This window comes from Variovorax sp. GW823-FHT04F07 (genome assembly GCF_058795995.1).
Window position 1 is genome coordinate 168,216 of sequence record NZ_JBXAIG010000005.1, and the last position, 111,121, is coordinate 279,336.

At 69.0% G+C, this 111,121-nt stretch carries 111 protein-coding genes and 1 other RNA gene (2 of these 112 only partly in view); 72 read left to right on the plus strand and 40 right to left on the minus strand.

Features of this window, described 5'->3' with window-relative positions; genetic code table 11:
• Positions 1-1,292: the 5' portion of a 3-hydroxyacyl-CoA dehydrogenase NAD-binding domain-containing protein gene (locus AC1RAA_RS22610; RefSeq protein ID WP_492731746.1), read on the minus strand. Its footprint begins 844 nt before the window's first position; 1,292 of the gene's 2,136 nt are visible here — the first part of the coding sequence; its start codon is at positions 1,290-1,292; its stop codon lies off the left edge, out of view.
• Positions 1,293-1,449: 157 nt separating this feature from the next.
• Between AC1RAA_RS22610 and AC1RAA_RS22615 the strand changes: the two genes are divergently transcribed.
• Positions 1,450-2,343: a LysR family transcriptional regulator gene (locus tag AC1RAA_RS22615; RefSeq protein WP_492731748.1), complete on the plus strand. Its 894-nt coding sequence runs from the start codon at positions 1,450-1,452 to the stop codon at positions 2,341-2,343.
• A gap of 13 nt (positions 2,344-2,356) precedes the next feature.
• Here AC1RAA_RS22615 and AC1RAA_RS22620 read toward each other — a convergent pair whose 3' ends face one another.
• The 4 genes from AC1RAA_RS22620 to AC1RAA_RS22635 are packed head-to-tail and all read right to left on the minus strand — an operon-like array spanning position 2,357 to position 4,087.
• The gene (locus tag AC1RAA_RS22620) at positions 2,357-2,857 is read right to left on the minus strand and encodes a hypothetical protein (RefSeq protein WP_492731750.1); all 501 of its coding nucleotides are present in this window, start codon (positions 2,855-2,857) and stop codon (positions 2,357-2,359) included.
• 12 nt (positions 2,858-2,869) lie between these two features.
• Positions 2,870-3,430, minus strand: coding sequence for a DUF4124 domain-containing protein (locus AC1RAA_RS22625; protein ID WP_492740634.1), 561 nt, complete (start codon positions 3,428-3,430; stop codon positions 2,870-2,872).
• A gap of 28 nt (positions 3,431-3,458) precedes the next feature.
• On the minus strand, positions 3,459-3,701 hold the full coding sequence (locus AC1RAA_RS22630) for a hypothetical protein (RefSeq protein ID WP_492731754.1): 243 nt from the start codon (positions 3,699-3,701) through the stop codon (positions 3,459-3,461).
• A 47-nt stretch (positions 3,702-3,748) separates the two neighbouring features.
• A complete protein-coding gene (locus AC1RAA_RS22635; protein ID WP_070060176.1) occupies positions 3,749-4,087 on the minus strand; it encodes a Rieske (2Fe-2S) protein in 339 nt (112 codons plus the stop codon).
• A 176-nt stretch (positions 4,088-4,263) separates the two neighbouring features.
• Between AC1RAA_RS22635 and AC1RAA_RS22640 the strand changes: the two genes are divergently transcribed.
• The 8 genes from AC1RAA_RS22640 (at position 4,264) to htpX (ending at position 11,929) form a co-directional block, all read left to right on the plus strand.
• Positions 4,264-5,007 carry a peptidoglycan-binding protein gene (locus AC1RAA_RS22640; RefSeq protein WP_492731756.1) on the plus strand — a complete coding sequence of 248 codons (744 nt, stop codon included), beginning with the start codon at positions 4,264-4,266 and terminating at the stop codon, positions 5,005-5,007.
• Between the two features lie 148 nt (positions 5,008-5,155).
• Positions 5,156-5,365, plus strand: coding sequence for a YgaP family membrane protein (locus AC1RAA_RS22645; RefSeq protein ID WP_095743567.1), 210 nt, complete (start codon positions 5,156-5,158; stop codon positions 5,363-5,365).
• Positions 5,366-5,368: 3 nt separating this feature from the next.
• A complete protein-coding gene (locus tag AC1RAA_RS22650; RefSeq protein ID WP_492731758.1) occupies positions 5,369-5,890 on the plus strand; it encodes an RNA polymerase sigma factor in 522 nt (173 codons plus the stop codon).
• A 36-nt stretch (positions 5,891-5,926) separates the two neighbouring features.
• Positions 5,927-6,958, plus strand: coding sequence for a dihydroorotase (gene pyrC / locus AC1RAA_RS22655; protein ID WP_070060172.1), 1,032 nt, complete (start codon positions 5,927-5,929; stop codon positions 6,956-6,958).
• Positions 6,955-7,773, plus strand: a complete 819-nt coding sequence (locus AC1RAA_RS22660) for an NYN domain-containing protein (RefSeq protein WP_062478583.1) — start codon at positions 6,955-6,957, stop codon at positions 7,771-7,773. The genes pyrC and AC1RAA_RS22660 overlap by 4 nt, the downstream gene beginning before the upstream one ends.
• On the plus strand, positions 7,749-8,534 hold the full coding sequence (locus AC1RAA_RS22665) for a DUF3025 domain-containing protein (protein ID WP_492731760.1): 786 nt from the start codon (positions 7,749-7,751) through the stop codon (positions 8,532-8,534). The genes AC1RAA_RS22660 and AC1RAA_RS22665 overlap by 25 nt, the downstream gene beginning before the upstream one ends.
• Positions 8,535-8,641: 107 nt before the next feature.
• Entirely contained in the window at positions 8,642-10,897 is a 2,256-nt protein-coding gene (locus AC1RAA_RS22670; RefSeq protein WP_492731762.1) for an IgaA/UmoB family intracellular growth attenuator, read from the plus strand.
• Between the two features lie 159 nt (positions 10,898-11,056).
• Entirely contained in the window at positions 11,057-11,929 is an 873-nt protein-coding gene (htpX, locus tag AC1RAA_RS22675; protein WP_056575841.1) for a protease HtpX, read from the plus strand.
• Between the two features lie 98 nt (positions 11,930-12,027).
• Here the strand turns inward: htpX and AC1RAA_RS22680 are convergent, their stop codons facing one another.
• The 7 genes from AC1RAA_RS22680 to hmpA all read right to left on the minus strand — a co-directional run bounded on the left by AC1RAA_RS22680 (position 12,028) and on the right by hmpA (position 18,752).
• A complete protein-coding gene (locus AC1RAA_RS22680; RefSeq protein ID WP_070060168.1) occupies positions 12,028-12,573 on the minus strand; it encodes a hypothetical protein in 546 nt (181 codons plus the stop codon).
• Entirely contained in the window at positions 12,570-13,013 is a 444-nt protein-coding gene (locus AC1RAA_RS22685) for a hypothetical protein (protein WP_070060167.1), read from the minus strand. The genes AC1RAA_RS22680 and AC1RAA_RS22685 overlap by 4 nt, the downstream gene beginning before the upstream one ends.
• Before the next feature lie 145 nt (positions 13,014-13,158).
• Positions 13,159-14,172 carry a ProQ/FinO family protein gene (locus AC1RAA_RS22690; RefSeq protein ID WP_492731764.1) on the minus strand — a complete coding sequence of 338 codons (1,014 nt, stop codon included), beginning with the start codon at positions 14,170-14,172 and terminating at the stop codon, positions 13,159-13,161.
• A 110-nt stretch (positions 14,173-14,282) separates the two neighbouring features.
• A complete protein-coding gene (locus AC1RAA_RS22695; protein ID WP_062478594.1) occupies positions 14,283-14,831 on the minus strand; it encodes a VUT family protein in 549 nt (182 codons plus the stop codon).
• 2 nt (positions 14,832-14,833) lie between these two features.
• On the minus strand, positions 14,834-16,459 hold the full coding sequence (locus tag AC1RAA_RS22700; protein WP_492731766.1) for an NAD(P)/FAD-dependent oxidoreductase: 1,626 nt from the start codon (positions 16,457-16,459) through the stop codon (positions 14,834-14,836).
• 72 nt (positions 16,460-16,531) lie between these two features.
• Positions 16,532-17,452: a cysteine synthase A gene (cysK, locus tag AC1RAA_RS22705; RefSeq protein WP_062478599.1), complete on the minus strand. Its 921-nt coding sequence runs from the start codon at positions 17,450-17,452 to the stop codon at positions 16,532-16,534.
• A gap of 115 nt (positions 17,453-17,567) precedes the next feature.
• Positions 17,568-18,752, minus strand: a complete 1,185-nt coding sequence (gene hmpA, locus AC1RAA_RS22710) for an NO-inducible flavohemoprotein (RefSeq protein ID WP_492731882.1) — start codon at positions 18,750-18,752, stop codon at positions 17,568-17,570.
• 135 nt (positions 18,753-18,887) lie between these two features.
• On the opposite strand from hmpA, the gene norR reads away from it, so the two are divergent.
• The 7 genes from norR (at position 18,888) to AC1RAA_RS22745 (ending at position 26,274) form a co-directional block, all read left to right on the plus strand.
• Positions 18,888-20,474: a nitric oxide reductase transcriptional regulator NorR gene (norR, locus tag AC1RAA_RS22715; protein WP_492731768.1), complete on the plus strand. Its 1,587-nt coding sequence runs from the start codon at positions 18,888-18,890 to the stop codon at positions 20,472-20,474.
• Positions 20,475-20,533: 59 nt separating this feature from the next.
• An RNA gene (rnpB, locus tag AC1RAA_RS22720) (RNase P RNA component class A) lies at positions 20,534-20,902 on the plus strand.
• A 159-nt stretch (positions 20,903-21,061) separates the two neighbouring features.
• Positions 21,062-21,520 (plus strand): MarR family winged helix-turn-helix transcriptional regulator, encoded by a 459-nt coding sequence (locus AC1RAA_RS22725; protein ID WP_492731884.1) that lies wholly within the window; start codon positions 21,062-21,064, stop codon positions 21,518-21,520.
• Entirely contained in the window at positions 21,521-23,632 is a 2,112-nt protein-coding gene (locus AC1RAA_RS22730; RefSeq protein WP_492731770.1) for an FUSC family protein, read from the plus strand.
• Entirely contained in the window at positions 23,629-23,835 is a 207-nt protein-coding gene (locus AC1RAA_RS22735) for a DUF1656 domain-containing protein (protein WP_492731771.1), read from the plus strand. Before AC1RAA_RS22730 ends, AC1RAA_RS22735 begins: the two co-directional genes overlap by 4 nt.
• Before the next feature lie 37 nt (positions 23,836-23,872).
• Complete coding sequence (locus AC1RAA_RS22740; protein WP_095743575.1) at positions 23,873-24,796, plus strand: efflux RND transporter periplasmic adaptor subunit; 924 nt, start codon at positions 23,873-23,875, stop codon at positions 24,794-24,796.
• Positions 24,793-26,274 (plus strand): efflux transporter outer membrane subunit, encoded by a 1,482-nt coding sequence (locus tag AC1RAA_RS22745; RefSeq protein WP_487848112.1) that lies wholly within the window; start codon positions 24,793-24,795, stop codon positions 26,272-26,274. The genes AC1RAA_RS22740 and AC1RAA_RS22745 overlap by 4 nt, the downstream gene beginning before the upstream one ends.
• Positions 26,275-26,304: 30 nt before the next feature.
• Here the strand turns inward: AC1RAA_RS22745 and AC1RAA_RS22750 are convergent, their stop codons facing one another.
• The 3 genes from AC1RAA_RS22750 to AC1RAA_RS22760 form a co-directional block, all read right to left on the minus strand.
• On the minus strand, positions 26,305-26,874 hold the full coding sequence (locus AC1RAA_RS22750) for a hypothetical protein (protein WP_492731773.1): 570 nt from the start codon (positions 26,872-26,874) through the stop codon (positions 26,305-26,307).
• Positions 26,875-26,959: 85 nt separating this feature from the next.
• Complete coding sequence (locus tag AC1RAA_RS22755) at positions 26,960-27,688, minus strand: RNA pseudouridine synthase (protein WP_492731775.1); 729 nt, start codon at positions 27,686-27,688, stop codon at positions 26,960-26,962.
• Positions 27,685-29,367, minus strand: a complete 1,683-nt coding sequence (locus tag AC1RAA_RS22760) for an MBL fold metallo-hydrolase (protein ID WP_492731776.1) — start codon at positions 29,365-29,367, stop codon at positions 27,685-27,687. Before AC1RAA_RS22760 ends, AC1RAA_RS22755 begins: the two co-directional genes overlap by 4 nt.
• A 110-nt stretch (positions 29,368-29,477) precedes the next feature.
• Between AC1RAA_RS22760 and AC1RAA_RS22765 the strand changes: the two genes are divergently transcribed.
• On the plus strand, positions 29,478-30,482 hold the full coding sequence (locus tag AC1RAA_RS22765; RefSeq protein ID WP_095743580.1) for a Bug family tripartite tricarboxylate transporter substrate binding protein: 1,005 nt from the start codon (positions 29,478-29,480) through the stop codon (positions 30,480-30,482).
• Here the strand turns inward: AC1RAA_RS22765 and AC1RAA_RS22770 are convergent, their stop codons facing one another.
• The 3 genes from AC1RAA_RS22770 to AC1RAA_RS22780 all read right to left on the minus strand — a co-directional run bounded on the left by AC1RAA_RS22770 (position 30,483) and on the right by AC1RAA_RS22780 (position 33,159).
• Positions 30,483-31,313, minus strand: a complete 831-nt coding sequence (locus AC1RAA_RS22770) for a TorF family putative porin (RefSeq protein ID WP_492731778.1) — start codon at positions 31,311-31,313, stop codon at positions 30,483-30,485.
• 50 nt (positions 31,314-31,363) lie between these two features.
• Positions 31,364-32,311 carry a DMT family transporter gene (locus AC1RAA_RS22775; RefSeq protein ID WP_492731779.1) on the minus strand — a complete coding sequence of 316 codons (948 nt, stop codon included), beginning with the start codon at positions 32,309-32,311 and terminating at the stop codon, positions 31,364-31,366.
• A gap of 80 nt (positions 32,312-32,391) precedes the next feature.
• A complete protein-coding gene (locus tag AC1RAA_RS22780; protein WP_307582963.1) occupies positions 32,392-33,159 on the minus strand; it encodes a GntR family transcriptional regulator in 768 nt (255 codons plus the stop codon).
• 167 nt (positions 33,160-33,326) lie between these two features.
• Here AC1RAA_RS22780 and AC1RAA_RS22785 point away from each other — a divergent pair, with 167 nt between their 5' ends.
• The 5 genes from AC1RAA_RS22785 to AC1RAA_RS22805 are packed head-to-tail and all read left to right on the plus strand — an operon-like array spanning position 33,327 to position 38,095.
• Positions 33,327-33,554, plus strand: coding sequence for a DUF3311 domain-containing protein (locus tag AC1RAA_RS22785; protein WP_307695628.1), 228 nt, complete (start codon positions 33,327-33,329; stop codon positions 33,552-33,554).
• Positions 33,551-35,026 carry a sodium:solute symporter family protein gene (locus tag AC1RAA_RS22790; RefSeq protein ID WP_492731782.1) on the plus strand — a complete coding sequence of 492 codons (1,476 nt, stop codon included), beginning with the start codon at positions 33,551-33,553 and terminating at the stop codon, positions 35,024-35,026. Before AC1RAA_RS22785 ends, AC1RAA_RS22790 begins: the two co-directional genes overlap by 4 nt.
• 38 nt (positions 35,027-35,064) lie before the next feature.
• Entirely contained in the window at positions 35,065-36,267 is a 1,203-nt protein-coding gene (locus tag AC1RAA_RS22795) for an amidohydrolase family protein (protein WP_492731783.1), read from the plus strand.
• Positions 36,264-37,580, plus strand: coding sequence for a cyanate transporter (locus AC1RAA_RS22800; protein WP_492731785.1), 1,317 nt, complete (start codon positions 36,264-36,266; stop codon positions 37,578-37,580). The genes AC1RAA_RS22795 and AC1RAA_RS22800 overlap by 4 nt, the downstream gene beginning before the upstream one ends.
• Before the next feature lie 20 nt (positions 37,581-37,600).
• On the plus strand, positions 37,601-38,095 hold the full coding sequence (locus tag AC1RAA_RS22805; protein ID WP_492731786.1) for a nucleoside deaminase: 495 nt from the start codon (positions 37,601-37,603) through the stop codon (positions 38,093-38,095).
• Between the two features lie 4 nt (positions 38,096-38,099).
• Here the strand turns inward: AC1RAA_RS22805 and AC1RAA_RS22810 are convergent, their stop codons facing one another.
• A complete protein-coding gene (locus tag AC1RAA_RS22810; protein WP_492731788.1) occupies positions 38,100-38,960 on the minus strand; it encodes a DUF7822 domain-containing protein in 861 nt (286 codons plus the stop codon).
• 131 nt (positions 38,961-39,091) lie between these two features.
• Here AC1RAA_RS22810 and AC1RAA_RS22815 point away from each other — a divergent pair, with 131 nt between their 5' ends.
• A complete protein-coding gene (locus AC1RAA_RS22815) occupies positions 39,092-39,481 on the plus strand; it encodes a hypothetical protein (protein ID WP_492731790.1) in 390 nt (129 codons plus the stop codon).
• A gap of 25 nt (positions 39,482-39,506) precedes the next feature.
• On the opposite strand, the gene AC1RAA_RS22820 is transcribed toward AC1RAA_RS22815, so the two are convergent.
• The 7 genes from AC1RAA_RS22820 to AC1RAA_RS22850 form a co-directional block, all read right to left on the minus strand.
• The gene (locus AC1RAA_RS22820) at positions 39,507-39,932 is read right to left on the minus strand and encodes a PaaI family thioesterase (protein ID WP_070060148.1); all 426 of its coding nucleotides are present in this window, start codon (positions 39,930-39,932) and stop codon (positions 39,507-39,509) included.
• A gap of 101 nt (positions 39,933-40,033) precedes the next feature.
• On the minus strand, positions 40,034-40,855 hold the full coding sequence (dkgB, locus tag AC1RAA_RS22825) for a 2,5-didehydrogluconate reductase DkgB (RefSeq protein WP_492731791.1): 822 nt from the start codon (positions 40,853-40,855) through the stop codon (positions 40,034-40,036).
• Between the two features lie 63 nt (positions 40,856-40,918).
• On the minus strand, positions 40,919-42,121 hold the full coding sequence (locus AC1RAA_RS22830) for an MFS transporter (protein WP_070060146.1): 1,203 nt from the start codon (positions 42,119-42,121) through the stop codon (positions 40,919-40,921).
• Positions 42,122-42,236: 115 nt separating this feature from the next.
• Positions 42,237-43,073 (minus strand): reverse transcriptase family protein, encoded by an 837-nt coding sequence (locus tag AC1RAA_RS22835; protein ID WP_492740637.1) that lies wholly within the window; start codon positions 43,071-43,073, stop codon positions 42,237-42,239.
• A 25-nt stretch (positions 43,074-43,098) separates the two neighbouring features.
• Positions 43,099-43,407, minus strand: a complete 309-nt coding sequence (locus AC1RAA_RS22840; protein WP_492731795.1) for a helix-turn-helix transcriptional regulator — start codon at positions 43,405-43,407, stop codon at positions 43,099-43,101.
• A 32-nt stretch (positions 43,408-43,439) separates the two neighbouring features.
• Positions 43,440-43,583, minus strand: a complete 144-nt coding sequence (locus tag AC1RAA_RS22845) for a hypothetical protein (protein ID WP_492731797.1) — start codon at positions 43,581-43,583, stop codon at positions 43,440-43,442.
• Positions 43,584-44,010: 427 nt separating this feature from the next.
• A complete protein-coding gene (locus AC1RAA_RS22850) occupies positions 44,011-44,559 on the minus strand; it encodes a hypothetical protein (protein WP_492731798.1) in 549 nt (182 codons plus the stop codon).
• 196 nt (positions 44,560-44,755) lie between these two features.
• Between AC1RAA_RS22850 and AC1RAA_RS22855 the strand changes: the two genes are divergently transcribed.
• Complete coding sequence (locus AC1RAA_RS22855) at positions 44,756-45,064, plus strand: hypothetical protein (RefSeq protein ID WP_492731800.1); 309 nt, start codon at positions 44,756-44,758, stop codon at positions 45,062-45,064.
• A gap of 49 nt (positions 45,065-45,113) precedes the next feature.
• Here the strand turns inward: AC1RAA_RS22855 and AC1RAA_RS22860 are convergent, their stop codons facing one another.
• Entirely contained in the window at positions 45,114-45,959 is an 846-nt protein-coding gene (locus tag AC1RAA_RS22860; protein ID WP_235944225.1) for an alpha/beta hydrolase, read from the minus strand.
• A gap of 164 nt (positions 45,960-46,123) precedes the next feature.
• On the opposite strand from AC1RAA_RS22860, the gene AC1RAA_RS22865 reads away from it, so the two are divergent.
• The gene (locus AC1RAA_RS22865) at positions 46,124-46,753 is read left to right on the plus strand and encodes a 2-hydroxychromene-2-carboxylate isomerase (protein WP_070060143.1); all 630 of its coding nucleotides are present in this window, start codon (positions 46,124-46,126) and stop codon (positions 46,751-46,753) included.
• 25 nt (positions 46,754-46,778) lie between these two features.
• Here the strand turns inward: AC1RAA_RS22865 and AC1RAA_RS22870 are convergent, their stop codons facing one another.
• Positions 46,779-47,690, minus strand: a complete 912-nt coding sequence (locus AC1RAA_RS22870; RefSeq protein WP_056575757.1) for a LysR family transcriptional regulator — start codon at positions 47,688-47,690, stop codon at positions 46,779-46,781.
• Between the two features lie 180 nt (positions 47,691-47,870).
• Here AC1RAA_RS22870 and AC1RAA_RS22875 point away from each other — a divergent pair, with 180 nt between their 5' ends.
• From AC1RAA_RS22875 to AC1RAA_RS22935, 13 genes are all read left to right on the plus strand, one after another.
• Positions 47,871-48,524: a hydrolase gene (locus tag AC1RAA_RS22875; RefSeq protein ID WP_062474264.1), complete on the plus strand. Its 654-nt coding sequence runs from the start codon at positions 47,871-47,873 to the stop codon at positions 48,522-48,524.
• 29 nt (positions 48,525-48,553) lie between these two features.
• Entirely contained in the window at positions 48,554-48,847 is a 294-nt protein-coding gene (locus AC1RAA_RS22880; RefSeq protein WP_492731801.1) for a DUF1427 family protein, read from the plus strand.
• Positions 48,848-48,927: 80 nt separating this feature from the next.
• Entirely contained in the window at positions 48,928-50,829 is a 1,902-nt protein-coding gene (locus tag AC1RAA_RS22885; protein ID WP_492731886.1) for an amidohydrolase, read from the plus strand.
• 8 nt (positions 50,830-50,837) lie between these two features.
• Positions 50,838-51,236: a DoxX family protein gene (locus tag AC1RAA_RS22890; RefSeq protein ID WP_492731803.1), complete on the plus strand. Its 399-nt coding sequence runs from the start codon at positions 50,838-50,840 to the stop codon at positions 51,234-51,236.
• On the plus strand, positions 51,229-52,812 hold the full coding sequence (locus AC1RAA_RS22895) for an MFS transporter (protein ID WP_070060141.1): 1,584 nt from the start codon (positions 51,229-51,231) through the stop codon (positions 52,810-52,812). The genes AC1RAA_RS22890 and AC1RAA_RS22895 overlap by 8 nt, the downstream gene beginning before the upstream one ends.
• A 57-nt stretch (positions 52,813-52,869) precedes the next feature.
• The gene (locus tag AC1RAA_RS22900; protein WP_492731805.1) at positions 52,870-53,691 is read left to right on the plus strand and encodes an alpha/beta fold hydrolase; all 822 of its coding nucleotides are present in this window, start codon (positions 52,870-52,872) and stop codon (positions 53,689-53,691) included.
• 76 nt (positions 53,692-53,767) lie between these two features.
• Complete coding sequence (dapF, locus tag AC1RAA_RS22905; protein WP_070060139.1) at positions 53,768-54,652, plus strand: diaminopimelate epimerase; 885 nt, start codon at positions 53,768-53,770, stop codon at positions 54,650-54,652.
• Positions 54,649-55,344 carry a DUF484 family protein gene (locus tag AC1RAA_RS22910; protein WP_095948166.1) on the plus strand — a complete coding sequence of 232 codons (696 nt, stop codon included), beginning with the start codon at positions 54,649-54,651 and terminating at the stop codon, positions 55,342-55,344. Before dapF ends, AC1RAA_RS22910 begins: the two co-directional genes overlap by 4 nt.
• Positions 55,341-55,985, plus strand: a complete 645-nt coding sequence (locus AC1RAA_RS22915; RefSeq protein ID WP_369644761.1) for a YdcF family protein — start codon at positions 55,341-55,343, stop codon at positions 55,983-55,985. Before AC1RAA_RS22910 ends, AC1RAA_RS22915 begins: the two co-directional genes overlap by 4 nt.
• Positions 55,986-56,023: 38 nt before the next feature.
• A complete protein-coding gene (locus AC1RAA_RS22920) occupies positions 56,024-56,944 on the plus strand; it encodes a tyrosine recombinase XerC (RefSeq protein WP_492731808.1) in 921 nt (306 codons plus the stop codon).
• 61 nt (positions 56,945-57,005) lie between these two features.
• Positions 57,006-58,220, plus strand: a complete 1,215-nt coding sequence (locus AC1RAA_RS22925; protein WP_492731810.1) for a class I SAM-dependent rRNA methyltransferase — start codon at positions 57,006-57,008, stop codon at positions 58,218-58,220.
• A gap of 25 nt (positions 58,221-58,245) precedes the next feature.
• A complete protein-coding gene (locus AC1RAA_RS22930; protein WP_492731812.1) occupies positions 58,246-59,037 on the plus strand; it encodes a hypothetical protein in 792 nt (263 codons plus the stop codon).
• A gap of 78 nt (positions 59,038-59,115) precedes the next feature.
• Complete coding sequence (locus tag AC1RAA_RS22935; RefSeq protein WP_062474247.1) at positions 59,116-60,168, plus strand: CobW family GTP-binding protein; 1,053 nt, start codon at positions 59,116-59,118, stop codon at positions 60,166-60,168.
• Positions 60,169-60,245: 77 nt separating this feature from the next.
• Here the strand turns inward: AC1RAA_RS22935 and AC1RAA_RS22940 are convergent, their stop codons facing one another.
• Entirely contained in the window at positions 60,246-61,784 is a 1,539-nt protein-coding gene (locus AC1RAA_RS22940; RefSeq protein ID WP_492731814.1) for a YdgA family protein, read from the minus strand.
• A gap of 442 nt (positions 61,785-62,226) precedes the next feature.
• Here AC1RAA_RS22940 and dksA point away from each other — a divergent pair, with 442 nt between their 5' ends.
• The 21 genes from dksA to AC1RAA_RS23045 all read left to right on the plus strand — a co-directional run bounded on the left by dksA (position 62,227) and on the right by AC1RAA_RS23045 (position 86,574).
• The gene (dksA, locus tag AC1RAA_RS22945) at positions 62,227-63,117 is read left to right on the plus strand and encodes an RNA polymerase-binding protein DksA (RefSeq protein ID WP_409574652.1); all 891 of its coding nucleotides are present in this window, start codon (positions 62,227-62,229) and stop codon (positions 63,115-63,117) included.
• Between the two features lie 126 nt (positions 63,118-63,243).
• Complete coding sequence (locus tag AC1RAA_RS22950; RefSeq protein ID WP_492731816.1) at positions 63,244-64,833, plus strand: STAS domain-containing protein; 1,590 nt, start codon at positions 63,244-63,246, stop codon at positions 64,831-64,833.
• A gap of 104 nt (positions 64,834-64,937) precedes the next feature.
• Entirely contained in the window at positions 64,938-65,483 is a 546-nt protein-coding gene (gene hslV / locus AC1RAA_RS22955; protein ID WP_056508874.1) for an ATP-dependent protease subunit HslV, read from the plus strand.
• A gap of 2 nt (positions 65,484-65,485) precedes the next feature.
• The gene (gene hslU, locus AC1RAA_RS22960) at positions 65,486-66,814 is read left to right on the plus strand and encodes an ATP-dependent protease ATPase subunit HslU (protein WP_492731818.1); all 1,329 of its coding nucleotides are present in this window, start codon (positions 65,486-65,488) and stop codon (positions 66,812-66,814) included.
• Between the two features lie 273 nt (positions 66,815-67,087).
• Positions 67,088-67,516: a division/cell wall cluster transcriptional repressor MraZ gene (mraZ, locus tag AC1RAA_RS22965; protein WP_056576192.1), complete on the plus strand. Its 429-nt coding sequence runs from the start codon at positions 67,088-67,090 to the stop codon at positions 67,514-67,516.
• A gap of 8 nt (positions 67,517-67,524) precedes the next feature.
• On the plus strand, positions 67,525-68,448 hold the full coding sequence (gene rsmH / locus AC1RAA_RS22970; RefSeq protein WP_062474238.1) for a 16S rRNA (cytosine(1402)-N(4))-methyltransferase RsmH: 924 nt from the start codon (positions 67,525-67,527) through the stop codon (positions 68,446-68,448).
• Between the two features lie 2 nt (positions 68,449-68,450).
• Positions 68,451-68,792 carry a cell division protein FtsL gene (gene ftsL / locus AC1RAA_RS22975; protein WP_062474236.1) on the plus strand — a complete coding sequence of 114 codons (342 nt, stop codon included), beginning with the start codon at positions 68,451-68,453 and terminating at the stop codon, positions 68,790-68,792.
• Positions 68,789-70,543, plus strand: coding sequence for a peptidoglycan D,D-transpeptidase FtsI family protein (locus tag AC1RAA_RS22980; RefSeq protein WP_095743607.1), 1,755 nt, complete (start codon positions 68,789-68,791; stop codon positions 70,541-70,543). The genes ftsL and AC1RAA_RS22980 overlap by 4 nt, the downstream gene beginning before the upstream one ends.
• A gap of 1 nt (position 70,544) precedes the next feature.
• Positions 70,545-72,101 carry a UDP-N-acetylmuramoyl-L-alanyl-D-glutamate--2,6-diaminopimelate ligase gene (locus AC1RAA_RS22985; RefSeq protein WP_070060131.1) on the plus strand — a complete coding sequence of 519 codons (1,557 nt, stop codon included), beginning with the start codon at positions 70,545-70,547 and terminating at the stop codon, positions 72,099-72,101.
• 5 nt (positions 72,102-72,106) lie between these two features.
• Complete coding sequence (locus AC1RAA_RS22990; RefSeq protein WP_492731888.1) at positions 72,107-73,546, plus strand: UDP-N-acetylmuramoyl-tripeptide--D-alanyl-D-alanine ligase; 1,440 nt, start codon at positions 72,107-72,109, stop codon at positions 73,544-73,546.
• Positions 73,547-73,561: 15 nt separating this feature from the next.
• Entirely contained in the window at positions 73,562-74,740 is a 1,179-nt protein-coding gene (gene mraY / locus AC1RAA_RS22995) for a phospho-N-acetylmuramoyl-pentapeptide-transferase (protein WP_070060130.1), read from the plus strand.
• Positions 74,741-74,750: 10 nt separating this feature from the next.
• Positions 74,751-77,015, plus strand: a complete 2,265-nt coding sequence (gene murD / locus AC1RAA_RS23000; RefSeq protein ID WP_492731821.1) for a UDP-N-acetylmuramoyl-L-alanine--D-glutamate ligase — start codon at positions 74,751-74,753, stop codon at positions 77,013-77,015.
• The gene (gene ftsW, locus AC1RAA_RS23005) at positions 77,012-78,307 is read left to right on the plus strand and encodes a putative lipid II flippase FtsW (RefSeq protein WP_062474228.1); all 1,296 of its coding nucleotides are present in this window, start codon (positions 77,012-77,014) and stop codon (positions 78,305-78,307) included. The genes murD and ftsW overlap by 4 nt, the downstream gene beginning before the upstream one ends.
• On the plus strand, positions 78,304-79,368 hold the full coding sequence (gene murG / locus AC1RAA_RS23010; protein ID WP_492731823.1) for an undecaprenyldiphospho-muramoylpentapeptide beta-N-acetylglucosaminyltransferase: 1,065 nt from the start codon (positions 78,304-78,306) through the stop codon (positions 79,366-79,368). Before ftsW ends, murG begins: the two co-directional genes overlap by 4 nt.
• Entirely contained in the window at positions 79,365-80,828 is a 1,464-nt protein-coding gene (murC, locus tag AC1RAA_RS23015) for a UDP-N-acetylmuramate--L-alanine ligase (protein ID WP_492731825.1), read from the plus strand. The genes murG and murC overlap by 4 nt, the downstream gene beginning before the upstream one ends.
• Positions 80,825-81,796 carry a D-alanine--D-alanine ligase gene (locus tag AC1RAA_RS23020; protein ID WP_062474222.1) on the plus strand — a complete coding sequence of 324 codons (972 nt, stop codon included), beginning with the start codon at positions 80,825-80,827 and terminating at the stop codon, positions 81,794-81,796. Before murC ends, AC1RAA_RS23020 begins: the two co-directional genes overlap by 4 nt.
• A 3-nt stretch (positions 81,797-81,799) precedes the next feature.
• Positions 81,800-82,588: a cell division protein FtsQ/DivIB gene (locus tag AC1RAA_RS23025; protein WP_062474220.1), complete on the plus strand. Its 789-nt coding sequence runs from the start codon at positions 81,800-81,802 to the stop codon at positions 82,586-82,588.
• 20 nt (positions 82,589-82,608) lie between these two features.
• Positions 82,609-83,838, plus strand: a complete 1,230-nt coding sequence (gene ftsA / locus AC1RAA_RS23030; protein WP_056575685.1) for a cell division protein FtsA — start codon at positions 82,609-82,611, stop codon at positions 83,836-83,838.
• Positions 83,839-84,008: 170 nt separating this feature from the next.
• Entirely contained in the window at positions 84,009-85,223 is a 1,215-nt protein-coding gene (gene ftsZ / locus AC1RAA_RS23035) for a cell division protein FtsZ (protein ID WP_062474218.1), read from the plus strand.
• A 225-nt stretch (positions 85,224-85,448) separates the two neighbouring features.
• Positions 85,449-86,372, plus strand: coding sequence for a UDP-3-O-acyl-N-acetylglucosamine deacetylase (lpxC, locus tag AC1RAA_RS23040; RefSeq protein WP_056575680.1), 924 nt, complete (start codon positions 85,449-85,451; stop codon positions 86,370-86,372).
• 25 nt (positions 86,373-86,397) lie between these two features.
• On the plus strand, positions 86,398-86,574 hold the full coding sequence (locus AC1RAA_RS23045; protein ID WP_167394968.1) for a hypothetical protein: 177 nt from the start codon (positions 86,398-86,400) through the stop codon (positions 86,572-86,574).
• A gap of 10 nt (positions 86,575-86,584) precedes the next feature.
• Here AC1RAA_RS23045 and AC1RAA_RS23050 read toward each other — a convergent pair whose 3' ends face one another.
• Positions 86,585-87,526 (minus strand): LysR family transcriptional regulator, encoded by a 942-nt coding sequence (locus AC1RAA_RS23050; protein WP_492731827.1) that lies wholly within the window; start codon positions 87,524-87,526, stop codon positions 86,585-86,587.
• 107 nt (positions 87,527-87,633) lie between these two features.
• On the opposite strand from AC1RAA_RS23050, the gene AC1RAA_RS23055 reads away from it, so the two are divergent.
• Entirely contained in the window at positions 87,634-88,956 is a 1,323-nt protein-coding gene (locus AC1RAA_RS23055; protein ID WP_492731829.1) for an alpha-methylserine aldolase, read from the plus strand.
• Positions 88,957-88,960: 4 nt separating this feature from the next.
• On the opposite strand, the gene ruvC is transcribed toward AC1RAA_RS23055, so the two are convergent.
• Entirely contained in the window at positions 88,961-89,509 is a 549-nt protein-coding gene (gene ruvC / locus AC1RAA_RS23060; RefSeq protein WP_062474210.1) for a crossover junction endodeoxyribonuclease RuvC, read from the minus strand.
• Positions 89,510-89,657: 148 nt separating this feature from the next.
• Here ruvC and AC1RAA_RS23065 point away from each other — a divergent pair, with 148 nt between their 5' ends.
• Positions 89,658-91,742, plus strand: coding sequence for a tetratricopeptide repeat protein (locus AC1RAA_RS23065; protein ID WP_492731831.1), 2,085 nt, complete (start codon positions 89,658-89,660; stop codon positions 91,740-91,742).
• A 16-nt stretch (positions 91,743-91,758) separates the two neighbouring features.
• Here AC1RAA_RS23065 and AC1RAA_RS23070 read toward each other — a convergent pair whose 3' ends face one another.
• Positions 91,759-92,748: a phosphatidate cytidylyltransferase gene (locus AC1RAA_RS23070; protein ID WP_095948182.1), complete on the minus strand. Its 990-nt coding sequence runs from the start codon at positions 92,746-92,748 to the stop codon at positions 91,759-91,761.
• Between the two features lie 4 nt (positions 92,749-92,752).
• Positions 92,753-93,613 (minus strand): lysophospholipid acyltransferase family protein, encoded by an 861-nt coding sequence (locus AC1RAA_RS23075; protein WP_492731833.1) that lies wholly within the window; start codon positions 93,611-93,613, stop codon positions 92,753-92,755.
• A 9-nt stretch (positions 93,614-93,622) separates the two neighbouring features.
• Here AC1RAA_RS23075 and AC1RAA_RS23080 point away from each other — a divergent pair, with 9 nt between their 5' ends.
• Positions 93,623-94,060 carry a ribosomal maturation YjgA family protein gene (locus AC1RAA_RS23080; protein WP_492731835.1) on the plus strand — a complete coding sequence of 146 codons (438 nt, stop codon included), beginning with the start codon at positions 93,623-93,625 and terminating at the stop codon, positions 94,058-94,060.
• Here the strand turns inward: AC1RAA_RS23080 and mtgA are convergent.
• From mtgA to AC1RAA_RS23105, 5 genes are all read right to left on the minus strand, one after another.
• A complete protein-coding gene (mtgA, locus tag AC1RAA_RS23085) occupies positions 94,005-94,748 on the minus strand; it encodes a monofunctional biosynthetic peptidoglycan transglycosylase (protein ID WP_492731837.1) in 744 nt (247 codons plus the stop codon). The genes AC1RAA_RS23080 and mtgA overlap by 56 nt on opposite strands.
• On the minus strand, positions 94,745-95,602 hold the full coding sequence (gene aroE, locus AC1RAA_RS23090) for a shikimate dehydrogenase (RefSeq protein WP_492731839.1): 858 nt from the start codon (positions 95,600-95,602) through the stop codon (positions 94,745-94,747). Before aroE ends, mtgA begins: the two co-directional genes overlap by 4 nt.
• A 34-nt stretch (positions 95,603-95,636) precedes the next feature.
• Positions 95,637-96,488 (minus strand): energy transducer TonB, encoded by an 852-nt coding sequence (locus AC1RAA_RS23095; protein WP_062481214.1) that lies wholly within the window; start codon positions 96,486-96,488, stop codon positions 95,637-95,639.
• A 49-nt stretch (positions 96,489-96,537) separates the two neighbouring features.
• Positions 96,538-98,607, minus strand: coding sequence for a ribonuclease catalytic domain-containing protein (locus AC1RAA_RS23100; protein WP_492731841.1), 2,070 nt, complete (start codon positions 98,605-98,607; stop codon positions 96,538-96,540).
• 136 nt (positions 98,608-98,743) lie between these two features.
• Positions 98,744-99,340 carry a YqiA/YcfP family alpha/beta fold hydrolase gene (locus tag AC1RAA_RS23105; protein ID WP_070060119.1) on the minus strand — a complete coding sequence of 199 codons (597 nt, stop codon included), beginning with the start codon at positions 99,338-99,340 and terminating at the stop codon, positions 98,744-98,746.
• A 290-nt stretch (positions 99,341-99,630) separates the two neighbouring features.
• On the opposite strand from AC1RAA_RS23105, the gene AC1RAA_RS23110 reads away from it, so the two are divergent.
• The 6 genes from AC1RAA_RS23110 to AC1RAA_RS23135 all read left to right on the plus strand — a co-directional run bounded on the left by AC1RAA_RS23110 (position 99,631) and on the right by AC1RAA_RS23135 (position 106,890).
• Complete coding sequence (locus AC1RAA_RS23110; RefSeq protein ID WP_095743619.1) at positions 99,631-100,374, plus strand: response regulator; 744 nt, start codon at positions 99,631-99,633, stop codon at positions 100,372-100,374.
• A gap of 6 nt (positions 100,375-100,380) precedes the next feature.
• Positions 100,381-102,216, plus strand: a complete 1,836-nt coding sequence (locus tag AC1RAA_RS23115) for a sensor histidine kinase (protein ID WP_492731843.1) — start codon at positions 100,381-100,383, stop codon at positions 102,214-102,216.
• A 35-nt stretch (positions 102,217-102,251) separates the two neighbouring features.
• Positions 102,252-103,406, plus strand: coding sequence for a rod shape-determining protein RodA (rodA, locus tag AC1RAA_RS23120; protein ID WP_489059309.1), 1,155 nt, complete (start codon positions 102,252-102,254; stop codon positions 103,404-103,406).
• Between the two features lie 48 nt (positions 103,407-103,454).
• On the plus strand, positions 103,455-104,915 hold the full coding sequence (tldD, locus tag AC1RAA_RS23125) for a metalloprotease TldD (protein WP_070060116.1): 1,461 nt from the start codon (positions 103,455-103,457) through the stop codon (positions 104,913-104,915).
• An 81-nt stretch (positions 104,916-104,996) separates the two neighbouring features.
• A complete protein-coding gene (locus AC1RAA_RS23130) occupies positions 104,997-105,536 on the plus strand; it encodes a hypothetical protein (RefSeq protein ID WP_492731845.1) in 540 nt (179 codons plus the stop codon).
• A gap of 235 nt (positions 105,537-105,771) precedes the next feature.
• Entirely contained in the window at positions 105,772-106,890 is a 1,119-nt protein-coding gene (locus AC1RAA_RS23135; RefSeq protein WP_307635877.1) for a 3-deoxy-7-phosphoheptulonate synthase, read from the plus strand.
• 11 nt (positions 106,891-106,901) lie between these two features.
• Here AC1RAA_RS23135 and AC1RAA_RS23140 read toward each other — a convergent pair whose 3' ends face one another.
• Together AC1RAA_RS23140 and mpl are read right to left on the minus strand one after the other, a co-directional pair.
• Positions 106,902-107,411, minus strand: a complete 510-nt coding sequence (locus AC1RAA_RS23140) for a cupin domain-containing protein (RefSeq protein WP_492731847.1) — start codon at positions 107,409-107,411, stop codon at positions 106,902-106,904.
• Positions 107,408-108,820 carry a UDP-N-acetylmuramate:L-alanyl-gamma-D-glutamyl-meso-diaminopimelate ligase gene (gene mpl / locus AC1RAA_RS23145; RefSeq protein WP_492731848.1) on the minus strand — a complete coding sequence of 471 codons (1,413 nt, stop codon included), beginning with the start codon at positions 108,818-108,820 and terminating at the stop codon, positions 107,408-107,410. Before mpl ends, AC1RAA_RS23140 begins: the two co-directional genes overlap by 4 nt.
• A 101-nt stretch (positions 108,821-108,921) precedes the next feature.
• On the opposite strand from mpl, the gene AC1RAA_RS23150 reads away from it, so the two are divergent.
• The 4 genes from AC1RAA_RS23150 to accC all read left to right on the plus strand — a co-directional run.
• The gene (locus tag AC1RAA_RS23150) at positions 108,922-109,518 is read left to right on the plus strand and encodes a hypothetical protein (protein ID WP_492731850.1); all 597 of its coding nucleotides are present in this window, start codon (positions 108,922-108,924) and stop codon (positions 109,516-109,518) included.
• Positions 109,518-110,078, plus strand: a complete 561-nt coding sequence (locus tag AC1RAA_RS23155; RefSeq protein WP_095948195.1) for a TlpA family protein disulfide reductase — start codon at positions 109,518-109,520, stop codon at positions 110,076-110,078. Before AC1RAA_RS23150 ends, AC1RAA_RS23155 begins: the two co-directional genes overlap by 1 nt.
• Before the next feature lie 101 nt (positions 110,079-110,179).
• Positions 110,180-110,641 carry an acetyl-CoA carboxylase biotin carboxyl carrier protein gene (accB, locus tag AC1RAA_RS23160; protein WP_070060113.1) on the plus strand — a complete coding sequence of 154 codons (462 nt, stop codon included), beginning with the start codon at positions 110,180-110,182 and terminating at the stop codon, positions 110,639-110,641.
• A 2-nt stretch (positions 110,642-110,643) separates the two neighbouring features.
• Positions 110,644-111,121 carry the beginning of an acetyl-CoA carboxylase biotin carboxylase subunit gene (accC, locus tag AC1RAA_RS23165; RefSeq protein ID WP_062480332.1) on the plus strand. Its footprint extends 872 nt past the window's final position, so only the first 478 of its 1,350 coding nucleotides appear in the window; its start codon is at positions 110,644-110,646; its stop codon lies off the right edge, out of view.

Below are 111,121 nucleotides of genomic sequence, written 5' to 3' on the forward strand. Positions count from 1 at the left end.
CTGGCGGCAATCTCGTCGATGTCCAGGTACGAGGTGTTGGTGGCGAGCACGGCGCCCTTCTTGCACACGCGGTCGAGTTCGGCGAACACGGCCTTCTTGACGCCCATCTCTTCGAACACGGCCTCGACCACGATGTCGACGTTGGCGAAGGCGTCGTAGCTGGTCGAGCCCGAGAAGCGCGCCATGACGGCGGCCTTGGCTTCGGGCGTCATGCGGCCCTTGGCGATGAGGCCGTCGTACACCTTCTCGACGTGCGCACGGCCGCGCGCCAGGCTGGGCTCGTCGCGCTCGACCATGGTCACGGGCAGGCCCGCATCCAACATGGCCACGGCAATGCCCGCGCCCATGGTGCCGCCGCCCACGATGCCGGCCGAGGTGAGCGGGCGCGGGCTGGCCGAGCGGGTCTCGGGCGCCTTCAGCACTTCGCGCTCGGCGAAGAAGGCGTGGATCAGGCCGGCGCGCTGCGGGCTGTCGATGCACTGCAGGAACAGCTTGCGTTCCAGCGCCATGCCTTCGTCGAAGGGCAGCGTGAGCGCGCCTTCGACCGCTTCGACGATCTTCATCGGCGAGAACAGGCCGCGGCTCTTCTTGGCGGTGTCGGCGCGCGCGGCCTCGAGGGCGGCGCGGGCGGCGTCGGTGTCGGCCAGGCCGGCGGCTTCGCGCGTGCGGCGCACGGGGGCGTTGGCGGCGACCAGTTCCTGCGCGTAGGCGAGGCCTTCGGCGCGGGCATCGGCTTCGGCGCCGAGGCGGTCGACGAGGCCGAGCGACAGCGCTTCCTTGGCGCCCGCATGGCGGCCGCTGAGCATCAGTTCGAGCGCGGGCTTCACGCCGATCAGGCGCGGCGCGCGCTGCGTGCCGCCCGAGCCGGGCAGCAGGCCCAGCGCCACTTCGGGCAGGCCCAGCTTGGCGGTGGGCGCGGCGAGGCGGTAGTGCGCCGACAGCGCAATTTCCAGCCCGCCGCCGAGCGCAGCGCCGTGAATGGCGGCGACCACCGGCTTGCTGCAGTTCTCGATCTTCAGGCAGACCTCGGGCAGCGAGGGCTGCTGCGGCGCCTGGCCGAACTCGCGGATGTCCGCGCCGGCGATGAAGTTGCGGCCCGCGCCGACGATCAGCACCGCCTTGGCGCCGCTGTCGGCCTCGGCCGCATCGATGGCGGCGGCCAGGCCGCGGCGCACGTCCACGCCCAGGGCGTTGACGGGCGGGTTGTCGATGGTCACCACGCACACGTCGCCTTGACGCTGGAAGGTGACGGGACCGTTGGACGTGGAAGGGCTGGGAGTGGGGGTGGCCATGTGCGTGTCGCTTGTCTCTTGCTTGCGTGGCAGGCCCTCGTGAAGTCTCGAGGGGTCCGGGGCTCTGGGGAGCCCTGCATTCTTGGCCGGCATCGCTGCTTTGACAATTGCATAGGTGGTTGACAGACTGTCAAAGAATTTTTGACACAATCCGCCCATGGACCTGCAATCGCTCACCCTGCTGGTGGAAATCCTTGACGCGGGCAACCTGAGCGCGGCGGCGCGCCGGCTCAAGATGACCCGCGCCAACGTCAGCTACCACCTGAACCAGCTGGAGCGCTCGGTGGGCGCGCAGCTGATCCGGCGCACCACCCGGCGCGCCGAGCCCACCGAGATCGGCCTGCGGCTGTACCAGCACGGCGTGGCCATCCAGGGCGAGCTGCTGGCGGCGCGCGAGTCGGTCACCGCGCTGGGCGAGGGCCTGCAGGGCCGCGTGCGCCTGAGCGTGCCCAGCGGCTACGGCCAGCTCGTGATGGCCGACTGGCTCATCGACTTCAAGCGCCAGTACCCCGGCATCGTGCTCGACGTGGTGTTCGAGAATCGCATCGAAGACCTGCTGCGCGACGAGGTCGACATCGCCATCCGCGTGATTCCCGAGCCGCCGCAGAACCTCGTGGCGCGCGAGATGGGCCCGGTGCGTTACGTGGCCTGCGCCACGCGCGCGTACGCCGAGCGCCACCCGCTGCCCGTGCAGCTGGACGCACTGCGCGCCACGCCGGTGGTCACGGCCGCCGTCATCGGTCGGCAGCTGCGCATCTCGGCCTACCAGGGTGAGACGCGGCGCGAGGTGATCCTGGAGCCGACGCTGATCTCGGAAAACTTTTTGTTCCTGCGCCAGGCCATCCTCGCGGGCCTGGGCGTGGGCCTCGTGCCCGACTACGTGGTGCAGGAAGACGTGCGCCGCGGCGACGTGGTGACCACGCTGGACGACTGGCGCCTGTCGATCTTCGGCACCCAGATGTTCATGCTCTACATGCCGAACCGCCAGCACACGCGGGCGATCCGGACGTTCATCGATTTCATCCTGGCGCGGGTGCGGCCGGAGGAATGAGCCGGGCGCGGATTCACGAGACGGCGTTTTCGACCTTTGCCTTCAAGGTGCGGCCGGCAGCCTGCACCAGTTCGCGCAACCGCTGCTTGTCGGCCGGATTTCCGAGGCCGAGTTGCACCTTCCAGCGGCCGGAGAGCGCGAAGAATTCGTCCCAGCTCATGCATTCGACGGCCCGGATCACGGCGCGCTGCTTGCCGCTTTTCATGTGATAGATCCGAGCGCCTAGGCTGACCTTGGGGCGCCAGCCGATGGGAAAGCCGGAAACATCCGTCAAACCGCCATGGCGGTGTTCCTCGATGGCGATGTCGACCGCGAAGTCGTCGTCACCCGGCACCGCCGTGCCGGTGGCCGGGGGATAGTCGAACACCTGCGCCAGCACGGTGACCCAGCTGTCGTCCGGCTTTCTCCCGCCGAAGAAACCGGCCTCCAGATGGCGAAGGAAATCCTTGCGCGGCGTGACCCGAACTTCGCCGAGATGAAGCCTGATCGGCGTCTTGCGGAAGAACGAGAACATTGAGGAGGTGGCTCAGCGGCAGGCCCGCATGTCGGCGATCTTCCTCTGCTTGTCGCGGCGCTGCGGCTCGGTCAGGCTGATGCTGTTGGCGGAGACCTCTTCGTTCTTGATGTCGAACTCGGAAGGGCAGGCGCGCGCCTGCTGCGAGGGAGCGCGCGCCATGGCCGCGGAGGTCTGGATCGAGCGCACGACGCCGCTCTCCGTGTAGACGTAGAACGTGCCGTTGTCGCGTTCGTAGATGCGCTGCTCGGTGAAACCGCCCGGGTAGTCGCCGGTGTTGATGCGCGTGGGGGCGCCCATGGCCGACTGCAGTTCCTTCAAAGTCATCCCGCGCACAGGATGGCCCTGGAGGATGGCGACATTGATCGCGCTGCGGTCCGCCGGCGATCGCATGTCCTGCGCAGTGGCAGGCGATGGCGACGGTGCGGCGAAGGTCCGCACGTCACTTTGCTTTTCCGCGTTGGCGCAGGGCGTTTCCTGGAACGCGACTTTCCCGTCCGGCGATTGGCACTTGAAGACAGCGGCAGCCGGCAGCGACAAGAGCAGCAGGGGGAGCAGGACGATCGGCTTCATCGATGGCATGGGGCTTCCTGTTTTGCTGTCAGTCGCAGCGGTAGACGACTTCGCCCGCCGGCACGCCCTGCGCTGGCACTTCCGACAGCGTGCTGCTCAAAAAGCGCATCGGCGCGCCGAAGTTGCGGCAGTAGTTCTCGGCGTCCTGCGCCGTGGGCGACTTGAACACGCCGTCGGCCAGGAAGGTGACGCGCGGCGCGGGTCGCGAGACGCAGCCCGCGCCGATGAGCAGGGCCGGAACGAGGGCGGAGAAAGCAGCGAATCGGCGCATGGGGCAGGGCGGAAAGAAGAGGTCGCGACTGTAGCCGCTTGGCGGCGTCAGTCGGCCAGCCACACGCTGCCGTCCGCCGCCTCGCGCAGCGCCAGCGGCGTGAGGCGCGCGCCGCGGCAGGGGCCGCCCACGCAGCGCCCGGTGTCGGGCTCGAAGATCGCGCCGTGCCGCGCGCACATCAGGTAGCGCCCGGAGCTTTCGAGGATCTGCCCTTCGAAATCGAGCGGGCCGCCGGCGTGCGGGCACTGGTTCAGGTAGCCGTGCACGGCGCCCTGCCAGCGCACCGCGAAGGCCGGCGCGCCGCCGGGCGCGGTGAACAGGGCCGCAAGGCCGCCGTCGGCGAGTTCGGTGGCGATGGGCTGGGCGGTCGGGGCGGGCGCGGTCATGGGGGGCGAGCCTACCAAGGTCCGCCGCGGGGCTGCCGCCCGGGGGGAAACCTCCGTGGCATCACATGTTCCGGCTATGTCATCCGACCAATAGACGCAGGGGCGTGCCGTTTTCACAATGCATCCGCTCGCTTTCCTTCGTCCGTGCATCCTTGTCTCAAGGGGGATTCCCACCGATGAGCACGCTGAAACAGGGCTGGCGCGGGGCCGATGTCCGTCGCCTGCAGGAGGCCCTGAACCGCAAATTGCAGCCCAGCCCCGGCCTCGCGCCCGACGGCGACTACGGCCCCGTCACCCGGGCGGCCGTGCTGCGCTTGCAGGCCGCGCACTGGCTGTGCGAAGACGGCGAAGCCGGCCCCTGCACCCGCAACGTGGCCTTCGACAACGAAAACCACGCTCCCCTGCTGCACCCCGTGGCGCTGATCCCGCAGCCCGCGCCCGCGCTGTGCTGGGCGGCGGCCACCGCGATGCTCACGCGCGCCACCGTGCAGACCGTGGTCGCGCGCACGCCCTCGGAGCTGATGGGCGCCGACGGCGCCTTGCGCCGCCGCGTGGACAGCGACCGCCATGCGCAGGGCAGCGACGATGACGACGACGACAACCGCCGCTTCGCCGCCGCGCACGGCCTCACGCTGCGGCCCCACGGCCCGTGGACCGTCGCCGCGCTGCGCACCGCGCTGCACGCCGGCCCGCTGATGTTCGACCTGCGCTGGGGCGCCAAGGGCGGCGCGCCCGCCGGCCAGCCGGGCCACATGGTCGTGCTCGCGGGCATCCGCGGCGACAACGACCCCGGCGGGGGCGGCACCACGCTGCGCCTGTTCGACCCCTGGCCGCCGGGCCGGGGCGCGCGCAGCTCGACCAGCCATGTGCGCTGGATGCAGGCCGTGGCCGACCGCATCTGCGGGGTGTTCCAGCGGTAGTGGCGCCTGGCTGCGGTGGCTGTTGGCACCGGCGCATGAAAAAATCCTGGTTTTCCGCGAACCGTTTCGGCGGGTGGCCGCCTCTTTCCATGCGGGAGGGGCGTTCTGTTCCCCCGCATTCACACGTCACGGATCGAAGGAAACCACCATGCTTTACGTCAAGAATGTTCCCGGCTGGGAACGCGCCCTGCGCATCGCCCTGGGCCTCGCCGGCCTCGCCTTCGCCGCCATGAACTGGCCGGCGGACGCCATGGCCGTCGCGGTCGGCCTCATGGGCGCGATGCTGGCCCTCACCGGGCTGGTCGGCTTCTGCCCGATGTGCGCGATGGTCGGGCGCACCCTCGACAAGGGCCGCTGACCCATGGCCACCGCAGCGATCGACCGCACCTGCCTGATCCTGGCCGCGCAGACCGGCGACCCCGTCGCCCTCGAGGGCCTGCTCGCCGCCTGCCAGGCCGACGCGCGCCGCTACGCCCGCCGGCACTGCCAGGCCAGCGACGTGGACGACGCCGTGCAGGAATCGCTGCTGGTGGTCGCGCGCCGCGTGCGCGGGCTGCAGGCGGCCGCGGCGTTCTCGTCGTGGCTGTTCACCGTCATCCGGCGCGAATGCCTGCGCCTGCAGCGCGCGATGTTCCGCCACGACCCGCTCGACGAAGACACCGTCGAGCGCCAGCTCGCGGCCCGCAGCGACCACGCGCTGCGCATCGACCTGGCCCACGCGCTCGAATCGCTGCCGGCGCACTACCGCGAGGTCGTGCTGCTGCGCGACTTCGAGGAACTCACCATCGCCGAGATCGCCGAGCGCCTGGGCGAGCCGCCGGGCGCCGTGAAGAGCCGGCTGCACCGGGCGCGCCTGCTGGTGCGGGAGTACCTGCTGGGGTAGGGGCCGCCGCGGGGGCGATGCGACAATCCCCCCGCCATGACAGACACCCTCACGATCACCCGCCCAGACGACTGGCACCTGCACGTGCGCGATGGCGCCGCCCTCGAAGCCGTCGTGCCCCACAGCGCCCGCCAGTTCGGCCGCGCGCTGATCATGCCGAACCTGCGTCCGCCCGTGACCACCGCCGCCCAGGCCGTGGCCTACCGCGACCGCATCCGCGCCGCCGTGCCCGCGGGCACGTCCTTCGAGCCCGTGATGTCGCTCTACCTGACCGACAAGCTGCCGCCCGAAGAAATCGCGCTGGCCGCCGAAGCCGGCGTGCGCGCGCTCAAGCTCTACCCGGCCGGCGCCACCACCAACAGCGATGCCGGCGTGACCGACATCCGCAAGACCTACAAGACGCTCGAGGCCATGCAGAAGCACGGCCTGCTGCTGCTGGTGCACGGCGAAGTGACCGACCCGGCCATCGACCTGTTCGACCGCGAAGCCGTGTTCGTCGACCGCGTGATGATCCCGCTGCGCCGCGACTTCCCCGAACTCAAGGTGGTGTTCGAGCACCTCACCACCAAGGAAGGCGCCCACTACGTGCGCGACGCCGACCGCTTCACGGCCGCCACCATCACGGCGCACCACCTGCTGTACAACCGCAACGCCATCTTCACCGGCGGCATCCGCCCGCACTACTACTGCCTGCCCGTGCTCAAGCGCGAAACGCACCGCGTGGCGCTCGTCGAGGCCGCCACCAGCGGCAGCGACCGCTTCTTCCTGGGCACCGACAGCGCGCCGCACCCCGCGCACCTGAAGGAGCACGCACTGGGCTGCGCCGGCTGCTACACCGCGCTCACTGCCATCGAGCTGTACGCCGAGGCCTTCGACAGCGTGAACGCGCTCGACAAGCTCGAAGGTTTCGCCAGCTTCCACGGCCCCGACTTCTACGACCTGCCGCGCCACACCGACACCATCACGCTCAAGCGCGAAACCTGGACCTTGCCCGAGACCGTGCCCTACGGCGAAGCCACGCTCAAGCCGCTGCGCGGTGGCGAGACGGTGAACTGGAAGCTCGCATGACGGCGCCGGTGCCCCTGTCGTCGCTGCGCGTGATGCTGCTGATCGACGCCGACAACGTCTCGGCCGACGTGATCGAGCAGGCCGTGCAGCGCACGATGGAGGACTACGGCGCCATCCACGTGCGCCGCGCCTACTGCAACGCCGAGATGGCCGTGAACCGCCAGGCGCTGTTCAAGCGGCTGTCGGTGCGGCCCATGGTGAACCTGTCGGCGGGCAAGAACAGCACCGACATCGCGCTGGCCGTCGACGCCATCGACCTCGTGATCGCCGAGCGGCCCGACGTGGTGGTGCTGGTGTCGTCCGACTCCGACTTCGCGCCGCTGGTGATCCGCCTGCGCGAAAAGGGCTGCCGCGTCTGCGGCATCGGCCAGCAGGGCAAGACCGGCGAAGAGACCGTCGGCGTCTACGACAGCTTCATCGACCTCGCGCACCACGGCATCAAGCCGGCCGTGCGCACCGCGCCGGCCAAGAAGGTGGCGGCTGCGAAGAAGACGCCGGCCGCGAAGACCGCCCCCGCGAAGAAGGCTGCGGCCAAGACCGCGCGCAAGACGGCGGCAAAGACGGCCAAGCCGGTGGCACCGCCACCGCCGCAGCAGCCCGAAATCTCCGAAGCCGCCGAGTTCATCCTGCAGGCCGTGCCCGCGCTGCGCCGCGGCACCGACGTGCCGCTGAACGACGTGGCCAAGGCCCTGCGCACCGCCGGCCTGCTCAGCAAGAGCGGCAGCTCGCTCAAGCTCTTCGACAAGCTCACGGGCGAGTTCGCGGTGATGCAGCACCCCGATCGCATCCGATGGACGGGGGCGCCCGCGCCTTGAGCCCGGGCCTGCCGGCGGTCGCGGCCATCGATTGGGCCGCACCCTGGCTGGCCCCTTACCGTGATCCCGGCGAAGCCGTGGCGCGGGCCGTCGCACAGACCGGCACCGTCGCCGCCGCGCTGCAGGCGGCCAGGCCACCCGCCGTGCCCGACTTCGTCACGCAGGACGCGCTGCCCGAGGGCCAGGCCTACGAGGCCCACATCTTCCGCACGCGCACCGTGCCCACGCGCGACAACTTGCACGACTTCTTCAACGGCCTGGTCTGGCTGGCTTTCCCTGAAACCAAGCGCCGGCTCAACGAGCTGCAGGCCACCGAGATCGCACGCGCCGGCGTCGGCGCCACGCGCGGGCCGCTGCGCGATGCGCTCACGTTGTTCGACGAGAACGGGGCCGTGCTCGATGCACCGCCTGCGCTGTGGGAGGCGCTGGTGGCGCGCGACTGGCAGGCGTTGTTCGTCACGCGGCGCAGCCTGTGGCATGAGGCGCGCCTGTTGCTCTTCGGTCATGCGCTGCTTGAAAAACTGGTGACGCCGCGCAAGCCGATCACCGCGCATGTGCTGCTCACGCACCGTGCGACCGGCGCCGCCGCTCTCAACGATGCGGCAATCGCCCGAAGCATCGGTGCGAAAAGGCTCGAAGCCAAGCCTTTCGTTCCCCTGCCGGTGCTCGGCGTGCCCGGTTGGTGCATCGAGAATGACGCGGCTTCGTTCTACGCCGACCCGCAGGTCTTTCGACCGTTGCCGGGCTCGTCGGCAGGCTGAAGCCACGCCAGTACGCACGGGTTCGGGAGGGCCCTCGGCTGGCGGTCGCATCGCGCGCAAGTGCGCGCGACGTACGTCAAGAAAAAATCAGGGAGGTTCAAAAAAAGATGGACACCGTCCTCATCGTTCTCAAGCTCGGGTTGGTTCTCTACGGGATCTACAGCTTCATCACCTACATGTCACGGCGCTCCGAGAACCGGAATGCCCTGAAAGACTTTCGCAGCAGCTCGCCGGTGTTGCGCAGCATCACCGACGAAGAAAAATCGGCGCTGCAACCCTTTCTCATGGGGCAGGGCCTCGTGATCGGCGACAACGTGCACGAGCTCGACGGCGCGTTCGTGCGCCACGGCCTCCAAACGCAAGGCGCGACCACGCTGCACGACACCCTCGGCGACGTCGACGTGCTGCTGCCCTACGACGCCCTCCACTACGTCGAGGCGTACAACGAGGCGCAGGTGGTGTTGTCCGGCAAGTGCGCGGTAGTGATCCGCCTGAACGCCTTCGACCTGCTCGAAGGCCGGGCGCGCGCGCAGCGCCAGCAGGCCCAAGACCAACAATGGCAGCGCGGCGAGCTCGGCGCGCTGCCGTCGCTCGATGAGGCCGTGGCGGCCGAAGTGGCGACTGGCGTGGTGGTGCCGGAAGCCGCGGTGGCATCGATCGCGACCGACCCGAACGCGCGCTACCAGCGCGGCGAGGTCGACATCCTGAGCCAGCGCACCGAAACGCCCGAGGAGGTCGAGAGCCGCATCGGGCGCGGCGGCTGGGCCTCGGCCTTCGCGTGGCTTCTGGCGTTCGTGCTGTTGTGGGTCGCCACCTGGGACGCCACGCGCGCGGCGCGCATCTACCTGCTGGGCGCAGGTCTGCTCGCAGGTTTGTGGGCCGTGTGGCTGTTCGTGCGCAAGCCGCCGGTCGCGGCACCGGAGCGGGAACCGCAGCCGGTGAACCGCGTGCGCGGCATGCTCAACCAGATTTCGGTGACCAACGCCGGCAACACATCGGTCCAGAGCGTGGGCCTGTTCATCGGCGACAAGTTGAGCCTCGTGTTGCCCCCGCACTGGCGCAACGCGGCAACGGTGGCGCACGGTGAGGTGATCGAAGCCGAACTGCGCACCAGCGACTACAGCGCAGTGGGCTTCGGCCCCAAGTGGTCGGTGAGCGACGAGTGGCGGCGTTTCCAGCCCGTGTACTGGGGACGGCACCTGCTGCATCTGATCATCGGCCTGCTCGCCGCGGGTGCGGTCGCGCTGTCGGTGCCGAACCTGCGCAGCGAGGCCGCGTTGGCCGCGCAGTGGGTCATGAATGGCAGCGGCACCACCGCCTATGCCGACGTCGGGCAGTTGGCCGACAATCCGCCGCCCTGGGGCAGCCGCGCGCGCATGGCAGGCGAAGGCCGGTGCGAGATCGACCTGAGCGGCCGTGCCGGCGTGCCCGCCATTGATTGCACCCTGGTGCGCTGGGACGGCACCGCACCCGCCGTTCCCGCGTTGGACATTCCGCAGACCGTGCTGGCGCTCGCCAGCCCCCACTTCATTCGTGTGTCCGAGGACTATACGATGTCCAGCCTGATCGAGGTGCAGCGGCTTCTGCAGGGCGGACGGGTGGACGACAGGCTCGCGGCCTACAGCGCGCGCGAGCGCACGCTGTGGATCGCGCGGGGTTTCGACCAGTCGGTGGCGGCGATCGAGGCCGCCTGCAAGGACGCCGATGGCCTGTCGCCCTCCGCCTGCGAGAGCCTGCAGCGCGACCTCGTGCGCACCATCGACGCCACCGTAGACAAGGACGGCGTCGACATGCCCGTGATCACCTGGCAGGCGTTGGCCGCGAGCGTGGCGACGGGCCAGGAGAACGCATCCCTGAGGCTGTCGCAGCAACAGCTGGCGTCTGTCCGGCGTGCGTTGCAACAAGCCGTCGACAGTACGGTGGCTGCGAAGATCGAGACGGCGCGCACCGCCATCGTGCCCGCCAAGGGCGGCGTGCTGCTGGCGTCTGCCACGCGCATCGTGGACATGCCGGCGCAGCCCGGCAAGGCCGAAGATGGCGAGAGCACCCCGCTCGCCCGCTGGACCCGCCTGCAGCTCAACGCCACACCAGACAGCCTGAAACCCTTCACCCTCGAAGGCCTCGTGACCGCCAGCGGCAAGGACACCACCGGCACGCCGTGGGTGCGCGTCGACCCGAGCCTCGATGCCTCGCGCATGACCGCAGCGGGCGCGCATGTGCTCTGGTGGCTGTTCGCCGCGGGGTTGGTGCTGGTCAACGGCGTGCTGTTTGCACTGCGCTGGACGCAGGGCAGTCGCCGTCGCGCCAGGCTCGAGGCCGACATCGCCACCCGCCCGGCGCCGGGCACCAGCGGCCTTTTCTGACAGGCCTTGACTCCTGCGGGGAATATCGGGGCGCCAGAACTTTTGCTCCTATCATGGCTCCACCGGAAGCAATACCGAGGGCCTCCCCGTCGCGCGCGGCTTGAAGAGGGCCCCGGGGCCCTTATCTAAGGGGGCAGATTTCCCCACGGAGAATTCAACTTGAAACGTATCCTTCTGTTCGTCCTGACCAACGTGATGGTCGTCGCGGTGCTCGGCGTGGTCGCCAGCCTGCTCGGCGTCAACCGCTTTCTCACGGCCAACGGGCTCAACCTGACGGCGCTGCTCGGCTTTGCGCTGGTCATGGGTTTCGGCGGCGCGATCATCTCGCTGCTCATCAGCAAGCCCATGGCCAAGTGGACGGCCGGCCTGCGCATGATCGACAACCCCCAGTCGCCCGACGAGGCCTGGATCGTCGGCACCGTGCGCAAGTTCGCCGACAAGGCCGGCATCGGCATGCCCGAGGTCGGCATCTTCGAAGGCGAGCCCAATGCCTTCGCCACCGGCGCGTTCAAGAACTCGTCGCTCGTGGCTGTGTCCACCGGCCTGCTGCAGGGCATGACGCGCGAAGAGGTCGAGGCCGTCATCGGCCACGAAGTCGCGCATATCGCCAACGGCGACATGGTCACGATGACGCTGATCCAGGGCGTGATGAACACCTTCGTCGTGTTCCTCTCGCGCGTGATCGGCTACGCGGTCGACAGCTTCCTGCGCCGCGGCGACGACCGCTCGTCGGGCCCCGGCATCGGCTACTACGTGAGCACCATCGTGCTGGACATCGTGCTCGGCTTCGCCGCCGCGATCGTGGTGGCCTGGTTCTCGCGCCAGCGCGAGTTCCGCGCCGACGCCGGCGCCGCCGCGCTCATGGGCAACCGCCAGCCGATGATGAACGCACTCGCGCGCCTGGGCGGCCTGCCGGCCGGCGAACTGCCCAAGGCCGTCGAAGCCATGGGCATTACGGGCGCGATGGGCAAGCTGTTTGCCACGCACCCGCCGATCGAAGAGCGCATCGCGGCGCTGCAGAACGCGCGCTGAGCACAGACAGGCCGCGCAGCGGCACAAAGAAAAAGGGGCTGGTGATTCACCAGCCCCTTTTTCATTCACCGAAGAACGGTGTGTCGTTCAGTCAGACCTCAGAGGTTGAGCGCCGAGACGGCTTCCAGGCCCTGCTTGATGTTGTTGCGCGCGGCACCTTCCACCGACATGCGCAGGCGGGTCGTGCCGACGAGCGAGTCGAACGCGCCGCCCGTGTAGGTCGACTTGATGACCTGGCGCATCGCCACCGACTTGTCGGAGGTCTTGATGAGCGACCAGCCCGCTTCCATGTCGACCGTGAACGCGGCGCCGAACGTGGGCTTGGTCAGCTTGACGATCGAGACCGACAGCTCGTAGTCGCCGCTCTTGCCTTTGACGACTTCCTTGAACAGGGCCGATTGCGTGACCGACTTCTCGATGGCGGCACCCAGGTCTTCGTTGGTGATGTCCGAGCTCCACAGCGGGTTCGTTTCATTGCCGCCGCCGGTCTTCACCGACACCGAGTAGGGCAGCTTCTTGCTCGAAGCGATGCTGGTGGGCGTCATGGCCTCGCGGTTGGCCGACGAGGCGCAGCCCGCGAGCACGACGACGACGGAGAGAACGGCCAGGGCGCCTGCGCGGCGAAGGGTGGTGGTGTTGATCATTTGGTCTTGTCCGATTCTTTGAAGATGTTGCCGACCACTTCGTCGACCATTTCGGGCGGCGAGAGGCGCGTGAGGGAGGTGTGGAGCGAATTGCCGGTGGCCAACGGGTAGTCGGACTTCGGTTCGCGGATCGTGACGGTGAGCTCGACGAGGTACATGGTGATGTCCCACATCCACTTGTCGACGTAGGTGACGACAGCGTCGACTGGCTCGGGGGGCTTGGCTTCTTCCGTGACCTCGAAACCGCGTTTGCGCAGATTGCCGGCAATCAGCTTCTGGAGCGTGCCGTCTTCACCCTCGAGCTTCCTGACCTGCACCACGCGCAGCTTGTCGAGATTTGCCGAGGGATCGACGGTCGCTGTTGCGCGGTTGACCGCGCAGCCGCTCGCGAACACGGAAACAGCCACGGCCGCGAGAAGCAGCCTGATGACTCTTTTCAAATGAACTTCTCCTCCGCCCGGAATGGGCCGAAGGAATGTAGCTGGAAATGTGTAAAAACGTTTCCTGAGCGCCGATCCCTGGCGAAAAATTCGCCGCGCCGCAGTCAGACTGCACAGTTGCAGCCTTCTGGGCGCTTCAGGCCGTTCAATTGCCGGTGGCGGCAGGCTCGTCGGACGCGGGCGTGTCCGGTGCGGATTCGGCGGCTTGCGGCGCAGCTTCTGGTACTGCTTCCGGTGCCGCTGCGGCCGCAGCGGCGGCGGCCTCTGCCGCAGCCTCGGCCCGCTTCTTGTCGTCCCGCACGCGCTGCAGCGTGCGTGTCACGTCGCCGGGCTTCATGCCGTACATGTCGGCGAACTCCTGTTCGCTGCGGCCGCTGGCTTCGAAGGCGCGCAGCAGGGCTTCGCGCTTGGCGGCCTGCTGGGCGAGTTCGGCCAGGGCTTCGTCGACGACGGCGTTGTTGTTGGCGTCGCGCGAGCGCACCAGCACGGCATAGGCCTCGTGGTCGAGGCCAGAGGCTTCGATGGCCTTGGCGATGCGCGTCACCAGCTGCGGACGCAGGTCTTCGCCGGGGTTGCGGTGCGAACGGCGGCGGTGCAGCTCGAGGATGGCGTGGTGCACGTGCTCGGGTGCGACCGGGTCGAGCGCGTTGCCGTCCAGGTCATGGCGCGCATGGCCGGCGGCCACGCTCTCGAGGTAGCGCGTGGAGCGCGCATGCTGGCCCATTGCGATCTTCAGGTCTTCGGCCTTGAAGTCTTCGGGGTGGCGCGCGATCAGCTCTTCGTACACGCCGAGCTTCAGCGGCACGAAGCGTGCGCCGAAGAGCTGCGGGTAGAGCGCGAACAGGCGTTCCAGCACCGGGTTGACCTTGCGCGGTGCGCGCTGGGCTTCGGGCTGTTGTTGCTGTTGCGGCTGCTGTCCGCGCGGCTTGCGCCCTTGCTGCGGTTGCTGCTGCCCATGCGGGCGCTGTTGCTTGGCGCGCGGCGGCCGTTGTTGTTGCTGCTGTTGCGCGGGGGCGGTGGGCTGCGTTGCCGACGCGTCAGCGCCTGCGTCGGTGCCCGCGCCGGCCTTCAGCTGCTGCAGCTGCTCGGCCATGTCCGGGCGCTGGCGCCGTGCGTTGCGCGAGTTCGTGTTCGGGGCGGCGGTGGATGCGTCGGTCATACGGAAGGCTCGGCGATGGGCGCGAGGGATGGGAAGGGAAGAAAAAGAACAACCGGTCCCGCGCGGTCAGCGCGGCCGGAACATCCTGCGGGTATTGTCAGGGCGGATCGTCATGCGCGTGCAGTGCCTCGGTCAGCGGCTTGCCGCCCGATCAGCAGCCGGAACGGCAGCAGCATCAGCACGCCGACACCGAGCTTCACGCCCAGGTCGCCGAGCGCCCAGGTGAGCCAGGGGCCGTCAGTGCCTGCGAAGGCGATGCCCCAGAAGACGATGCTGTCGAGCACGGCCGCGATCACCGTGGCCACGAGCGGCGCGCGCCACCACAGGCCCCGGCGCAGGCGGTCGAACACGCGGATGTCGAGCAGTTGCGAGGCGATGAAGGCCAGGCCCGAGGCGGCAGCAATGCGCGCCGGCGCCAGCAGCAGCGACACCGCCACGGCCACCGCGAAGCCGACCCACGCCACGCGCCGCGCCATGCCGGGGCCGAAGCGCCGGTTGACGAGGTCGCTCACGAGGTAGGCCACCGGGTAGGTGAAGGCGCCCCAGGTGAGCCAGTCGTTGATGGCGAACTGCACCAGGAGGTTGGACGCGAGCACCACGGCGGCCATCGCCAGCGTGGCGACGGCCAGCTGGCCGGTGGTGGGACGGTGGAAGTGCATCGTCAAACGGCGCTGCCGAGCACGCTGCGCGCCACGGCCTCGGCCACCTTGATGCCGTCCACGCCGGCCGACAGGATGCCGCCCGCGTAGCTCGCGCCTTCGCCGGCCGGGTAGAGGCCGCGCACGTTGAGGCTCTGGAAGTCGTCGCCGCGCGTGATCCTGATCGGCGACGAGGTGCGCGTTTCCACGCCGGTGAGCACGGCGTCGTGCGTGTCGAAGCCCTTGATCTTGCGACCGAAGGCCGGGAAGGCTTCGCGCATCGCCTCGATGGCGTAGGCGGGCAGGGCCTGGTGCAGGTCGGTCGGCGTCACGCCGGGCTTGTACGACGGGATGATGCTGCCGAGTGCGGTCGACGGCTTGCCAGCGATGAAGTCGCCCACCAGCTGGCCGGGTGCGTGGTAGTTGCTGCCGCCGAGCACGTAGGCGTTGCTTTCGAGCTGGCGCTGCAGCGCGATGCCCGCGAGCGCATCGCCCGGGAAGTCGCGCGGGTCGATGCCCACGACGATGCCCGCGTTGGCGTTGCGCTCGTTGCGCGAGTACTGGCTCATGCCGTTGGTGACCACGCGGCCCGGCTCGCTGGTGGCCGCGACCACGGTGCCGCCGGGGCACATGCAGAAGCTGTAGACCGAGCGGCCGTTGCTGGCGTGGTGCACCAGCTTGTAGTCGGCCGCGCCCAGCAGCGGGTGGCCCGCGTGGCGGCCCCAGCGGGCGCGGTCGATCAGGCCCTGCGGGTGCTCGACACGAAAGCCGATCGAGAAGGGCTTGGCCTCGATGTGCACGCCGCGGGCGTGCAGCATCTCGAAGGTGTCGCGCGAGCTGTGGCCCAGTGCCATCACGACGTGGTCGGCGCGCAGCTCGCTGCTCTGGCCGGTGGTCTGGTCGAGCACGGTGAGGCCACGCAGATGGCCGTCTTCGACGTGCACGTCGGTGACGCGCTGCTCGAAGCGGATCTCGCCGCCGAGCGCGACGATCTGCTCGCGGATGTTCTCCACCACCTTCACCAGCTTGAAGGTGCCGATGTGCGGATGCGCGACGTACAGAATTTCGGGCGGCGCGCCGGCCTTCACGAACTCTTCCATCACCTTGCGGCCGAGGAAGCGCGGGTCCTTGATCTGGCTGTAGAGCTTGCCGTCCGAGAAGGTGCCGGCGCCGCCTTCGCCGAACTGCACGTTCGACTCGGGGTTGAGCACGCTCTTGCGCCACAGGCCCCAGGTGTCGCGGGTGCGCTGGCGCACGGTCTTGCCGCGTTCGAGCACGATGGGCTTGAAGCCCATCTTCGCGAGCATCAGCGCCGCGAAGATGCCGCAGGGGCCGAAGCCGATCACCACGGGGCGCGTGGCATCCGCAGGCGCCTGGCCCGGCGGCGTGTAGCGCATGTCGGGCGCGGGCTGGATGTGCGGGTGGGCGGCGTGCTTGGCCAGCAGCGCGGCTTCGAGCGCGGCATCGGCCAGCTGCACGTCGCAGATGTAGACCGTGAGCAGGTCGACCTTGCGGGCGTCGAAGCTGCGCTTGTAGACGGTGTGGGAGGCGATCGCTTCAGTCGGAACGTCGAGCGTTCGGGCGATCAGGGTAACCAGCGCGTCAGGCGCGTGGTCGAGCGGGAGTTTGAGTTCGGAGATTCGCAGCATGTCGTGGGGCTTGTGGTTATCAAGCAGACCGACGATTTTAAGCGCCCGAGGCGCTATGAAACTTGTAGCTGGTCAGGCGGGCAGGAAGCCTTCGACCGACAGGTAGCGCTCGCCCGTGTCGTAGTTGAAGCCCAGCACCACCGCATCGGGCGCCAGCGAAGGCAGCTTCTGCGCAATGGCCGCGAGCGTCGCGCCCGACGAGATGCCGACCAGGATGCCTTCCTCGACCGCGCAGCGGCGCGCCATTTCGCGCGCCGGCTCTGCGTCGACCTGCAGCACGCCGTCCAGCAGCGAGGTGTCCAGGTTCTTCGGAATGAAGCCCGCGCCGATGCCCTGGATGGGGTGGGGCGCCGGCGCGCCGCCCGAGATCACGGGCGAGGCCACCGGCTCCACCGCGAACACCTGCAGCTTGGGCCACTTCTTCTTGAGCACCTTCGCCACGCCGGTGATGTGGCCGCCCGTGCCCACGCCGGTGATGAGCACGTCGATGCCCTCGGGAAAGTCGGCCGCGATCTCTTCGGCCGTGGTGCGCACGTGCACGTCGACGTTGGCGGGGTTGTTGAACTGCTGCGGCATCCACGCGCCCGGCGTGCCGGCCACGATTTCCTCGGCGCGGGCGATGGAGCCCTTCATGCCGTTGGCGCGCGGCGTGAGGTCGAAGGTGGCGCCGTAGGCCAGCATGAGGCGACGGCGCTCCACCGACATGCTGTCGGGCATCACCAGGATCAGCTTGTAGCCCTTGACGGCCGCCACCATCGCCAGGCCGATGCCGGTGTTGCCCGAGGTCGGCTCGACGATGGTGCCGCCGGGTTTCAGTGCGCCGCTCTTCTCGGCGTCTTCCACCATCGACAGCGCGATGCGGTCCTTGATCGAGCCGCCGGGGTTGGCGCGCTCCGACTTGATCCAGACCTGCTGCTTCGCATGGCCGAACAGGCGGTTGATGCGGATGTGCGGCGTGTTGCCGATGGTCTGGAGGATGTTCTGGGCCTTCATGGAATCTCCTTGGGTGCGAGGGTCGGATGGTCAGCGCGCATTGTGGCGCCCCCTGGGCCGGGTTGCACCCGGCCCGCGACCGTTTCAGCACGGGGGGATGGCAGGCCGTTGCGGTTCAGGCCTCCAGGGCTTCCAGCGGCCCGAAGAACTCGTAGCGCAGCTGCTGCTTCGGCACGCCGAGCGCCAGCCCGTTGGCATACACCGCCTGCATGAAGGGCTTCGGTCCCAGAAAGTACAGGTCGACATCGCGGTCTTCCGGCAGCAGCCCGGCCAGCAGCTCGCGGGTGACGAAGCCGGTCGCGTGCGGCGTGTCGGTGTCGCGCGGCGCGTCGTAGACATACAGCGGCTTCACGTTCGCATGCCGCTGCGCGAGCGCGTCGACGCGGGCGCGGAAGGCATGCGCGCCGCCGTGCCGCGCCGCATGGACGAAGTGCACCGGCCGGCCCGTGTGCGCCACCGATTCGAGCATGCTCATCGCGGGCGTGATGCCCACGCCGCCCGTCACCAGCACGAGGGGGCGTGCCTGCTCACCGGCGGGCTGCAGCACGAAGTCGCCGCACGGCGCCTGCACCTGCAGCCGCGTGCCGACCGCGGCGGCCGCGTGGAGCCAGTTCGAGGCGCGGCCGCCTTCTTCCTTCTTCACGCTGATGCGGTACCACGGCTTGCCCGGCGCGTCGGACAGCGAGTAGTTGCGCCGCACCGGCTGGCCGTCGATCTCCAGCACCAGCGTGAGGTACTGCCCCGGCGTGAACGCCAGCAGCGCGCCGCCGTCCACGGGCTCCAGGTAGAACGAGGTGATGACCTCGCTCTCGTCCTCGCGCCGGGCCACGCGGAACTCGCGCGTGCCGCGCCATCCGCCGGGTTGCGCCGCGTTGGCGCTGTAGACGGCTTCTTCCGCGGCGATGAGCAGGCCCGCCAGCGATTCGTAGGCCTCGCCCCAGGCGGCGATCACCTCGTCGGTCGCGGCATCGCCGAGCACCTCCTTCACGGCGCGCAGCAGGTAGTGGCCGACGATCGGGTAGTGCTCCGGCAGCACGCCCAGCGCGGCGTGCTTCTGGATGATGCGGGGCAGGGCGCCGGCGATCGCTTCGAGCCGGTCGATGTGCGCGCCGTACGCGATGACCGCGCCCGCCAGCGCGCGTGCCTGGGTGCCGGCGGCCTGGTGCGCCTCGTTGAAGAAGGCCTTCACCTGCGGATGGCCCTCGAACATGATCTTGTAGAAGTGGCTGGTGATGGCCTCGCCGTGGGCCTGGAGCGCGGGCACGGTGGACTTGACGATGGCGATGGTTTGCGGGTGCATGGTCTGGCTGTCCTTCGGTTGAGATGCGTTGGTCATCTCACGATCCGTGCCAGCCGGAAGGCCGCTGCAAGTGCTTGACGCCATTGGGGATTTATCATTCGTGGTCAAATTCACAACAACTCCAGCGTTGTACGTATGACCACATTACGTGTCGATTCGACCACCGAGGCCTCGCCGCCCGAGCCCGAAGCCGAGGCCGCCCGCTACCGATCGCTGCTCGCCGCCGCGCGCGGACTGGTCCGCTGCGATGCCGCCGCGCTGCTGCAGCTTGACGTCGACGTGCTGAAGCCCGTCGCGGTCGACGGCCTGAGCGACGAAACCCTCGGGCGCCAGTTTCCCGTGGCCGCCCATCCGCGTTTTGCGCGCCTGCTCGACAGCGAACGGGGCCTGCGTTTCGCCCACGACAGCAACCTGCCCGACCCGTACGACGGCCTCGTCGCCGGCCAGCCGGGCATCCTGCCGGTGCACGACTGCATGGGCGCACCGCTGCGCCTGCGCGGTGCCGTCTGGGGCCTGCTCACGCTGGATGCGCTGGAGCCGCACGCCTTCGATGCCGTGGGCCCGGCGCAGATGGAGGCATTGATCGCCCTCGTCGAAACCGGCATCGAGGCCGCCCACACGATCCGCGAGATGCAGGCGCGCGCGATGCGCGAGCAGGCCGTCGCGCAGGCGCTGCGGGCGGGGCGTGGCGCGCCGCGCGAACTGCTGGGCAGCAGCCCCGCGATGAAGCAGCTGTGCCACGAGATCGACACCGTCGCCGTGTCCGACCTCACGGTGCTGCTGCTCGGCGAAACCGGCGTCGGCAAGGACCTGGTCGCGCAGCGCCTGCACGCGCGTTCGCGTCGCAGCGAGCAGCCGCTGGTGCAGGTCAACTGCGCGGCGCTGCCCGAGTCGTTGGCCGACAGCGAACTCTTCGGCCACAAGCGCGGCGCGTTCACCGGCGCCGTGCAGGACCGCGACGGCAAGTTCGAGATCGCCGATGGCGGCACGCTCTTTCTCGACGAGGTCGGCGAACTGCCGCTGAGCGTGCAGGCCAAGCTGCTGCGCGTGCTGCAAAGCGGCGAGGTGCAGCGCCCCGGCAGCGACCGCATGCGCAAGGTCGACGTGCGCGTGATCGCGGCCACCAACCGCGACCTGCCCGCGGCGATCGCGCAGGGGCGCTTTCGCGCCGACCTGTACCACCGGCTGTCGGTCTATCCGCTCGTCGTCGCGCCGCTGCGCGAGCGGGGGCGCGACGTGCTCGTGCTCGCCGGCAGCTTTCTCGAGGAGAACCAGCACCGGCTGGGCGCGCGCAACCTGCGGCTCTCGCCGGCGTCGAAGGCCGCCATGCTGGCGCACGGCTGGCCGGGCAACGTGCGCGAGCTCGAGCATGTGATCAGCCGCGCCTCGCTGCGGGCGTTCAGGGAACAGCCGCGCGGCTCGCGCTGGACGGCCATCGAGCCGCATCACCTGGCGCTGGACAGCGCCGCCGTCGTGGGAAGCGCCGTGGCAGCGCCCGTGCAGGCCCCGGCGAACGAACACGCGGAGCCTGCCATCGCGGGCGGCACGCTGCGCGACGCAACCGAGGCCTTCCAGCGGGCTTGGCTCTCGGAACTGCTGGCCCGCCACGGCGGCCGCGTGGCCAGCGCCGCGCGCGAGGCCGGCATCGACCGCAGCAACTTCCACCGGACGCTGCGCAAGCTGGGCCTGGTGCAGGCCGGCGACGGCGAAACGCCCGGCTGACAGCCGGCGCGCGACACCGCTTGAAGGGTCATTGATGGGGCGGGCGATAATCGAGCGGTGAAGCACGCCAGACCGCCGCTGGTGCAAGCCCGAAAGGGACGACGCTCTGCCTTCGGGCAACAGCATCGGGTCGAAAGATCGCACTGGAGGAACGTCCGGACTGCACAGGACAGCGCAGGAGTTAACGACTCTCCACCGTGAGGTGAGGATCAGAGCAACAGAGACGAGCCGATTCAGTTCGGGTGAAACGGGCAATCTCTGCGCGCAGCAACACCAAGTAGGCCAGTATTGAGGTGGTTCCGCTGAGCTGGCGGGTAGGTGGCATCGAGCCGTTTGGCGACAAACGGCCCAGAGTAATGGCGGTCACGCCGGGGTCTTCGCAAGAGGGCTCCGGTGCACAGAATCCGGCTTATCGGCGAGCTTCACACTTTTCTTTCTCTCCCCCCTTTTCCCTGGGCCGCGCGCTGACGTGGTGCGCGGCCGCGTGCAAGACTCGGTAGAAACCCGTATAATTGTTAGCAAGCTAACTAATTGATAACGCCGTGGCCGATACCGAACCCATCTCCCCGTTGCGCGAACACGCGCTGATGCGGCTCGGCACCTCGCTGTCGGTGCTCCAGCGCGGCTACCGCGCGGCGGCCGACAAGGCGGTGGCGCACGTGGGCCTGTCGCAGACGCTGGCCTGGCCGGTGGTGGTGCTCGGGCGCATGGAAGACGGCGTGCGCCAGGGCACGGTGGCCGAGGCGCTGGGCATCGAAGGGCCGTCGCTGGTGCGTTCGCTCGACCAGCTGGTCGAGGCCGGCTTCGTCGAGCGTCGCGAAGACCCGGCCGACCGCCGCGCCAAGACGCTGCACCTCACGCCCGCCGGCCGCGCCGTCTGCGAGCCCATCGAGGCCGCGCTGCGCCAGATGCGCGCCGCGCTGTTCGAAGGCATTCCCGACGAGGACATCGCCGCCGCCTTGCGCGTCTTCGGCGCGCTCGAGGCCAAGCTCGGCCGCAGTGCCGCCGGCATGCAGAGCCTGCAGCAGGAAGGGCGCGGCTCGTAAATGGCACTGTCGATGGCCCTGCCGCGCTTCTCCCGCGCGGAAGTCCTGTTTTCCGTCAAGAGCTTCGCCGCCGCGATGCTGGCGATGTACCTGGCCAGCCGCGCCGGCCTGCCGCGCCCGTTCTGGGCGCTCATGACCACCTACGTCGTCGCCCATCCGCTGGCCGGCGCCGTGCGTTCCAAGGCGGTGTTCCGCTTCTGCGGCACGCTCATCGGCAGCGTCGCCACCGTGCTGATGGTGCCCGCGCTGTCCAACGCGCCCGAGCTGCTCACGCTGGTGCTCGCGCTGTGGGTCGGGCTGTGCCTGTACATCTCGCTGCTCGACCGCACGCCGCGCTCGTACGTCTTCATGCTCGCGGGCTACACGGCGGCGCTGATCGGCTTTCCGTCGGTGCAGACGCCGCTCGTGCTGTTCGACACCGCCGTGGCGCGCGTGGAAGAGATCGGCCTGGGCATCTTCTGCGCCACGCTGGTCCACAGCCTCGTGCTGCCCGCGGGGCTCGCGCCCACCGTGCTGGGCCTGCTCGACCGCACGCTGAAAGACGCGCGCCAATGGATCGGCGACCTGTTCCAGCCCGGCGACCGCAGCACCCCCAAGGACACCGACCCCAAGCGCCTGGACGACGACCGCCGCCGCCTCGCCGGCGACATCACGCAGCTGCGCCTGCTCTCGACCCACGTGCCCTTCGACACCACGCACCTGCGCTGGACCGCCGGCGCGATCCGCGCCATGCAGGACCGCGTGGCGGCGCTCACGCCCGCGCTGTCGGCCGTCGAAGACCGGCTGCAGGCGCTGGCGCAGGCCGAAGGGCGCCTCGCGCCCGACGTCACCGCCGTGCTCGCGCTGGCCGCGCAATGGCTGCGCGACGAAAGCGACCCGGCCATCGACGCTTCCGCACGCCTGCAGGCGCTGCGCCAGGCGATCGCCGCGCTGGGCAGCGCGCAGGAGGCGGGGTTCACGCCCTGGGCCCGCGCACTGCGCATCGGCCTGGCGGGGCGGCTCGAAGAACTGGTCGACGGCTGGACCGCCTGCGCCCGGCTGCGCCGCGACATCGACGAAGGCCTGAAGGGCGGCGCGCCGCTGCGCCGCACGGCCGCGCTGGGCCAGCGCGCGATGCACCGCGACCACGGCATGGCGCTGCTGTCGGCGCTGGCCGCCGTCATCGCCATCTGCGTGTGCGGCGCGTTCTGGATCCTCACCGGCTGGACCATGGGCTCGGCCGCCACCATGATGGCCGCCGTCTTCTGCTGTTTCTTCGCCACCATGGACGACCCCGTGCCCGCGATGCACGGCTTCCTGAAGTGGACGCTGTGGTCCATTCCCATCTCGGCTGTCTACGTGCTCGTGCTCATGCCCACGGTGCAGGACTTCGGCATGCTCGCGCTGGTCTGCGCGCCGCTGTTCCTGGTGCTGGGCCTGTACCTGCCGCGCCCGACGCACTTCATGGCCGCGATGGCGCTGGTGTTCGGCGTGTCGGGCACGCTGGCGATGCACGACACCGCCAGCGCCGACCTCGTGAGCTTCATCAACAGCATGACCGGCCAGATCGTCGGCGTGGTGATGGCCGCGCGCGTCACGCGGCTGGTGCGCTCGGTGGGCGCCGACTGGAGCGCGCGCCGCATCCAGCGCGCCACCTGGCGCGAGCTCGGCGACATGGCCGCCTCCACCCAGCCGCAGTACGCGCAGAGCGACGCCTACGCCGTGCGCATGCTCGACCGCATCGGCCTGCTGGCGCCGCGCATCGCGCAGGCCGGCGGCACCGTGGAGGGCGTGGCCGCCAACGACGCGCTGCGCGACCTGCGCATGGGCGCCGACATCGCCGTGCTGCAGCGCGTGCGCGCCCAGCTGCCGATGGCCACCTCGGCCGCGCTGCTCGGCGGCATCGCGCGCTTCTTCCGCCAGCGCGGCGAAGGTCGCATGGCGCCGCGCCCGGCGGCGCTGCTGCCGCAGATCGATGAAGCGCTGGCCGCTGTGCTCGCCGCGCGCGACACCTCCACCGCGTCGCGCGCCGCCGTCACCGCGCTGGTCGGCCTGCGCCGCAACCTGTTCCCCGACGCGCCGCCTTCGCTGGCAGGCGTGTCTTCCTCTTCACCGCAAGGAGCTTCCGCATGATCGGCGAAGCCAGTTTCTACGGGCTCTACGTGCCCTGGCTCATGCTGCTGGCCGGCGCCTCGCTGCTCGCCCTGTGGGGCGTGCGCCGGCTGCTCGCCGCCACCGGCCTGTACCGCTGGGTGTGGCACCCGGCGCTGTTCGACATGGCGCTGTACCTGCTGCTGCTGTACGGCCTGAGCCGCCTCACGGCGCACCTGCAATGACGTCCGCATTGACAACTCAAACAACACAGAGATTCCCATGAAAGCCAACCCCTTCGCAGACAACCCCCGGGCGCAGAGCCTGCTGCGCGTTCTCCTCACCGTGGCCGTGGTGGCCGCCGCCGTCTGGGCGGGCTTTCGCCTGTGGGACCACTACGAGCTCGCGCCGTGGACGCGCGACGGCCGCGTGCGCGCCAACGTGGTCCAGATCGCGCCCGACGTCTCGGGCCTGGTCACCGCCGTGCCGATCCGGGACAACCAGCCGGTCGCCGCCGGCACGCTGCTGTTCGAGGTCGACCGCGCGCGCTACGACCTCGCCGTGCGCCAGGCGCAGGCCGCGCTCGCCGCGCAGCGCGCCGTGAGTGCGCAGGCCCAGCGCGAGAACGCACGCAACACGGGGCTCGACGAGCTGGTGTCCAAAGAGTCGCGCGAACAGACCCGCGCCCGCGTCGAGCAGGCGCAGGCTGCCGTCGCGCAGGCCGAGGTGGCGCTCGATTCGGCGCGCCTGAACCTGCAGCGCGCCGAAGTGCGCGCGCCGGCCGACGGCCTCGTCACCAACCTCGACCTGCGCCAGGGCAGCTATGCCGCCGCCGGCCGGCCGGTGCTCGCGCTGGTCGATGCGCAGTCGTTCTACGTCGAGGGCTACTTCGAAGAAACCAAACTGCCGCGCATCCACCTGGGCGACCGCGTGCGCGTGACGCCGATGGGCGGCGGCGCGGTGCTCGAAGGCGCGGTCGACAGCGTGGCCGCCGGCATCGCCGACCGCGACCGCTCCACCAGCGCCAACCTGCTGCCCAGCGTGAACCCGACCTTCAACTGGGTGCGGCTGGCGCAGCGCATCCCGGTGCGCGTGAAGCTCGACCCGCTGCCCGAAGGCGCGCGCCTCGTGGCCGGCCAGACGGTCACGGTGCAGGTCCTCGAACACGACGCGGCCCACGCGGCCGCCACGCCGAAGAAGGGATGACCGCCATGACCCGCTTCGCCTTTCGCATGGCTTCGCTCGCGGTCGCGGCCGGGCTCGCGGCCTGCGCGGCGGTCGGCCCCGACTACCGGCAGCCGCCCGAAGCGCTGGCCAGCCAGCCCGCTGCGGCCAAGCCTTTCGCCGAAGCACCGGCGAATGCCGCGCCGCTGCCCGCGCACTGGTGGCGCCTGTACCACGACCCGCTGCTCGACCGGCTCGTCACCCAGGCCCTCGCGCACAACACCGACCTGCGCCAGGCCGTCGCCAACCTCGAGCGCGAACGCGCCATCGAAACCGAGGTGGCCGGCGCCAAGTACCCCACGATCGGCGTGAACGGCGGGCCGTCGTTCGGCCACGTCTCGGGCCTGTCGCTGCTGCAAAAGGGCTACGAGCCGCCGAACACCTTCAACTACAGCGCGGGCGCATCGCTGTCGTACCAGGTCGACCTGTTCGGCCAGATCCGCCGCGCCATCGAAGCCTCGGCCGCCAGCAGCCAGGCCGCCGAAGCCGCGCTCGACCTCGTGCGCGTGAACGTCGCGGCGGGCACCGCGCGCGCCTACGCCGAAGCCTGCTCGGCCGGCTTGCGGCTGCAGATCGCGCAGAAGTCGGTCTCGCTGCAGCAAGACGCCGTGAACGTCACCGAACGCCTGCAACGCGCGGGCCGTGCCGGCGCCATCGACGCCGGCCGCGCGCGCGCCCAACTCGCGCAGCTCGACGCCGCGCTGCCGCCGCTGAAGGCCCAGCGCCAGGGCGCGCTCTACCGCCTGGCCACGCTCACCGGCGCGCTGCCACAAGACTTTCCGCGCGAGGTGGCCGACTGCACCACGCCGCCGCGCGTGGCCGGCGCACTGCCGGTGGGCGATGGCGCCGCGCTGCTGCGCCGCCGGCCCGACATCCGCCAGGCCGAGCGCAGCCTCGCTGCCTCGACCGCGCGCATCGGCGTGGCCACGGCCGACCTCTACCCGAAGGTCACGCTGGGCCTGTCGGGTTCGTCGGCCGGCCATGCCACCGGCTTCGGCCGCCAGGACACGCTGGCCTGGAGCGTGGGCCCGCTGATCTCGTGGACCGTGCCCAACACCGGCGCCGCGCAGGCCCGCATCGCACAGGCCGAGGCCGGCACGCGCGCCGCGCTCGCCAAGTTCGACGGCACCGTGCTGACGGCGCTGCGCGAGACCGAGACCGCGCTCGGCACCTACGCCCGCGAGCTCGACCGCCGCGCCGCCCTGCAGGCCTCGCGCGACGAAAGCGCCAAGGTCGCCGCGCAGGCGCGCCAGCTGTACCGCAACGGCCGCACCGCCTACCTCGACGCGCTCGACGCCGAACGCGCACTGGCCGGCGCCGACGCCGCATTGGCCGCCAGCGAGGCGCAACTGGCCGACGACCAGGTCGTGCTGTTCATGGCGCTCGGCGGCGGCTGGGAGCCGGCCGATGACGCGCTCGCACAAAGCCAACAAGGCAAGCCCGCCACGACCGTCCGCTGAGCGGCACGTGCCGCTCGCCGGCCGCAACGCTCAGCGCGTGAACAGCCAGCCGCCCTTGGGCTGGCGCGTCAGCTCGTGGCGCTTGATGGCGCGCTCCTCGCCGTCGTCGCCCACGTAGACCACGTCGAAACGCAGCAGCCGGGGCGACACCAGCTTCCAGTTCTGGATGCGCTGCACCGTCACGCAGGCGGTCTTGTCGTGGTACTGCATCTCGGCCATCGGCCCGCCCTGGAAGCCCGTGCCATCGAACAGCCGACCCGGGGCCGCGAAGGGGTTGAGCACCGCGCCGTTGCGCGCCGTGATGCAGCCTTCGGTGCGCAGGAAGGATTCGATGGTCGGCGACGCGCTCCCCACCACCTTGCCCACCGCGGGGCTCGGGGGCTTGCCGCCGACGGCTTCGCGGATGCGATCCACCTGCACCGCGGTGATCGGCGCGAGGCCGTCCTTGGAAACCACGGCGGGCGGGGCGGCTGTTGTCGCTTCGGTCGGCGAACCGACCGGCGCGTCCGGGAACAGCAAGGCCGTGAGGTAGCTGCAGCCCGCCAGCAGCGTCAGGGGCAGGGTGCAGGCCAGGGTGCGGATCGGTGTGCCGAACTTCATGGTGCTGGTATCTCCCGTGTGCGGCGCGGGGCCGCTGTCTTCAGGTGGCAGTTTGCGGTGCTGCCTCGTCGTCCTCAAGCCGCTTTCAAAAACGCTCGTTCGGCGCCAGGTAGCGCCACTGGCCCGGCTGCAGCCCGGCCAGCGAGACGCGGCCCACGCGCAGGCGCCGCATGGCGACGATGCGCAGGTTCACGCCGTCGCAGATGTGCGCGATCTGCCCGGGCCGCGCGCCCTTCAGCGCAAAGCGCAGGCCGGTCTGTTCGGGCGACTGCCGGCCGATGCTCACGCGCGCGGGCGAACGCTCCAGCCGCGCCAGCACCTCGGGGCTCACCGGGCCGGCCACGTCGACCATCACTTCGTGTTCGAGGATGCCCGCGTCTTCCTGCAGTTTGCGCTCGATGCGCCATTCCTGCGTGTAGGCCACGAGGCCGCTGGCGCCGGTTTCGAGCGGCGTCATGCAGCGCTGGCCGCGCGCATGCGCCGGCAGGAAACGCTGGCCCTCGCGCTCGGGCTCGTGGTGGTTGGCGGTCACCAGCAGCTGGTGGGCGTTGTCGGTCGGCATGCCGGCGGGCTTGTAGAGCACCATCGTCACCGGCACCACGGGCTCGGGCCGCGCGCCGGCGGCGATCTCGACCTGCTGGTGCGGCTGCACGCGCGACTGCGGCAGCAGGGCGGGCACGCCATCGACGCGCACCGCGCCGTTCTCGATCAGCAGCTCGGCCTCGCGGCGCGACACCTGAGCCATCGCGGCCACGCGCTTGGCCAGGCGCACGCCTTCGTCGTCGGGTGCCGAGGGGCGGTTCGAGCGGTTCATCGCACGTCAGCCAGTTGCCGGATGCGCGCCACGTGCGCCGCCAGCGAACGCGCGGCCACCGGCCACATGCGCTCGGGCACGTCGTCGTAGGCGAGCGGCAGCCACTGCTCGGGCGTGCCGTCGGGCAGCCGCTGCATCGCGGCGGCGATCTTGGCCTCGCGCTTGAGGCGGTGCGCCTTCAGGTGCGCGATGGCGGTGCGCGCAAAGCCGATCACGTAGCCGTGCGCCGGCAGGATGAAGTCGATGCCGCCGGCCGCGCAGGCCGCGTCGAGCTTGTCGAGCGAATCGAGGTAGGCCGTCATGTCGCCGTCCGGCGGATCGACCACCGTCGTGCTGCCGTTGAGGATGTGGTCGCCCGAGAACAGCAGGCCGTCTTCTTCGAGCACCAGGCACAGGTGGTTGGCCGCGTGGCCGGGCGTGTGGATGGCGCGCAGCGTGTGCACGAGCGGCGCGCCGTCGGGCGCGGTGCCCGAGAGCACCAGCCGTTCGCCGTCGGCCAGTTCGCGCTCGGCGCTGAAGCGTGCGGTGGAACGGGCCGTGGGCGCGGACGACAGCCCGAGGATCGGCGGCTTGCGCTCGGCGGCGCACAGCGCCTGCAGCGGCGCGGCGCCTGGCGAGTGGTCGGCGTGCGAGTGCGTGCAGACGATCAGGCGGATGTCGCCCTGCGTGGCTTCGATCATCCGTGCGAGGTGCGTGGCGTCGTTCGGGCCCGGGTCGATCACGAGGTAGCCGGTGGCCGCGTCGCCCACGAGGTAGGTGTTGGTGCCCGGGCCGGTCATGGCGCTGGGGTTCGGCGCGGTGAGGCGCTGCACGTTCTTCAGCAGCGCCACGGGCTGCGTGCTCTGCCAGTCGAGCGTGTGCGCGATCTGGCCGTCGGGGCACACCAGCGCGAGCTCGCCGAAGGGCGACTCGTGTTCCATGTAGCGCGCGTCCTCGCCCTTGAGCAGGCCGGCGCGCGGGCAGCTGGTCCACAGCGGCTTCTCCTGGCCGTCGGCCCCGGGCGCGCAGGCCGCGAGCACCGCATCGACCGTCGCGTAGGCCGCCATGCGCTGCAGCGTGCGGATGGTCGGGAAGATCATGAAGAAGCTGCCCGCCTCGTGGCGCGCCAGCGCGTCGGCCGGGCGCACCCAGCAGGGCTCGAACTGCTCGCTCTCGTCAGCCGTGGGCTCCTGGCCCTCGGGCATGCGCGCCACCAGGAAGGGCACGTCGAAGCGCTTGGGCAGGTCGCGGTCGGTGATCCAGTGCGCGAAGGTGAAGACCTCGTCGGCCGACAGCACCAGGCCGCGCGCCGCGCACTGGTCGGCGAAGGCCGTGCCGGCGGTGGCGTTGCGGTCCATCGCGGCGACCTCGCCGGCGCTCACCGCGCGGCCGTCGGCGTGGCGGGCCAGCAGGATGCCGAGTTCTTCGAAGGCCTCGCGGATCGCGGCGATGGCCTGCGTGTGCTGCGTGTCGCTCTGCGTGGCGCGGCGGGCCGCGATGCGCGCGGCGGCGGCGTCGGCCGCGTCGATGTGGCCCCCCGGAAAGACGTAGGCACCGGGTGCGAAGCTCGCGGTGGCCGAGCGGCGGGTCATGAGGACCTCCAGGCCGGTGTCGGTGTCGCGCAGCAGCAGGACGGTGGCGGCGGCGCGCACGGGCACCGGTTCGCGATGGGTGTGGAGTTGTTGTGTGGGGCGGACCATGGAGCGATTATGGAGAGGCAAGGGGCGCGGTGCATAAGCACATGTGCAAACAGATATCAGCCGCGCGCCACAATCGGCGCCTGCACCGTCCGCCTCGAAGAAAGACCGACATGGCCCATTCTCCCTTCCCGCGTCGCGCCCTGCTGGCCGCTGGCGCCTTGCTCTGCACCGCCGCCGCATCGACCCTGGCGCTGGCCCAGCCCGACTGGCCGCAACAACCCGTCACACTGATCATGGGCTTCCCGGCCGGCTCGGGCGTCGACGTGGTCGCCCGCGCCATCCAGGAGCCGCTGTCGCGCCAGCTCGGCAAGCCCGTGATCATCGACTACAAGTCGGGCGCGGCCGGCAACATCGCCAGCGAGTACGTCGCCCATGCCAAGCCCGACGGCTACACGCTCTCGTTCGGCACCGCCGCCACGCACGGCAGCAATGCTGCGCTGTACAAGAAGCTGCCCTTCGACGTGGAGGCCGACTTCGTGCCCGTGGCGCCCGTGCTCGACGTGTCGAACGTGCTCACCATCAACCCCGACGTGATCAACGTGCGCACGCTCAAGGAGTTCGTCGAGCTGGTGAAGGCCAACCCCGGCAAGTACAACTACGCTTCCACCGGCAACGGCGCGGGCACGCACATGGCCTTTGCCGAGTTCAACTCGCGCCTGGGCCTGAACATGGTCCACGTGCCCTACAAGGGCGGCCCCGAGGCCATCACCTCGGTGGTGCGCGGCGAGACCTGCTGCATCATGAACCAGGTGCAGACCGTGCTGCCGCACTACAAGGCCGGCAAGGTGCGCCTGCTGGGCGTGACCACCGCCACGGCGGTGCCGGCCGTGAAGGAAGTGCCGACCATCGCCTCCAGCGGCCTGCCGGGCACCAAGGGCTTCGACAGCGCCATCTGGTTCGGCATCTTCGCGCCCAAGGGCACCGACGCCCATATCGTCGACAAGCTCAACGCCGCCGTGAAGACCGTGCTCGAGCAGCCCGAGATCCGCGAGCGCTTCGAGAGCCAGGGCAACACCGTGCGCATCGAGTCGCCCGCGCAGTTCAAGAAGACCGTGCACGCCAACCGCGTGAAGTGGGCCGAGGTCGCCAAGGCGGCGAACATCAGCATCGACTGATCACAGCGTCTTGGTCAGCGTCAGGATGAAGCGGGCCTTGTTCGGCGAGTAGGTCGTCTGGCCGACGGTGCCGAAACCATAGTCGTAGCCCGGGTTGGCCACGGAAACGTACGAACTCTTCTTGTTCGCGCCCTGCACCGAGCCGGTCAGTGTGAGGCCGCTGCCGAAGTCGTAGGTCGCGCCGACGTTGTAGTCCACGTAGCTCTTGTAGCCCAGGCCGCGGATGTCGCTGGACATGTTCGTGTAGCCGACAGCCGCTTTCAGCGTGACCTTGGGCGCGATCTCCTTGCTGTAGGCCAGGTTCAGGTAGCCGGTGTTGCGGCCCGTGCGGCCCGAGCCGGTCTTGGCGCCGGCATAACCGAAGTAGTCCTTCGACACCGTGTGCGAGTACTTCAGCGTGAACGAACCGAGCGTGGCGTCGGTGTAGCCCGCGCTGGCGTACAGCTCCGTCGTGTTGCCCGTCGAATTGCCCGGGTACAGGTAGGTGAGGGCGCCCACGTCCATGTCGAGCGGGCCGGCCTTGAACTTGTAGCCGCCGTACAGGTCGCTTTCAAGGCTGTTGCCCTTGAGCCAGTTGACGCTCGAATTCCAGTTGCCGACGTAGAAGCCGCTGTCGCCGAAGGCGTAGTCGAAGCCGCCCTGCACGGCGGGCTTGAAGCCGCGGGTCTTGGCGTAATCGTTCTTGCCGAGCATGTCCTGGTCCTGGCCGCGGAACTTGTAGTTCGTGGTCAGCGCCACGTTGCCCGTGAGCTGCGCGTTCGCGAGCATCGGCAGCGCGATCAGGGTGGGAAGAACGAGCACCGGCAAGGCGGTGCGGAGAAGGTGTTTCATCGAAAGAGTTCGCTAACGGATGGAGGAGCCGGCAGCGTAGAAGCGCGGGTCTAAAAGCCGCGTAAAAAACGAAGGCCCCGGCGCAAAAGTTGTGTGTCGGGCATCGTCATCGCGACCACGCCCACCACCACGCAGGCCAGCCCGATCCATGCCGTGGCCGCCAGCGTCTCACCCAGAAACACCACACCGATCGTCACGCCGATGGGCACGCGCAGATAAGCCTGCGCCGAGGTCGACATCGGCCCCAGCGTTTTGATGAGCCGGAAGTAGATAGTGAAGGCCAGCGCCGTGGAGAGCACCGCCAGCGCCAGCACGGCGAGCATCGAGGCGGCTGAGGGCGCGAGCGTCCAGGGCCTGTCGATCGCCAGGCTCGCGGGCACGAGCAGGGCCGCGCCGCTCAGCAGCGAACCGGCCGCGGGCACCATCGGGTCCAGGCCCTTGAACACGCGGCCGAACATCGCGGCGCAGCCGTAGCAGACGGCGGCCACCACCAGCGCCAACTGCGCCAGCAGCGAATGCCCCAGCCCCTGCAGGGCCTCGAAACCCACGATCAGGCAGATGCCCGCCAGCCCCGCCCCCACGCCGAAGAGGCGCTGCAGCGTGGGCTTGCCCGGCCCGCCCAGGCCCCAGCCCAGCAGGAAGATGAAGATCGGCGAGGTCGAGTTGAGGATGGTCGCCAGCCCCGCATCCACGCTGCGCTCGGCCCACGCGATCAGCGTGAACGGCAGCACGCTGTTCAGGCCAGCCTGCAGCGCGAAGCGCCGCCATGTCGCGCCGTCTTTGGGCAAGCGCACGCCGCGCACGCGCAGCACCGCGAGCAGCAGCAACCCGGCGATCAGGGTGCGTGCCGCGATCAGCGTGACCGGCGGGATCGTCGCCACGCCGATCTTGATGAAGGTGTACGAGGCGCCCCAGCAGGTCGCGAGCACCGCGAGCAGCGCCCATTCAAGGGCAGGGGTGTGGGGTTGGACTGAAGCGGCGAGCGGGGTCGTTGGCATGGTGCGCCGATCTTCGCGAGACCGGCCCCTCGACACTTCGCTCATGGGCGAAATGTGGGCGAAATGTGGGCGCGAAAGCCTCAGTGATCGTGCCCGTGGCTTCGCGCCGGCGCAGCGCCGTTCAGCAGCGCCGCCAGGTCGACTTCCTGCTCCGCCGCCGCGCCCGCGATCACGCGCTGCTCCAGCTCGTCCAGGTGCTCCAGCGCCACGGCCAGCGCGGCGTCGAGCGAGTCGCCCATGAGCGCTTCGATGATCTGTTCGTGCTCGCGCGGCGCGCAGCTCGCGGCCTCGGCCGAGTCGTACAGCGCCTTGTACAGCTCGGTGTTCGCAATCAGCCGCCGGATGTACGACAGCAGCTCGTCGCTGCCCGCCATCTGCGCCAGCAGCAGGTGGAAGTCGCCGGCCAGGCGGATCGCGTCCTCGCGCCGGCCTTCCTTGAACGCCTTCTGCTCCGCCTGCACGTGCTTGCGCAGCGCGGCCACCTGCTCGCGCGCCAGCCGGCCAAACAGCGTGGCGACCAGCCCGGCTTCCACGATGCGCCGCGCGCGGTAGATGCCGCGCATGTCGTCGATCGACGGGTTGGGCACGAAGGCGCCGCGGTTGTGCTCCAGCACCAGCCGCTTTTCGGAGCCCAGCCGCGCCAGCACCTTGCGCACCGCGCCGCGCGTGCAGCCCAGCGCCTCGGCCAGCGCGCGCTCGCGCAGCGGCGTGCCGGGGCGCAGCTTGCCGCTGAGCAGCGCCTTGGACACGGCGGCGTAGACGCGCTCGTCCACGTTCGCGTCGTCAGCGGACTCGATGGGTTCGGTCGAAGGGGCGGGCGCGGCGGATCGGCGGGTGGCGGCAGGCATGGGCCTGCGGATTATTGCCTGCACCCCGCCGCCTCCGGGAAAGCCCCCGGATTGACGCGGCCCGCCCGGCTCCGTACCATTCGCGCCGTTTGGTTAACCAAAATATATAAAATGGTTAACCAAAATAAGATCGAATTTCCAACCACCCGAACACACAGAGACATCCCATGAAACTCGCCAAATGGCTGGCCCTGCTGCCGGTCGCCGCCTTCTTCAGCGGGGGATGGCTGTCGTCCGTCGCGCCCACCTTCGTGCTCGGCATGCCCTTCCTGATGGTCTGGAACGTGAGCTGGCTGGTGCTGACCTCGCTGGTCATGGTGGTCATCGACCGCGCCGAAGGCGACCTCGACGCGCAGGATGCGCAGGCTGCCAAGGCCGCAGGAGACGCGCGATGAACGCCGCACTCGGCGTGATCGCGCTCTTCGTGGCCGGCGCCCTCGGCCTGGCCGTGCTCGCGCGGCGCGGGCGCACCATGAGCCTGGAGCAATGGGCGCTGGGCGGGCGCGGGCTGGGCACGATCATGGTGTTCCTGCTCATGGCGGGCGAGTCGTTCTCGACCTTCACCTTCCTGGGCGCCAGCGGCTGGTCGTACAGCAAGGGTTCGCCGGCCTTCTACATCCTGGCCTACGGCAGCCTGGCCTACCTCATGGCCTTCTGGATGCTGCCGGCCATCTGGCGCTACGCCACCGCGCACAAGCTGGTGTCGTTCTCCGACTTCTTCGCCCACAAGTACGACAGCCGCCCGCTCGGCGTGCTGGTGTCGGTGGTCGCGCTCATGGGCATGGTGGCGCTGCTCACCATCCAGCTGCGCGGGCTGGGCATCATCGTGTCGGAGGCCTCGTACGGCTCCATCGCGCCGCAGGTGGCGATCTGGATCGGCACCGTCGTGATGGTCAGCTACATCCTGTTCTCGGGCATCCACGGCTCGGCCAGCATCGCCATCGTGAAGGACATCCTGATCCTCGTGCTCGCCGTGTTCCTGGGCGTGTACCTGCCCTGGCACTACTACGGCGGCGTCACGCCGATGTTCAGCGCCATCCATGCGGCCAACCCCAGCTTCTTCGAGTTTCCGAAAGAGGGCCTGAACCTCACCTGGTACAACTCGACCATCCTGCTCACGGCGCTGGGCTACTACCTGTACCCGTTCAACCTCACCTCGGTGTACGCCGCCCGCAGCGCGAGCGCGGTGCGCCGCAACACCATCCTGATGCCGCTGTACCAGGTGGTCATTGCCTTCCTGTTCCTGGTGGGCTTCGCGGCCATCCTGCAGGTGCCGGGGCTCAAGGGCTCCGAGGTCGACCTGGCCCTGTTCGGCCTCGTGAAGCACACCTTCGACCCGTGGTTCGTGGGCGTGATCGGCGGCACGGGCGTGCTCACCGCGCTGGTGCCGGGCTCGATGATCCTGCTCACCGCGTCCACCGTGATCGGCAAGAACGTCTACAAGGAAGGCTTCGCGCCCCATGCCACCGACAAGCAGGTCTCGCGCGTGGCGCGCGGCGTGCTGCCCGTGTTCGCGCTGGTGGCCGTGTACTTCGTGCTGCGCGGCGGCACCACCATCGTGGCCGTGGCCATCTTCGCGTCGAGCCTGCTCACGCAGCTGCTGCCCTCGCTGCTGTTCAGCCTGATGAAGAAACCCTTCGGCAGCAAGCACGCGGCCTTTGCGGGCATCCTCGCGGGCGGTGCGGTGCTGGCCTTCACGATGACCACCGGCGCGAACCTCGGCACGCTGTTCCCGTCGGCGCCCGTGGTCTTCAAGTCGCTCAACACCGGGCTGGTGGCGCTGGCGGTCAACGCGCTGGTCTTCGTGGCGGTGGCGCTCGTCACGCCGCGCGTGCTGCCGCGCACCGTGGCGGCGCAACCCGCCTGACCGGTCTTCCTTTGCCTCTGACCCACGAACGAAACCGAATGACCCAGCTCCTGATCCGCAACGTGCGCCCCCTGGGCGCGTCTCCTGTCGACGTGCGCGTGCACGACGGCCGCATTGCCGAGATCGGCGCGGCGCTGGCCGCACCGGCCGGCGCCACCGTCGAAGACGGCGAGGGCGCCTTGCTGCTGCCCGGCCTCGTCGAAGGCCACACCCACCTCGACAAGACGATGTGGGGCATGGACTGGTACCGCAACGAGGTCGGCACGAACCTCACCGACAAGATCGAGAACGAGCGCGCCTTCCGCCACGCCAGCGGGCACGACGCCGCCGCGCAGTCGCTGGTGCTGGCCAAGGCTTTTCTCGCGCTCGGCACCACGCGCCTGCGCACGCACGTCGACGTCGACACCCAGGCCGGCCTGCGCCACCTCGAAGGCACGCTGCGCACGCGCGAGACGCTGCGCGAGGTGCAGCAGATCCAGGTCGTCGCGTTTCCGCAGTCGGGCCTGCTCGGGCGCACTGGAACAGCCGAGCTGCTCGACCAGTCGCTGGCCCTGGGCGCCGACGTGCTCGGCGGCCTCGATCCCTGCGCCATCGACGGCGACCCCGTGAAGTCGCTCGACGTGCTCTTCGGCATCGCCCACAAGCACCAGCGCCCCGTCGACATCCACCTGCACGAGCCCGGCGCCATGGGCGCCTTCTCGCTCGAGCTGATCCTGCAGCGCACCGAGGCGCTCGGCATGCAGGGCCAGGTGGCCATCAGCCACGGCTTCTGCCTGGGCGACGTGAGCGAACGCGAGCGCGACGCGCTGCTCGCGCGCATGGCCAAGCTCGGCGTGGTGCTCGTCACCAGCGCGCCGGCCTCGCGCAACGTGCCGCCGCTCATGGCGTGCCGCGCCGCCGGCGTGACCGTGCTCGGCGGTAACGACGGCATCCGCGACACCTGGTCGCCCTACGGCAACCCCGACATGCTCGAGCGCGCCATGCTCATCGGCCTGCGCTACAACCTGCGCCGCGACGACGAGCTCGACGTGGCACTCGACACCGTCACCCATTCCGGCGCGCGCGGCTGCGGCTTCGCGGCCTACGGGCTCGACGTGGGCTGCCGCGCCGACCTCGTGCTGGTCGACGCGCAAACGCCCGCGCAGGCCGTGGTGGGCCGCCCCGTGCGCAAGCTCGTGGTGTCGGGCGGCCGCGTGGTCGCGCGCCACGGCACGCTCGTGCCCGGCGCCGTGCCCGCGTGAGCCGCGCCGCACTCTCCGCCTCCGACAACCCGCGCACCGGCGCGGGCCCGGTCTTCTTCGCCTGCGTGGTCGTGCTGGTGGCGCTCAACCTGCGCGCTTTTCTCACGTCGAGCAGCCCCTTGCTCGAACCGATCCGCGCCGCCACCGGCATCGGCTTCCATGCCGTTGCATTGCTCACCGTGCTGCCGATGTTCGCGATGGGCGCGGTGTCGCTGTCGGGCGCGGCCGTGGGCCAGCGGCTGGGCACGCGCGGCGGCATCGCGCTCGGGCTCGGCGCCATCGCGCTGGCCTGCGCCAGCCGCTACGTGGCCGGCGGCGCCGCGGCGCTGCTGTGGAGCGCCGCGCTCGCGGGCGCGGGCGTGGGGCTGGTGCAGGCGCTCATGCCCGGCGTGGTCAAGCAGGCCTACCCCGCGCGGCTCGGTCTCATGACCGGGCTCTACTCGGCCGCCATCATGGGCGGCGGCGGGCTCGGTGCCATGGCCAGCCCGTGGCTCGCGCGCGCCGTGGGCGGCGATGCGCAACTCGACTGGCACGCCGGCCTCGCCATGTGGGCGGTGCTCGCGGTGGTGGCGCTGGTGGCGTGGCTGCGCGGTGCGCGGCAGCTGCCGTCTGCGTCGTCATCTGCGCGAGGCGCCACCGACCCGTCGCTGGACCGCGCCTGGCTGCGCTGCTTCGGCCACCGCCGCGCGTGGCTGCTGGCGCTGTGCTTCGGCCTCATCAACGGCGGCTACACCAGCCTCGTCGCGTGGCTGCCGCATTACTTCCATGCCGAGCGCGGCTGGACGGCGCAGCAGGGCGGCGCCGTGCTCGCGCTCATGACGCTGGCGCAGGTCGTCGGCGCGCTCACGCTGCCGGCGCTCGCGCGGCGCGGCGGCCAGCGCGACCTGCGGCGCTGGCTGGTCGGCGCGCTGCTGGCGCAACTCGCGGGCTTTGCGGCGCTCGGGCTTGCGCTGCCCGTGCCGGCGGCCGTCATCGCCGTCGTGCTCGGCGCCGGTTTGGGCGGTGCGTTCTCGCTGTGCATGGTGCTCGCGCTCGACCACCGTCCCGACCCCGCGCAGGCCGGCGCGCTCGCGGGCTTCATGCAGGGCGTGGGCTTCATGATCGCGGCGCTCGCGCCCTTCGTCACCGGCTGGGTGCGCGAGCAGACCGGCGGCTTCACCATGGCCTGGGCCTACCTGGCCGCCGTCACCGTGCTGCTGCTGCCCGCCGTGCTGCGCTTCGACCCGCGCCGCTACGCCAGTGCCACTGCCGGCCTGTTCGGCGTGCAGGCTGCGCCCGCGCCATCCCCCATCGAGCAGGCCCGCAAGGCCTGAGACAAACGGAGATCCGACCCATGTACAACGAACACTTCATGCAGCGCGCCCTGGCCCTCTCGGCCCGAGCACTCCAGGAGCCCGGCACCGAGCCCTTCGGCGCCGTCGTCGTCAAGAACGGCGAGGTGGTGGGCGAGGGCTTCAACCACTCCGTCGCGCACCACGACCCCACCTCGCACGGCGAGGTCGAGGCCATTCGCGATGCCTGCCGCCGGCTGGGCACCGTCGACCTGTCGGGTTGCGAGCTCTACACCTCGTGCGAGCCCTGCGCCATGTGCGTGGCGGCCATGCACATCGCGGGCATCGGCCAGCTGTACTACGCGGCCACGCTCGCGCAGTCGGGTGAAGCCTTCAAAGGCGTGACCGTCGCGGCGCGCCACCCCATCGACGTCGACGTGCTGCGCGCCGAAGCCGGCGCACCGCTGGCCGCGCGTACGCAGCCGGCCGCACAGAAGATGGACGCCGAAGCCGTGCGCATCCTGTCGGCATGGGCCGAGCCGCGACGCGGCAACTGACACGCTACGCGGCCGCTGCGTCGCCGCGCGTTGCGGCTTCGAACTCGGCGCGGTTGAGCAGGCCGAAGTACAGCACGTCGTACCACTGCAGCCCCAGCGGATATTCCGTGGCGCGGCTGCGCGTGCTGTCGCAGTCGTCGTCGAAGCGCAGCCCGAAGAACGCATCGAGCGGGGCCGCCTGCTTTTTCGCACCGGCTTCGCGCAGCACCTGCGCCGCCGCCGCGATGTCTTGCGGCAGCGCATCGAGCGCGGCGCCGGCCTGCTGGCAACGCGCGAGCTCCTTCTCGACGCAGGCCCGCAGCGGGGCCTCTTCCGACTCGGTCATCGTGTCGAGCTCGACCGTCTCCAGCAGCAGGTGCTCGTTGCGGTGGGCTTCGAGAAAAGCCAGGGTCTCGTCCAGCCAGCCCGGCAGCTGCGTCGAGCCCGTCGCGGGTGTGGCCGCTGCGCGCGCGGCAGTCGCAGGCGGTGCCTTCGGTGCGGCGGGCGGCGAGAACCAGCCCTTGAGCCGGTCGACGAACGATGTGGCCTTCGGCGCGGCCACGACGGGCGCGGCAGCGGGCGCGGGCGCAGGCAATGGCGCCTGCGCCGCCAGGTACCGCATGATGTCGATGAGCCGCTTCACCCGCGCAAAGCCCGGCTCGAAGCGGCCGCTGATCGCGTACAGCCGGACCTTCTCATCCCCCTCGTCGCTGTCGAGTCCGTCGGAGATCAGCGACGCGCACAACTGCGGATCGCCCGACATCAGCAGCCGGTACATGAACGGAATGTCGTAGTTCCATTCGGACAGGCCCGAGATGGTTTCGGGCCGGTCCGTGTACGCCGCGGGCCGGTTGGTGAGGCTGTAGAGGTAGGAGCGATTGGCCATGGATCAAAGTGTGAATGGCGGCTGCAATGCGAGCGCGTCGCCGTGACAAGAATGAAGAAGAGCCACCCCTCGCGAAGCGGCCTTCGGCCTGGTCGGCAGATTCTGCCTTCGCCAGATTTACACTCCGCCCCATGCAAGGAAAGCAAGGAAGCAACGACGTTCAGCGCGGCCTGCAGCCCGTGGTGGAGCTGCGGTCCGAGGGCGCGTCGTACCTGTATTCCGTGCGCGCGCCGCGCTCCAAGGGCGTGATCCCGCCCAGCTCGTACAGCCACACCGGCTTTGCCAGCGTGGCCGATTGCCTGCGCGACATTGCACGCGCGCTCGGCGGCAACTTCAGTCGCATCTACGTGCGCCTCGAAGGCCACTGCGTCGGCGAGCGCGACATTGCCGAACTGCGCAAGGCGCCCGACATCGTCGCGGCCGAACTGCAGGCCCTGTGCCGTGCGGTGATCGCCGAGCAGCAGAAGCAGCAACAGCAACAAGAACAGCCCAGCGAAGTCACCGCCACGCCGCGCTGCTAGCCGCGCGAAGCGTGGTGTCGTTCGTTCACTGCGGCACGTTCACGATGGTCGCCTGCATCATCGCCACCACCTTGTAGTCGGTATCGCCCGCCTTCGCGAAGGCACGCACTTCGCCCGTGCACACCGCGAGCAGCTTGCCCGAGCTTTGCACGCGGCCCACCGCCAGGAAGCGCTCGCCCAGCGCGGGCCGCATGAAGTTGATCTTGAACTCCGCCGTCACCACGTCGCAGCCCTGCGGCGCCTTCGTGAGCCCCGCGTAGCCGCAGGCGCTGTCGACGATGCTCGTCACCGCGCCCGCATGCACATAGCCGCGCTGCTGCGACAGCGCTTTTGAAAACGGCATCTCGATGTGCACCTCGCCGTCACCCACATGCACCAGCCGCGCGCCGAGCGTGGCCATCAGGCCCTGTGCATTGAAGCTGTCGGAGATGCGGGTGTGGAGGTCGGTCATGGCTGGCAAGCGAAAAGAAGCAGAAGAAAAAGGGCGCCCTTGGGGGCGCCCCGAGGGGTCACTGCATTCTGCCGCGCGGCGCTACGCCCCGCGCCAGCGCCTCAATCCCACGCCGGCGACAGCCCTTGCGGATCGGTCAGCCGCTCGCCCCGGTCGAGCGCCGCGATCTGCGCCATCTCGGCCTCGGTCAGCGTGAGTTGCTGCGCCTTCAGGTTGCTTTCGAGGTTCGCGCGCTTGGTCGACGACGGAATCACCGCGTAGCCCAGCTGCATCGCCCAGGCCAGCACCACCTGCGCGGGCGTGGCGCCGTGCGCCGTGGCAATCGCGCCGATCACCGGGTCGTTCAGCACCTTGCCGTAGGCCAGCGTCATGTACGACGTGATGCGGATGCCCTGGCTCTGCGCGAAGGCCGCCACCTTGCGGTTCTGCAGGTAGGGGTGCAGCTCGATCTGGTTCGTGGCGATGGCCGGCGCGCCCACGGCGGCAATGGCCTCCTGCATCAGCGCGATGTTGAAGTTCGACACGCCGATCTGCTTCGTGAGCCCCAGCGCCTTGGCCTCGGCCAGCGCGCCCATGAACTCCGCCACCGGCACCGCGTTGGCGGGCGAGGGCCAGTGGATCAGCGTCAAGTCGACATGGTCTGTGCGCAGCTTGGCGAGGCTGTCTTTCAGGCTGGGCACCAGCTTGCTCTTCGCGTAGTGGTCGGTCCAGATCTTGGTGGTGATGAAGAGCTCGTTGCGGGCCACGCCGCTTTCGGCAATCGCCTGGCCCACTTCGGCTTCGTTGCCGTAGATCTGCGCCGTGTCGATCGTGCGGTAGCCCAGGTCGAGGCCGTTCTTCACCGAGTCGATCACCACCTGGCCCTGCAGGCGGAAGGTGCCGAGGCCGAAAGCGGGAATGGGGGTGTGGTTGTTCGTGGTCATGGCGTGTGTGTTCCTTGTGTTCAAAGAAAGAAAGAAAAGAAGAGAAGAAGAGAAGAGGAAAGCTCAGTGCCCGACCGGCACCGGCCCCGAGGCGCGCACCGGAATGCCGGCACGGCGGTCGAGCGAGCCGCTCCACTGCGTGAGGGCCAGCGACACCAGCACGACGAGTGCGCCGATCCAGGGCGTGTGCATCAGCCCGAGGTGCGTCACGATCAGGCCGCCGGCCCAGGCCGCGCCTGCAATGCCCAGGTTGAAGGCCGCGATGTTCAGGCCCGAGGCCACGTCCACCGCTTGCGGCGTGAAGCGTTCGGCCTGCTTCACCACGTACACCTGCAGCCCCGGCACGTTGCCGAACGCCACCGCGCCCCACATCAGCACCGCCACCAGCGCCAGCCACTTGTGCGGCGCCGCGAAGTTGAAGACCAGCAGCACGGCCGCCAGCAGCGCAAAGATGATCTTCAGCGCCGGAATCGGGCCCATGCGGTCGGCCAGCTTGCCGCCCCAGATGTTGCCCACCGCCACCGAGATGCCGTACACCAGCATCACCCAGCCCACCGCGCCGGCGCTGAAGCCCGACACATCCGTGAGGATCGGCGCCAGGAACGTGAACGGAATGAACGAGCCGCCGTAGCCGATGGCCGTCTTGGCATACACCAGCAGCAGGCGCGGCTCGGCCAGCACCTTGGCTTGTTGCGCCAGCGAGGCCGGCGGCGTGTGGCGGATGTTGCCCGGCACGAAGATCCAGCTGCCGATGAAGGCGACCACGCCCAGCGCCGACACCGCCAGGAAGGTCTCGCGCCAGCCGAAGTGCTGCCCGATGAACGTGCCCAGCGGCACGCCCGTGACCAGCGCCACCGTGAGGCCCGTGAACATGATCGCGATGGCGCTCGCCGCCTTTTCCTTCGGCACCAGGCCGGTGGCAATCGTCGAGCCGATCGAGAAGAACACCCCGTGCGCCAGCCCCGTGAGCACGCGGGCGGCAATCAGCGATTCATAACTGGGCGCCTGCCACGCCAGCAGGTTGCCGACCGTGAAGAGGGCCATCAGCCCGAGCAGCAGCGCCTTGCGCGGCAACTTGCCCGTGAGGGCCGTGAGCACCGGCGCGCCAATGGCAACGCCCAGCGCATAGAGGCTGACCAGCAGGCCCGCCGAGGGAAGGCCGATGCCGAGGTCGGCAGCGACGGTGGGAATGAGGCCAACGATGACGAACTCGGTCGTTCCGATGGCGAAGGCGCTGAGGGTCAGCGCGAGTAAGGCGATTGGCATGAGAGCACTCCTTCTGGGATGAGGAGGAGTGTCTTGCGGTTACCTTTGCGGATAAATGGGGGGTTTGGCAGAAGATAGTTGCGATGAAGTCAATAGTTGACCCATGCTGTCTTCTTCATTGCCTTGACGCGTGCTCGCGTTCCAATATTTGCTTGGCTTGCTGCTCGCGCCCGGTGAGCGCTCTCTGATTCTTCGATCGATCGATCGGAGATGATGCAGAGAGTTCTCGCCGCGTTTGCCATAGCTTTAAGTGCTGCTTATTTGGCAGTACCAATCGCTCACCCACAATGACCGCACCTGTTACCTCTTTAGGTTGAGACGGTGCATAGGTGCGGGATTTTTCATCACGCGTTCGAAGCCCGAAATACCGGATTGCAGCGCGGACTTCTGCAAGCGTCGTCTTCGTCGCGCCAACGCCCGACACTGTTAGATCATCTACAAAGAGAGTCATCTTGCACTCGTGTGCGTCACAGATTGCCGCGATACGGTCGAACAGTGGCTGCACTGCGAAGAAGGCTACGTAGCCGCTCAAGGCGCTGCCAGTAGGCAGGTGCTTCTGTTGAAAGCAGCATAAGTCGGCTAAGCGTGCCGCGATATCCTCCGCGCATTCGAAACGCTCACGAAAAAGCCTAAACACCATCGCCCAACTAGTGCTTGGATAGAACTTGTTAACGTCTGTCTTTACCAGGGCGATCGTTCCCCGGTGCTGATCGGCGTTGTCGACATAGGAGCGCTTGCTCTTTGAGTAGACATAGTCCGGCGTTTCGATGCGAGAGAGTAGTTTTGCGATGCGCGAATGAACCTTCTCCAGTTCGTACAGCGGCTGCTGAACTTCGCGTCCTTTTGCCGTTGTCCATTTCCGGTAGTACCGCGGATGCAGCAGGCGGGTACCTTCGCTCCATGACACGCCAAGAGTGCGCTCAAGCTCACCCTTTCCAAGCAAACGAAACATCGGGGACGATTGAATTTCGTAAGGGCTACGTGTCTTTTTTGACTGCATCTTTGACCTCCAACCACTCTAAAAGGCGAAGAATCTTGTCCGCAGCTGCTACACGCAAACTCGCACCGGGCTTCTTGCCTGCTTGCATGGTTTCGGAAAACAGCATGATTGAGGACACCGGCATCTTGAAAATTTCGCTGTAGCCCTTGAGGAGTTCCATTGATGGCTGCTTATCGCCTCTCTCAATTTCGCTCAGATACGTATTCGATATGCCTAGGCGGGCCGCAAGGTCCACTTGGGTGAATTGGTGGTAGGTCCGCAAAAGGCGCAAGGCTCTGTTCAACATAGTGCACCTCGAAAATGAGGGGTGTTGACACGCTAGAACAGGACGATGAACTTCAGTACCCAGTAGATGAACTTCAAAACAGCAAATGCCATCTTGATCGTCCCTGGGCGCATCAGCCACACTCGCACCTTGCGCATCAACCCCCGCCGTTCAGAAGGCTCTCGATCGTCATTCATTGACGTTCTCCTCAGCTGCACCAATCAGTCAACGCGAAATGCGTAAACCGTGGCTGTCGTCCGCAACTGACAGAGCAAACGGCGGTTAACCCCTTCTCCTTCTCGACGGCATTCCCGGAGTCGTCCGGGAATGCCCGCGCGCTGCTGTGATCCGTCCGCCGCTACCGGGGCGTCCGGGGCACTGCTGCCCACAATGGTCGAAGTCTTGCAACTTCACAGGATGCTCAGCATCCCTACGTTTCGACAGTTCTCTCTGCTTGCCTTCTGGAGGCGAGCATAGCGGAGAGATTCCGCTATTTGCGGAATTTTTGTGTGACTAAATGTTGACTGTGAGATGCCGGAGCGATCCTCCGTTTGCCTGGCAAGGAGGACGAGGAAAAAGGGGGCGGATAAGCGATTCTTGCTGGGGAAAGACAGCGCCAGCAGCCTAAAAACTGTGAGTCAAATGCTCGATCATTTGACCCTCTGCGTAGTACTCAAGCACGTACGAGCGACGCTTTCGGTTGACTTCAAGATATGCCCCGAGGGTATAGCCGCAAACATGCTCTGGCGGTACCAAACCATTTGGAACCCAGATCCCATCGGGGCTTGTTCGCGTTAGCGCTCGAAGTCTTTCGCGATCCTTGGTCTTCTCGCGTGCTGGACGATCGTGCTTCTTCAACTCGACTGCAATCAGGTTGTCTTGCGCGACGTTCGCGCCCCGGCTGTGAAGTATCAGATCGCAGTTGATCCGAATGACTTCATGAGCGCCGTTGATGATCGTTTTGACTTTTCCGTTCTGCTTGCGGTTGTATTCGACATCCACAACATATCCGGTCATGCCATGAGTTGCTGCCAATTGCTCCATATAAATGGCCCAGCGACCACAGTTGCACCTCTCATTTACTCCCTCGATGAGTTCTTGTCGTTCGCGCTCGACGAATGTTGCGAGCGATTGTTCGAAAAACCCGCGAACAAAATTCAATGTGTATGGCATGCGAATGGTGTCGCTTGTGGCAACAGGATGGCTTGCGGTTGCAGGAAGGTGGTGCGCTATTGGTTCATGCTGGAGTGACCATTGCGGCATATCCGAGACTCATCATCGCATTGGATATATTGCGTCCTTGTCGTACTGGGTAGTGCGACCGGGTTTGGAAGCCTGATGAACCTCTGCGCAACTTGGAGTCCATCTCATGGCTGAATCCGCTCGCGCCTGCGCGCAATCTCGCATTTCCTCCGCCTCCCTCGACGACCTCGCCCTGCAAGCCTGCGACGACGCCGACAACCTCAACGCAGTAATGCGTGCCTACACAGCGCTAGAAAAGCTCGTAGACACCAGCGCCCTGAACGACAGCGAAGAGCTCACCCCCACCCGAACCGAACTGAGCGCCTTGCTGCGCCTGCTCAACGAAGCGTTGATGACCCGCATCGCCACCGTCAATGCAACAGCCGGCGCCGTACGCGATGCGCTGCAAGCGCACCCCTCGCTCAAGCCGGCCTAGCCCCCGGCGGCCGGCGTGAAGCCTTTGCCTCACGACCGGCCCGCCCCCCTCAAGCCGCCTTCGTCTCCGGCAACACCGCCGTCAACGCAAAGTCCACCAGCATCAACCACGTCTCTTCGAGCCCGGTGATGTTGTGGTGGTCCGAGTTCGACACGGTCTGCACGCTCACGGGCGTGGGCCAGGCAGCGATGAGTTTTTCGGAGCGTTCGTGGGGCACCACGTCGTCCTTCGCGGCGAGCAGCACCTGGGTCTTGGCGGCGACTTCCTTGCTGTGCTCGATGGAGTTGAAGCGGTGCCGCAGCAACAGCGACAGCGGCACGAGCGGAAAGCGCTTCTTGGCGACTTCGAGCAGCGAGTCGTAGGGCGTGATGAGCTGCAGGCTCGCAAACTCCTGCCGCGCCACGAGCTGGATGGCCACGCCGGTGCCCAGGCTGCGGCCCACCACGTGCAGGCGCGCCTGCGGAAAGGCGCGGCGCAGGTGGCTGGCGAACTGGGCGGCGTCGGCCACGGAGGCGATTTCAGACGGCGCGCCCTGCGAGTCGGCCACGCCCCGGTAGTTGAGCGCCGCAAAGCCGAAGCCCTCGGGCAGCCAGTGCAGCATCTGCGCGGTGGCGCGCACGTCTTCGCCGCGGCCGGCGAAGTAGATGAACAGGTCCTGCAGCGCGTCTTCGCCCTGCGGGTGATACACGTAGCCGCGCACCATGCCGCCGGGCACGGGGTGCGAGTAGGTCGAGAAGTCGTCCGATAGATGCACCACGGGCAGCTTGCGGGCGTTGAAAAGAATGTGGCCCTGGCGCGTGGCGAGCAGGGTCCAGTAGGCGGCCAGGCTGCCAATGGCGGCGGCCGAGGCCGACAGGGCAATGCGGGCAATCTTGGCTTGGGTGTTCTTCTGCAAATCAGGGCTCCCGAGAAAGTGGCGGCGTGGCATCGCAAGGGCAGGGCCCGGCCGATGCACAACGCGCAAGGGGCGTAGTTTCACCGCGTTCGCGAGGCGGTGCGTTGCGAGGTGTATGGCCGCAGCGCGCGGCGCGCCGGCCGGGGGCTGAAGATAATTCCCGCATGATCGCCATCGACTGCTACTACAGCCTTTCCTCGCCCTGGGCCTACCTCGGCGGCCCGCAACTGCAAGACATCGTGCGCCGCCACCATGTGCAGCTCACGCTCAAGCCCTACGACTTCCAGGCGGTGGTGCCGCAGACCGGCGGCATTCCGCTGAAGACGCGCCCGGAGCCGCGCCGCACGTACCACGCGCTGGAGCTGTCGCGCTGGCGCGATTACCTCGGCATGCCGATGAACCTGGAGCCCGCGCACTACCCGAAGGGCGCGCCGACCGACCCGAACTGGAACAAGTACCCCGGCTGGATGGTGATCGCCGCCCAGCTGCAGGGCCTCGATGCGCAGCCGCTGTCGCACGCGCTGCTGCGCGCGCTGTGGGCCGAGGAGCGCGACACGGCGCAGGCCGCGGTGCGCATCGCGATCGCCGACGAGAACGGCTACGACGGCGCGGCGCTGCAGGCGCTGGAGCAGTCGGCCGAGGTGCTGGCGGTGTACCGCGCCAACAGCGCCGACGCGGTGGAAGCGGGCGTGTTCGGCGCGCCCACGTTCATCCTGAACGGCGAGCGCTTCTGGGGACAGGACCGGCTGGCGTTTCTCGACCGGGCGCTCGACAAGCTGCGCGCCGGCGGCTGAGCGGCAACCTCTCTTTTTTCTTCTCTCAGAGGAACGAGCGCGGCAGCAGCGCGGGCACGAGCGTGCGGTGCAGCCGCTCGCGCCACCAGCGCAGCGCCTGGCCCTGCGCGCCGGTTTTCCACGCGAGCCAGAAGGCCTCGGGTGCGCGCGGTTCCTCGGTCGGCAGTTCGACCAGCGTGCCGCGCGCCAGCTCGTCGGTGATGCAGGCGCGCGGCAGGAAGCCGTGGCCCAGCCCGGCGACCTGGCAGGCGACCTTGGCGGCCATCGACGGCACGGTGATGCGCGGCTGGCCGGCCATGAGGCCCACGGTGCGGTCCGACAGGGTGCGCGCGGTGTCGCCGACCACGATGGCGTTGCAGTCGATGAGGTCGCCGCGCTGCACGGGGCGCTTCAGCCGCGTGAGCGGGTGGGTGGGCGCGACGCAGAAGGCGAACGCCAGGCTGCCCACGGCCACGGCCTGGTGGCCGCCGCCGGCCGGGCCTTCGCCCGCGGCCACGACGATGTCGGCGCGGCCCTCGCGCAGCGCCTCCCAGCTGCCGGTGAGCGCCTCGCAGCCGATGCGCAGCCGCGTGCCGCAGCGCAGGTCTTCGAAGGCGCGGATGTCGTCCATGAAGGCCTGCGTGGGAATGAGCGAGTCGTGCACCAGCCGCAGCTCTGATTCATAGCCGGTGGCAATCTGCCGCATGCGCGATTCGAGGTCGCTCGCGGCGCCGAGCAGCCAGCGGCCTTCCTTGAGCATTTCTTCGCCGGCGGCGGTGAGGGTCACGCGCGGGCCGTTGCGCTCGAACAGCAGCATGCCGAGCTGTTCTTCGAGCTTGCCCACGGCGTAGGAGATGGTGGAGGGCACCTTGTTCAGCCGCGCGGCGGCGGCGGCAAAGGAGCCGTGGCGCGCGATGGCGTCGACGACCTCGATGGCTTCCAGGGTGAGCTTGAGCACGGGGCGTTCCTCGCAGCAAAAAGGAATGATCGAAAACTTCGATCATTGATGGTGAAAAGTTTCGTCGATGGGGCCCTGCGTGCACCGGATGATTCAGCCCACGCCAAGGAGATTCCCTCCGAAAGCGATTGTGAACCGAATCGAATATCCACGCACCCAACTTTGCCGAAGGAGCCTTTCATGACCGTCCAAGCCACCCCCACCGCCGGCGCCAAGCTGCTCACCCCCACCGACCACACGCTGGTGATGATCGACTTCCAGTCGCAGATGGCCTTTGCCACGCACTCGATCGACGCCGTGAACCTGCGCAACAACGCCGCGCTGGTGGCGCAGGCGGCGGCGGGCTTCAAGGTGTCGACCATCCTCACGACGGTGGCCGAGAAGAGTTTTTCGGGCCCGATGTTCAGCGAGATCACCGACGCCTTCCCCGGCCAGAAGATGCTCGACCGCACCTCGATGAACACCTGGGAAGACGCCGCCGTGATCGAGCGCGTGAACGCCATCGGCAAGCCGCGCATCGTGCTGGCCGGCCTGTGGACCAGCGTGTGCATCGTGGGCCCCGCGCTGTCGGCGCTGGACCAGGGCTTCGAGGTGTACGTGATTGCCGACGCCTGCGGCGACGTGTCCACCGAGGCGCACAACCGCGCGATGGAGCGCATGGTGCAGGCCGGCGCGCAGCCGATGACCTCGCTGCAGTACCTGCTGGAGCTGCAGCGCGACTGGGCGCGTGGCGACACCTACGAGTTGACGACCGGTATTGCGAAGAAGGTGGGCGGCGCCTACGGTCTGGGCGTGACGTACGCCAAGACGATGTTCGGCGCCCACGAGGGTTGAGCGCAGAGCACCCGCAAGGCCGACCGACCATGAAGACCTATGTCGTTTCCCTCGCGCTCGGCCTGCTGGTCGGCGTGATCTACGCGCTCTTCCAGGTGCGCTCGCCGGCGCCGCCGGTGATCGCCCTGGTGGGCCTGCTGGGCATCCTGCTCGGCGAGCAGATCCCGCCGCTGGTGCGGCAGGTGTTCGACCGGCCGGCCGCCACCTCGTGGCTGCATGACCAGGTCAAGCCGCACGTGTTCGGCAAGCTGCCGACCTGCGCGCAGCCCGGGGCGGCGAAGACTGCCGCCGGCAGCCGCCCGTCCGAGCGGAGCGACGCATGAACGCCCCCGACCCGCAACGCCGCCACTTCCTGGGCGCCCTCGGCGCCTTCGCAGCCACCTCCCTCGCACCCGCATCCACCATGGCCACCACCCAGACCCCCGACCTCATCCTGCGCAACGGCCGCTTCACCACGCTGGACCGTGCCAACCCCACGGCCGACGCGGTGGCCATCAAGGACGGCCGCTTCACCCGCGTGGGCCGCGCCGAAGACGTGCTGCCGCTGGCCGGCAGCCACACCCGCGTGATCGACCTGCAAGGCCAGCGCGTGCTGCCGGGCCTGATCGACAACCACCTGCACATCATTCGCGGCGGGCTGAACTACAACATGGAGCTGCGCTGGGACGGCGTGAAGAGCCTGGCCGATGCCATGGGCATGCTCAAGCGCCAGGTGGCGATCACGCCCGCGCCGCAGTGGGTGCGCGTGGTGGGCGGCTTCACCGAGCACCAGTTCGTCGAGAAGCGCCTGCCGACCCTGGCCGAGCTGAACGCGGTGGCGCCCGACACGCCGGTGTTCATCCTGCACCTGTACGACCGCGCGCTGCTCAACGGCGCCGCGCTGCGCGCCGTGGGCTACACCAAGGACACGCCCGCGCCGCCCGGCGGCGAGATCGTGCGCGACAGCGCCGGCAACCCCACGGGCCTGCTGCTGGCCAAGCCGAACGCGGCCATCCTGTACGCCACGCTGGCCAAGGGGCCGAAGCTGCCCTTCGACTACCAGCTCAATTCCACGCGCCATTTCATGCGCGAGCTCAACCGCCTGGGCGTGACGGGCGCCATCGACGCGGGCGGCGGCAACCAGAACTACCCCGACGACTACGAGGTGATCCAGAAGCTGCACGACGACGGGCAGCTCACGATCCGCCTGGCCTACAACCTCTTCACGCAGAAGCCCAAGGCCGAGAAGGACGACTTCCTGAACTGGACCGCGAACTCCAGGTACAAGCAGGGCGACGACTACTTCCGCCACAACGGCGCGGGCGAGATGCTGGTGTTCTCGGCGGCCGACTTCGAAGACTTCCGCCAGCCGCGCCCCGACATGGCGCCCGAGATGGAAGGCGACCTCGAAGGCGTGGTGCGCATCCTGGCGCAGAACCGCTGGCCGTGGCGCATGCACGCGACCTACGACGAAACCATCAGCCGCTCGCTCGACGTGTTCGAGAAGGTCAACAAGGACACGCCGCTGGCTGGCCTGAACTGGTTCTTCGACCATGCCGAGACGATTTCCGAAAAGTCGATGGACCGCATCGCCGCGCTGGGCGGCGGCGTGGCGGTGCAGCACCGCATGGCCTACCAGGGCGAGTACTTCGTGGAGCGCTACGGCCCCGGCGCGGCCGAGGCCACGCCGCCGGTCAAGAAGATGCTCGAGCGCGGCCTGAAGGTGTCGGCCGGCACCGACGCGACGCGCGTGGCCTCGTACAACCCGTGGGTGTCGCTGTCGTGGCTGGTCACGGGCAAGACGGTGGGCGGCATGCAGCTGTACCCGCAGCGCAACTGCCTGGACCGCGAAGCCGCGCTGCGCATGTGGACCGAGAACGTCACCTGGTTCTCGAACGAGGAGGGCAAGAAGGGCCGCATCCAGGAAGGCCAGCTGGCCGACCTGGTGGTGCCCGACCGCGATTTCTTCGCCTGCGCCGAATCGGAGATTGCCGACACCACGGCGCTGCTCACGATGGTGGGCGGCAAGGTGGTCTACGGCGCCGGCCCGTTCGCCGCGCACGACGAAGGCGGCCTGCCGCCCGCCATGCCCGACTGGTCGCCCGCGCGCACCTTCGGCGGCTATGCGGGCTGGGCCGACACGGCGCGGTCCGCGGAAGGCGCGCCGCTGCAGAAGGTGATGCGCAACGCCGCGATGTCGTGCGCCTGCGCCAACGACTGCAACGTGCACGGCCACAGCCACGCGACGGCCTGGAGCAGCAAGCTGCCCATCGCCGACCTGAAGAGCTTCTGGGGCGCGCTGGGTTGCGCCTGCTGGGCGGTGTGATGAAGGCCATGCACTGGACCCTGTCGCCCGCCGTGCGCTGGATCGCCTTGCTGCTGCTGTGCGCGGCCTACCTGCAGGGCGGCCTGAACAAGGCACTGGACTTCAACGCCGCCATCGCCGAGATGAACCACTTCGGCCTGTCGCCGGCCGGCCCGCTGGCCGTGGCGGTGATCGTGCTGGAGCTGGGCGCCGCGGCGCTCATCCTCGCCGGCTTCTGGCGCTGGCTCGGCGCGCTCGCGCTGGGCGGCTTCACGCTCATGGCGACTTTCGTCGCGCTGCGTTTCTGGGAGATGCCGCTGGGGCAGGAACGCTTCATGGCGGCCAACTCCTTCTTCGAACACCTGGGCCTGGTCGGCGGCTTCGTGCTGGTCGCCTGGCTCGACCTCCAGGAGCGCCACGATGACTGAGCCCCAAGCCAAAGCCGCCGGCGCGTTCGCGCCGCTGCGCCAGCCGGTCTTTGCCGTGCTGTGGGCCGCCACGGTGCTGGGCAACATCGGCAGCTTCATGCGCGACGTGGCCAGCTCGTGGCTGGTGACCGACCTGTCGGCCAGCCCGACGGCGGTGGCGCTGATCCAGACGGCGGCGACGCTGCCGATCTTTTTGCTGGCGATTCCGGCGGGGGTGCTGTCGGACATCCTCGACCGCCGGCGCTTCCTGATCTTCGTGCAGGTGCTGCTGGCCGCGGTGAGCGGCACGCTGCTGGTGCTGTCGCACACGGGCACGCTCACGGTCGAGTACCTGATCGCGCTGACCTTCGTGGGCGGCATCGGCGCGGCGCTCATGGGGCCGACCTGGCAGTCGATCGTGCCGGAGCTGGTGCCGCGCAGCGAGCTCAAGGGCGCGGTGGCGCTGAACTCGCTGGGCATCAACATCGCGCGCTCCATCGGGCCGGCGGCGGGCGGGCTGATCCTGGCGAGCTTCGGCGCGGCCGCCACCTACGGGCTGGACGTGCTGAGCTACGTGTTCGTGATCGCGGCGCTGTTGTGGTGGAAGCGCCCGGCGGCGGTCGACAGCGGGCTGTCCGAGAACTTCTTCGGCGCCTTCCGCGCGGGCCTGCGCTACACGCGGGCCAGCAAGGAGCTGCACGTGGTGCTGCTGCGCGCGGCGGTGTTCTTTTTGTTCGCCAGCTCGGTGTGGGCGCTGCTGCCGCTGGTGGCGCGCCAGATGCTCGGCGGCACGGCGAGCTTCTACGGCATCCTGCTCGGCGCCGTGGGCGCGGGCGCCATCGGCGGCGCGCTGGTGATGCCGCGGCTGCGTGCCCGGCTCGATGCCGACGGCATGCTGCTGCTGGCCTCGCTGCTCACCGCCGCGGTGATGGGCGCCCTGGTGTTCGCGCCGCCGCAGTGGCTGGCGGTGCCGATGCTGGGCGTGCTCGGGCTGGGCTGGATCATTGCGCTGACCACGCTCAACGGCGTGGCGCAGTCGATCCTGCCGAACTGGGTGCGCGGGCGCGGGCTGGCCGTGTACCTCACGGTGTTCAACGGCGCCATGGCCGCCGGCAGCCTGGGCTGGGGCCTGGTGGCGCAGCAGATCGGCGTGCCGGCCACGCTGGTGGCGGGCGCCGTGGGGCTGGTGGTGATGGGGCTGGTGTTCCATCGCGTGCGGCTGCCCGCCGGCGAAGCCGACCTGCAGGCCTCGAACCACTGGCCCGAACCGCTCCTGGCCGAGCCGGTGGCGCACGACCGCGGGCCCGTGATGATTCAGGTCGAGTACCGCATCCGCAAGGAAGACCGGCCGGCGTTCCTCGATGCGATGAAGCGGCTGTCGCTGGAGCGCCGCCGCGACGGCGCCTACGCCTGGGGCGTGCACGAGCACACGGCCGACGCCGAGCGCGTGATGGAGTGGTTCCTCGTGGAGTCGTGGGCCGAGCACCTGCGCCAGCACCACCGCGTGTCGCACGCCGACGCCGACCTGCAGGCCGAGGCGCTGCGCTTTCACATCGGCCCGGGCAAGCCCGAGGTGCATCACTTCCTGGCGCTCTGAGCGGCGCGGATTCTTTCTCTTTCCCTTTCACCCTTTCGTCCATCTCAAGGAAAAACCATGACCACACTGACCCTTCGCGACGGCACCGAGCTCTATTACAAGGACTGGGGCAGCGGCCAGCCCATCGTCTTCAGCCACGGTTGGCCGCTGAGCGCCGACATGTGGGACGCCCAGATGCTGTTCTTCGCCGAGCGCGGCTACCGCGTCATCGCGTTCGACCGCCGCGGTTTCGGCCGTTCCAGCCAGCCCTGGACCGGCTACGACTACGACACCTTCGCCGACGACATCGCCGAGCTGATCGAAACGCTCGACCTGAAAAACGTGATCCTGGCGGGCTTCTCGATGGGCGGCGGCGACGTCACGCGCTACCTCGCGCGCAAGGGCAGCGCCCGCGTGGCGAAGCTGGCGCTCATCAGCGCGGTGACGCCGCTGTTCATGAAGACGCCCGACCATCCCGTGGGCCCCGAGGCGTCGCTGTTCGCGGGCATCCGCGCCGGGCTGGCCGCCGACCGGGCGCAGTTCATCGACGACTTCAGCACGCTGTTCTACGGCACCAACCGCCCGGGCGCGAAGGTGTCGCAGGGCGTGTTCAAGCAGACGCTGCAGATCGCGCTGCAGGCCTCGATCAAGGCCACCATCGACTGCGTGACGGCGTTCTCCGAGACCGACTTCCGCCCCGACATGGCGAAGATCGACGTGCCCACGCTCGTGATCCACGGCGACGACGACCAGGTCGTGCCCTTCGAGGCCACGGGCAAGCTGGCGGCCGAAATGATCAAGGGCAGCCAGCTCAAGCTGTACGCCGGCGCGCCGCACGCCACCTGCACCACGCACGCGGCGCAGGTGAACGCCGACCTGCTGGCGTTCATCCAGGGCTGAGGCCGGGTGTGTCGAAAGGGCCGCGCCCTGCGGCCCTTCCGGCGCGAAGGGCGCCGCCGGTGGCGATAATCCGGCGATGCGAATCCGCTTTACCAAGATGCAGGGAGCCGGCAACGATTTCGTCGTGCTCGACGAAACGCGCGGCACGCTGGGCCTCAGCGCCGCGCAGTACCGCTTCCTGGCCGACCGCCATTTCGGCGTCGGCGCCGACCAGATCCTCACGGTGCGCCCGTCGCCCGCCGAGGGCATCGACTTCCAGTACGTGATCCACAACGCCGACGGCGGCGAGGTGGAGCAGTGCGGCAACGGGGCGCGCTGCTTCATGCGCTTCGTGAGCGAGCACGGCCTGACCGAGAAGAAAGACGTGCGCGTGCAGACGCTGGCCGGCGTGATCGAACCGCGCATGGGCGACGACGGCCGCGTGACGGTCGACATGGGCGCCCCGGTCTTCGAGCCGGCGCGCGTGCCCTTCGACACGGCCGGGCTCGACCCGCAGCACGAAGGCGCGTGGCAGAAATGGCACCTCGCACTGGGCACCCGGGCCGGCAGCGCTATCGTTTCGGTAGCGGTGCTGTCCATGGGCAACCCGCACGCGGTGCAGGTGGTCGACAACGTCGACACCGCGCCCGTGGCCGAGCAGGGCCCGCAGATCGAGCACCACCCGCGTTTTCCGCAGCGCGTGAACGCGGGCTTCATGCAGGTGGTCGACCGTACCCACATCAAGCTGCGGGTGTTCGAGCGCGGCGCCGGCGAAACGCTGGCCTGCGGCACGGGCGCCTGCGCGGCCGTGGTGGCGGGCATTCGCCTGGGGCTGCTGGATTCCCGTGTCGACGTGCAGACGCACGGCGGCATTCTCACGATCGAGTGGCAGGGCGACGGCCGGCCGGTGCTCATGACAGGACCGGCCACGACGGTGTTCGAGGGCGAGATCGACGTGCCCGACATTTCGGAACAGCCATGACCCCATTCACCCACGACAACAACGCCATGAACCCGATCACCGAAGACGACATCGCGAACTACCTGTCGAACACCCCCGACTTCTTCGAGCGCCACGCCCAGCTGCTGGCGCAGGTGCAGCTCACCAGCCCGCACGGCAACCGCGCCGTGAGCCTGCAGGAGCGCCAGGCCGAGATGCTGCGCGAGAAGATCAAGGCGCTGGAGCACCGCCTGATGGACATGGTGCGCCACGGCACCGAAAACGTGGTTATCGCCGACCGCCTGCAGCGCTGGACCAAGGGCCTGCTGACCACGCGCGACCCGCGCAGCCTGCCGTACCGCATCGCGGTCGACCTGCAGTCGCTGTTCCTGGTGCCGCAAACGGCCATCAAGGTGTGGGACTGCGGCACCGAGTACCTGAACGAAGCCTATGCCCAGTGGGTGAGCGACGACGTGAAGGCGCTGGCCACCTCGCTCACGTCGCCCTACTGCGGGCTCAACGCGGGCTTCGAGGCGGCCAACTGGCTGCCCGAGCCGCAGGGCGCCGCGTCGATCGCGCTGATTCCGCTGCGCCCCGACGCCGAGTCGCCGGCCTTCGGCCTGCTGGTGCTGGCCTCGCCGGACGCGCAGCGCTTCAACGCCGAAATGGGCACGGACTTTCTCGAGCGCATCGCCGAGCTGTCGTCGGGCGCGCTGTCGCGGCTGCGCCCTTGAGCCGTTCCGCGCGAAGCGGGTGGCGCCGCCGGCCTTGGCTGACCGGCCTGTGCGTGGTCTTGCTGGCCGGTGTGCTCACCTACGCCGCCATCGCGGGCGTGATCTGGCAGCGTGCCGAGGCCGCACTGGCCGGCCCGCTGCCGCGCGCGGCCGACGTGGCGCTGGTGCTGGGCAACCGCGCCTACCTCGACGGCAAGCCCAATCCCTGCCTCACGGGCCGGGTCGACCAGGGCATCGTGCTGGCGCGCGCCGGTCGCGCGCAGACGCTGGTGTTCTCGGGCGGCGTCGACGTGGAAGACGGCCGCATCGAAGCCGAGGTGATGCGCGACCACGCCACGGCCGAGGGCTACACGGGGCCGATGGTGCTGGAGTCGGTGTCGTCGTCCACGCGCGCCAACCTGTCGCTGTCGCGCACGCTGCTGGAAGCCAAGGGCGTGCGCAGCGTGATCATCGTGTCGGAGCCGTACCACCTGTGGCGCATCGAGCGGCTGGTGCGTGCCAGCGGCTTCGACCAGGCCTTCGACGTGCAGTACGCCGCCGCGCCCACCTCGTGCTGGCGCCGCTGGGGCATGCTGTTCAAGGGCGCATTGCGTGAGCCCGCCGCCATCGTGAACAATGCATCGCTGGGCTATCTGTTCTAGCTAACGGGCTCGGGCGCCGCACGGAGCACGACGACACCATGGAATGGATCGACAAATACCTCGAACACGTGCGCGTGGAGCGTCGGCTCGCGCCGCGCACGGTCGAGCTGTATGCCTTCCACCTGCGCGCGCTGACCGACCATGCCGCCGAGGCCAACCTGCCGCTGGACCGCGTGCAGACCGCCCACATCCGCCGCTGGATGGCGCAGTTGCACAGCGCCGGGCGCGAGCCGCGCGGCATTGCGCTGGTGCTGTCGTGCTGGCGCAGCTTCTACCGCTGGCTCGGTCATGAAGGGCTGATCGGCTTCAACCCGGTGCAGGACGTGCACGCGCCCAAGGCGGGCCGGCCGCTGCCGAAGGCGCTGGGCGTGGACGACGCGGTGCGCCTGGCCGAGCTGCACGACCCCGAGGCCGACCCCTGGACCGAAGCGCGCGACGGCGCCATCGTCGAAATGCTGTATGGCTGCGGCCTGCGCGTGAGCGAGCTCACGGGGCTCGACGCACAGGCCAGCGCCACGGCGCTCGGCTGGGTCGACCTCGACGCCATGGAAGCCCACGTGCTCGGCAAGGGCAGCAAGCGGCGCAGCGTGCCCGTGGGCAGCAAGGCGGCCGAGGCGCTGCGCGACTGGCTCGCGGTGCGCGGCGAGCGCCAGGAGCCGGCGCTGTTCGTCAGCGCGCGCGGTGCGCGCATGTCGTCGCAGGCGGTGTGGAAGCTGCTGCGCGAGCGCAGCCTGAAGGCCGGCCTGGCCGCGCCGGTGCATCCGCACATGCTGCGCCACTCGTTCGCGAGCCACGTGCTGCAGTCGAGCAGCGACCTGCGCGCGGTGCAGGAGCTGCTGGGCCATGCCAACATCGCGACCACGCAGGTCTACACGCGGCTGGACTTCCAGCACCTGGCCAAGGTCTACGACGCGGCGCATCCGCGCGCCAAGGCCCGGCCGGACAAGGACGGCAAGTAGCCACGGCCCGTCGCCTGCATCGTTTTCTTTCGTCTTTCATTTCTTCTTTCATTCATCTCCCATGAAAACCCTCCGCCTCAAGCCGGGCAAGGAGCGCTCGCTCCAACGCCGCCATCCCTGGGTCTTCGAATCCGCCATTGCGCGCGGCGGCGCGGACTCGGGGGAAACGGTGCGCGTGGAGTCGCACGACGGCCACTTCCTCGCGTGGGCGGCCTTCGGCCCCACCTCCAAGATCCGGGCACGGGCCTGGAGCTTTGACGAGAAGCAGCGCATCGACGCTGCTTTTTTTTCCACGGTCTGCACGCGCGCAGTGCATGCGCGGGGCCTGTTCGACCTGCAGAGCGACGGCGTGCGGCTGGTGCACGGCGAGGCCGACGGCCTGCCGGGGCTGATCGTCGACCGCTACGGCGACACGCTGGTGGCGCAGTTTCTGTCGGCCGGCGTGGAGCGCTGGAAAGACGTGCTGGCCGATGCGCTGCTCAAGGCCACGGGGCTCACCAAGCTGTATGAGCGCTCCGACGCCAGCGGCCGCGAGCGCGAGGGCCTGAAGCCGGTCACGGGCTGGCTGCGCGGCGAAGGCCCCACCCAGATCACGATCCGCGAGCACGGCTGGCAGCTGTCGCTGGACATCGCCACCGGCCACAAGACCGGCTTCTACCTTGACCAGCGCGACAGCCGCCAGCGCTTTGCCGAGCTGGCGCAGCACCGGCGCTTCCGGCGCGTGCTCAACTGCTTCTGCTACACGGGTGGCTTCACCGTGGCGGCGCTCGCGGGCCTGAAGGCGGCCGGGGCGCTCGAGGGCGCCTCGCTGGTGTCGGTCGATTCGTCGCAACCCGCGCTCGAGCGGGCGCGCGCGCACCTGGCGCTCAACGGCTTCGAAGGGCAGGGCATTGCCACGGAGTTTCTCGACGCCAACGTGAACACGGTGCTGCGCGAGTTCATCGACCAGGGCCGCACCTTCGACGCCATCGTGCTCGACCCGCCGAAGTTCGCGCCCACGGTGGCGCACGCCGAGCGCGCGGCGCGTGCCTATAAAGACATCAACCGCCTGGCGCTCAAGCTGCTGGAGCCGGGCGGCGTGCTGCTCACGTTTTCCTGCTCGGGCGGCATCAGCGCCGACCTGTTCCACAAGATCGTGGCCTCGGCGGGGCTGGACGCCGGCGTGGACGGCTACATTACCGAACGCCTGGGCGCCGCGCCGGACCACCCGATGACCATCGAATTTCCCGAGGGCGAATACCTGAAGGGGCTTGTGGTGGTGAGGAAGTCTGCTTGAGCGTGGCGATGGGCCGGGCCGAGGGATGAGCCGCGGCAAGTACAGGCGTCGTGGCGAGGGCGCGCCTGCGCAGCGCAAGGCGAGGGGGAGTGCGCGCAACACGCCCGCCGCCGGCAACGCCGAACTCGACGGAAAAAATCTGGCTGCGGCACTCGCGAAGCGGTGGGGCGTTTCGGTGCCGGTGGCGCATCTTCTGTTGGTCGTCATGGTCCTCTGCGTGTTGGTGGTCGGCGCGATGCTGGTTCCGGGCTGGCCGTCAATCGCGCTGTTCACCTGGGGTGAATGGGGTCCGAAAAACTACATCGAGCCGGATCTCAGCACTGCCCAGAAGGCGGTGGAGGCGTGGCCGCTGCTGAACATCGTGGTCCTCGCGTGCTTGTTCCGCCTGATCCAGGACGTCAGATGGCGGGGCGCGCTCATCGCGGCCGTCGCCGTCACCGTTTGCAGTTGGGGCTCGTACCAGCTGGGTGCCTGGGCATCGGAAGGATCCCTGAGCGACGTCGTCAATCGATGGCGTCCGTCGTCACCCGCCGTTCATGCGACCCGGGTGGTGGACCGTAGCGAGCGGCGGCAGAACACGTATTCCCGGAACGGGAAGCACGTCACCGGGAGTTACCCCGTTTACACCGTGGCGTTGGCCTCGTGGCGCAAGCCCGGCGAAACCATCGCTCTGACCGTGGAGGGGGTGCGCCACACACACGCCATGGGCGTGATCCATCGGGGCGACCCGGTGCTGGTGGACGAGCATGCGGGCCTGCTGGGCCGAGCATGGATCGCCAATGTGCGCCCCTGCGAACCCGCCACATGTCCCCCGTAGGGCCTCCCCCCGCCGCCTCTGCGGCGCCCGGCTCCGCCCGCTAAACTTCCCGCCTTCGCTCTTCCGGACACCCCCGCCATGGCCCTCATTCCCGCGACCATCCTGACCGGCTTTCTCGGCTCGGGCAAAACCACGCTGCTCAAGCGCATCCTGACCGAGGCCCATGGCCAGAAGATCGCGGTCATCGAGAACGAGTTCGGCGAAGAGAACATCGACAGCGACATCCTCGTGACCGAGTCGAAGGAGCAGATCGTGCAGATGAGCAACGGCTGCGTGTGCTGCACCATTCGCGAAGACCTGCGCGAGGCGCTGCAGCTGCTGGCCGCCAAGAAGCGCCAGGGCCTGCTCGACTTCGACCGCGTGGTGATCGAGACCACCGGCCTGGCCGACCCCGGCCCGGTGGCGCAGACCTTCTTCATGGACGACGAGATCGCCGAGAGCTACCTGCTCGACTCGATCCTCACGCTGGTCGATGCCAAGCATGCGCCGCAACAGCTCAACGACCGCCAGGAAGCGCGCCGCCAGGTGGGCTTTGCCGACCAGATATTCATCAGCAAGAGCGAGCTGGTGTCGGCCGAAGAGACCGACGCGCTGATCCATCGCCTGAAGCACATGAACCCGCGCGCGCCGCAGCAGAAGGCGCACTTCGGCGATGTGCCGCTGAAGGACATCTTCGACCTGCGCGGCTTCAACCTGAACGCCAAGCTGGACATCGACCCCGACTTCCTGAAGGAAGACGACCACGACCATCACGACCATGACCACGCGCATGGCGAGGCGTGCGACCACCCCTCGCACAAGCACGAGGGCCACGGCCACCATCACCACACGGACGACGACGTCAAGAGCTTCGTCTACAAGGCCGACCGCGCCTTCGACCCGGCCAAGCTCGAAGACTTCCTGGGCGCCATCGTCAACATCTACGGCCCGCGCATGCTGCGCTACAAGGGCGTGCTGAACATGAAGGGCACCGAGCGCAAGGTGATCTTCCAGGGCGTGCACCAGCTCATGGGCAGCGACCTGGGCCCGGAGTGGGGCAAGGACGAGGCGCGCCAGAGCCGCATGGTGTTCATCGGCATCGAGCTGCCGCGCGAGATCCTGGAGCAGGGTCTGGAGCAGTGCCTGGTCTGAGTACGCCCGCTTGAGCTGAAGAAATAAAAACGGCGCTGGCCTTGCGGTCAGCGCCGTTTCTCATTGGGTGGCAGTGCTTACTTGCCGAAGTTCCCCATCGGCTTGCCCAGGAGCTTGAGCTGGCCTTCGCTGAACTCGACCTGGCTGACCAGGTCGTCGCCCGTGCGCTTCACGTAGCCGTTGGCTTCGCCCTGTTCGATCAGGCCCGCGAGCATTTCAGGCGGCGGCGTGCGGCCGCTCTCGGCGCCGGTTTCGGCCAGCTTCTCGATCCACTTCACGGGCACACGCGCGTTGGCCTTGAGCACGCCGCGCTTGAGCACCAGCGCGTTGCCGGGCAGCTGCAGGTCTTCGTCGGTCACGCCGGCGAGGGCCACCGAGTAGCTGAGCTCGGCGCTGTGGCCGCCGATCTCGACGAGCAGGCGGTCCAGGCCGGCTTCGGGGCTGTGCTTGGCCATGGCCTTGAGGTCGGGCGCGAGCTGCTCGATGAGCGCCTGCATCGCGTCCTTCTGGGCCTTGCTGCGCTGGCCGCAGCCGGCACCGGCGGTCGACTGCAGCCAGGCGTCGGCCAGCTTCTTGTAGCCGGCCGCCTGGATGCGGCGCGCGCTGCTGGCGATCTCGAACTTGTCGATCGCGGTCTCGTTGACCTTGCCCTTGCCCTTGAAGGCGCCTTCGGAGGCGTACAGGCCGTCCTTGATGGTGGCTTCGCCGGTCAGGTCGATGCTTTGCAGCAGCACCTTGATCGCCTTGGCGGGGGCGGCCTCGGTGCCCGCGCCCAGGCCCAGTCCCTTGGGCGCGTTCAGCTCGAAGCTGTCGAGGCGGCCTTCGGACTTGCCGGTGGCGAGCATCCAGCCGGCGCTGCCGTCCATGTCGGCCTTGGCGGTGAACTTGCCCATCTTCAGCTGCACGCCCTTGGAGGCGGTGCTGACGTCCAGGCCCGGCATCGTCATGTCGTAGCGCACATGGGTGCGGGCCGCGTTCATGTCCAGGCGGGCCTGTGCGCCTTGCCAGGCGAACTCGCCCTTGCCTTCTTCGGCCAGCTTGGCGGGCGCGACGGTGAAGTCGCTGGTGAAGCCGCCGCCGAAGCCGACCTGGGTGCGCGCGGTCAGCGGCTTGGCCTTGCCGAACAGCTTCTCGGCCTCGGCCTGCGCCTTGGCGTCGAGCACCAGTTCGCTGTCGATGACGGCCGCGGCCAGCGTGGCGCCGGCGATCGGGCCGTGGCGGATGGTGTCGCGGATGGTGATGCGCACGGGCTTGGGCGGGGTGGCTGCGGCGTCGTTGTCGTCTTCGGCGGGTTCTTCTTCGTCGCCTTCGGTCGCGGCCTCGGCGACATCGGTCGTGGCGGCAGCCGGTGCGGCGGCGGGTGCCGACGCGGCAGGGGCGGTGGCGGCTTCGGCTTCGGCCGGGCAACCCAGTTCGAGCGTCACGGTGCTCACGGCGCCGAAGAAGTTGCGCTCGTAGCTGCGCTCGATCACGCGCACCAGCGCGGTCTGCTTGGGCAGTTCGCCCAGGGCGACGTCATAGCTCGATTTGATTTGCGTGCCGGCCCACCAGGTGCTGCCGCCGTAGGCGACGGCGATGGCCGCGGCCAGGACTCCCAATACTGCTTTTTTGCTCAAGATTATTTTCCGATCGGTTGTTTGAAGGGCCGCCGCGGTGTCTCCCCGACCCGCGGCGTGCCTGCGCCACCCCCTGTGATGGCGCCGGGCGATGCTAACGGAGCAGGGCAGTGCGTCACCCGATGGCCTTGCGTTTCGAGTTCTCTATACAATCGCGCGCCTGTTCCGGGAGCCATGCTTCGTCCACAGGGGCGAGATATGACTTACGGCACGGGGCGCCAAGGGTTTTTGGCGGGCTTTCGGGGGTATAACCCCGGGGTTCACCACTTGAGGACGCCCCCGACAACGTGAGCCGACGCGGCCTGACACCCGCAACGGTTCCCTTGGGAGGAGACACCCAGTGAAAGCGCGTTCCAGTTCGTACAAGGAGCCAGTCACCGTGAAGAAACCCGCCGCCAAGGCCACGCCAGCCACCAAGCCCGCCGCAAAGAAGGCGACGGCTGTGAAGGCTGTACCCGCGACGAAGAAGGTTTCTGCCACCGCTGCTGCTGCCTCTGCCGCGAAAGAGAAAAGCGCTGCCAAGAAGCCTGCGGCAACCCCGGCCAAGACCGGGACCGCGGCTGCCAAGAAGTCCGCCAAGCCCGCAACCAAGTCCGCGGGCGCGGCGCCTACGTCATCCCAACCGGTCGGCCGTCCTGCGGCCGCCCTTTCTGCTCCCCCGACCCCCATGAAAAAAACGGCTGCCGCCTCTTCTTCCGCCCCGGCGACACCCTCGATCCCCGCTACGCCCGCTCCCGCTGCGCGTGGTGGCCGCGTGTCCCGGCTGTCGCAACTGACCGTGCCCTCGATGCCGCAATCCGTGGCCTCGACCGCCGCCAAATCCAGCTTCTCGCAGGCGCCTTCCACCGCGCTGGTGCCGCCGCCGCCCCTGGCCGTCAAGAAAGACCCAAAGCTGGCCAACAACTGGAAGACCAAGACGCCCGCAGAGCTGAGCGACGCCGAGGTCATCGCGATGCCCGACGACGAGTACATGAACGACAAGCAGATGGCGTTCTTCCGCCTGAAGCTCGAAGAACTCAAGCGCGGCATCCTCGAGAACGCCGGTGAAACCACCGAGCACCTGCGCGAAGACACCGTGGTCGTGCCCGACCCGGCCGACCGCGCCACCATCGAGGAAGAGCACGCGCTCGAACTGCGCACGCGCGACCGCGAACGCAAGCTGCTCAAGAAGATCGAGCAGTCGATCCAGCGCATCGACGCCGGCGACTACGGCTACTGCGACGAGACCGGCGAGCCCATTGGCGTCGGCCGCCTGCTGGCCCGCCCGACCGCCACGCTCTCGCTCGAAGCGCAGCAGCGCCGCGAGCTGAAGCAGAAAATGTTCGGGGATTGAACGGCTGCACGGTAGAACGGAACCCGCGCTTTCGATAACCTTCTCTGAATGCCAAAGGAAGAGTCAGGCCGCCTTTTCTCGAAGGTGGCCAAGTTCGTTCGAAATCCCCTGAAAGACTGGTCGGAGTTGGACACGCCGTCCTCCGACTCGTCGCTGCCCGAGCAGACCTACAGCCGCGAGATGCTGAAGGAAATGATCGAGCGGCGCCAGCGCAACGACTTCGTGCGCCGCCGCGAGTTCGACATGCTGCGCAAGCTGCGCCAGCGCGAGGCGGCGGCCCATGCCTTCGAGGCAACGGTCACGCCGTCGTCGTTCAACCTCAACAGCACCTCCGAAAAATCCGAAGGCCGCGCACTCACGCTCAAGAAGATCGACGAGATCGAAGAGCAGATGTCGCAGCAGTGGTGGAAGGGCCGCGGGCCGAACGGCGAGACGCTGGTCAATCCGCCGCCCGACGCGGGCGCTGAAACGCTGCCGCCGGTCGACAGCGGCGGCGACCAGTTGCCGGCTGAGCCGGCCGGGCAGGGCGCACCGGCCGCTTCCGCACCCGTGGCCGCAGCGCCAGCGGTTGCCGCTGCGGCAGCCGCCCCGGCACCGCAGCCGTCGCGCCTTGCACATGACGGCGCACTTGAAGAAGCGGTGATCCGCTTCGCGCACGGCGACGACACCGGCGCCGAGGCCATCCTGCTGCAGGCGCTGGCCGCCGAAAGTGCGTTCGCCGCCGACGACGCGACCGCAGCCGTCACGCTGGAGCGCGACGACGCCCGCTGGCGCGCGCTGTTCGACCTGTACCGCGCCACCGGCGACGCCGCCAAGTTCGCGGCCGCCCGCATGCGCTATGCGCAGCGCATGAAGCGCATGGGTCCCGACTGGGTCTCGCTCGACGAGCTCGCCCGCAGCGTGAAGGCCGTCACCGCCAGCGAGGACGCCGAGGCGGCCTCCGACACCACCGGCGCCGCCGACTGGGCCAGCCCCGCGCACCTGACGCGCGAGGGGCTCATGGCGCTCACGCGCGCGCTCTCGCAGGCCGGCATGGTCTGGACGCTCGACTGGCGCGCGCTCACCGAGATCGATCCGCCGGCCGCCGCGCCGCTGCGCATCCTGTTCGCGCACTGGTCCGATTCGCCGGTGCAGCTGCGCTTCTTCGGCGCCTCGCAACTCATGGCCGTGCTGGCCGCGGCCACGCCCAACAACGAGCGCCATCCCGACGACGCCTGGTGGCAGCTGCGCCTGGCGGCGCTGCGCATGATGCACCTGCCCGACGACTTCGAGCTGGTGGCACTCAACTACTGCATCACCTACGAGGTGTCGCCGCCGTCCTGGCAGGACCCGAAGGGCGAGTGCACCTCGCTGGCCGCGCCGCCGGCAAGCCGGCCGAGCTCGGTGTGGTCGCTGCTGTCGGTCGGGGGCGATTCCGAGAGCTTCCCGTCCACCGACAGCGGCTTTGCCGCGCTGGCGGGCGACCTGCGCGGCGACTCGCTGTCGTGCTGGCAGCGCCTGGACCACGACCTGCGCCACACAACGGCGCCGGTGATCTCGTGCGCGGCCCTGCTGCGCATGGACCTGACGGCGGCCGGCACGCTGCTGAGCTGGGTCCGCGAGCGCGATGCGAACGGTGAGCGGGTGCAGTTCGTCGACGCCCACCGGCTGATTGCCGCGCTGTTCGGGCTGATCGGCATCACCGACCACGCCACGGTCGCGGTCCGCAAGAACTGACCTCGTCACAGGGGTTCCGCGGCCCCTGCGCGGCCGTGTTTTCCGCCAGCAGTTTGTCCGACCGCAAGGGTTGCATTGGCGGGGCCCATCCCCAGATGGCTGCGATGGAACAGTTTCACGGCACCACCATCGTGAGCGTGCGCCGCAAGACCCCCCAAGGCGATCAGGTCGCCATCGGCGGGGACGGGCAGGTCACTCTCGGCAACATCGTCATCAAGGGCACGGCGCGCAAGGTGCGGCGGCTCTATCACGGCAAGGTCCTGGCGGGTTTCGCCGGCGCCACAGCCGATGCCTTCACGCTCTTCGAGCGCTTCGAGGCCAAGCTCGAGAAGCACCAGGGCCACCTGACCCGCGCGGCGGTCGAGCTCACCAAGGACTGGCGCACCGACCGCGTGCTGCGCAAGCTCGAGGCCATGCTGGCCGTGGCCGACGCCACGACTTCGCTCATCATCACCGGCAATGGCGACGTGTTGGAGCCTGAAGACGGCGTGATCGCCATCGGTTCGGGCGGCGCCTACGCCCAGTCGGCGGCCAAGGCGCTGATCGACAACACCGAGCTCTCGGCCGAGCAGATCGTGCGCAAATCGCTGGCGATCGCCGGAGAAATCTGCATTTACACGAACATGAACCACACGGTGGAAGCGCTCTGACCATGTCCATGACCCCCCAGGAAATCGTCTCCGAGCTGGACAACCACATCGTCGGCCAACCCGCCGCCAAGCGCGCCGTGGCCATCGCGCTGCGCAACCGCTGGCGCCGCCAGAAGGTCGACGAGAAGCTGCGCCACGAGATCACGCCCAAGAACATCCTCATGATCGGCCCGACGGGCGTCGGCAAGACCGAAATCGCCCGCCGCCTGGCCCGCCTGGCCGATGCACCGTTCATCAAGGTCGAGGCCACCAAGTTCACCGAGGTGGGCTATGTGGGCAAGGACGTCGACTCGATCATTCGCGACCTCGCCGAGATCGCCGTCAAGCAGACGCGCGAATCCGAAAGCGTGAAGGTGCGCGCCCGCGCCGAAGACGCGGCCGAGGAGCGCATCCTCGACGCGCTGCTGCCTCCGGCGCGCGGCGTCGATGGCGCTGCGCCCGCACTCGACAGCCCCAACCCGACGCGCCAGGCCTTCCGCAAGAAGCTGCGCGAGCACCAGCTCGACGACAAGGAAATCGAGCTCGACCTCGCCGAGACCCGCGCGCCGCTGGAGATCATGGGCCCGGCCGGCATGGAGGAAATGACCGAGCAACTGCGCGGCATGTTCGGCCAGCTCGGCGGCGGCAAGCGCAAGACGCGCAAGCTCAAGATCGCCGAGGCGATGCGCCTCCTGATCGACGAAGAGGCCGGCAAGCTGGTCAACGAGGACGAGATCCGCACGCAGGCCATTGCCAACGCCGAGCAGAACGGCATCGTGTTCATCGACGAGATCGACAAAGTCGCCACGCGCAGCGAAGCGCAGGGCTCCGACGTGTCGCGCCAGGGCGTGCAGCGCGACCTGCTGCCGCTCGTGGAGGGCACGGCCGTGTCCACCAAGTACGGCGTGGTGCGCACCGACCACATGCTGTTCATCGCAAGCGGCGCCTTCCACCTGAGCAAGCCCAGCGACCTCATTCCCGAGCTGCAAGGGCGCTTTCCGATCCGCGTCGAGCTGCAATCGCTCTCGGTGTCGGACTTCGAGAGCATCCTCACGCAGACCCGCGCCTCGCTCGTGAAGCAGTACCAGGCGCTGCTGGCCACCGAAGGCGTGACGCTCGACTTCGCGCCCGACGGCATCACGCGGCTGGCGGCCATCGCCTTCGAGGTGAACGAGCGCACCGAGAACATCGGCGCGCGCCGCCTCTCGACCGTGATGGAGCGCCTGCTCGATGAGGTAAGCTTCGATGCCACCCGCATCGAGGGCCAGACGGTCCGCATCGATGCCGCGTATGTCGACGAGCGCCTCGCGGCACTAAGTCACGACGAAGACCTTTCGCGCTTCATCCTCTGAAGCCGCCTCCCTCGGCCCCTGTAACGGGGTCGTCCTTCACGCATCACTTTCACTGCGTGAGCTAAGTACTTCATTTTCAACACAATTCGCCGATTTCCAGGTTTGGAAATCGGCGCTAAGTCGTTGATTCCATTACAAAAAATACCCCCGGGCCCCAGTTGCGTCGCAAGTGTTTCCTGCTACAGTGGAAAAAAGTGCAGTTAAGTGGGAAAAAGTGCGGGCAACGCCCCTTCCGGGTGTCGCGGCACCTCCCACCACAGGGGTTTCGTGGTCGTGTTTCAAGGCGCTTCATCGCTCAGTCTGGATGCCAAGGGGCGGCTCTCCGTGCCGACCCGGCATCGCGACGTCCTGAGCGCCACGGCAGGCGGCCAGCTCACGATCACCAAGCATCCGCACGGATGCCTGATGGTGTTCCCCCGTCCCGAATGGGAAAAATTCCGCGAACGCATTGCTGCGCTGCCGATGTCGGCGCAGTGGTGGAAGCGCGTCTTCCTCGGTAACGCGATGGACGTCGAGATGGACGGCACCGGCCGCGTGCTGGTGTCGCCCGAGCTGCGCGCCGCCACCGGCATCAACCGCGAGACGCTGTTGCTGGGCATGGGCAACCACTTCGAACTCTGGGACAAGGCCACCTACGAGGCCAAGGAGGCCGAGGCCACCCAGGGCGAGATGCCGGATGTGTTTCAGGACTTCGCGTTCTGAGGAGCCCCGTGAACACCCCCCTGACCCACACGACCGTCTTGTTGAACGAGGCGGTGGAAGCCCTTCTTTCCGGCAGCGCGGCAGCCACGGGCACGTACGTGGACGCCACCTTCGGCCGCGGAGGACATGCGCGCGCCATCCTCGCGCGGCTGGCGCCGGAAGGCAGGCTCATCGCATTCGACAAGGATGCAGAAGCGGTGGCCGAAGCAGCGCGCATCTCGGATGCGCGTTTTTCTATCCGCCACCAGGGATTCCGCTCGCTGGGCGAATTGCCCGACGCCAGCGTCAACGGCTTGCTGATGGACCTGGGCGTGAGTTCGCCGCAGATCGACAACCCGGTGCGCGGTTTCAGTTTCCGTTTCGACGGTCCGCTCGACATGCGCATGGACACCACGCGCGGCGAGAGCGTGGCCGAATGGCTGGCAACGGCCGAACTTCAACAAATTGCAGAGGTGATCCGTGACTATGGCGAAGAACGGTTTGCTGTTCAGATTGCAAAGGCGATTGTTGCTCGCAGACAAGAACGGGGCGCAATTTCAACCACCACCGAACTGGCCGAGCTCGTGGCTGGCACGGTCAAAACCCGCGAGCAGGGCCAGAACCCTGCAACGCGCACATTTCAGGCTTTTCGGATTTTCATCAACGCCGAGCTTGAGGAGCTGCAACAAGCGCTAGAAGCCAGCCTGTCGGTGCTCGCGCCCGGCGGCCGCCTCGCGGTGATCAGCTTCCATTCGCTCGAAGACCGCATCGTCAAGCAGTTCATCGCCAAGCACTCGAAGGAGGTCTACGACCGCCGTGCGCCCTTCGCTGCGCCCAAGGTGATGAAGCTGCACGCGCTCGAGCGCATCAAGCCGTCCGAAGAAGAAGTGCGCGGCAACCCGCGCTCGCGCAGCGCCATCCTCCGGGTGGCCGAACGCACGGAGGCCGGGTAGCCATGGCGCGCATCAACCTGCTTCTTCTGCTGGCCGTCATTGCGACGGCTTTGTACCTTGTGCACACCCAGTACCAGTCGCGCCAGCTCTACACGGAGTTCGACCGCGCCCTGCAGGAGACGCGCAAGCTCGAAACCGAGCATGACCGCCTGCAGGTGGAAAAGCGCGCGCAGGCCACGCCGCTGCGCGTGGAGAAGCTGGCCAAGGAACAGCTGCAGATGCGCACGGCCTCGCCGGCCATCACGCAGTACGTGCGTCCCGACGGCTCGGTGATCCCGGCCGTCGCGCCGCTGCCGCCGACCACGCCGCCCAAGCCCGGCACCACCGCGAGGCCCGCCCGATGAGCCGCGGCAACCGCAGCGTGCGCTACACCACCAGCCCCTTGCTTGCGAGCAAGACGCCGGTGTGGCGCAGCAAGTTCATCGTCGCCGGCATCGCCTTCGGCTTCGTCATGCTGGCGGGGCGGGCCGCGTATGTGCAGGTCTTCAACAACAGCTTCTTCCAGCGCCAGGGCGAAGTGCGCTTCGCGCGCACGCTGGAGCTGCCGGCCAACCGCGGCCGCATCCTCGACCGCAACGGGCTCATCCTGGCGTCCAGCGTGGTGGCGCCCAGCATCTGGGCCATTCCCGAAGACGTGGAGCGCGACGACCCCGAGGTGCGCGCCAAGCTCAAGCAGGTGGCCAAGCTGCTCGGCATGCCGCAGAAGGACTTCGACAAGAAGCTCGAAGACGAAGACAAGACCTTCGTCTGGATCAAGCGCCAGGTCGACGAGCCCATCGCCAAGCAGATCGCGGCGCTCAACCTCAAGGGCATCTACCAGCGCAAGGAATACAAGCGCCAGTACCCCGAGGGCGAGGCGGCGGCGCACGTGGTGGGCTTCACCAACGTGGAAGACAACGGCCAGGAAGGCATCGAGCTGGCGTTCAACAAGGAACTGGCCGGCAAGGCCGGCTCGCGCCGCGTCATCAAGGACCGGCTGGGCCGCGTGGTCGAGGGCGTGGGCGAGCAGGTGCCGCCGGTCGAGGGGCGCGACATCCAGCTCAGCGTCGACAGCAAGGTGCAGTTCTTCGCCTACCAGAAGCTGCGCGACGCCGTCACCGCGCGCCGCGCCAAGGCCGGCAGCGTGGTGGTGCTCGACAGCACCACCGGCGAGGTGCTGGCGCTGGCCAACTACCCGAGCTACGTGCCCGACAAGCGCCAGAACCTCACCGGCGAGCAGCTGCGCAACCGCGCGCTCACCGACACCTTCGAGCCCGGCTCGACCATGAAGCCCATCACCGTGGCGATGGCGCTGGAGGCCGGCCGCGTCAAGCCCTCCACCATCATCGACACCGCGCCCGGGCGCTACCAGCTGGGCGGCTTCACCATCAGCGACACCCACAACTACGGCTCGCTGACGGTGGAGGGCGTGATCCAGAAGTCGAGCAACGTGGGCGCGCTCAAGATCGCCCAGAAGATGACGCCCCACGAGATGTGGGACACCTACACCGCGCTGGGCTACGGCCAGAAGCCGCAGATCCAGTTCCCCGGCGCCGTGACGGGCCGGCTGCGTCCGTGGAAGACCTGGAAGCCGGTCGAGCAGGCCACCATGGCCTACGGCTACGGCCTGTCGGCCTCGCTGTTCCAGATGGCGCATTCGTACACCTCGTTCGCGCACGACGGCTCCATCATTCCGGTCACCATCCTGAAGAACACCGAGCCGCCGGTCGGCGTGCGGGTGTTCTCGCCGTCCAACGCGCTCGCGGTGCGCAAGATGCTGCAGATGGCCGCCGGCCCGGGCGGCACCGGCACGCGCGCGCAAACGGTGGGCTACTCCGTCGGCGGCAAGTCGGGCACGGCCCACAAGCAGGTCGGCAAGGGCTACGCCAGCAACAAGTACCGCGCCTGGTTCACCGGCATGGCGCCCATCGAGAAGCCGCGCATCATCGTCGCGGTGATGATCGACGAGCCGACCGACGGCCAGTATTTCGGCGGCCTCGCCGCGGCGCCGGTGTTCAGCGAAGTCGTGCAGCAGACCCTGCGCATGATGAACGTCCCGCCCGATCTGGCGGTCAAACCCCTCGTGCAGACGCAAGACGTCCCCGAGAGCTTCTGACATGCTGACACTCACTTCCCCCACCACCGCCGCGTTCTGGCTGAAAGAGCGCGTGCAGGGCGCGCTGCTCGCCGACAGCCGCGCGGTCGGCCCGGGCGATGCCTTCATTGCCTGGCCCGGTGCCGCCACCGACGGCCGCCAGCACGTGGCGGCCGCACTGGCGCAGGGCGCCGTGGCCTGCCTGGTCGAGCACGAGGGCGTGGACGCCTTCGGTTTCGACGGCGACGAGCGCATCGTGAGCTACCCCGGCCTGAAGGCCGCCACCGGCCCGATCGCCGCCGCCTTCTACGACAACCCCTCGGCGCAGCTCGACCTGCTGGCCGTGACCGGCACCAACGGCAAGACCTCCACCGCGTGGTGGCTGGCCGAGTCGCTGTCCACGCTGCGCGCGGCCGGCGGCGTGCGCGCCATGCGTCCCGACGGCACCACCGAGCGCGGCGCCCCGTCGCCCTGCGCCGTGGTCGGCACCCTGGGCATCGGCGTGCCGCCCGAACTCACCTACACCGGCCTGACCACGCCCGATCCCGTGATGCTGCAGCGCGCGCTGCGCGACTTCGTCACCGAAGGCTTCGGCGCCTGCGCCATCGAGGCTTCGTCGATCGGCATTGCCGAGCGCCGGCTCGACGGCTGCCGCATCGCGGTCGCCGTGTTCACCAATTTCACGCAGGACCACCTCGACTACCACGGCAGCATGGACGCCTACTGGCAGGCCAAGGCCGAGCTGTTCCGCTGGCCCGGCCTGCGCGCCGCGGTGATCAACATCGACGACATGCACGGCGCCAGCCTGTGCGCCAACCTGCTGGACGCCGGCATCGGCGCGCTCGACGTCTGGACCGTCTCGGCCGGCGGCAAGCCCGCGCGGCTGGTGGCGCGCGACATCGGCTACGACGCGCAGGGCCTGCAGTTCACCGTGGCCGAGCACGGCAGCACGGCGCCGGCCGAACGGCTCGCGACCGGGCTCATCGGCCAGTACAACGTCGCCAACCTGCTCGGCGTGCTCGGCACCCTGCGCGCGCTGGGCCTCACGCTCGCCCAGGCCGTGGCCGCCTGCGCCCATCTCAGCAGCGTGCCGGGCCGCATGGACCGCGTGCAGCCGACCGACGGCGCGCCGCTGGCCGTGGTCGACTACGCCCACACGCCCGACGCCCTCGACAAGGCCCTCGCCGGCCTGCGCCCGCTGGCCAAACAGCGCGGCGGCGCGCTGTGGTGCGTGTTCGGCTGCGGCGGCAACCGCGACCCGATCAAGCGCCCGCTGATGGCGGCCGTCGCCGAGCGGCAGGCCGACCATGTCGTGCTCACCAGCGACAACCCGCGCAACGAGAACCCCGACGCGATCATCAGCCAGGCGCTGCGCGGCTTCACGCGCGTCGAGGCGGCCCGCGTGCAGGTCGACCGCGCGCGCGCCATCGCCGAAACCATCGCCCAGGCCGCGCCGCAAGACGTGGTGCTGATCGCCGGCAAGGGCCACGAAGAGTGGCAGGAGATCGCCGGCCAGCGCCTGCCGTTCTCCGACAAGACCCACGCGCTCGACGCGCTCGCGAAGCGGGGGGCCGCATGACCGCCATGGCCACGCCCGTCTCTACGCCGCTCAACCTGACGTTGGCGCAGGCGCAGCAATGGGTGCCGGGTTCGCGCCTCGTGGGCGACCCGGCCACCGTGATCGCCCGCGTCCACACCGACACCCGCACCCTGGCCGCTGGCGACCTGTTCGTTGCGCTCAAGGGCGAGCGATTCGACGCCAACGATTTCCTGGCCGACGCGAAGCAGCAGGGCGCCGTGGCCGCCATTGCGCACGGCGGCCTCGAAGCCGCGGGGCTCGCCGGCCTCGAGGTGCCCGACTCGCTCGTCGCGCTCGGCGCGCTGGGCGCTGGCTGGCGCGCGCAGTTCCAGCTGCCGCTGATCGCCGTCACCGGCAGCAACGGCAAGACCACGGTCACGCAGATGATCGCGGCCGTGCTCGCCGCCTTCCGCGCCGACCGCGCGCTGGCCACGGCCGGCAACTTCAACAACGAGATCGGCGTGCCGCTCACGCTGATGCGCCTGCGCGCGCAGCACCAGCTGGCGGTGCTCGAGCTGGGCATGAACCACCCGGGCGAGATCGCGCGGTTGGCCGCCATGTCGCGCCCGACCATCGCGCTGGTCAACAACGCGCAGCGCGAGCACCAGGAGTTCATGGCCAGCGTCGAGGCGGTCGCCATCGAGAACGCCGCCGTGTTCGCCGAACTGCCCGACGACGGCACCGCCGTGTTCCCCTACGGCGACACCTTCACCTCGCTGTGGACCGACCTGGCGCGCCAGAGCGGTTCGCGCCGCTGCCTGACCTTCGGCGAGCACGCCGATGCCGACATCTCGCTCGACAGCGCCGAATGGCAGCAGGGCGCCTGGCGCGTGCGCGTGCGCACGCCGCTGGGCGCCTTCGATGCGCGCCTGCACATCGCGGGCCGCCACAACGTGGGCAACGCGCTCGCCGCCACCGCCTGCGCGCTGGCGGCCGGCGTGTCGCTCGACACCATCGCCGCGGGCCTGTCGGCCTTCGAGCCGGTCAAGGGCCGTTCGCGCGCCAGCGAGGTCGTGCTGCCCGGCGGACACGCGCTCACGCTGGTCGACGACAGCTACAACGCCAACCCCGATTCCGTGATTGCCGCCATCGACGTGCTCACCGGCCTGCCCGCCCCGCGCCTGCTGGTGCTCGGCGAAATGGGCGAGGTCGGCGACCGCTCGCCGGAATTCCATGCCGAGGTCGGCGCCTGGGCGCGCCAGCGCGGCCTCGACGCCGTCTACACGCTGGGCGGCGAGACCGTGCATGCGGCGACGGCTTTCAACAACAACGATGGTGTCGATGGACGCCATTTCGACGATTTCGACACGCTCCGCGCGGCCGTGCTCGCCCGCCTGCCGCAGCTGGGCAGCGTGCTGGTCAAGGGGTCGCGCTTCATGAAGATGGAGCGCGTGGTGCAGGCGATCGAAGCACAACAACAAAAGGAGGCCGGTCATGACGCATGAGCCGCGCAACACACCATGCTGATGTCCCTGGCCCAATGGCTGCAGACGCTGTCGCCCGAGTTCGGGTTCTTGCGCGTTTTCAACTACCTCACGTTCCGCGCCCTGATGGCCGCGCTGACCGCGCTCGTCGTCGGCCTGGTGGCCGGCCCGTACGTCATTCGTCGCCTCGCTGCGCTCAAGATCGGCCAGCCGATCCGCGGCTACGGCATGGAAACGCACCTGACCAAGAGCGGCACGCCCACCATGGGTGGCGTGCTCGTGCTGTTCGCCATCGCCTTCGCTACCTTGCTGTGGTTCGATCTCTCGAACCGCTTCGTGTGGATCGTGCTGTGGGTCACGATGGGCTTCGGCGCCATCGGCTGGGTGGACGACTGGCGCAAGGTGGTGCGCAAGGACCCCGAAGGCATGCGCTCGCGCGAGAAGTATTTCTGGCAATCGCTGGTCGGCCTGCTCGCGGGCTTCTACCTGCTGTTCAGCATTTCCGAGAGCTCCAACTGGCGCGTGCTCGAGCTGTTCTACGCCTGGGTGCGCTCGGGCTTCGACCTCGACTTTCCGCCCAAGATCAACCTGCTGGTGCCTTTCTTCAAGGAAGTGAGCTACCCGCTGGGCGGCATCGGCTTCGTGATCCTCACCTACCTCGTGATCGTGGGCGCGAGCAATGCCGTGAACCTCACGGACGGCCTGGACGGCCTGGCGATCATGCCGGTGGTGATGGTGGGCTCGGCACTGGGCGTGTTCGCCTACGTCACGGGCAGCGCGGTGTACTCCAAGTACCTGCTGTTCCCCAACATCCCGGGCTCGGGCGAGCTGCTGGTGTTCTGCTCGGCCATGGCCGGCGCGGGCCTCGCGTTCCTCTGGTTCAACACCCATCCGGCGCAGGTCTTCATGGGCGACGTGGGCGCGCTGGCGCTGGGCGGCGCGCTGGGCACCATCGCGGTCATCGTGCGCCAGGAGATCGTGTTCTTCATCATGGGCGGCATCTTCGTGGTCGAGGCGATCTCGGTGATGGCGCAGGTCATGTACTTCAAGTACACGAAGAAGCGCTATGGCGAGGGGCGCCGCGTGCTCAAGATGGCGCCGCTGCACCACCACTTCGAGAAGAGCGGCTGGCGCGAGACGCAGGTCGTCGTGCGCTTCTGGATCATCACGATGCTGCTGTGCCTCATCGGCCTGTCGACGCTGAAGCTGCGGTAACAAGAAAACCATGCGGCACCTGAAAGACCTCCCCGTTCTCATCCTCGGCCTCGGCGCGTCCGGGCTGGCGATGGCGCGCTGGTGCGCGCGCCACGGCGCGGTCGTGACCGTGGCCGACACGCGCGAGGCGCCGGCCTCGCTCGCGACGCTGCAGGCCGAGCTGCCCGACGCCACTTTCATCGGCGGGCCGTTCACGGCCGCGCTGGTCGAAGGCACGCCGATTCGTGCTGTGTACCGCTCGCCGGGCCTGTCGCCCGCGACGCTGGCGCCGGTCGTCGACGCCGCCAAGGCCGTGGGCCTCGTGGTCGGCGGCGAGCTGGACCTGTTCGCGCGCGCGCTGCTCGATCTGCAGACGGTCGAGGTGCCGGTGGTGGAAGCCGAAGCTGAAGTGCCCGCCGAAACCGCCGTGGTTGAGCCTGTCGTTGAAACGCCGGCCCAGGCCGAGCTGGCCTTGAGCGAAGAAGCCCCTGTGGCGGAGGCTGCGGTGGTCGAGACGCCGGAAGTGCCTGCGCCGGAGGCTGCTGCGGTTGTCGAAGGCGAGCCCGAAGCGGCCGCGCCCGTCGAAGCTGTTGAGGCGACCGAGGCGGTTGCACCCACGGAGGCCGTGGCCGCTGAGTCGACCGAAGCCGCACTGCCAGTCGATGCGACTGCCGCAGAAGCCGAACCCGTCGAACCGACCGAAGCCACCGAACCCACACCGCCCGCCATGGCTGAAGCCATGCCGCGCGATGCATCGCTGAGCGTGCCGGTGACGCCGCCCACCGAAGACGTCGTCGCCGAAGGCGCCACGACGGAAGACGGCGCAGTACCAGCCGCCACCGACACGCCTGCCGTGTCGCCCGCGCCCGCCGCCACCGTCTCCCGCCTCCGCCTGCCCACCCCCGGCAAGCCCTACGTGCCCACCGCGGCGCGCGAGGCCGCCGAGTTCGTCGCCAAGATCGCCGAGCTGTCCGCCACCAACCCGGCGTCGGCCGCGGTCGAGGAAGAGGCCACGCCGCAACTCGAACTCGTGCCCGAACCCGAGCCCGAAGCGCCCAAGGGCTACACGCCCGCCGTGCTTGCCATCACCGGCACCAACGGCAAGACCACCGTCACCTCGCTCACCGGCCAGCTGGTCGAACGCGCGGGCAAGACCGTGGCCGTGGCCGGCAACATCGGCCCCACGCTGCTCGACACGCTGGCCGGGCACCTCGACGCCGGCACGCTGCCCGACGTGTGGGTGCTCGAACTCTCGAGCTTCCAGCTCGACGGCGTGCAGGGCTTCGAGCCCACGGCCGCGACCGTGCTCAACCTCACGCAGGACCACCTCGACTGGCATGGCGACATGCCGGCCTACGCGGCCGCGAAGGCGCGCATCTTCGGCGCCAAGGGCCTGATGATCCTGAACCGCGACGACGCCGGCGTGATGGCCATGCTGCCGCCGCCGGTCAAGGTGCGGCTGCAGCGTCCGCAGATCCGCACCCACGTCACCTTCGGCGGCGCGATGCCGCTGCGCCCGGGTGACTACGGCATCGAGCGCATCAACGGCGTGGCCTGGTTGGTGCGCGCGCTGGAAGCCGACGAAACGCAAAAGCGCAAGCGCGGCGCGGTGGTGGAAGAGGAGCTCTTCTTCCAGCGCCTCATGCCCGCAGACGCGCTGCGTATCCGCGGCCGCCACAACGCCATGAACGCCTTGGCGGCGCTTGCACTCGCCAGCGCCGCCGACTGCCCGCTGGGCCCGATGCTCTACGGCCTGCGCGAGTACCGCGGCGAGCCGCACCGTGTCGAGCCGATCGCCATCGTGGACGAGGTTGAGTTCTTCGACGACAGCAAGGGCACCAACGTCGGCGCCACCGTGGCCGCACTGAGCGGTCTCGGCGAGGAGCGCCGCGTGGTCGTGATCCTCGGCGGCGAAGGCAAGGGCCAGGACTTCGAGCCGCTGGCCGACCCCGTGCGCCAGTACGCGCGCGCCGTGGTGCTCATCGGCCGCGACGCGCCGCTGATCGAGGCCGCGCTGGCCTCCACCGGCGTCTCGCTGAAGCACGCGGGCTCGATGGAAGAGGCCGTGAAGCTCGCCGCCGCGCGCGCCCACCCCGGCGATGCCGTGCTGCTGTCACCGGCCTGTGCGAGCTTCGACATGTTCAAGGACTACGCGCACCGCGCCGAAGTGTTCTGCGAGGCCGTCGAGGCCTACGCCGACAGCCCGCGCGAGGCCGTGGGTGGCGACGACGCGGTGGTGTCGTACGTGCCTGGCGCGTCGCTGTCCACCGCCGGATCGATGGAGGACCCGATTTGAACTCCGCAGCCGCAGGCCAGGAAACCAGCACCGGCAGCCGTTTCGGCGGCTGGTTCCGGCGCGCCCGCAGCGGCATGGATTCGCTGCCCGTGCACCTGCCCGTGCGGTTGGGCGGCGCCGGTGTCGCGCAGACCAAGGCCACGCCGATGCGCGTGCTGGGCTTCGACCAGGCGCTGGTCTGGGTCACGGTCGCGCTGATGACCTGGGGCCTGATCATGGTGTATTCGGCCTCGATCGCGCTGCCCGACAACCCGCGCTTCGCACGCGCCGGCTACAGCGCCTCGTACTTCCTCACGCGGCATGCGGCCTCGCTGGTCATCGCCTTCATCGCCGCGCTGCTGACCTTCCAGGTCCCGATGAAGACCTGGGAGCGCGCCGCGCCCTGGCTCTTCGTGGCTTCGCTGCTGCTGCTGGTGGCGGTGCTCATTCCGCACATCGGCATCAACGTGAACGGCGCGCGCCGCTGGCTGCCGATGGGCTTCATGCGCTTCCAGCCGTCGGAGCTGGCCAAGTTCGCGATGGTGCTCTATGCCGCCAGCTACATGGTGCGCAAGATGGAGATCAAGGAGCGGTTCTTCCGCGCCGTGCTTCCGATGGGCATCGCGGTGGTGGTGGTCGGCATGCTGGTGATGGCCGAGCCCGACATGGGCGCCTTCATGGTGATCGCCGTGATCGCCATGGGCATCCTGTTCCTGGGCGGCGTGAACGCGCGCATGTTCTTCGTGATCGCGACGCTGGTGGTGGTGGCCTTCGGCTCCATCGTGGCGAGCAGCCCGTGGCGCCGCGAGCGCATCTTTGCGTACCTCGATCCGTGGAGCGAAGAGCACGCGCTGGGCAAGGGCTACCAGCTGTCGCACTCGCTGATCGCCATCGGCCGCGGCGAGGTCTTCGGCGTGGGCCTGGGCGGCAGCGTCGAGAAGCTGCACTGGCTGCCCGAGGCGCACACCGACTTCCTGCTGGCCGTGATCGGCGAAGAGTTCGGCCTCATCGGTGTGCTGCTGATCATCGGCCTGTTCCTGTGGCTCACGCGCCGCATCATGCACATCGGCCGCCAGGCGATCGCGCTCGACCGCGTGTTCTCGGGCCTCGTGGCCCAGGGCGTGGGCGTGTGGATCGGCTTCCAGGCCTTCATCAACATGGGCGTGAACCTGGGCGCACTGCCGACCAAGGGCCTGACCTTGCCGCTGATGAGCTTCGGCGGCTCGGCGATCCTGATGAACCTCGTGGCGCTCGCCGTCGTGCTGCGCATCGATTACGAGAACCGCGTGCTCATGCGGGGAGGTCGCGTATGACCGGCCGTACGGCACTCGTCATGGCGGGCGGCACGGGCGGCCACATCTTCCCGGGTCTCGCAGTGGCCGAGGCCCTGCGCGAGCGCGGCTGGCGCGTGCACTGGCTGGGCGCGCCCGGCAGCATGGAAGAAAAGCTCGTGCCTCCGCGCGGCTTCGCCTTCGAGCCGGTGCAGTTCGGCGGCGTGCGCGGCAAGGGCCCGCTCACGCTGTTCCTGTTGCCGCTGAAGCTGCTGCGCGCCTTCTGGCAGAGCCTGGCCGTGGTGCGCCGCGTGAAGCCCGACGTGCTGGTGGGCCTGGGCGGCTACATCACTTTCCCGGGCGGGATGATGGGCGTGCTGATGGGCAAGCCGCTGGTGCTGCACGAGCAGAACTCGGTGGCCGGTCTCGCCAACAAGGTGCTGGCGGGCGTGGCCGACCGCGTGTTCACGGCCTTCCCGAACGTGCTGAAGAAGGCGCAGTGGGTGGGCAATCCGCTGCGCGCGGCGTTCACGTCGCAGCCCGATCCGGCCACGCGCTTCGCGGGCCGCACGGGGCCGCTCAAGTTGCTGGTGGTCGGCGGCAGCCTGGGCGCGCGTGCGCTCAACGCCGTCGTGCCGCAGGCGCTGGCGCGCATCGCGCCCGACGCTCGCCCGCAGGTGCGGCACCAGAGCGGCGCCAAGCAGATCGACGAATTGCGCGCCAACTATGCGGCGGCCGGCGTCGAGGGCGAGCTCACGCCCTTCATCGACGACACCGCGCAGGCGTACGCCGAGGCCGACCTCATCGTCGCGCGCGCGGGCGCCAGCACCGTCACCGAAATCGCGGCCGTCGGCGCAGCAGCGCTGTTCGTGCCTTTCCCCTCGGCGGTCGACGACCACCAGACCACCAACGCGCGCTTCCTCGTGGACGCGGGCGGCGGCTGGCTGGTGCAACAGACCGACCTCACCCCTGAATTGCTGGCTGATTTGCTACAGAAAACCGAACGCACGACCTTGATCGACCGGGCCACCAAGGCCAAGACCCTGCAGAAGACCGAAGCAGTGGACGCGGTCGTCCGCGCCTGCGAGGAGCTTGCGAAATGAAGCACGCGATCCGTCACATCCACTTCGTCGGCGTCGGCGGCTCGGGCATGAGCGGCATCGCCGAGGTGCTGCTGAACCTGGGTTACAAGATCACGGGCTCCGACCTGTCGGACAGCGCCACGCTGCGCCGTCTCGCGGGCCTGGGCATCGGCACCTTCGTGGGCCATGCCGCCGCGCACATCGACGGCGCGGACGCGGTCGTCACCTCCACCGCCGTGCAGTCGGACAACCCCGAGGTGCTGGCCGCGCGCGAAAAGCGCATTCCGGTCGTGCCGCGCGCGCTCATGCTCGCGGAGCTGATGCGCCTGAAGCAGGGCATCGCCATCGCCGGCACGCACGGCAAGACCACCACCACCAGCCTGGCCGCCAGCGTGCTCGAGGCCGCCGGGCTCGACCCGACCTTCGTGATCGGCGGGCGTCTGAACAGCGCCGGCGCCAACGCGCAGCTGGGCAGCGGCGACTACATCGTGGTCGAGGCCGACGAGTCGGACGCCTCGTTCCTGAACCTGCTGCCCGTGATGGCAGTGGTCACGAACATCGACGCCGACCACATGGAGACCTACGGGCACGACTTCGCGAAGCTGAAGAAAGCCTTTGTCGATTTCCTGCACCGCATGCCGTTCTACGGCGTGGCCATCCTGTGCACCGACGATCCGGCGGTGCGCGAGATCGTGGCCGACGTGACCTGCCCGGTCACCAGCTACGGCTTCGGCGAGGACGCCCAGGTGCGCGCCATCGACGTGCGCGCCGTCGGCGGCCAGATGCATTTCACCGCGCAGCGCCGCAACGGCGTGACGCTGCCCGACCTGCCCATCGTGCTGAACCTGCCGGGCGAGCACAACGTGCGCAACGCGCTGTCGGTGATCGCCATGGCGGTCGAGCTCGGCATTGCCGACGAAGCGGTGCAGCGCGGCCTGGCCGGTTTCAAGGGCGTGGGCCGCCGCTTCCAGAGCTACGGCGACGTGGCCGTGCCGAACGACACGGCCGGCGGCACCTTCACCGTCATCGACGACTACGGGCATCACCCGGTCGAGATGGCGGCCACCATTTCCGCCGCGCGTGGCGCCTTCCCGGGGCGCCGACTGGTGCTGGCCTTCCAGCCGCACCGCTACACCCGCACGCGCGACTGCTTCGAGGACTTCGTGAAGGTCATCGGCACGGCCGATTCGGTGCTGCTGGGCGAGGTCTATGCCGCGGGCGAGGCGCCCATCGTGGCCGCCGACGGCCGCACGCTGGCGCGCGCGCTGCGCGTGGCCGGCAAGGTCGAGCCGGTGTTCGTGGACGACATCGTCGCCATGCCGCAGGCCATCCTGGACAACGCCCGCGCGGGCGACGTGGTGCTGTGCATGGGCGCGGGCTCCATCGGCGCGGTGCCGGGCAAGGTGGTCGAACTCGGCACGCCGCCCGCACCCTCATCAACAACTTCAGAGCGCACTGCGCGCAAGGGGAGGGCCGCGTGAGCCTTCAGGATCCACAACTTTTCGGCAAAGTGGCCGTGCTCTTTGGCGGCAGTTCCGCCGAACGCGAGGTGTCGCTGATGTCCGGCGCCGGCGTGCTGCAGGCCCTGCGTTCGCGCGGCGTCGACGCGCATGCCTTCGACCCGTCGGAGCGCGAGCTGACCGACCTGAAGCGCGAAGGCTTCGCGCGCTGCTTCGTCGCGCTGCATGGCCGCCATGGCGAAGACGGCACCGTGCAGGGCGCGCTCGAGCTGCTGGGCATTCCCTACACCGGCTCGGGCGTGATGGCCTCGAGCGTGGCCATGGACAAGGTCATGACCAAGCGCATCTGGCAGGCTGACGGCCTGCCCACGCCCAAGTACGTGCGCCTGGCCTTCGACCAGCAAAGCCGCGAGCAGATCATGGTCGTGCCCGACGTGCTGGGCCTGCCGCTGATCGTGAAGCCGCCGCGCGAGGGCTCGTCCATCGGCGTGACCAAGGTCGAGGGCTACTCGCAGATGCAGGATGCGGTCGCGCTGTCGGCGAAGTTCGACGCCGACGTGCTGTGCGAGGAGTTCATCGACGGCGAGGAAGTCACCTGCGCCGTGCTCGGCCAGGGGCTCGATGCACGCGCGCTGCCGGTGGTGCGCATCGCCGCGCCCGAAGGCGCCTACGACTACCAGAACAAGTACTTCACCGACGACGTGAAGTACCAGTGCCCGAGCGGCCTGCCCGAAGCCGAGGAACGCGAGATCCAGCGCATCACGCTGGCCGCGTACCACACGCTCGGCTGCCGCGGCTGGGGCCGCGCCGACGTGATGATCCGCGCCAGCGACCGCAAGCCCTTCCTGCTCGAGATGAACACCTCGCCCGGCATGACCAGCCATTCGCTGGTGCCGATGTCGGCGCGCGCGGCGGGCATTCCCTACGAAGAGCTGTGCGTGCGCGTGCTCGCGTCCGCATCGCTGGATGCCAAGGGAGGCGCGAACTAAGCCATGGCCGACAGCATCCCCGCTCCCTTCGACGTCAAGCTGATGAACATCGTCGCGAACGTTGCGTTCGTGCTGGTGGCGCTCATGCTGCTGGCGGCGAGCGCGTGGTGGGTGCTGCGCCAGCCTTTCTTCCCGATCTCGGGCATCAAGGTGGACGGCGAGGTCACGCACAACAACGCGGTCACGCTGCGCGCCAACGTGGCGCCGCAGCTCAAGGGCAACTTCTTCACCATCGACCTGGCGCGTGCGCGCACCGCCTTCGAGACGGTGCCATGGGTGCGCAGCGCGGTGGTGCGGCGCGAGTTCCCGAACAAGCTGCGCGTGACGCTGACCGAGCAGGTGCCGGTGGCGGTGTGGGGCGACGAGGCCGGCTCCAAGCTGATCAACGGCTTCGGCGACGTGTTCGAGGCCAACGTGGCCGAGGTCGACGCCGACCTGCCGCGGCTGGACGGACCGATCGAGCAGGCCGGGCAGGTGCTGGGCATGTACCGCGTGCTCGCGCCGATGTTCGAGCCCTACGACTTCGACATCGCCGAGCTGCGGCTGTCCAGCCGCGGCAGCTGGAAGGTGCTGCTGGACAGCGGGGCCGAGATCGAGCTCGGCCGCGGCCAGAGCGACGAGGTGTCGGCGCGCCTGCAGCGGTTCCTGAAGACCGTGACGCAGGTCGCGGGCCAGTACCGCCGCACGGTGGCCGACGTCGAACGCGCCGATCTGCGCCACAACGACGCGTATGCCCTGCGGCTGCGCGGCGTCACCACGGTCTCGCCTGAGGCCCCAAGAAAAATCAAGTAGCGAATACCGAGGACATCTACATGCCCAAAGAATACAAAGACCTGGTCGTAGGCCTGGACATCGGAACCGCCAAGGTGATGGTGGTCGTGGCCGAGGTGCTGCAAGGCGGCGAGCTCAAGCTGGCCGGCCTGGGCATCGCGCCCAGCAACGGCCTCAAGCGCGGCGTCGTGGTGAACATCGACGCCACCGTGCAGAGCATTCAGCAGGCGCTGAAAGAAGCCGAGCTGATGGCCGACTGCAAGATCAGCCGCGTCTACACCGGCATCACCGGCAGCCACATCCGCGGCATCAATTCAAGCGGCATGGTGGCGGTGAAGGACAAGGAAGTCACGCCCGCCGACGTGGCCCGCGTGGTCGAGACGGCGCGTGCCATCAACATCTCGAGCGACCAGCGCCTGTTGCTGGTGGAGCCGCAGGAGTTCGTGATCGACGGCCAGGACGTGAAGGAGCCGATCGGCATGAGCGGCATGCGCCTGGAGGCCAAGGTGCACATCGTGACCGGCGCGCAGAGCGCGGCCGAGAACATCATCAAGTGCGTGCGCCGCTGCGGCCTCGAGGTCGACCAGTTGATGCTGAACCCGCTGGCCTCGAGCCAGGCGGTGCTCACCGAGGACGAGCGCGAACTGGGCGTGGTGCTGGTCGACATCGGCGCGGGCACCACCGACGTGGCGATCTTCACCAACGGTGCGATCCGCCACACGGCCGTGATCCCGATCGCGGGCGACCTCATCACGAGCGACATCGCGATGGCCCTGCGCACGCCCACCAAGGACGCGGAGGACATCAAGGTCGAGCACGGCTACGCCAAGCAGCTGCTGGCCGACCCTGAATCGCAGGTCGAAGTCCCCGGCCTTGGCGATCGCGGCCCGCGCATGTTGAGCAAGCAGGCGCTTGCCGGCGTGATCGAGCCGCGCATCGAAGAGATCTTCTCGCTGGTGCAGCAGGTGGTGCGCGAGTCGGGCTACGAGGAAGTGCTGTCGTCGGGCGTGGTGCTCACGGGCGGCAGCGCCGTCATGCCCGGCATGGTCGAGCTCGGTGAAGACATCTTCCTCAAGCCCGTGCGCCGTGGCATCCCGAAGTACTCGAGCGCGCTCTCGGACATGGTGGCGCAGCCGCGCGCGGCCACCGTGATGGGCCTGCTCGAGGAAGCACGTTTTGCACGCATGCGTGGCTTCAAGGTCGCACAGAAGAACGGGTCCGTAAAGACTGCGTTCGGACGTTTCAAGGACTTCATCGTGGGGAACTTCTGACCATGAACCACTCCCCACTCTGGCTCGCACGCGCGGGCCCTCCGCTGCATTTCAACGAGCGATGGCGACGCACTGGTCCACCATCGCGACGGCGATCCCGTTGATCACGTCACGGCAGAAGAAATATTCATAGACACATAACGGCAACTGCAATATTCAAGGAGTTAGAAATGACCATCGAAATGATCGAAGTCGAAGAATTCAACCAGGGCACGCAGATCAAGGTGATCGGTGTCGGCGGCGGCGGTGGCAATGCGGTCGCCCACATGATGGAGCGTGGTGTGCAAGGCGTGCAGTTCGTTTGCGCCAACACCGACGCGCAAGCCCTGCAACGCAGCAACGCGCACAAGAACATCCAGCTGGGCATCAGCGGCCTGGGCGCCGGCAGCAAGCCCGAGAAGGGCCGTGACGCGGCCGAAGCCGCGGTGGACGACATCCGCGCCGCCATCGACGGCGCGCACATGCTGTTCATCACGGCCGGCATGGGCGGCGGCACCGGCACCGGCGCGGCGCCCGTGATCGCGCGCGTGGCCAAGGAAATGGGCATCCTGACGGTGGGCGTGGTGACCAAGCCCTTCGACTGGGAAGGCGGCCGTCGCATGACCAACGCCGACGCCGGCCTGGCCGAACTCGAAGCCAACGTCGACTCGCTGATCGTGGTGCTCAACGAGAAGCTGCTGGACGTGCTCGGTGAAGACATCACCCAGGACGAAGCCTTCGCGCATGCCAACGACGTGCTGAAGAACGCCGTGGGCGGCATCTCGGAAATCATCAACGAGTACGGCGGCGTGAACGTCGACTTCGAAGACGTGCGCACCGTGATGGGCGAACCCGGCAAGGCCATGATGGGCACCGCTGCCGCAGCGGGCCCCGACCGCGCGCGCATCGCCGCCGAACAGGCCGTGGCCTGCCCGCTGCTCGAAGGCATCGACCTCTCGGGCGCCAAGGGCGTGCTGGTGCTGGTGACGGCATCGAAGGGTTCGCTGAAGCTGAACGAGTCGAAGCTCGCGATGAACACCATCCGCGCCTACGCCTCGCCGGACGCGCACGTGATCTACGGCGCCGCCTACGACGAAAGCCTGGGCGACCAGATGCGCGTCACGGTGGTGGCCACGGGTCTGTCGCGTGCCGACGCACGCCGCCAGGCCCCGACGCTCGAAGTGATCCGCACCGGCACCGACAACATCCCGTTCACCGTGCCGACGCTCGGCGGCGTGGGCCACGCGGGTGGTGGTTCGGGCAGCCAGCCCAACTACGACGGCATGGCCGTGCCCAGCGTGTGGCGCACCAACCGCACGATGGCCGCTGCCAAGGTCGACGCCCTGTCGTCGGGTGGCATGGACGACTTCGAGATCCCCGCATTCCTGCGTCGTCAAGCAGACTGACCGCAGGCCACCGAACGCAGAGGGCACGAGGGTTCGCAAGGGGACGGGGAAGACCTGAAAGGGACTGACCCCCGGCTCTAGGCGCTGCGTCCACCTCGTGCCCCTTGCGTCCATCGCCGGGGGCTCCCGGCTTTTTGTTTTTTCTTATCTGACCGGTCCATGTCTATCGCGGCCATAGCGAAGGGAATAGGGCGTCACGGTCGCCGCCCGCCTAAAATCTCGGGCGTGCTGCAACAACGAACCCTCAAGTCGATCAGCCGCGCCGTGGGCGTGGGGCTTCACAGCGGCCAACGCGTGGAGCTGACCCTGCGACCGGCCCCGGCCGACACGGGCATCGTGTTCCGCCGCGTCGACCTGCCCGAGCCGGTCGAGATCCGCATGACCGCCGAATCGGTCACCGACACGCGCCTGGCGTCCACCGTCTCCACGGGCGGCGCCAAGGTGCAGACCGTCGAACACATCATGTCCGCCTGCGCGGGCCTGGGCATCGACAACCTCTACATCGACATCACGGCCGACGAAGTGCCGATCCTCGACGGGTCGGCCTCGTCCTTCGTGTTCCTGCTGCAAAGCGCGGGCATCGAGCTGCAGAAGGCGCCGCGCCGCTTCATCCGCGTGCTGCGCAAGGTCGAGGTGCGCGAAGGCGAGGGCGCCAACGAGAAGTGGGCGAGCCTGGAGCCGTACCACGGCTTCAAGCTGAGCTTCGAGATCGACTTCGACCACCGCGTCGTCAACTCCACCGGCCAGCGCGTGGAGTTCGACCTGGGCACCGACTCGTACAGCCGCGACATCGCACGCGCGCGCACTTTCGGCTTCACGAAAGAGGTCGAGTACATGCGCAGCAAGGGCCTCGCGCTCGGCGGCGGCCTGGACAACGCCATCGTCATGGACGACACCAAGGTGCTCAATGCCGGCGGCCTGCGCTACGACGACGAGTTCGTGAAGCACAAGATCCTCGACGCCATGGGCGACCTGTACATCATCGGCAAGCCGCTGCTGGCCGCGTACACGGCGTTCCGCTCGGGCCATGCGCTCAACAACAAGCTGCTGCGCGAGCTGCTCTCGCACAGCGACGCCTACGAGGTCGTGACCTTCGAGGACGAGAAGCGCGCACCGCGCGGCTTCGGCGAAGTGGCGCGGGCCTGGTAAGCCCGGCGCAGGCTTTTTCTTTCCGATGCTTCTCTTTCGCTGGGCCATCCTGCTGCTTCTGCTGGTGGCGGGCGTGTCCTTCGCGTTCTATGCGGGCACGGGGCAGGTCAAGTACCGCCGCTTCGGTTGGATCGTGTTCAAGTGGACGGTGCTGGCGGCGCTCGGCTTCTTCGCGGTCCTGATCGCCGAGCGCGTCGCGTAGCGCGAGCCGTTCAATCGACCAGGGCCTGCAGCGCCTGCACCTGCTGCGCAAGCAGCGGCCCCTTGCGGTGCGCAGGCACCAGCAGCATCAGCGTGTCTCCCAGCGCCTTCGGCCGCCCCCAGGGCGCGTGCAGCCGGCCTTTCTCGAGCAGCGGCGCCACCAGCCGCTCGCGACCCATCAGCACCCCTTCACCGTCGAGCGCGGCCTGCAGCGCGAGGCTGTAGAGCGAGAAATCCGGGCCGGCGGCCAGCGCATCGGCTCCGGCCGCCGTGGTGCCGGGGCGCACGGCCTGCAGCCAGCGCGACCAGTCGTCGCGCCACACCGTGTCGTGCAGGCCGCCGCAGCGCGCGAGCACGTCGATAAGGTCGTCGAGCGGGCGCGGGCGTGCGCTCTCCAGCGATGCGCGCACGCGCGGGCTGCACACGGGCACGAGGCGGTCGCGTGCGAGCGGGATGCCCGTGGCGCCGACGGCGGCTTCGGCGCCGTAGAACAGCCCGAGGTCGAAGGGCTCGCGCCGGAAGTTCGGCGGCTGCTCCAGCGCCGTCACCGACACCTGCACGCCGGGCAGCGCGGCCTTCAGCCGCGAGAGCCGCGGCGACAGCCACAGCTGCGCCATGGCCGGCAGGGCCGCCACCTGCAGCGTGCTGCGGCGCGCGGCGGTCTGGGTTTCCTGGCGCAGCGCCTGTACCGCGAGGCCGAGCTGGTCGACCGCCGCGCTGAGCGCGGGCAGCGCGCGCCGGCCGTGCGCGCTGAGCCGGATGCCCTGGCTGTGCCGCTCGAACAGCGCACCGCCGGCCCAGGTCTCGAGCGCTTTGATCTGCTGCGCGACGGCGGCGGGCGTCACGAACAGTTCCTCGGCCGCGCGCGCGAAGCTGCCGTGGCGTGCCGCGGCCTCGAAGGCGCGCACGGCCGTGTGTGGTGGCAGGCGAGGGCGGGGTGGGGCGAGGGACATGGTGTGGAGGCCAAGTTTTTCTAGGGCTCGGGCCCAGTTTATCCATGTTGCCGGCGCAGGCGCAGGGCGCGACCATGCGGTCATTCCTTTCCTCAGCGAGACACCGCATGCCCGCCGCCCTTCACCGCCGTTCCTGGGTTCCCGCCGCCAGCGAGGACCACGTGCTCGCCATTGCCGCCGACGCCGCCGCGCGCGACGCGGCGGGCGTGGCCGCCGAGATCGAACGCCTCGTGGCCGACAGCCACCGCATCCACGACGTCGACGGGCTGAACCTCAACCCGGCCACCAACGTGATGAACCCCGCCGCCGAGGCGCTGCTGTCGCGCGGGCTGGGCTCGCGCCCGTCGCTGGGCTACCCGGGCGACAAGTACGAGATGGGGCTGGAAGCCATCGAGCGCATCGAGGTCGTCGCCGCCGAGCTGGCGGCCGAGGTGTTCGGTGCGCGCTTCGCCGAGGTGCGCGTGAGCTCGGGCGCGCTGTCGAACCTGTACGTGTTCATGGCGACCTGCCAGCCCGGCGACACGATCATCGCGCCGCCGCCCGCCATCGGCGGCCATGTGACGCACCATGCGGCGGGCGCGGCCGGGCTCTACGGCCTGAAGACCGTGCCGGCGCCGGTCGATGCCGACGGCTACTCGGTCGACGTGGTGGCGCTGGCCAAGCTTGCGCGCGAGGTGAAGCCCAAGCTCATCACCATCGGCGGCAGCCTCAACCTGTTCCCGCACCCGGTGCCCGCGATCCGCGAGGTGGCCGACAGCGTGGGCGCCAAGGTGCTCTTCGATGCCGCGCACCTCTCGGGCATGGTGGCCGGCAAGGCCTGGCCGCAGCCGCTCGAAGACGGCGCGCACGCGATCACGATGAGCACCTACAAGAGCCTGGGCGGCCCGGCCGGCGGGCTGATCGTGTCGAACGATGCGGCGCTGATGGAGCGCATCGACGCCATCGCCTACCCGGGGCTCACGGCCAACTCGGACGCAGGCCGCACGGCCGCGCTGGCCCGTGGCCTGCTCGACTGGAAGGTGCACGGCGTGGCCTATGCGGCGGCGATGCGCGACACCGCGCAGGCGCTCGCACGCGCGCTCGATGCGCAAGGCCCGCCGGTGTTCGCCAAGGCACGCGGCTTCACGCAGTCGCACCAGTTCGCGCTCGAGGCCGCGCGCTGGGGCGGCGGGCAACGCGCCGCGAAGCAGTTGGCCCAGGGCGGCCTGCTGGCCTGCGGCATCGGCCTGCCGATCGCGCCGGTCGACGGCGACATCAACGGCCTGCGCCTGGGCGTGCCCGAGATCGTGCGGCTGGGCTTCACGCCCGAGGACATGCCGCAGCTGGCCGACTGGATCGCGCGGGCATTGGCTGGCGATGCAATGTCGGTGGCCGCCGAGGTGCGCGAGCGGCGCACGCGGCTGAACGGCCTGCGCTACATCGTGCGCTGAAGCCTCAGCGCGAACGCCCTTGCCGGTAGGTGCCGGCGTGGGTCTTCGACAGCTCGGCCGCCTCCGCAAGCCGCGCCATCGAACGGCCGACCTGCGCGTGGGTGATCGCGATGCCCAGCGCGTCCGCCGCGTCGGCGCCCGGCAGGCCGGGCAGGTCGAGCAGGCGCTTGACCATTTCCTGCACCTGCGCCTTCGCGGCCTGGCCGTGGCCGGCCACGGCCTTCTTCATCTGCAGCGCCGTGTACTCGGCCACCGACAGGTTGTGGCTCACCAGCGCCGTCACGCAGGCGCCGCGCGCCTGGCCCAGCAGCAACGTCGACTGCGGGTTGACGTTGACGAAGATGATTTCGACCGCCGACGCCTCGGGCTGGTAGCGCGCCGTGATCTCGCCGATGCCGTCGAACAGCACCTTCAGGCGCGCCGGCAGGTTGCCGCTGCCCAGGTGCCGGGTGCTGATGGTGCCGCTGGCCACGTAGCGCAGCGCATGGCCGTCCGCATCGACCACGCCGAAGCCGGTGGTCTGCAAACCGGGGTCGATGCCGAGGATCCGCATGAAAAGGAAGCGTAAAGGCCTAAGCCTGGGTGAGGAAGGTTGAAGAAGGTGCGAATTCGCGCGCGATGCGTGGGGGATCGCGGGCAGAATCCGCCGTTCTTGCATTCCGCCCCGCTCCGCGCGGGGCGCGCCACACAAGGAAGCGAAGGTGAATGTAGTCGAGTCCTCCGCGCAGCAGCAACCGAAGCCATCGAACGACGCCCCGGCCCTGCCCGCGCACCAGCAGCAATCTCCCGCCGAACGCGCCGCCGCGAGCTTTCGCCAGGCGGAGCTGTTGAGCGACCTCGGCCGCCGCCGCGAGGCGATCGCCGCCTGCAGCCGGCTGATCGCCGAGTTCGGTGCGCTGCCCGACGCCGGCGTGGTCGTGCCCTGTTGCCAGGCGCTGCGGCTGCTCGCGCACGTGCTGCGCCAGCTGCACCGCCCGGCCGACGCGCTGGCCACGCTCGACCGCCTGGTGGCCGCGCACGGCGGGCGCAGCGAGCCCGAGATCCGCGCGCACATCGCCCACGCGCTGTACCAGCGCACCTGGCTCATCGACGACGCGGCGGCGCGTTGCGAGGCCTGCGACTTCATGAGCGAGCAGCTCGACGCGCAGGCCGACGCCGCGCTCGATGCGTGGCGGCTCGACGCGCGCCTGCTGAAGGCCGAGATCGAACACCACCGCGGCCTGCCGCAGGACGCGTTGGCCACGCTCGAAGCGGCCATCGAACGCTTCGAGGGCGGCGCCGAGGCCGGCGTGGTGCTGCGCGTGGCGCGGGCCCGGCTGGCCACGGTGCTCAACCTGCGCGAGCTGGCGCAGCACACGCAGGCGCAGGTGCTGTGCCTGCAGGTGGCCGACCAGATCGAGACTGGGCTGGCCGAGGCTGCGCCCGAACTGCGGCTGGAAGGCGTGCGTGCGCTGGCCCTGTTCTTCGACGGTCTCGGGCTCGACGAGGTCGCGCGCCGCGCCGAGCTGGTCGGCTGGCTGCTCGACCGCTACGGCCACGACGCCTCCGCGCAGGTGCGCCGCCTCGCGGCAGTGCGCGCCCACGAGTGGGCCGTGGGGCTGCGCGACCAGGGCGACGGCGAGGCCGCGCTGGCCGCCTGCGAGCGCCTGCTCGGCACCTTCGCCCGCGACGGCGACGCCGTGGTGCAGCGCACCGTGGCCACCACCTTGCTGCACAAGGGTTTCGTGCTGCTCGACCTGCTGGGACGGCCCGAGGCGGCGCTTGCGGTGTACGAGCCGCTCGTCGCGTTGTCGCGTGACGGCGCCACGCCCGAACTGCGCGAGCTGCGCGTGAAGGCCATGGCCGGGCGCGAGGCCTGCCTGAAGCGCCTTCGCAAGACCGGCGGGCTCGACGCCGGCGAGCTGCCGGCCGAGCTCTTCGATGCGGCGTGCGACACCGTCCGCGAAGGCCGCAAGCTCGGCGACGCGGGCGCGTCGCGCGAGGCCATTGCGCTGTTCGACGAGGTGCTCGCGGCGCATGCCGCCTCGCTGCACCCGCTCATGCGCCGCCAGTGCGCGCGCGCCTTGTCGCACAAGACCTTCTGCCTGCTGGCGCTCGAGAATTTCGCCGAGGTCGTCGAGGCCGCCGACGCGATGGACGCGCGCTACGGCGCCGATGCCTCCACCGAGATGCAGTCGCAGGTGGCGCTGTGCCTGCAATACAAGAGCACCGCGCTCGACCGCCTCGCGCGGCCCGCGGACGAGATGCGCGTGCACGACGAGATCGTTGCGCGCTGGGGCAACTCCGAGCTGCCCGACCTGCGCGCGCGCGTGGCTGGTGCGCTGTTCCGCAAGGGCGCCGTGCTGCGCCGCACGAGCCGGTTCGCCGAGGCCGTGGCCAGCTACGACGAGGTGATCGCGCGCACGGCGATGGCGCGGGACAGCGCCCTGCAGCTGTGGGCCGCCAAGTCGCTGATCAACAAGGCCAAGGCCTTCGACAAGATGGACGACGCAGCGGGCCAGGCCAAGGCCTACCGCGTGCTCATCGCGCGCTTCGGCGAGTCGGGCGACGCGGCCTTGCGCGGGCGTGTGGCCAATGCCTGCGAATGGCTGGCCGAGGCCGAAGGGCGGCAGGGCCGGGTGGCGGCGCAGCGCGAGGCGCTGGAGCTGGCGCTCGGGCGTTTCGTCACCGCGCTGTCGGCCGAGCAGCGCACGCGGCTCAAGCGCGAGCTTCAGGCGCTGAAGACGAAGGCCTTGGGGCGGCGCGCAAAGCAGGCCTTCGACCGGGTGGTGCTGCGCAAGGTCTGATCGCCCGCCGCGTGCTTCAGACGTTGAAGTACCAGCGAATCGAGTGGAAGAAGATCGGCGCCGCGAAGCACAGCGCGTCCACGCGGTCGAGCAGGCCGTTGGCGCCGGTCACGCCCACGCCCTTCTGGCCCCAGTTCGGAATGCCGCGGTCGCGCTTGAGCGCCTTCATCACGAGGTGGCCCATGGAGCCCGCGACGCAGGCAATGATCGACACCGCCAGCGCCTGCCCGAACTTGAACGGCGTGATGAACGAGAACAGCGCGCCCACCAGGCTGGCCACGACGATGCCGACGCCCCAGCTGGTCCAGTTGAAGCTGCGGCTCACGTTCGGCGCGAACGGCGTGCGCTGCATGCGCCGCGAGATCAGGTGCTGCACCAGCACCGAGGTCTGCACGACGAACACCAGGAAGAACACGAGGAACGCGCTCTTGCCTTCGTAGCCCGGGAAGGTCAGCAGCAGCAGCGCGGGCACGTGGCTCATGCCGTAGACGCAGACCATGATGCCCCACTGCAGCTTGGCGTTGCGCTCCAGAAAATGGCTGGGGTCGTTGGCCAGCGCGCTCGCCACCGGAATGGCGAGGAACACGTAGACCGGGATGAACACCGTGAACAGGTCGAAGCGCGCGGTGGCCACCAGCCAGAACTGGATCGGCAGCACCACGAAGAACGCGAGGATCAGGCTGCGGTGGTCGCCGCGCCGCGTCGGCGAGAGCGTGATGAACTCGCGCAGCGCAAAGAACGCGATCAGCGCGAACAGCACGGTGGCCACCGTCTCGCCCAGCGCCCAGCCGATCCAGAACACGATCACCATGAACCAGGTGGTGCCCAGCAGCGCGCGGAAATGCGCCAGCTCGGCCTGCCACGACTCGTCGTGCACCGGGTTGCGCCGCTCCTTGAAGCTCAGGAAGAAGACGGCGGTGCTCACGATGAAGAGCAGGCCGAAGACGATCAGGAAGAGGGCCGCGACCTGCTGGGTCGGGCTGAGGCTGCGCAGGAACTGGTTCATACCTTCAGACGTCGCGCAATGCGATCACGGCGGCACGCGCACGGTCGAGGAAAGGGCGGCGCTCTTCGCCGTCCTCGACACGGATCGGCGCGCCGAAGGTGACGGAGCACAGGATGGGCACGGGCACGATCTCGCCCTTGGGCATCACGCGCTGCACGTTGTCGATCCAGGCCGGCACGAGCACCACGTCGGGGAACATCGTCGCCAGGGCGTACAGGCCCGACTTGAATTTCTGCGGCTCGCCGGTGTGGCCGCGCGTGCCTTCGGGAAAGATGATGATCGAGTCGCCGCTGCGCAGGGCGTCGATGAGCGGGGCGAGTGGGTCGGCGGCGGGCGGCTCGGGCGCGGCGGCGGGCGCTTCGGGTTCGATGACCGGCGGTGGAGCGACCGGTGGCGGGGGCGGCGGGGGCGCGGGAAGGTCGAGCTGTCCCTGAATCTCCTGCGGACCTTCGGCAGCCGATGCGTGAGACACCGTTTCGATCGGCAGCAGCGGCTCCATCGACGGCTCGATGCGCTCGGCCGGGGCGATGGGCGCGGCGGGTGGCGGTGCTACCGGCGGCGGTGGCGCAACCGGTGCAGCCCCCGTGGCCGCCCGCTCCACATACACCGCGTTGAACACCTCCGTCGTGATCCAGCGCTTGACCGGCGTGTTGGCCCAGTAGTCGCGCGCCGCAATGGGCCGCGTGATGCTGCGCAGCTCTTCGGGCAGCGCGGCCCAGATCATCACGAGGTCCGCGTGGCTCTGGTGATTCGCGAAGTAGATGCGCTGCTCGGCTTTCGGTGGACAGCCGTACCAGCGCGCCTGCGCGCCGGTGAGCAATCGGACGATTCCCAGCAGCAACCAACCTGTGAGCTTTGCCAGCATATGGAGGCGATGATACGGGCCATGCGATGGCGATTCGATCTTCTTTCCCTGGCGTGGGCGGTGGCCCTCTTCGTGTTGCTCGTGCTGCTGGCCACCGTCGGCGCGCGCTGGGGCTGGGTGCGAAGCTTCTTCGGTGACGTGCTGGCCGTGGCGTGGGTGTACCTCGTGTTCAAGACCTTCGTTGCCGCGCGCGTGCTGCCGCTCGCGCTGGCGGCCTTCGGCGTGGGGCTGTTGGTGGAGCTGGGGCAGTTCCTTGCGGCGACCTGGCACCTGCACATTCCGAACCGCGCGCTGCGCATCGTGCTCGGCGCCACCGCCGACTGGTGGGACGTGCTGGCCTACGCGATCGGCTTCGTCGCCGTGCTGGTGGTGGAAGGCGCGGTGCGCAAGCTCAGGGCAGCTCGACCGCCGGCATCCGCGCCACGATCGTCGATGCCCGTCCGTTGATGTACGAGGAGTTGGGCCGCCGCTCGAAGAACTTCGGGCTCGGCAGCATCACGGCCAGGCGCGCTGCTTCGTATGAAGTCAAGCGTGCGGCAGGCTTCCTGAAGTAGTACTGCGCCGCGGCCTCGGCGCCGAACACGCCTTCGCCCCATTCGACGTTGTTCAGGTAGATCTCGAGGATGCGCCGCTTGTCGAGCAGCACCTCGAGCAGCGTGGCGAGCACCAGCTCCTGGCCCTTGCGCAGCATGGTGCGTTCGCCCGACAGCAGCAGGTTCTTCGCGAGCTGCTGCGTGATGGTGGAGCCGCCGCGCAGCGGGGCCGGCTGCACCGGCTTGCCGCGCGCCGCCGCGCGCGCCATGCGCTTGGCGGCCAGCTGCTCGGCGCGGGCGTTGCGCTGGCGCGCCCGCTCGATGGCTTCCCACTCGACGCCGTTGTGGTCGACGAAGCCGGCGTCTTCGCTGGCGATCACGGCGCGCTTGAGGGTGTCGTTGATCTGCGTGTAGGGCACCCAGTCCTGGCGCCATCCGCCGTCGCGGCCCTGCGAGAGGGCGACGCGCCAGGCCTCGGAGCGCTGGAAGGCCGTGCTCTGCGGATCGATCACGGCCATGGCTGCGATGCGCACCACGAAGAAGAGTTCGAGCGCCAGGCCCGCCACCACGAGGCAGGCGATCAGGCGCAGCAGGCCCTTCATGCGCCGGCGGCGAGCGAGGCGCGCAGCTCGGCCAGCACCTGCGCCGACGGCGGGCGCACGCCGCGCCAGAATTCGAAGGCCTCGGCGGCCTGTTCCACCAGCATGCCGAGGCCGTCGCGCGCGACCGCGCCGTGCGCCTCGGCCCAGGCCATGAAGCCTGCGGCGGCGGGGCCGTACATCATGTCGACGGCCAGCGCGCCGGGGCGCAGCACCTGCGCGCGCACTGGCACCGCGTCGCCTGCGAGGCTGGAGGCCGTGGCGTTGACCACCACGTCGAAGTCGCCCGGCACGTCGTCGAGCGCCCAGGCCTCGAGCGTGGCGCCGTGGCGCAGCGCGAGCGCCGCGTGGCGCTGCACCAGCGCGATGGCCTTGTCGAGCGTGCGGTTGGCCACCACGACGTGCGCGGCGCCCGCGTCGAGCAGCGGCCCGAGCACGCCCGCCGCCGCGCCGCCGGCGCCGATCAGCAGCAGCGACCGGCCCGCCAGCGGCACGCCGGCGTTGCGCACGATGTCGTTGACCAGGCCGATGCCGTCGGTGTTGTCGGCGTGGATGCTGCCGTCGGCCTCGAAGCGCAGCGTGTTCACCGCCTGCGCCAGCGTGGCGCGCTCGCTGGTGTGCTGCGCGAGCGCGGCGGCATCGAACTTGAAGGGCACGGTGACGTTGCAGCCGCGTGCCGCATCGCTCTGCGCGGCCGCTTCGCTGCGGAAGGCGGCAATGCCTTCGGCGAAGGCGCCGATCGGCACCAGGCGCCGGCCGTAGGCCATGGGCTGGCCGCAGAGTTCGGCAAAGCGCGCGTGGATGCGGGGCGAGCGGCTGTGCTCGACGGGGTTGCCCATGACGCAGTACTGATCCATGGCCGATGCTCCGTGTTCTGCTGGGGTGCTGTTGCTATTGGGACGACAGCTCGATGGTCTCGTCGCGCGTGAACTTGAAGCGCGACTGCAGCACGATCTGGTCGGTCTGCTTGCGCATGGCGTCGGTGAATTTGCCGAAGTTGCCGACGCTGCGCACGATGGCCTGGGCACGGCGGTCGAGCGTGGTGTTGCCCGAGCTCTCGTCGACCACGGTGTCGAGCACGCGCCCGTCGTGGTTGATGGTGACCGTCATCTTGAGTTCGCCGTAGAGCTTCTTGCCGGCGGCGGTCGGGAAGTTCTCGGTGCCCTTGACCTCGATGCGCCGGCGCAGCGTGTCGACATACAGCGCGTAGGCCGCCTCGCGCGTGGCGGGGCTCAGGTAGCGCTTCTTGGGGCGCGCGTTTTCCTCGTTCACGCGGCGTTCGATCTCGGCGAGCAGCGCGACCATCTGGCGGCGCTTTTCCTCGCGCGCGGCGGCCTCGGTCGGGTCGCCGGCCTGGCGCGGATCGGGCACGGGCATGGCGGCCAGTTCGCGCTTGAGCTGCGCCAGCATCTGCATCTGCTGGGCCTGCATGGCCTCGACCTGGCGGCGCGATTCCTCGAACGAGTCGCCCATGGTGGTGAAGCTCGACGGCGGCAGCGGGCTGGTGGCCCGGCCCTTGTCGAGGTCGCCGCCGCCCGCGAGCGTGGTCTGAGCCATCACGCGGGCCGCGGGGTCGGGCTTGTCGTTGGTCTTGCTGTTGACCAGGATCACCTCGAGGGGGGTTTCGCTGAAGACCCGGTTGAACGATTCGGGATCGACGAAGCGCACCGCGAGCAACGCGGCATGCGCGATGACCGACACGCCCAGAGCGATCTGCAGCGTGCTGAGGTCCTTGAGATTCATTCTCGAAACTCCTCCAGGGGTCGCGTGTCTCCGATCGTTCGACCGGGGGTCATGCAGGCGTGGTCGTCGCCGGGTCGGGTGCGGCCTCGGTGTCGCTCAGGTCGACCGCGATGGCGATCGGGCCGGCGACTTCTTCTTCGTCGTCCTCACCGCCCTCAGCGTCAGCGGCATCGGCCTGCGGCACGTCGAAGCGTTCGAGCACGGTGCCGCTCACGTCGAGCGCGATCTCGTCGATCTCGCCGAGCTTCACGCGCACGCGCGCGCCGCGCTCCTGCTGGCCGGCCACCGGGAACACCAGCGGCAGCGTGTCGGCACGCACCAGCGCGCCGTTGGGAATGTCCTTGATGACCGTGGCCTCGAGCTCGGTGATGCCCTGCTGCTGCAGGTACTTCAGCGTCCAGAAGCGCTCCATGCCGCCCTGGTAGGCGTTGTACGTGGCGTAGGCCGCATCGAAGCCCGACAGGATCGAGAACAGGTCGGCGTCTTTCGGCTTGAACGGCGCGGCCAGTGCGGCGGTCTTGCCGTGGCGCGCGGCCGCGATGATCTGCCACTGGTTCACGAGGTCGGTGTAGCGGCGCAGCGGCGAGGTGCTCCAGGCGTAGCTCTTCACGCCCAGGCCCGCGTGCGGCAGCGCGCGCGTGCCCATGCGCACCTTGATGCCGGGCGCCAGGCTGGCCTGGCTGCGGTACAGGCCCGGCACGCCGAGCTCGCCCAGCCAGCCGCCCCAGCTGCTGTTGGCCAGGATCATGGCCTCGGACACGATCAGGTCGAGCGGCGCGCCGCGCTGGCGCGTGCTGATCTGCACCTGCTCATTGCCGGTGGGCTCGGCGCCGTCGTTGCCGACGAGGCGGAAGTTGTAGTCGGGCCGGCTGAAGTTCTCGGGCTTGCCGCGCACCACTTCGCGCTGCGCCTTCAGGTGCTTGGCCAGGCGGAACAGGAAGCTCAGCGGCGCGCGCAGCTTCGCGGCGGCGTCGGGGGTGTTGTCCGAATTGAAGGTGGCGTCTTCGAGCCAGGGTTGCGTGACGACGGCGTCGAGCTGGTCGTGGCGCAGGTTGGCGACGATCGGCACGCGCTCGAGCTTGGTCTCGGTGCCCTGCAGCTCCAGCGTGGCTTCGTCGAAGCGCGCATAGAGCGACACGGCCGGACGGTCGCCGCCTTCGAGCAGCGTGTAGGTGTCGACCACCTCGTCGGGCAGCATGGTGATCTTGTAGCCCGGCATGTACACGGTGGACATGCGCGCACGCGCCACGGCGTCGATGGCGCTGCCCGGCGTGAGCGCCAGGCCCGGCGCGGCGATGTGGATGCCGACCGTGATGGTGCCGCTGCCCATGCCCTGCACGGACAGCGCGTCGTCGATTTCGGTGGTCTGCGAGTCGTCGATCGAGAAGGCCCGCACGCCTTCGGCCAGCGGCAGGTCGTCGGCGACGGCCGGCGCCGCGAGCGCGGGGAAGCCGGTGCCCTTGGGGAAGTTCTCGAACAGGAAGCGCCGCCAGTGGAACTGGTAGGGCGAATCGATGGCGCCAGCGCGCTCCAGCAGGTCGAGTGGCGGGCGCTGCGTGGCGCGCGCGGCGTCGACCACGGCCTTGTACTCGGGCGCGTTCTTGTCGGGCTTGAACAGGATCTTGTAGAGCTGCTCGCGGATCGGCGGCGGGCACACGCCCTCGGCCAGCTGGCCCGCCCATTCGACGATCTGCGCCTGGATGGCCTTCTTCTTCTCGATGGCGGCCAGCGCCTGCTGCACGATCTCGGCCGGCGCCTTCTTGAAGCGCCCCTTGCCCGCGCGGCGGAAGTAGTGCGGCGCCTCGAACAGCGCGAACAGCGCGGCGGCCTGCTGCGCCAGCGAGGGCTTGTCGCTGAAATAGTCGGCCGCCAGGTCGGCAAAGCCGAACTCGCCTTCGGCTGCGAATTCCCAGGCGAGGTCGAGGTCCATGGCGGCGGCGAGCGTGCGCGCCTCGGCCATCAGCTCGGCCGGGGCCGGCTTCTCGAAACGCAGAACGATGTTGGCGCCCTTGACCTTGACGCGCTTGCCGGTCTCGAGCTCGACCTGTGCCGAGGCTTCGGCTTCCGACAGGATGCGGCCGCCGAGGTATTTGCCGGCTTCTTCAAACAATACAAACATCCGGCGATTCTCCCACGCTGGATCAGGAGCTCCCTTGCCGGGGATGCCGCGGAACCGGCTTTGCCGGGCCGCAGGCATCGCCCCCGGAAGGGGGTTGGCGAAGCGACACGCAGTGCGCGAAGCCTGGGGGAGAGCTTTAGACGACGGGGTTGATGAACGCCATCACGTCGTCGAGGTGCGCTTTTTCGAAATCGGACAGCGCATGGTCGCCGCCCTCGAGCAGCTTGATGCGGCTGTCGGGGTAGCGCGCCGACATCTCGTGCCAGTCGAGCGCCTCGTCGCCCTTGGCGATGATCGCGAACAGGCGCTCGGGCCGCGTGAGCGCACCGATTTCCATCGCGCGCAGCTCCTGGATGAATTCGGGCTGGAAGTAGAAGTGCTCGGACGGGTCGTGCCAGGCGGTCTGGCTGCCGATGTAGCGCGTGAGGTCGCGCGCCGGGTGCACCGCGGGGTTGAGCAGCACGGCGCGGCAGCGCGTCATGCCGGCCACGTAGGTGGCGTAGAAACCGCCGAGCGACGAACCGATCACCGCCATCGACTTGCGCGGCCAGTGCGCGATGCCCTTCATCACCATGTCGATCGCATCGTGCGGCGACGGCGGCAGCTGCGGGCACCACCACTCCAGGTTCGGGTGCTCGCGCGCCACGTGCTTCGCCACCAGCCGCGCCTTGGTCGAGCGGGGCGACGAACGGAAGCCGTGCAGATACAACAGATGGGTGGTTTGCGGTTCCATGGGAGGAGGTGACTGGGGTGCGCTGGTCGCGCCCCGTGGCCGGATTCAGACAATTTTGCATGAGGTCCGCACCGCCCACGGCGCGGTGACCCCACAAATCCCTGCGAATCGGCGCATGAGAAGGCCGCGAGGGCGTGGCTGGAATTCGAAAGTATTCACGGTGCGGCCGCGCAGGGGGCGGCGGTGCGGCGCAAGGGGAGAAAGAAGAGACAAGTTTCGTGACGCATCTGGCAGGGGGCATCCCATGAACGAGGGAGGCAGGCCCCGCGTGGCGGTGGGTGCCCAGGCTTATGCTTCATCCCATGAACACCGAGGTACAGGATGACGGGATGCCACGCCGCTGGGGCGTGCTCGTGGTCGAGGACGACAGCCGCGCACGCGCCTTCTTCGAGGCCAGCGTGCAGCGCAGCCCGCGCCTGTTCTGGCTCGGCAGCGCCGGCACCGTGCAGGAAGCGCGCACCTGGCTGGCCGCGACCGCGACCATCCCCGACGTGCTGCTGGTCGACCTCGGCATGCCCGACGGCACCGGCCTGGACGTGATCCGTGACGCCGTCGCGCGCTTTCCCGGCTGCGAGCCGCTGGTGGTGTCGGTCTTCGGCGACGAGGAGAACGTGCTGGCCAGCATCGAGGCCGGCGCCGTCGGCTACATCCACAAGGACGCCGCACCGGAAGACATCGCACAGACCATCGTCGAGATGAAGGCCGGTGCCTCGCCGATCTCGCCCATGATCGCGCGCCGCGTGCTCGCCAAGTACCGCAGCCTGCAGGCGGCCGTGCCGGGGACCGCCGGCGCGGCGCCGGCAGAGACGGCGCTCGACGAGGCCGACCGCGGCCTGCTCTCGGCGCGCGAGCACGAGGTGCTGACGTTGATCGCGCGCGGCTTCTCGTACGCCGAGATCGCGCGCCTCAAGGGCCTGAGCGTGCACACGGTGCAGACCCACATCAAGAACCTCTACGGCAAGCTCGCGGTGCATTCCAAGAGCGAAGCGGTGTTCGAGGCCACGCGCCTCGGCCTGCTGTCCCACCCGGGCTGAGGGCGGATGCTGCGGCGGCTGGCGTTCCTGTGCCTGCTCGGGCTGGCGGCGCTGCTTGCCGCGGGGCGCGCCGCCGCAGGGGAGACGCAGGGGCCGATCGAGCTGCGCCACGCCAGGGTGACCACCACCATCGACGGTGTCGTGCAGACCGAAGCGGTCGACCTGTCCTACCACTGGGACCGCCGGCACCGCGGCCGCACCGGCTTCGCGAGCTTCGAGCTGCCGTTCCGGGTCGAGGCCCTGCCCGAGGTGCCCTGGGGCGTCTTCATTCCCCGCGCCGGCAGCGTCTTCGAGGTACAGCTCAATGGCGCGCTGCTGCAGTCCTATGGTGACCTCGGCCAGGGCAACCGCGCCGACTACGCCAAGGCGCCCGTCTACGTGCCGGTGCCCGGGCGGCTGCTGAAAGAGGGCGAGAACCTGCTGCAGATCCGCATCCGCGCCGACAGCGAACGGCGCGCCGGCCTGTCGCGCGTCACCATCGGGCCGGCGACGCCGGTGCGCACCGCGTTGTTCGAAGGCGCCTACGCCTGGCGCTTCACGGGGTCGGTGCTGCTGACGGCGTTCAGCCTCATCGTGGGCAGCATTGCGCTGGCGCTGTGGTTCACCCAGGTCGACACCGGCGCGACCGGCCGCCGCCAGCGCGACGCGCTCTACTTCTGGGCCGCGGTCGCCGAGTTCTGCTGGGCGCTGCGGGTGGCCGACGCCATGATTCCCGAGCCGCCGCTGCCGTGGCAGCTGTGGGGCGTGCTGATGGCCGGTTGCTACGCGGGCTGGGCCGCGTCCGCCATGATGTTCTGCTACCACCTTGCGGACTGGGCGCAGAGCCCGCGCACGCGCTGGGTGCGCTGGCCGACGGCGGCCGTGGTGGTCGGCACCGTGGTGTTCACCTGGCTGGCGCTGAACCGCGAGGAGCCGCGCTGGCTCACGGCCTGGCTGGCGGTCGAGATCACGATCGTCCTCGGCTTCGTGGCCGCCTTCGCCGTCGCCACGGTGCGCCGGCCCAGCGTCGAGCGGCTGCTGGTGGCCGGCGCCGCGCTGGTCACGGTGGCCTTCGGCACGCGCGACTGGCTGGTGATCCGCCTGAGCGACGCCTACGGCGAGACCACCTGGGTGCGCTATTCCTCGGTGATGTTCGGCGTGGCGCTGCTGCTGATCGTGCTGCGGCGCTTCCATTTCGCGAGCGTGCAGGCGCGCGGCTGGGTCAAGACGCTGGCCGACCGGGTGGCGCAGCGCGAGCGCGAACTGGCCTCCACCTACGCCGAGCTGGAGGAGGTGGCGCGCGACCAGGCGCGCACCCACGAGCGCGAGCGCATCCTGCGCGACATGCACGATGGCGTGGGCTCGCACATCAGCTCGGCGATCCGCCAGCTGCAGTCGGGCCAGACCAGCCCCGAGGAGCTGCTGCGCACCCTGCGCGACTCGCTCGACCAGCTCAAGCTGTCGATCGACTCCATCCACCTGCCGCCCGGCGACATCGGCGCGCTGCTGGCGGCGCTGCGCTACCGGCTGGAACCCCGGCTGGCGGCCGCGGACATCGCCTTCGAATGGGGCGTGGACGAGCTGCCCCCGGTGACGCAGCTCGACGCCCACGCCACGCGGCAGCTGCAGTTCTTGCTGTTCGAGGCCATCTCGAACGTGCTGCAGCACGCCCACGCGAGCGCGCTGCGCATCGAGGCCGACGCGCGCGACGGCGCCGTGCGCCTGCGGGTGATCGACAACGGCGTGGGCTTCGATGCCGCCGAGGTGCCGGAGGCGCTGTCCAAGCGCGCCGCCGCCATCGGGGCCCGGCTGGCGATCGAAAGCCGACCGGGGCGCACGGTCGTTCAGCTCGTTTTCGACTGAAGGGGCGGGCGGGGCGGGGATAATCCGCCCCCATCATGTCTGCCGTGTTCAACCAGCCCTCCCTGGCGCGTCGCATAGCGCCCATCTTCCAGGGCTTCGACGGCTTCCTGGCCTTTGCCGTGATGCTGCTCGCCTTTGCCGGGCTGCTCACCATGTATTCCTCCGGCTACGACCATGGCACGCGCTTTCTCGACCATGGCCGCAACATGCTGCTGGCCGGCGGCATCATGTTCGTGGTGGCGCAGGTGCCGCCACAGCGGCTCATGGCTTTCGCCGTGCCGCTGTATGCGGCCGGGGTGGCGTTGCTGATTGCGGTGGCGCTGTTCGGCATCACCAAGAAGGGCGCCCAGCGCTGGATCAACGTGGGCGTGGTGATCCAGCCCAGCGAAATCCTCAAGATCGCGATGCCGCTGATGCTGGCCTGGTGGTTCCAGCGCCGCGAAGGCCAGTTGCGCCCGCTCGACTTCGTGGTGGCGACGCTGCTGCTGGCGGTGCCGGTCGGGCTCATCATGAAGCAGCCCGACCTGGGCACCTCGCTGCTGGTGCTGGCGGCCGGGCTGGCGGTGATCTTCTTTGCCGGGCTGCCGTGGAAGCTGATCGTGCCGCCGGTGGTGCTCGGCGCGGTGGCCATCACGCTGATCGTGGGCTTCGAGTCGCAGCTGTGCGTCGACGGTGTCGACTGGCGCGTGCTGCACGACTACCAGAAGCAGCGCGTGTGCACGCTGCTCGACCCCAGCAAGGACCCGCTGGGCAAGGGCTTCCACATCATCCAGGGGATGATCGCCATCGGCTCGGGCGGCGTGGGCGGCAAGGGCTTCATGCAGGGCACGCAGACGCACCTCGAGTTCATTCCCGAGCGCACCACCGACTTCATCTTCGCGGCGTACTCCGAGGAATTCGGCCTGATCGGCAACCTGACGCTGATTGCGGCCTTCATCCTGCTGATCTTCCGCGGGCTGACCATCGCGCTGAACGCGCCCACGCTGTTCTCGCGCCTGCTGGCCGGGGCGGTGACCATGATCTTCTTCACCTACGCCTTCGTGAACATGGGCATGGTCAGCGGCATCCTGCCGGTGGTGGGCGTGCCGCTGCCCTTCATCAGCTACGGCGGCACCGCCATGGTCACGCTGGGGCTGGGGCTGGGCATCCTGATGTCGATCGCGCGGGCCCGCAAGCTCGCCCAGAACTAGAGTCCCCCGGGGCGGCACGGACGGGGGCGGCTGCCTAGAATGGCAGCCATGATCTCCCGCGAACCCACCATCGAGCGCTTGGCTATAGCGCAACAGCTCCTGCTCACGCCGTTCGGCCTGGACGAATCGCACCTGAGCAAGGCCCTGGCCGAGATCACCGCGCACCGCGTGGACGATGCCGACCTGTACTTCCAGTACACCCGCAGCGAGGGCTGGAGCCTCGAGGAAGGCATCGTCAAGACCGGCAGCTTCAGCATCGACCAGGGCGTCGGTGTGCGCGCCGTGAGCGGCGAGAAAACCGCCTTTGCTTACTCGGACGACATCTCCGAGGCCTCGCTGCTCGACGCGGCGCGCACGGTGCGCTCCATTTCCTCCGCTGGCCGCACCGCGCGTGTGAAGACCGTGCCGCGCAAGATTGCCTCCAGCCGCTCGCTCTACGGCGGCATCGACCCCATCGCCACGCTCGACAGCACGGCCAAGGTGAAGCTGCTCGAGAAGGTCGAGCAGCTCGCCCGCTCGCGCGACCCGCGCGTGGCGCAGGTCATGGCCGGCCTGGCCAGCGAGTACGACGTGGTGATGGTGGCGCGCGCCGACGGCACGCTGGCCGCCGACGTGCGACCGCTGGTGCGGCTGTCGGTCACCGTGATCGCCGAGCAGAACGGGCGCCGCGAGGTCGGCTCGGGCGGCGGCGGCGGGCGCTTCGGCCTGGCCTACTTCACCGACGCGCAGATCGCCGAGTACGTCGACCACGCCGTGAAGGCCGCGCTGACCAACCTCGACGCGCGCCCGGCCCCGGCCGGCGAGATGACGGTGGTGCTCGGCTCGGGCTGGCCCGGCATCCTGCTGCACGAAGCCATCGGCCACGGCCTGGAGGGCGACTTCAACCGCAAGGGCTCGAGCGCGTTCTCGGGCCGCATCGGCCAGCGCGTGGCAGCCAAGGGCGTCACGGTGCTCGACGACGGCACCATCGCCGACCGCCGCGGCTCGCTCAACGTGGACGACGAAGGCCACGCCAGCCAGCGCAACGTGCTGATCGAGGACGGTATCCTCAAGGGCTACATCCAGGACTCGATGAACGCCCGCCTCATGAAGGTCAAGCCCACCGGCAACGGCCGCCGCGAGAGCTACGCCCACGTGCCGATGCCGCGCATGACCAACACCTACATGCTCGGCGGCGACAAGGACCCGCAGGAAATCGTCGCCAGCATCAAGAAGGGCCTGTACGCCACCAACTTCGGCGGTGGGCAGGTCGACATCACGAGCGGCAAGTTCGTGTTCTCGGCCAGCGAGGCCTTCTGGGTCGAGAACGGCAAGATCCAGTACCCGGTGAAGGGCGCGACCATCGTGGGCAACGGCCCCGACGCGCTCACCCGCGTGACCATGATCGGCAACGACATGGCGCTCGATTCGGGCGTCGGCACCTGCGGCAAAGAGGGCCAGAGCGTGCCCGTGGGCGTCGGCCAGCCGACCCTTCGCATCGACGGCCTGACGGTAGGTGGAACGGCTTAGGACTTTCGGCACTTGCCGGCTGTTTCATTCGGTTGCTAAGCTGCGCTCCTTTTTGCGAACGACGAATCAAGGAGCATTTCAATGGGGAACAGGATCAATTCGCCCGCCGTGCTGTGGGCCGCGACCGCCGTGGTCGCGCTGGCCACAGCCGGTTGCGCATCGCGCGGCGGTTCGGGCAGCCAGCCCGCCGCCGCACCGGCACCCGCCCCGGCCGCTGCCGCGCCCGCGGCGCCCAGCGGTTCGAAGGCCGGCATGGACGCACGCGGCAACGTGGTGGATTCTTCCAAGGTCGAGGCCGGCAGCGGCCGCACGGTCAAGGGCCTGAACGGTTTCGAAGGCGAGATCACCGGCAACCCGGCGCGCAACAGCAAGTTCACGCGCCTGCAGATCGGCATGAGCACCAAGCAGGTCACCGACCTCGCCGGCCAGCCCACCGACCAGGGCGCCTACATCACCGGCAAGGCCTGGATTCCCTTCTACTTCGGCAGCGATCGCCATCGCTTCGAGATGACCTACAAGGGCCAGGGCCGCCTGATCTTCGCGGGCGGCGGCATGGGCGATTTCAGCAGCGGCAACCTGATCTGGATCATCCACAACGCCAGCGAATCCGGCTACAGGTAAAAACAACACCGACCCGGCCGCCTGGCCGGGTTTTTGTTTTCCGTGCTACATTCCGCCCACATGTCCGCCCTCCGCGCTTACTTTTTTGCCTACTTTTGGTTCCCGGTTTCCGGCGGACGAGAGGCGAGCGCGTAAAGCAAACGAACACCCTCCCAGAACCGCCGGTGGCTTCCAGCCCCCGGCGGTTTTTTTATGCCCTGACGATTTTTCATTCACACCAACAAGGAAGAGAACCATGAGCACGAACACCCCTCCCACCGGCGACAGCTGGTATGCGAGCGTCGAAAAAACCAGCAAGACCGACGACGAACGCATCAAGGACATCAACGTGCTCCCCCCTCCTGAACATCTGATCCGCTTCTTCCCGATCCGCGGCACGCCGATCGAAACGCTGATCACCGGCACCCGCCGCGGCATCCACAACATCATGGCCGGCAAGGACGACCGGCTGCTGGTGATCATGGGCCCGTGTTCGATCCACGACCCGGCCGCGGCCCTCGAGTACGCCCGCCGCCTCAAGGCCGAGCGCGACAAGTACGCCGGCACGCTGGAAATCGTGATGCGCGTGTACTTCGAGAAGCCGCGCACCACGGTCGGCTGGAAGGGGCTCATCAACGACCCGTACCTGGACGAGAGCTACCGCATCGACGAAGGCCTGCGCATCGCGCGCCAGCTGCTGATCGACATCAACCGCCTGGGCCTGCCGGCGGGCAGCGAGTTCCTCGACGTGATCTCGCCGCAGTACATCGGCGACCTGATCGCCTGGGGCGCCATCGGCGCGCGCACCACCGAAAGCCAGGTGCACCGCGAACTGGCCTCGGGCCTGTCGGCGCCCATCGGTTTCAAGAACGGCACCGACGGCAACATCCGCATCGCCACCGACGCCATCCAGGCGGCGGCGCGCGGCCACCACTTCCTGTCGGTGCACAAGAACGGCCAGGTCGCGATCGTGCAAACCAACGGCAACCGCGACTGCCACGTGATCCTGCGCGGCGGCAAGACGCCGAACTACGACGCCGCCAGCGTCGAGGCCGCCTGCAAGGACCTCGAAGCCGCCAAGCTGCCGCCCACGCTCATGGTCGACTGCAGCCACGCCAACAGCTCCAAGCAGCACCAGAAGCAGATCGACGTGGCCAAGGACATCGCCGGCCAGATCGCCGGCGGCTCCAAGCGCGTGTTCGGCGTGATGATCGAAAGCCACCTGCAGGCGGGCGCCCAGAAGTTCACGCCGGGCAAGGACCAGCTCTCGGGCCTGGAGTACGGCAAGAGCATCACCGATGCGTGCATCGGCTGGGACGATTCGGTGCAGGTGCTCGAGACCCTGTCTCAAGCCGTCAAGCAGCGCCGGGGCTGAAGCGTAGTTAGTTAGAGCATGCTGGCCAGGTCGGGCCAGTGGTGCCGCATCGACGCCGCCTCGTCGCTGCCGGGCGGCACCAGCGAGAAGTCGGCGAAGTCGAAGCCTGGCCCGACCATGCAGGCGACCAGCGTGTAGTCGCCGGCTGCGTGGCCCTGGATCGGGCGCGCGGCCTGCCACTGGCCAGCAGGCACCACGTGCTGTGGCCGGGTGCCGTGCACATCGACCGGACCCAGCTTCACGTGAGCCGGCGCGGTCCGCATCGCGGCATCGCAGGTCCACAGCGCCAGCGGCACGCCTTCCAGGTGCACCCAGACTTCGTCGGACAGCACCCGGTGCCAGCGCGAATGCTGGTGGGCTTCGAGCAGGAAATAGATGCTGGTCAGCGCGCTGCGCGGCGCGCGGCCGTCGGCGGGCGCCACGCTCGCGGCCGACCGGAACACCTCGCTGTACCAGCCGCCCTCGGGGTGGGGCTGGAGCTTCAGGGTGTCGATCAGTTCACGCGCGCGCATGCCGTTCATGATCCGTGGGCGGCGCGCAGGGCGTCCAGCAGTTTCTCGTGCACGCCGCCGAAGCCGCCGTTGCTCATGCAGACGATGTGATCGCCGGGCCGCGCCGCGGCCACGACCTGCTGCACCAGCGGCTCGATGGCGCCGGCGACCTGGGCGCGTGCGCCCATCGGTGCCAGCGCGGCGGCCACGTCCCAGTCGAGGCCGGCCGTGTGGCAGAACGACAGGTCGGCCGATTCCAGGCTCCACGGCAGCTGCGCGGCCATCACGCCCAGCTTCATCGTGTTGCTGCGCGGCTCGAAGGCCGCGAGGATGCGCTCACTTTGCTTGCCGGCGTCGTCGAGCTTCTTGCGCAGCCCATCGAGCGTGGTGCGGATCGCGGTCGGGTGGTGCGCGAAGTCGTCGTAGACGGTGATCGCGCCGCCTTGGCCCTCGACCGTGCCGCGCAGCTCCATGCGGCGACGCACGTTGCGAAAGCGCCCGAGCGCGCGGGCCGCATCGGCCGGCGGCACGCCCACGTGGTCGGCCGCCGCGATGGCGGCCAGCGCGTTCATCTGGTTGTGCAGGCCCGAGAGTTCCCACTCGACCCGGCCGACCACCTCGCCGCGGTGCAGCACGTCGAAGGCGTCGTGCGTGCCGCGCGCCTGCCATTCCGTGGCCGGACCGCCATCGCCGAAGCGGGCGAGTTCGCTCCAGCAGCCCTGGGCCAGCACGCGTTGCAGGCTCTCTTCGGTGGCGTTCACCACCAGGCGCCCGGTGCCGGGCACGGTGCGCACGAGGTGATGGAACTGGCGCTCGATGGCGGCGAGATCGTCAAAGATGTCGGCGTGATCGAACTCCAGGTTGTTCAGCACCGCGGTGCGCGGCCGGTAGTGAACGAACTTGCTGCGCTTGTCGAAGAAGGCCGTGTCGTACTCGTCGGCCTCGATCACGAAGGCCGGGCCGTTGCCCAAGCGGGCCGACACGCCGAAGTCCAGCGGCACGCCGCCGACCAGGAAGCCGGGCGCCTTGCCGCCCTGTTCGAGCACCCAGGCCAGCATCGAGGTGGTGGTCGTCTTGCCGTGCGTGCCAGCCACGGCCAGCACGTGGCGGCCTTGCAGCACGTGCTCGGCCAGCCACTGCGGGCCGCTGGTGTAGGGCTTGCCGGCGTCCAGGATGGCTTCCATCAGCGGGAACTTGGGGCTGCCGTCGGGCAGCCGGGCCCGCGAGACCACGTTGCCGACCACGAACATGTCGGGGGCGAGGGCCAGCTGGTCGGCGCCGAAGCCTTCGATGAGGTCGATGCCGAGCGCGCGCAGCTGGTCGCTCATCGGGGGGTACACGCCGGCGTCGCAGCCCGTGACCCGGTGGCCTGCTTCGCGTGCGAGGGCGGCCACGCCACCCATGAACGTGCCGCAGATACCCAGAATATGAATGTGCATCGGCCAATTCTAGGGAGGCGCTGCGGGTGCCCCGGCGGCTTCGCCCCGGGCGCCGTACTGATGTTCATGTGAGGGACGTCCGCAGCGGGCAAAATGCCCCGATGGACACGTCCAAGCGTGAAATCGCCGCCGTTGCCGCCCGACTCGTCGTCGAGGAGGGGCTTGAGTACGGCCCGGCCAAGCGCCGGGCACTGCGCGAACTCGGCCTCCCGGCGCGCACCGCGCTGCCCAACAACGACGAGGTCGAGGCCGAGGTGCGCGACTACATCGCGGTCTTCTGCGCCGACACCCAGCCCCAGGAACTGCACGCACTGCGCCTGCTCGCGCTCGAGTGGATGGAGCGCATGGCCGTGTTCCGGCCGCATGTGGGCGGCGCCGTCTGGCACGGCACGGCCACACGTTTGTCAGACATTTATATTCAATTGTTCTGCGATGATTCCAAGTCGGCCGAAATCGCCCTGATCGATCACCACGTGGACTACGAGCCGCGCATGGTGACCGGCTTCCATGGCGAGCAGGTCGAAGCCCTCAGCGTCCACGCGCCGAGTCGGGCGCTGGGCGAGGAAATCGGGGTCCACCTGCTGGTGTACGACCTCGACGACCTGCGCGGCGCCCTCAAGCCCGACGCCCAGGGGCGCGCGCCGCGCGGCGACCTGAACGCGCTGCGCCGACGCATTGAACAAGAAAAGGACCAGTAATGACTTCAACGCCCACACGACGCGGCATGCTGTATGCCGGCGTGGCGGCAGTCGCTGCCGCGGCCGGCATTGCCGGCGCCTGGTGGCGTGAGCGCAATGACAGCGGCGTCGCGGCCACCGGCGGCGAAAAGCTCGATGCCGCCATGTTCTGGGACCAGCGCTTCGAGCGCCCCGAGGGTGGCGAGCTGGTCCTGTCGAGCCTGCGCGGCAAGCCCGTGCTGCTCAACTTCTGGGCCACGTGGTGCCCGCCCTGTGTCGAAGAAATGCCGATGATCGACGCCTTTTTCCGCGAACACGGCGCCAACGGTTGGCAAGTGGTGGGATTGGCCATCGACCAGCCCAGCGCCGTGCGCAAGTTCCTGCAGCGCACGCCGGTCACCTACCCGACCGCATTGGCCGGCTTGCAGGGCATGGAATTGGTGAAGAATCTGGGCAATACGGGGGGCGGCCTGCCGTTCACCTTGGTGCTCCATGCCGACGGTTCGGTGCTGGCTCGTAAAATGGGCAAGCTTGAAACGACCGACCTGGACGCTTGGCGACGCCAACTTGTTCACGGTTAGAATTTAAATACACAAGCTGGCGTTAGACGCCAAACGCCGAAAATCGACGGTTTTCGGTCAAGTTCTTTCCTAAAGACCGGCAAAGCTGGCACTGGAGTCCCATGGATCTGCGCAAACTCAAGACACTGATCGATCTGGTGTCCGAATCGAATATTTCCGAACTGGAAATCACCGAGACCGAAGGCAAGGTCCGCATCGTCAAGGGTGGCGGTGCCGCCCCCGTCCAGTACGTGCAGACCCTGGCCGCCGCGCCCGCCGTGGCAGCGCCCGCCGTGGCCGGTGCTGCCGCTCCGGCTGCCGCGGCCCCCGCCGTCGAAGCCGCACCGAGCGGCCATGCCGTGAAGTCGCCGATGGTCGGCACCTTCTACCGTTCGTCCAGCCCGGGCGCCGCGGCTTTCGTCGAAGTCGGCAGCAAGGTGAACGAGGGCGACACGCTCTGCATCATCGAGGCGATGAAGATCCTCAACGAAATCGAGGCCGACAAGGCCGGCACGGTCACGCAGATCCTCGGCGAAAACGGCCAGGCGGTCGAATACGGCCAGCCGCTGTTCATCATCGAGTAAGCATGTTCAAGAAGATTCTGGTTGCAAACCGGGGGGAGATCGCCCTTCGGATCCAGCGCGCTTGCAGCGAAATGGGCATCAAGGCCGTGATGGTCTATTCCGAAGCCGATCGCGAAGCCAAGTACGTCAAGCTGGCGCAGGAAGCCGTGTGCATCGGCCCGGCCCCTTCGGGCCTGAGCTACCTCAACATGCCGGCCATCATCTCGGCCGCCGAGGTGACGGACGCCGAAGCCATCCACCCCGGCTACGGTTTCCTGAGCGAGAACGCCAATTTCGCCGAACGCGTGGAGCAAAGCGGCTTCCAGTTCATCGGCCCGACGCCTGACAACATCCGCACGATGGGTGACAAGGTCTCGGCCAAGCAGGCCATGATCAAGGCAGGCGTGCCCTGCGTGCCCGGCTCGGAAGGCGAACTGTCCGACGACGCCGCCACCAACAAGCGCATCGCCCGTGCGATCGGCTACCCGGTCATCATCAAGG

Excerpts from the sequence above, each read along its gene's own strand:
- AC1RAA_RS22615 (WP_492731748.1), top strand. The coding sequence starts at position 1,450 with ATGGACCTGCAATCGCTCACCCTGCTGGTGGAAATCCTTGACGCGGGC.
- AC1RAA_RS22620 (WP_492731750.1), bottom strand. The coding sequence starts at position 2,857 with ATGTTCTCGTTCTTCCGCAAGACGCCGATCAGGCTTCATCTCGGCGAA.
- AC1RAA_RS22625 (WP_492740634.1), bottom strand. The coding sequence starts at position 3,430 with ATGAAGCCGATCGTCCTGCTCCCCCTGCTGCTCTTGTCGCTGCCGGCT.
- AC1RAA_RS22630 (WP_492731754.1), bottom strand. The coding sequence starts at position 3,701 with ATGCGCCGATTCGCTGCTTTCTCCGCCCTCGTTCCGGCCCTGCTCATC.
- AC1RAA_RS22635 (WP_070060176.1), bottom strand. The coding sequence starts at position 4,087 with ATGACCGCGCCCGCCCCGACCGCCCAGCCCATCGCCACCGAACTCGCC.
- AC1RAA_RS22640 (WP_492731756.1), top strand. The coding sequence starts at position 4,264 with ATGAGCACGCTGAAACAGGGCTGGCGCGGGGCCGATGTCCGTCGCCTG.
- AC1RAA_RS22645 (WP_095743567.1), top strand. The coding sequence starts at position 5,156 with ATGCTTTACGTCAAGAATGTTCCCGGCTGGGAACGCGCCCTGCGCATC.
- AC1RAA_RS22650 (WP_492731758.1), top strand. The coding sequence starts at position 5,369 with ATGGCCACCGCAGCGATCGACCGCACCTGCCTGATCCTGGCCGCGCAG.
- pyrC (WP_070060172.1), top strand. The coding sequence starts at position 5,927 with ATGACAGACACCCTCACGATCACCCGCCCAGACGACTGGCACCTGCAC.
- AC1RAA_RS22660 (WP_062478583.1), top strand. The coding sequence starts at position 6,955 with ATGACGGCGCCGGTGCCCCTGTCGTCGCTGCGCGTGATGCTGCTGATC.
- AC1RAA_RS22665 (WP_492731760.1), top strand. The coding sequence starts at position 7,749 with ATGGACGGGGGCGCCCGCGCCTTGAGCCCGGGCCTGCCGGCGGTCGCG.
- AC1RAA_RS22670 (WP_492731762.1), top strand. The coding sequence starts at position 8,642 with ATGGACACCGTCCTCATCGTTCTCAAGCTCGGGTTGGTTCTCTACGGG.
- AC1RAA_RS22680 (WP_070060168.1), bottom strand. The coding sequence starts at position 12,573 with ATGATCAACACCACCACCCTTCGCCGCGCAGGCGCCCTGGCCGTTCTC.
- AC1RAA_RS22690 (WP_492731764.1), bottom strand. The coding sequence starts at position 14,172 with ATGACCGACGCATCCACCGCCGCCCCGAACACGAACTCGCGCAACGCA.
- AC1RAA_RS22695 (WP_062478594.1), bottom strand. The coding sequence starts at position 14,831 with ATGCACTTCCACCGTCCCACCACCGGCCAGCTGGCCGTCGCCACGCTG.
- AC1RAA_RS22700 (WP_492731766.1), bottom strand. The coding sequence starts at position 16,459 with ATGCTGCGAATCTCCGAACTCAAACTCCCGCTCGACCACGCGCCTGAC.
- cysK (WP_062478599.1), bottom strand. The coding sequence starts at position 17,452 with ATGAAGGCCCAGAACATCCTCCAGACCATCGGCAACACGCCGCACATC.
- hmpA (WP_492731882.1), bottom strand. The coding sequence starts at position 18,752 with ATGCACCCGCAAACCATCGCCATCGTCAAGTCCACCGTGCCCGCGCTC.
- norR (WP_492731768.1), top strand. The coding sequence starts at position 18,888 with ATGACCACATTACGTGTCGATTCGACCACCGAGGCCTCGCCGCCCGAG.
- AC1RAA_RS22725 (WP_492731884.1), top strand. The coding sequence starts at position 21,062 with ATGCGGCTCGGCACCTCGCTGTCGGTGCTCCAGCGCGGCTACCGCGCG.
- AC1RAA_RS22730 (WP_492731770.1), top strand. The coding sequence starts at position 21,521 with ATGGCACTGTCGATGGCCCTGCCGCGCTTCTCCCGCGCGGAAGTCCTG.
- AC1RAA_RS22735 (WP_492731771.1), top strand. The coding sequence starts at position 23,629 with ATGATCGGCGAAGCCAGTTTCTACGGGCTCTACGTGCCCTGGCTCATG.
- AC1RAA_RS22740 (WP_095743575.1), top strand. The coding sequence starts at position 23,873 with ATGAAAGCCAACCCCTTCGCAGACAACCCCCGGGCGCAGAGCCTGCTG.
- AC1RAA_RS22745 (WP_487848112.1), top strand. The coding sequence starts at position 24,793 with ATGACCGCCATGACCCGCTTCGCCTTTCGCATGGCTTCGCTCGCGGTC.
- AC1RAA_RS22750 (WP_492731773.1), bottom strand. The coding sequence starts at position 26,874 with ATGAAGTTCGGCACACCGATCCGCACCCTGGCCTGCACCCTGCCCCTG.
- AC1RAA_RS22755 (WP_492731775.1), bottom strand. The coding sequence starts at position 27,688 with ATGAACCGCTCGAACCGCCCCTCGGCACCCGACGACGAAGGCGTGCGC.
- AC1RAA_RS22760 (WP_492731776.1), bottom strand. The coding sequence starts at position 29,367 with ATGGTCCGCCCCACACAACAACTCCACACCCATCGCGAACCGGTGCCC.
- AC1RAA_RS22765 (WP_095743580.1), top strand. The coding sequence starts at position 29,478 with ATGGCCCATTCTCCCTTCCCGCGTCGCGCCCTGCTGGCCGCTGGCGCC.
- AC1RAA_RS22770 (WP_492731778.1), bottom strand. The coding sequence starts at position 31,313 with ATGAAACACCTTCTCCGCACCGCCTTGCCGGTGCTCGTTCTTCCCACC.
- AC1RAA_RS22775 (WP_492731779.1), bottom strand. The coding sequence starts at position 32,311 with ATGCCAACGACCCCGCTCGCCGCTTCAGTCCAACCCCACACCCCTGCC.
- AC1RAA_RS22780 (WP_307582963.1), bottom strand. The coding sequence starts at position 33,159 with ATGCCTGCCGCCACCCGCCGATCCGCCGCGCCCGCCCCTTCGACCGAA.
- AC1RAA_RS22785 (WP_307695628.1), top strand. The coding sequence starts at position 33,327 with ATGAAACTCGCCAAATGGCTGGCCCTGCTGCCGGTCGCCGCCTTCTTC.
- AC1RAA_RS22790 (WP_492731782.1), top strand. The coding sequence starts at position 33,551 with ATGAACGCCGCACTCGGCGTGATCGCGCTCTTCGTGGCCGGCGCCCTC.
- AC1RAA_RS22795 (WP_492731783.1), top strand. The coding sequence starts at position 35,065 with ATGACCCAGCTCCTGATCCGCAACGTGCGCCCCCTGGGCGCGTCTCCT.
- AC1RAA_RS22805 (WP_492731786.1), top strand. The coding sequence starts at position 37,601 with ATGTACAACGAACACTTCATGCAGCGCGCCCTGGCCCTCTCGGCCCGA.
- AC1RAA_RS22810 (WP_492731788.1), bottom strand. The coding sequence starts at position 38,960 with ATGGCCAATCGCTCCTACCTCTACAGCCTCACCAACCGGCCCGCGGCG.
- AC1RAA_RS22815 (WP_492731790.1), top strand. The coding sequence starts at position 39,092 with ATGCAAGGAAAGCAAGGAAGCAACGACGTTCAGCGCGGCCTGCAGCCC.
- AC1RAA_RS22820 (WP_070060148.1), bottom strand. The coding sequence starts at position 39,932 with ATGACCGACCTCCACACCCGCATCTCCGACAGCTTCAATGCACAGGGC.
- dkgB (WP_492731791.1), bottom strand. The coding sequence starts at position 40,855 with ATGACCACGAACAACCACACCCCCATTCCCGCTTTCGGCCTCGGCACC.
- AC1RAA_RS22830 (WP_070060146.1), bottom strand. The coding sequence starts at position 42,121 with ATGCCAATCGCCTTACTCGCGCTGACCCTCAGCGCCTTCGCCATCGGA.
- AC1RAA_RS22835 (WP_492740637.1), bottom strand. The coding sequence starts at position 43,073 with ATGTTTCGTTTGCTTGGAAAGGGTGAGCTTGAGCGCACTCTTGGCGTG.
- AC1RAA_RS22840 (WP_492731795.1), bottom strand. The coding sequence starts at position 43,407 with ATGTTGAACAGAGCCTTGCGCCTTTTGCGGACCTACCACCAATTCACC.
- AC1RAA_RS22845 (WP_492731797.1), bottom strand. The coding sequence starts at position 43,583 with ATGAATGACGATCGAGAGCCTTCTGAACGGCGGGGGTTGATGCGCAAG.
- AC1RAA_RS22850 (WP_492731798.1), bottom strand. The coding sequence starts at position 44,559 with ATGCCATACACATTGAATTTTGTTCGCGGGTTTTTCGAACAATCGCTC.
- AC1RAA_RS22855 (WP_492731800.1), top strand. The coding sequence starts at position 44,756 with ATGGCTGAATCCGCTCGCGCCTGCGCGCAATCTCGCATTTCCTCCGCC.
- AC1RAA_RS22865 (WP_070060143.1), top strand. The coding sequence starts at position 46,124 with ATGATCGCCATCGACTGCTACTACAGCCTTTCCTCGCCCTGGGCCTAC.
- AC1RAA_RS22875 (WP_062474264.1), top strand. The coding sequence starts at position 47,871 with ATGACCGTCCAAGCCACCCCCACCGCCGGCGCCAAGCTGCTCACCCCC.
- AC1RAA_RS22880 (WP_492731801.1), top strand. The coding sequence starts at position 48,554 with ATGAAGACCTATGTCGTTTCCCTCGCGCTCGGCCTGCTGGTCGGCGTG.
- AC1RAA_RS22885 (WP_492731886.1), top strand. The coding sequence starts at position 48,928 with ATGGCCACCACCCAGACCCCCGACCTCATCCTGCGCAACGGCCGCTTC.
- AC1RAA_RS22890 (WP_492731803.1), top strand. The coding sequence starts at position 50,838 with ATGCACTGGACCCTGTCGCCCGCCGTGCGCTGGATCGCCTTGCTGCTG.
- AC1RAA_RS22895 (WP_070060141.1), top strand. The coding sequence starts at position 51,229 with ATGACTGAGCCCCAAGCCAAAGCCGCCGGCGCGTTCGCGCCGCTGCGC.
- AC1RAA_RS22900 (WP_492731805.1), top strand. The coding sequence starts at position 52,870 with ATGACCACACTGACCCTTCGCGACGGCACCGAGCTCTATTACAAGGAC.
- dapF (WP_070060139.1), top strand. The coding sequence starts at position 53,768 with ATGCGAATCCGCTTTACCAAGATGCAGGGAGCCGGCAACGATTTCGTC.
- AC1RAA_RS22910 (WP_095948166.1), top strand. The coding sequence starts at position 54,649 with ATGACCCCATTCACCCACGACAACAACGCCATGAACCCGATCACCGAA.
- AC1RAA_RS22920 (WP_492731808.1), top strand. The coding sequence starts at position 56,024 with ATGGAATGGATCGACAAATACCTCGAACACGTGCGCGTGGAGCGTCGG.
- AC1RAA_RS22925 (WP_492731810.1), top strand. The coding sequence starts at position 57,006 with ATGAAAACCCTCCGCCTCAAGCCGGGCAAGGAGCGCTCGCTCCAACGC.
- AC1RAA_RS22930 (WP_492731812.1), top strand. The coding sequence starts at position 58,246 with ATGAGCCGCGGCAAGTACAGGCGTCGTGGCGAGGGCGCGCCTGCGCAG.
- AC1RAA_RS22935 (WP_062474247.1), top strand. The coding sequence starts at position 59,116 with ATGGCCCTCATTCCCGCGACCATCCTGACCGGCTTTCTCGGCTCGGGC.
- hslV (WP_056508874.1), top strand. The coding sequence starts at position 64,938 with ATGGAACAGTTTCACGGCACCACCATCGTGAGCGTGCGCCGCAAGACC.
- hslU (WP_492731818.1), top strand. The coding sequence starts at position 65,486 with ATGTCCATGACCCCCCAGGAAATCGTCTCCGAGCTGGACAACCACATC.
- ftsL (WP_062474236.1), top strand. The coding sequence starts at position 68,451 with ATGGCGCGCATCAACCTGCTTCTTCTGCTGGCCGTCATTGCGACGGCT.
- AC1RAA_RS22980 (WP_095743607.1), top strand. The coding sequence starts at position 68,789 with ATGAGCCGCGGCAACCGCAGCGTGCGCTACACCACCAGCCCCTTGCTT.
- AC1RAA_RS22985 (WP_070060131.1), top strand. The coding sequence starts at position 70,545 with ATGCTGACACTCACTTCCCCCACCACCGCCGCGTTCTGGCTGAAAGAG.
- AC1RAA_RS22990 (WP_492731888.1), top strand. The coding sequence starts at position 72,107 with ATGGCCACGCCCGTCTCTACGCCGCTCAACCTGACGTTGGCGCAGGCG.
- mraY (WP_070060130.1), top strand. The coding sequence starts at position 73,562 with ATGCTGATGTCCCTGGCCCAATGGCTGCAGACGCTGTCGCCCGAGTTC.
- murD (WP_492731821.1), top strand. The coding sequence starts at position 74,751 with ATGCGGCACCTGAAAGACCTCCCCGTTCTCATCCTCGGCCTCGGCGCG.
- murG (WP_492731823.1), top strand. The coding sequence starts at position 78,304 with ATGACCGGCCGTACGGCACTCGTCATGGCGGGCGGCACGGGCGGCCAC.
- murC (WP_492731825.1), top strand. The coding sequence starts at position 79,365 with ATGAAGCACGCGATCCGTCACATCCACTTCGTCGGCGTCGGCGGCTCG.
- AC1RAA_RS23025 (WP_062474220.1), top strand. The coding sequence starts at position 81,800 with ATGGCCGACAGCATCCCCGCTCCCTTCGACGTCAAGCTGATGAACATC.
- ftsA (WP_056575685.1), top strand. The coding sequence starts at position 82,609 with ATGCCCAAAGAATACAAAGACCTGGTCGTAGGCCTGGACATCGGAACC.
- ftsZ (WP_062474218.1), top strand. The coding sequence starts at position 84,009 with ATGACCATCGAAATGATCGAAGTCGAAGAATTCAACCAGGGCACGCAG.
- AC1RAA_RS23045 (WP_167394968.1), top strand. The coding sequence starts at position 86,398 with ATGCTTCTCTTTCGCTGGGCCATCCTGCTGCTTCTGCTGGTGGCGGGC.
- AC1RAA_RS23050 (WP_492731827.1), bottom strand. The coding sequence starts at position 87,526 with ATGTCCCTCGCCCCACCCCGCCCTCGCCTGCCACCACACACGGCCGTG.
- AC1RAA_RS23055 (WP_492731829.1), top strand. The coding sequence starts at position 87,634 with ATGCCCGCCGCCCTTCACCGCCGTTCCTGGGTTCCCGCCGCCAGCGAG.
- ruvC (WP_062474210.1), bottom strand. The coding sequence starts at position 89,509 with ATGCGGATCCTCGGCATCGACCCCGGTTTGCAGACCACCGGCTTCGGC.
- AC1RAA_RS23070 (WP_095948182.1), bottom strand. The coding sequence starts at position 92,748 with ATGAACCAGTTCCTGCGCAGCCTCAGCCCGACCCAGCAGGTCGCGGCC.
- AC1RAA_RS23075 (WP_492731833.1), bottom strand. The coding sequence starts at position 93,613 with ATGCTGGCAAAGCTCACAGGTTGGTTGCTGCTGGGAATCGTCCGATTG.
- AC1RAA_RS23080 (WP_492731835.1), top strand. The coding sequence starts at position 93,623 with ATGATACGGGCCATGCGATGGCGATTCGATCTTCTTTCCCTGGCGTGG.
- mtgA (WP_492731837.1), bottom strand. The coding sequence starts at position 94,748 with ATGAAGGGCCTGCTGCGCCTGATCGCCTGCCTCGTGGTGGCGGGCCTG.
- aroE (WP_492731839.1), bottom strand. The coding sequence starts at position 95,602 with ATGGATCAGTACTGCGTCATGGGCAACCCCGTCGAGCACAGCCGCTCG.
- AC1RAA_RS23095 (WP_062481214.1), bottom strand. The coding sequence starts at position 96,488 with ATGAATCTCAAGGACCTCAGCACGCTGCAGATCGCTCTGGGCGTGTCG.
- AC1RAA_RS23100 (WP_492731841.1), bottom strand. The coding sequence starts at position 98,607 with ATGTTTGTATTGTTTGAAGAAGCCGGCAAATACCTCGGCGGCCGCATC.
- AC1RAA_RS23105 (WP_070060119.1), bottom strand. The coding sequence starts at position 99,340 with ATGGAACCGCAAACCACCCATCTGTTGTATCTGCACGGCTTCCGTTCG.
- AC1RAA_RS23110 (WP_095743619.1), top strand. The coding sequence starts at position 99,631 with ATGCTTCATCCCATGAACACCGAGGTACAGGATGACGGGATGCCACGC.
- AC1RAA_RS23115 (WP_492731843.1), top strand. The coding sequence starts at position 100,381 with ATGCTGCGGCGGCTGGCGTTCCTGTGCCTGCTCGGGCTGGCGGCGCTG.
- rodA (WP_489059309.1), top strand. The coding sequence starts at position 102,252 with ATGTCTGCCGTGTTCAACCAGCCCTCCCTGGCGCGTCGCATAGCGCCC.
- tldD (WP_070060116.1), top strand. The coding sequence starts at position 103,455 with ATGATCTCCCGCGAACCCACCATCGAGCGCTTGGCTATAGCGCAACAG.
- AC1RAA_RS23130 (WP_492731845.1), top strand. The coding sequence starts at position 104,997 with ATGGGGAACAGGATCAATTCGCCCGCCGTGCTGTGGGCCGCGACCGCC.
- AC1RAA_RS23135 (WP_307635877.1), top strand. The coding sequence starts at position 105,772 with ATGAGCACGAACACCCCTCCCACCGGCGACAGCTGGTATGCGAGCGTC.
- AC1RAA_RS23140 (WP_492731847.1), bottom strand. The coding sequence starts at position 107,411 with ATGAACGGCATGCGCGCGCGTGAACTGATCGACACCCTGAAGCTCCAG.
- mpl (WP_492731848.1), bottom strand. The coding sequence starts at position 108,820 with ATGCACATTCATATTCTGGGTATCTGCGGCACGTTCATGGGTGGCGTG.
- AC1RAA_RS23150 (WP_492731850.1), top strand. The coding sequence starts at position 108,922 with ATGGACACGTCCAAGCGTGAAATCGCCGCCGTTGCCGCCCGACTCGTC.
- AC1RAA_RS23155 (WP_095948195.1), top strand. The coding sequence starts at position 109,518 with ATGACTTCAACGCCCACACGACGCGGCATGCTGTATGCCGGCGTGGCG.
- accB (WP_070060113.1), top strand. The coding sequence starts at position 110,180 with ATGGATCTGCGCAAACTCAAGACACTGATCGATCTGGTGTCCGAATCG.